This is a genomic window from Nodosilinea sp. FACHB-141, from assembly GCF_014696135.1.
Taxonomy (GTDB): Bacteria; Cyanobacteriota; Cyanobacteriia; order Phormidesmidales; family Phormidesmidaceae; genus Nodosilinea.
On the sequence record NZ_JACJPP010000007.1, the window covers coordinates 57,672 to 173,014 of the forward strand.

The 115,343-nt window shown below is 56.8% G+C and carries 88 protein-coding genes, 1 pseudogene and 1 riboswitch (2 of these 90 cut by a window edge); of the genes and pseudogenes, 26 read left to right on the forward strand and 63 right to left on the reverse strand.

Features of this window, described 5'->3' with window-relative positions:
- The 5 genes and pseudogenes from H6F59_RS03755 to H6F59_RS03775 form a co-directional block, all read right to left on the reverse strand.
- Positions 1 to 34, reverse strand: partial view of a glutathione S-transferase family protein gene (locus H6F59_RS03755; RefSeq protein ID WP_190695304.1) — the start only. Its footprint begins 674 nt before the window's first position; the window shows 34 of its 708 coding nt (coding positions 1-34); its start codon is at positions 32 to 34; the stop codon falls past the left edge of the window.
- Between the two features lie 60 nt (positions 35 to 94).
- Positions 95 to 694 (reverse strand): TetR/AcrR family transcriptional regulator, encoded by a 600-nt coding sequence (locus H6F59_RS03760; protein WP_190695307.1) that lies wholly within the window; start codon positions 692 to 694, stop codon positions 95 to 97.
- Between the two features lie 188 nt (positions 695 to 882).
- A pseudogene (locus H6F59_RS03765) lies at positions 883 to 1,305 on the reverse strand (VOC family protein).
- 23 nt (positions 1,306 to 1,328) lie between these two features.
- Positions 1,329 to 3,623 (reverse strand): 1,4-alpha-glucan branching enzyme, encoded by a 2,295-nt coding sequence (gene glgB / locus H6F59_RS03770; RefSeq protein WP_190695310.1) that lies wholly within the window; start codon positions 3,621 to 3,623, stop codon positions 1,329 to 1,331.
- 121 nt (positions 3,624 to 3,744) lie between these two features.
- Positions 3,745 to 4,041, reverse strand: a complete 297-nt coding sequence (locus H6F59_RS03775; RefSeq protein ID WP_190695313.1) for a hypothetical protein — start codon at positions 4,039 to 4,041, stop codon at positions 3,745 to 3,747.
- Positions 4,042 to 4,175: 134 nt separating this feature from the next.
- Between H6F59_RS03775 and H6F59_RS03780 the strand changes: the two genes are divergently transcribed.
- Positions 4,176 to 4,886, forward strand: coding sequence for a pre-peptidase C-terminal domain-containing protein (locus tag H6F59_RS03780; protein WP_190695317.1), 711 nt, complete (start codon positions 4,176 to 4,178; stop codon positions 4,884 to 4,886).
- Positions 4,887 to 5,115: 229 nt separating this feature from the next.
- On the opposite strand, the gene H6F59_RS03785 is transcribed toward H6F59_RS03780, so the two are convergent.
- The 21 genes from H6F59_RS03785 to H6F59_RS03885 all read right to left on the reverse strand — a co-directional run bounded on the left by H6F59_RS03785 (position 5,116) and on the right by H6F59_RS03885 (position 41,152).
- Positions 5,116 to 5,877: a phycobilisome rod-core linker polypeptide gene (locus H6F59_RS03785; RefSeq protein ID WP_190521626.1), complete on the reverse strand. Its 762-nt coding sequence runs from the start codon at positions 5,875 to 5,877 to the stop codon at positions 5,116 to 5,118.
- A gap of 144 nt (positions 5,878 to 6,021) precedes the next feature.
- Positions 6,022 to 7,422, reverse strand: coding sequence for a class II fumarate hydratase (gene fumC / locus H6F59_RS03790; RefSeq protein ID WP_190695319.1), 1,401 nt, complete (start codon positions 7,420 to 7,422; stop codon positions 6,022 to 6,024).
- A gap of 140 nt (positions 7,423 to 7,562) precedes the next feature.
- Entirely contained in the window at positions 7,563 to 8,324 is a 762-nt protein-coding gene (locus H6F59_RS03795; RefSeq protein WP_190695322.1) for a PEP-CTERM sorting domain-containing protein, read from the reverse strand.
- 191 nt (positions 8,325 to 8,515) lie between these two features.
- On the reverse strand, positions 8,516 to 9,703 hold the full coding sequence (locus H6F59_RS03800) for a DNA double-strand break repair nuclease NurA (protein ID WP_190695324.1): 1,188 nt from the start codon (positions 9,701 to 9,703) through the stop codon (positions 8,516 to 8,518).
- A gap of 532 nt (positions 9,704 to 10,235) precedes the next feature.
- Complete coding sequence (locus H6F59_RS03805; protein WP_190695327.1) at positions 10,236 to 11,444, reverse strand: ferrochelatase; 1,209 nt, start codon at positions 11,442 to 11,444, stop codon at positions 10,236 to 10,238.
- A gap of 172 nt (positions 11,445 to 11,616) precedes the next feature.
- Positions 11,617 to 14,796: a response regulator gene (locus tag H6F59_RS03810; RefSeq protein ID WP_190695330.1), complete on the reverse strand. Its 3,180-nt coding sequence runs from the start codon at positions 14,794 to 14,796 to the stop codon at positions 11,617 to 11,619.
- Between the two features lie 247 nt (positions 14,797 to 15,043).
- A complete protein-coding gene (locus H6F59_RS03815) occupies positions 15,044 to 17,995 on the reverse strand; it encodes a methyl-accepting chemotaxis protein (RefSeq protein ID WP_190695333.1) in 2,952 nt (983 codons plus the stop codon).
- A gap of 68 nt (positions 17,996 to 18,063) precedes the next feature.
- On the reverse strand, positions 18,064 to 18,645 hold the full coding sequence (locus H6F59_RS03820; protein WP_190695336.1) for a chemotaxis protein CheW: 582 nt from the start codon (positions 18,643 to 18,645) through the stop codon (positions 18,064 to 18,066).
- 13 nt (positions 18,646 to 18,658) lie between these two features.
- Positions 18,659 to 19,024, reverse strand: coding sequence for a response regulator transcription factor (locus tag H6F59_RS03825; protein WP_190521645.1), 366 nt, complete (start codon positions 19,022 to 19,024; stop codon positions 18,659 to 18,661).
- Between the two features lie 50 nt (positions 19,025 to 19,074).
- Positions 19,075 to 20,271 carry a response regulator gene (locus H6F59_RS03830; RefSeq protein ID WP_190695339.1) on the reverse strand — a complete coding sequence of 399 codons (1,197 nt, stop codon included), beginning with the start codon at positions 20,269 to 20,271 and terminating at the stop codon, positions 19,075 to 19,077.
- A gap of 355 nt (positions 20,272 to 20,626) precedes the next feature.
- The gene (locus H6F59_RS03835) at positions 20,627 to 21,118 is read right to left on the reverse strand and encodes a hypothetical protein (protein WP_190695344.1); all 492 of its coding nucleotides are present in this window, start codon (positions 21,116 to 21,118) and stop codon (positions 20,627 to 20,629) included.
- Between the two features lie 102 nt (positions 21,119 to 21,220).
- On the reverse strand, positions 21,221 to 24,226 hold the full coding sequence (locus H6F59_RS03840; protein WP_190695347.1) for a hybrid sensor histidine kinase/response regulator: 3,006 nt from the start codon (positions 24,224 to 24,226) through the stop codon (positions 21,221 to 21,223).
- Positions 24,227 to 24,379: 153 nt separating this feature from the next.
- Complete coding sequence (locus tag H6F59_RS25980; RefSeq protein ID WP_199325599.1) at positions 24,380 to 27,850, reverse strand: GAF domain-containing protein; 3,471 nt, start codon at positions 27,848 to 27,850, stop codon at positions 24,380 to 24,382.
- Between the two features lie 159 nt (positions 27,851 to 28,009).
- Positions 28,010 to 28,528 carry a chemotaxis protein CheW gene (locus H6F59_RS03850; RefSeq protein ID WP_190695350.1) on the reverse strand — a complete coding sequence of 173 codons (519 nt, stop codon included), beginning with the start codon at positions 28,526 to 28,528 and terminating at the stop codon, positions 28,010 to 28,012.
- Complete coding sequence (locus H6F59_RS03855) at positions 28,525 to 28,911, reverse strand: response regulator transcription factor (protein WP_190695353.1); 387 nt, start codon at positions 28,909 to 28,911, stop codon at positions 28,525 to 28,527. The genes H6F59_RS03850 and H6F59_RS03855 overlap by 4 nt, the downstream gene beginning before the upstream one ends.
- A 185-nt stretch (positions 28,912 to 29,096) precedes the next feature.
- The gene (locus tag H6F59_RS03860; protein WP_190695356.1) at positions 29,097 to 30,095 is read right to left on the reverse strand and encodes a response regulator; all 999 of its coding nucleotides are present in this window, start codon (positions 30,093 to 30,095) and stop codon (positions 29,097 to 29,099) included.
- A 902-nt stretch (positions 30,096 to 30,997) separates the two neighbouring features.
- Positions 30,998 to 33,544 carry a UDP-forming cellulose synthase catalytic subunit gene (gene bcsA / locus H6F59_RS03865; RefSeq protein WP_190695360.1) on the reverse strand — a complete coding sequence of 849 codons (2,547 nt, stop codon included), beginning with the start codon at positions 33,542 to 33,544 and terminating at the stop codon, positions 30,998 to 31,000.
- Positions 33,545 to 33,766: 222 nt separating this feature from the next.
- Positions 33,767 to 36,073, reverse strand: a complete 2,307-nt coding sequence (locus H6F59_RS03870; protein WP_190695361.1) for a cellulose biosynthesis cyclic di-GMP-binding regulatory protein BcsB — start codon at positions 36,071 to 36,073, stop codon at positions 33,767 to 33,769.
- A gap of 90 nt (positions 36,074 to 36,163) precedes the next feature.
- On the reverse strand, positions 36,164 to 37,432 hold the full coding sequence (locus tag H6F59_RS03875; protein WP_199325601.1) for a glycosyl hydrolase family 8: 1,269 nt from the start codon (positions 37,430 to 37,432) through the stop codon (positions 36,164 to 36,166).
- Positions 37,433 to 37,484: 52 nt separating this feature from the next.
- Positions 37,485 to 39,848, reverse strand: coding sequence for a tetratricopeptide repeat protein (locus H6F59_RS03880; RefSeq protein ID WP_190695365.1), 2,364 nt, complete (start codon positions 39,846 to 39,848; stop codon positions 37,485 to 37,487).
- Complete coding sequence (locus tag H6F59_RS03885; RefSeq protein ID WP_190695368.1) at positions 39,845 to 41,152, reverse strand: porin; 1,308 nt, start codon at positions 41,150 to 41,152, stop codon at positions 39,845 to 39,847. Before H6F59_RS03885 ends, H6F59_RS03880 begins: the two co-directional genes overlap by 4 nt.
- Before the next feature lie 824 nt (positions 41,153 to 41,976).
- Here H6F59_RS03885 and H6F59_RS03890 point away from each other — a divergent pair.
- Positions 41,977 to 42,675 (forward strand): hypothetical protein, encoded by a 699-nt coding sequence (locus H6F59_RS03890; protein WP_190695371.1) that lies wholly within the window; start codon positions 41,977 to 41,979, stop codon positions 42,673 to 42,675.
- A 14-nt stretch (positions 42,676 to 42,689) separates the two neighbouring features.
- On the opposite strand, the gene H6F59_RS03895 is transcribed toward H6F59_RS03890, so the two are convergent.
- Positions 42,690 to 43,229: a pentapeptide repeat-containing protein gene (locus H6F59_RS03895; protein ID WP_190521670.1), complete on the reverse strand. Its 540-nt coding sequence runs from the start codon at positions 43,227 to 43,229 to the stop codon at positions 42,690 to 42,692.
- Positions 43,230 to 43,363: 134 nt separating this feature from the next.
- The gene (locus tag H6F59_RS03900) at positions 43,364 to 43,708 is read right to left on the reverse strand and encodes a hypothetical protein (protein WP_190695374.1); all 345 of its coding nucleotides are present in this window, start codon (positions 43,706 to 43,708) and stop codon (positions 43,364 to 43,366) included.
- Positions 43,709 to 43,952: 244 nt separating this feature from the next.
- Between H6F59_RS03900 and H6F59_RS03905 the strand changes: the two genes are divergently transcribed.
- Both H6F59_RS03905 and H6F59_RS03910 read left to right on the forward strand, forming a co-directional pair.
- Positions 43,953 to 44,267 (forward strand): antibiotic biosynthesis monooxygenase, encoded by a 315-nt coding sequence (locus tag H6F59_RS03905; RefSeq protein ID WP_190695377.1) that lies wholly within the window; start codon positions 43,953 to 43,955, stop codon positions 44,265 to 44,267.
- Positions 44,245 to 44,781 (forward strand): GNAT family N-acetyltransferase, encoded by a 537-nt coding sequence (locus H6F59_RS03910; protein ID WP_190695380.1) that lies wholly within the window; start codon positions 44,245 to 44,247, stop codon positions 44,779 to 44,781. The genes H6F59_RS03905 and H6F59_RS03910 overlap by 23 nt, the downstream gene beginning before the upstream one ends.
- 28 nt (positions 44,782 to 44,809) lie before the next feature.
- Here the strand turns inward: H6F59_RS03910 and glcD are convergent, their stop codons facing one another.
- The 6 genes from glcD to H6F59_RS03940 form a co-directional block, all read right to left on the reverse strand.
- The gene (gene glcD, locus H6F59_RS03915; RefSeq protein WP_190695384.1) at positions 44,810 to 46,282 is read right to left on the reverse strand and encodes a glycolate oxidase subunit GlcD; all 1,473 of its coding nucleotides are present in this window, start codon (positions 46,280 to 46,282) and stop codon (positions 44,810 to 44,812) included.
- Positions 46,283 to 46,437: 155 nt separating this feature from the next.
- Positions 46,438 to 50,946: a response regulator gene (locus H6F59_RS03920; protein WP_190695387.1), complete on the reverse strand. Its 4,509-nt coding sequence runs from the start codon at positions 50,944 to 50,946 to the stop codon at positions 46,438 to 46,440.
- Positions 50,947 to 51,007: 61 nt separating this feature from the next.
- Positions 51,008 to 53,641, reverse strand: coding sequence for a methyl-accepting chemotaxis protein (locus tag H6F59_RS03925; RefSeq protein ID WP_190695390.1), 2,634 nt, complete (start codon positions 53,639 to 53,641; stop codon positions 51,008 to 51,010).
- Positions 53,642 to 53,694: 53 nt separating this feature from the next.
- Positions 53,695 to 54,225: a chemotaxis protein CheW gene (locus H6F59_RS03930; protein WP_190521684.1), complete on the reverse strand. Its 531-nt coding sequence runs from the start codon at positions 54,223 to 54,225 to the stop codon at positions 53,695 to 53,697.
- 43 nt (positions 54,226 to 54,268) lie between these two features.
- Complete coding sequence (locus tag H6F59_RS03935) at positions 54,269 to 54,634, reverse strand: response regulator transcription factor (protein WP_190521686.1); 366 nt, start codon at positions 54,632 to 54,634, stop codon at positions 54,269 to 54,271.
- A 252-nt stretch (positions 54,635 to 54,886) separates the two neighbouring features.
- Positions 54,887 to 56,158: a response regulator gene (locus H6F59_RS03940; protein ID WP_190695394.1), complete on the reverse strand. Its 1,272-nt coding sequence runs from the start codon at positions 56,156 to 56,158 to the stop codon at positions 54,887 to 54,889.
- 830 nt (positions 56,159 to 56,988) lie between these two features.
- Here H6F59_RS03940 and hmpF point away from each other — a divergent pair.
- On the forward strand, positions 56,989 to 58,740 hold the full coding sequence (gene hmpF / locus H6F59_RS03945; RefSeq protein ID WP_190695397.1) for a pilus motility taxis protein HmpF: 1,752 nt from the start codon (positions 56,989 to 56,991) through the stop codon (positions 58,738 to 58,740).
- Positions 58,741 to 58,809: 69 nt separating this feature from the next.
- Entirely contained in the window at positions 58,810 to 59,016 is a 207-nt protein-coding gene (locus H6F59_RS03950; RefSeq protein WP_190521690.1) for a glycogen debranching protein, read from the forward strand.
- Positions 59,017 to 59,058: 42 nt separating this feature from the next.
- On the opposite strand, the gene H6F59_RS03955 is transcribed toward H6F59_RS03950, so the two are convergent.
- On the reverse strand, positions 59,059 to 59,397 hold the full coding sequence (locus tag H6F59_RS03955) for a hypothetical protein (protein ID WP_190695400.1): 339 nt from the start codon (positions 59,395 to 59,397) through the stop codon (positions 59,059 to 59,061).
- Positions 59,398 to 59,517: 120 nt separating this feature from the next.
- Between H6F59_RS03955 and H6F59_RS03960 the strand changes: the two genes are divergently transcribed.
- Both H6F59_RS03960 and H6F59_RS03965 read left to right on the forward strand, forming a co-directional pair.
- On the forward strand, positions 59,518 to 59,727 hold the full coding sequence (locus H6F59_RS03960) for an RNA-binding S4 domain-containing protein (protein ID WP_190695404.1): 210 nt from the start codon (positions 59,518 to 59,520) through the stop codon (positions 59,725 to 59,727).
- A 125-nt stretch (positions 59,728 to 59,852) separates the two neighbouring features.
- Positions 59,853 to 60,344: a DUF6918 family protein gene (locus tag H6F59_RS03965; RefSeq protein WP_242021259.1), complete on the forward strand. Its 492-nt coding sequence runs from the start codon at positions 59,853 to 59,855 to the stop codon at positions 60,342 to 60,344.
- Between the two features lie 19 nt (positions 60,345 to 60,363).
- Here the strand turns inward: H6F59_RS03965 and H6F59_RS03970 are convergent, their stop codons facing one another.
- Positions 60,364 to 61,938: a TM0106 family RecB-like putative nuclease gene (locus tag H6F59_RS03970; protein WP_242021260.1), complete on the reverse strand. Its 1,575-nt coding sequence runs from the start codon at positions 61,936 to 61,938 to the stop codon at positions 60,364 to 60,366.
- Positions 61,939 to 62,300: 362 nt separating this feature from the next.
- Between H6F59_RS03970 and H6F59_RS03975 the strand changes: the two genes are divergently transcribed.
- The 4 genes from H6F59_RS03975 (at position 62,301) to H6F59_RS03990 (ending at position 67,191) form a co-directional block, all read left to right on the forward strand.
- Positions 62,301 to 63,512 carry an aminotransferase class V-fold PLP-dependent enzyme gene (locus H6F59_RS03975; RefSeq protein WP_190695407.1) on the forward strand — a complete coding sequence of 404 codons (1,212 nt, stop codon included), beginning with the start codon at positions 62,301 to 62,303 and terminating at the stop codon, positions 63,510 to 63,512.
- A gap of 79 nt (positions 63,513 to 63,591) precedes the next feature.
- Positions 63,592 to 65,514, forward strand: a complete 1,923-nt coding sequence (gene mnmG / locus H6F59_RS03980) for a tRNA uridine-5-carboxymethylaminomethyl(34) synthesis enzyme MnmG (RefSeq protein ID WP_190695410.1) — start codon at positions 63,592 to 63,594, stop codon at positions 65,512 to 65,514.
- Between the two features lie 42 nt (positions 65,515 to 65,556).
- Positions 65,557 to 66,336: an SDR family oxidoreductase gene (locus H6F59_RS03985; protein ID WP_190695414.1), complete on the forward strand. Its 780-nt coding sequence runs from the start codon at positions 65,557 to 65,559 to the stop codon at positions 66,334 to 66,336.
- A gap of 18 nt (positions 66,337 to 66,354) precedes the next feature.
- On the forward strand, positions 66,355 to 67,191 hold the full coding sequence (locus H6F59_RS03990) for a M28 family peptidase (protein WP_190697135.1): 837 nt from the start codon (positions 66,355 to 66,357) through the stop codon (positions 67,189 to 67,191).
- Here the strand turns inward: H6F59_RS03990 and H6F59_RS03995 are convergent.
- The 5 genes from H6F59_RS03995 to H6F59_RS04015 form a co-directional block, all read right to left on the reverse strand.
- On the reverse strand, positions 67,165 to 67,800 hold the full coding sequence (locus H6F59_RS03995; RefSeq protein ID WP_190695417.1) for a M23 family metallopeptidase: 636 nt from the start codon (positions 67,798 to 67,800) through the stop codon (positions 67,165 to 67,167). The two genes, H6F59_RS03990 and H6F59_RS03995, sit on opposite strands and share 27 nt — an antisense overlap.
- 255 nt (positions 67,801 to 68,055) lie before the next feature.
- Positions 68,056 to 71,019, reverse strand: a complete 2,964-nt coding sequence (locus tag H6F59_RS04000; protein ID WP_190697138.1) for a glycerol-3-phosphate acyltransferase — start codon at positions 71,017 to 71,019, stop codon at positions 68,056 to 68,058.
- 121 nt (positions 71,020 to 71,140) lie between these two features.
- Positions 71,141 to 71,815, reverse strand: a complete 675-nt coding sequence (locus H6F59_RS04005; protein ID WP_190695421.1) for a hypothetical protein — start codon at positions 71,813 to 71,815, stop codon at positions 71,141 to 71,143.
- A 353-nt stretch (positions 71,816 to 72,168) separates the two neighbouring features.
- Complete coding sequence (locus tag H6F59_RS04010) at positions 72,169 to 72,543, reverse strand: CU044_2847 family protein (protein WP_190695424.1); 375 nt, start codon at positions 72,541 to 72,543, stop codon at positions 72,169 to 72,171.
- A gap of 106 nt (positions 72,544 to 72,649) precedes the next feature.
- On the reverse strand, positions 72,650 to 73,531 hold the full coding sequence (locus H6F59_RS04015; RefSeq protein WP_190695427.1) for a DUF1838 family protein: 882 nt from the start codon (positions 73,529 to 73,531) through the stop codon (positions 72,650 to 72,652).
- Positions 73,532 to 73,789: 258 nt separating this feature from the next.
- Between H6F59_RS04015 and H6F59_RS04020 the strand changes: the two genes are divergently transcribed.
- On the forward strand, positions 73,790 to 74,317 hold the full coding sequence (locus tag H6F59_RS04020; RefSeq protein WP_190695430.1) for a 2TM domain-containing protein: 528 nt from the start codon (positions 73,790 to 73,792) through the stop codon (positions 74,315 to 74,317).
- Between the two features lie 45 nt (positions 74,318 to 74,362).
- Here H6F59_RS04020 and hypB read toward each other — a convergent pair whose 3' ends face one another.
- The 4 genes from hypB to cobM form a co-directional block, all read right to left on the reverse strand.
- Positions 74,363 to 75,064: a hydrogenase nickel incorporation protein HypB gene (gene hypB, locus H6F59_RS04025; RefSeq protein WP_190695433.1), complete on the reverse strand. Its 702-nt coding sequence runs from the start codon at positions 75,062 to 75,064 to the stop codon at positions 74,363 to 74,365.
- A gap of 174 nt (positions 75,065 to 75,238) precedes the next feature.
- Positions 75,239 to 75,604 carry a hydrogenase maturation nickel metallochaperone HypA gene (hypA, locus tag H6F59_RS04030; protein WP_190695436.1) on the reverse strand — a complete coding sequence of 122 codons (366 nt, stop codon included), beginning with the start codon at positions 75,602 to 75,604 and terminating at the stop codon, positions 75,239 to 75,241.
- A 136-nt stretch (positions 75,605 to 75,740) separates the two neighbouring features.
- The gene (locus H6F59_RS04035; RefSeq protein WP_190521725.1) at positions 75,741 to 76,937 is read right to left on the reverse strand and encodes an agmatinase family protein; all 1,197 of its coding nucleotides are present in this window, start codon (positions 76,935 to 76,937) and stop codon (positions 75,741 to 75,743) included.
- A gap of 108 nt (positions 76,938 to 77,045) precedes the next feature.
- Positions 77,046 to 77,179, reverse strand: a riboswitch (guanidine-I (ykkC/yxkD leader).
- A gap of 37 nt (positions 77,180 to 77,216) precedes the next feature.
- Positions 77,217 to 78,095, reverse strand: coding sequence for a precorrin-4 C(11)-methyltransferase (cobM, locus tag H6F59_RS04040; RefSeq protein ID WP_199325603.1), 879 nt, complete (start codon positions 78,093 to 78,095; stop codon positions 77,217 to 77,219).
- A 487-nt stretch (positions 78,096 to 78,582) separates the two neighbouring features.
- On the opposite strand from cobM, the gene H6F59_RS04045 reads away from it, so the two are divergent.
- The 3 genes from H6F59_RS04045 (at position 78,583) to H6F59_RS04055 (ending at position 81,797) form a co-directional block, all read left to right on the forward strand.
- Positions 78,583 to 80,613, forward strand: a complete 2,031-nt coding sequence (locus tag H6F59_RS04045; protein ID WP_190695439.1) for a serine/threonine-protein kinase — start codon at positions 78,583 to 78,585, stop codon at positions 80,611 to 80,613.
- A gap of 105 nt (positions 80,614 to 80,718) precedes the next feature.
- Positions 80,719 to 81,186: a hypothetical protein gene (locus tag H6F59_RS04050; RefSeq protein ID WP_190695442.1), complete on the forward strand. Its 468-nt coding sequence runs from the start codon at positions 80,719 to 80,721 to the stop codon at positions 81,184 to 81,186.
- A 101-nt stretch (positions 81,187 to 81,287) separates the two neighbouring features.
- Positions 81,288 to 81,797: a transposase gene (locus H6F59_RS04055; RefSeq protein ID WP_190695445.1), complete on the forward strand. Its 510-nt coding sequence runs from the start codon at positions 81,288 to 81,290 to the stop codon at positions 81,795 to 81,797.
- Positions 81,798 to 81,912: 115 nt separating this feature from the next.
- Here H6F59_RS04055 and H6F59_RS04060 read toward each other — a convergent pair whose 3' ends face one another.
- From H6F59_RS04060 to H6F59_RS04075, 4 genes are all read right to left on the reverse strand, one after another.
- A complete protein-coding gene (locus H6F59_RS04060) occupies positions 81,913 to 82,371 on the reverse strand; it encodes a GatB/YqeY domain-containing protein (protein WP_190695449.1) in 459 nt (152 codons plus the stop codon).
- Between the two features lie 156 nt (positions 82,372 to 82,527).
- Positions 82,528 to 82,986 (reverse strand): hypothetical protein, encoded by a 459-nt coding sequence (locus H6F59_RS04065; RefSeq protein ID WP_190695452.1) that lies wholly within the window; start codon positions 82,984 to 82,986, stop codon positions 82,528 to 82,530.
- Between the two features lie 111 nt (positions 82,987 to 83,097).
- Positions 83,098 to 84,453, reverse strand: a complete 1,356-nt coding sequence (gene aroA / locus H6F59_RS04070; protein ID WP_190695455.1) for a 3-phosphoshikimate 1-carboxyvinyltransferase — start codon at positions 84,451 to 84,453, stop codon at positions 83,098 to 83,100.
- Between the two features lie 50 nt (positions 84,454 to 84,503).
- Positions 84,504 to 85,586, reverse strand: a complete 1,083-nt coding sequence (locus H6F59_RS04075; RefSeq protein WP_190695458.1) for a PIN/TRAM domain-containing protein — start codon at positions 85,584 to 85,586, stop codon at positions 84,504 to 84,506.
- 202 nt (positions 85,587 to 85,788) lie between these two features.
- On the opposite strand from H6F59_RS04075, the gene H6F59_RS04080 reads away from it, so the two are divergent.
- A complete protein-coding gene (locus H6F59_RS04080) occupies positions 85,789 to 86,913 on the forward strand; it encodes a histidinol-phosphate transaminase (protein ID WP_190695461.1) in 1,125 nt (374 codons plus the stop codon).
- A gap of 59 nt (positions 86,914 to 86,972) precedes the next feature.
- On the opposite strand, the gene H6F59_RS04085 is transcribed toward H6F59_RS04080, so the two are convergent.
- Both H6F59_RS04085 and H6F59_RS04090 read right to left on the reverse strand, forming a co-directional pair.
- A complete protein-coding gene (locus H6F59_RS04085; protein WP_190695464.1) occupies positions 86,973 to 87,461 on the reverse strand; it encodes a hypothetical protein in 489 nt (162 codons plus the stop codon).
- A 284-nt stretch (positions 87,462 to 87,745) separates the two neighbouring features.
- A complete protein-coding gene (locus H6F59_RS04090) occupies positions 87,746 to 88,363 on the reverse strand; it encodes a GNAT family N-acetyltransferase (RefSeq protein WP_190695467.1) in 618 nt (205 codons plus the stop codon).
- A 206-nt stretch (positions 88,364 to 88,569) separates the two neighbouring features.
- On the opposite strand from H6F59_RS04090, the gene H6F59_RS04095 reads away from it, so the two are divergent.
- Together H6F59_RS04095 and ubiG are read left to right on the forward strand one after the other, a co-directional pair.
- Entirely contained in the window at positions 88,570 to 89,559 is a 990-nt protein-coding gene (locus tag H6F59_RS04095; RefSeq protein ID WP_190695472.1) for a hypothetical protein, read from the forward strand.
- A gap of 28 nt (positions 89,560 to 89,587) precedes the next feature.
- On the forward strand, positions 89,588 to 90,385 hold the full coding sequence (ubiG, locus tag H6F59_RS04100; RefSeq protein ID WP_190695476.1) for a bifunctional 2-polyprenyl-6-hydroxyphenol methylase/3-demethylubiquinol 3-O-methyltransferase UbiG: 798 nt from the start codon (positions 89,588 to 89,590) through the stop codon (positions 90,383 to 90,385).
- Here ubiG and H6F59_RS04105 read toward each other — a convergent pair.
- Positions 90,382 to 91,146 carry a histidine phosphatase family protein gene (locus H6F59_RS04105; protein ID WP_190695480.1) on the reverse strand — a complete coding sequence of 255 codons (765 nt, stop codon included), beginning with the start codon at positions 91,144 to 91,146 and terminating at the stop codon, positions 90,382 to 90,384. The two genes, ubiG and H6F59_RS04105, sit on opposite strands and share 4 nt — an antisense overlap.
- Positions 91,147 to 91,449: 303 nt before the next feature.
- Here H6F59_RS04105 and H6F59_RS04110 point away from each other — a divergent pair, with 303 nt between their 5' ends.
- The 3 genes from H6F59_RS04110 to H6F59_RS04120 all read left to right on the forward strand — a co-directional run bounded on the left by H6F59_RS04110 (position 91,450) and on the right by H6F59_RS04120 (position 95,758).
- Positions 91,450 to 92,271, forward strand: a complete 822-nt coding sequence (locus H6F59_RS04110) for a cation diffusion facilitator family transporter (RefSeq protein ID WP_190695483.1) — start codon at positions 91,450 to 91,452, stop codon at positions 92,269 to 92,271.
- 72 nt (positions 92,272 to 92,343) lie between these two features.
- Positions 92,344 to 93,897 carry a D-Ala-D-Ala carboxypeptidase family metallohydrolase gene (locus H6F59_RS04115; RefSeq protein WP_190695486.1) on the forward strand — a complete coding sequence of 518 codons (1,554 nt, stop codon included), beginning with the start codon at positions 92,344 to 92,346 and terminating at the stop codon, positions 93,895 to 93,897.
- 184 nt (positions 93,898 to 94,081) lie between these two features.
- Entirely contained in the window at positions 94,082 to 95,758 is a 1,677-nt protein-coding gene (locus H6F59_RS04120; RefSeq protein WP_190695489.1) for a hypothetical protein, read from the forward strand.
- Positions 95,759 to 95,763: 5 nt separating this feature from the next.
- On the opposite strand, the gene H6F59_RS04125 is transcribed toward H6F59_RS04120, so the two are convergent.
- The 6 genes from H6F59_RS04125 to gltB all read right to left on the reverse strand — a co-directional run bounded on the left by H6F59_RS04125 (position 95,764) and on the right by gltB (position 105,871).
- Positions 95,764 to 96,588, reverse strand: coding sequence for an SDR family oxidoreductase (locus tag H6F59_RS04125; RefSeq protein ID WP_190695492.1), 825 nt, complete (start codon positions 96,586 to 96,588; stop codon positions 95,764 to 95,766).
- Positions 96,585 to 97,238, reverse strand: coding sequence for a ribonuclease III (gene rnc / locus H6F59_RS04130; protein WP_190695495.1), 654 nt, complete (start codon positions 97,236 to 97,238; stop codon positions 96,585 to 96,587). Before rnc ends, H6F59_RS04125 begins: the two co-directional genes overlap by 4 nt.
- 204 nt (positions 97,239 to 97,442) lie before the next feature.
- A complete protein-coding gene (locus H6F59_RS04135) occupies positions 97,443 to 98,495 on the reverse strand; it encodes a hypothetical protein (RefSeq protein ID WP_190695500.1) in 1,053 nt (350 codons plus the stop codon).
- A gap of 23 nt (positions 98,496 to 98,518) precedes the next feature.
- The gene (locus tag H6F59_RS04140) at positions 98,519 to 99,070 is read right to left on the reverse strand and encodes a J domain-containing protein (RefSeq protein ID WP_190695502.1); all 552 of its coding nucleotides are present in this window, start codon (positions 99,068 to 99,070) and stop codon (positions 98,519 to 98,521) included.
- A gap of 479 nt (positions 99,071 to 99,549) precedes the next feature.
- Entirely contained in the window at positions 99,550 to 101,034 is a 1,485-nt protein-coding gene (gene gltD / locus H6F59_RS04145) for a glutamate synthase small subunit (protein ID WP_190695506.1), read from the reverse strand.
- A 202-nt stretch (positions 101,035 to 101,236) separates the two neighbouring features.
- A complete protein-coding gene (gltB, locus tag H6F59_RS04150; RefSeq protein ID WP_190695509.1) occupies positions 101,237 to 105,871 on the reverse strand; it encodes a glutamate synthase large subunit in 4,635 nt (1,544 codons plus the stop codon).
- 1,265 nt (positions 105,872 to 107,136) lie between these two features.
- On the opposite strand from gltB, the gene H6F59_RS04155 reads away from it, so the two are divergent.
- The 3 genes from H6F59_RS04155 to H6F59_RS04165 all read left to right on the forward strand — a co-directional run bounded on the left by H6F59_RS04155 (position 107,137) and on the right by H6F59_RS04165 (position 109,687).
- Entirely contained in the window at positions 107,137 to 108,171 is a 1,035-nt protein-coding gene (locus H6F59_RS04155) for a sulfotransferase (RefSeq protein ID WP_190695512.1), read from the forward strand.
- Positions 108,172 to 108,821: 650 nt separating this feature from the next.
- Complete coding sequence (locus tag H6F59_RS04160) at positions 108,822 to 109,109, forward strand: Asr1405/Asl0597 family protein (RefSeq protein ID WP_190695516.1); 288 nt, start codon at positions 108,822 to 108,824, stop codon at positions 109,107 to 109,109.
- Positions 109,106 to 109,687, forward strand: coding sequence for a (2Fe-2S) ferredoxin domain-containing protein (locus tag H6F59_RS04165; protein ID WP_206755192.1), 582 nt, complete (start codon positions 109,106 to 109,108; stop codon positions 109,685 to 109,687). The genes H6F59_RS04160 and H6F59_RS04165 overlap by 4 nt, the downstream gene beginning before the upstream one ends.
- A gap of 201 nt (positions 109,688 to 109,888) precedes the next feature.
- Here H6F59_RS04165 and H6F59_RS04170 read toward each other — a convergent pair whose 3' ends face one another.
- On the reverse strand, positions 109,889 to 110,425 hold the full coding sequence (locus H6F59_RS04170; protein ID WP_190521779.1) for a Dps family protein: 537 nt from the start codon (positions 110,423 to 110,425) through the stop codon (positions 109,889 to 109,891).
- 363 nt (positions 110,426 to 110,788) lie between these two features.
- On the opposite strand from H6F59_RS04170, the gene H6F59_RS04175 reads away from it, so the two are divergent.
- Entirely contained in the window at positions 110,789 to 111,262 is a 474-nt protein-coding gene (locus tag H6F59_RS04175) for a Fur family transcriptional regulator (RefSeq protein ID WP_190695522.1), read from the forward strand.
- Here the strand turns inward: H6F59_RS04175 and H6F59_RS04180 are convergent.
- The 4 genes from H6F59_RS04180 to thiC all read right to left on the reverse strand — a co-directional run.
- Entirely contained in the window at positions 111,248 to 111,904 is a 657-nt protein-coding gene (locus tag H6F59_RS04180; RefSeq protein ID WP_190695525.1) for a DNA-3-methyladenine glycosylase, read from the reverse strand. The two genes, H6F59_RS04175 and H6F59_RS04180, sit on opposite strands and share 15 nt — an antisense overlap.
- 40 nt (positions 111,905 to 111,944) lie before the next feature.
- Complete coding sequence (locus H6F59_RS04185) at positions 111,945 to 112,832, reverse strand: AEC family transporter (protein ID WP_190695529.1); 888 nt, start codon at positions 112,830 to 112,832, stop codon at positions 111,945 to 111,947.
- An 85-nt stretch (positions 112,833 to 112,917) separates the two neighbouring features.
- The gene (locus H6F59_RS04190) at positions 112,918 to 114,396 is read right to left on the reverse strand and encodes a CoA-acylating methylmalonate-semialdehyde dehydrogenase (protein ID WP_190695534.1); all 1,479 of its coding nucleotides are present in this window, start codon (positions 114,394 to 114,396) and stop codon (positions 112,918 to 112,920) included.
- A gap of 197 nt (positions 114,397 to 114,593) precedes the next feature.
- Positions 114,594 to 115,343, reverse strand: partial view of a phosphomethylpyrimidine synthase gene (gene thiC, locus H6F59_RS04195; RefSeq protein WP_190695537.1) — the 3' portion only. The gene runs 621 nt beyond the window's last position; 750 of the gene's 1,371 nt are visible here — the last part of the coding sequence; its start codon lies off the right edge, out of view — the gene reads right to left on this strand; it ends in the stop codon at positions 114,594 to 114,596.

Below are 115,343 nucleotides of genomic sequence, written 5' to 3' on the forward strand. Positions count from 1 at the left end.
AAACGGATGGCCGGGCGTAGTAAAGCTTCAGCATGGGTACAGTTCCTTAATGAAAATAAAAAAAGACCGATCGGTCTGTTTGTGCGCAAAAAAATTAGCCGGGCGTGGCTAGCTGCTGTTGAACATAGGTTCTTAAATGGGCTAGAGCTTGTTCTAAATAGGCGGGGTCATCGTACAGCTTGCTGAGCATGATGCCTCCCTCAATGGTGGCAATCAAGATCGTCGCTACGGTTGCAGCGTCCACGATAGGTTGCAGTTCACCGCGGGCAACGCCTTTGTCGACGATGCGTTCAATTAGCGATCGCCAGTCATTCATCGCCATCTGAGTTTGCTTTCGTAGCGCCGGGTGGGCATCATCGCTCTCCACAGCCGTATTCAGCAGTGGGCAGCCGCCCTGCACTGGTGGATCCTCCAAAAACCGTTCGTAGACGCTGAGAATAGCCATCAACCTGTCTACAGCGTGTCGCTTGCCCTTCAAGGCCCCCATAAATCGCTGCTGGATGCGCTGAACTGCGAAGTCAAAGGCCTCTAAAGCCAGTTCATCTTTGCTGCGAAAGTGGTTATAAATCCCTCCCTTTTGTAAACCTGTTACCCGCATCACATCAGACATCGACGCTCCTGCGTAGCCCTGCTGGTTAAACAGAGCTGCCGCCTGCTCGATGATATGCGCCTTGGTAACTTGAGCTTTTGACATCTAAAAAAGACTGATCGGTCTGATTTAAGCTACCAGCAATTTTCTAAGAGAGCAAGGATCAGCTGGGTGTGGAGACAATAGACCAAACACTGGGAAATTGCCATCCGAAGAGGTTTTTGTCTTCTTCTTGTCTGTATAGCTGTTGAGAGGTCGAGCGAGTTAACCCCAAGTAATTGCCTGGGGAATGCTTAATCTTGAGGAATCCATTGTGGATTCCATACCACCTCCCAAAGGTGGCCGTCTGGGTCTTGAAAATATCCTCCGTAACCACCCCAAAACGTCTCCTGGGCAGGTTTAACGATAACTGCACCGGCGGCGGTTACCTGTTCCATGACGGCATCAACTTCTGCTCTAGAGCCTACGTTGTGCCCTAGGGTAAACTCCGTTGAGCTGGGCTTGCCTCGCGACAGCCCGGTGTCATGGGCGATACTCTCGCGGGGCTAAAGAGCAAGTCTGAGACCCGACTGAAGATCGATGAAGACAACGGCTCCAAACTCAAACTCCTGGCCTACGATCCCTGCGGTCGAGAGGCCGAGGCCATCTCGGTAAAAACGCAGCGATCGCTCCAAATCAGCCACGCCAAGGGTGACGACTGTGATGCGTGGTTGCATGGTGCCTTTGAGCTAACCCTCGGTTACTGACCTGATAGGGCTTTCTGAGTTTCTTCTGAGGTCAGCTTCAGCACAATCACTCCTAGAGGTGGCAGGGTCAGATCCAGCGAATAGGGTCGGTTGTGGAACGACCAATCCTCAGACCATTTGCCGCCCAGATTACCCATGTTGCTGCCACCAAAGTCGCGGGCATCGCTGTTGAAGAGCTCTCTGTAGTAGCCCTGCTCAGGCACGCCTACCCGATAGTGGCTATGGGGCTGGGGCGTAAAGTTGCACACCACCACCACAAAGTCATCGCTGCCCTTGTCGCGGCGAATAAAGGCCACCACGCTGTGGCGGTTGTCGCTACAGTCGATCCACTCAAAGCCAGCTTGGTCGAAGTCTTGAGTAAACAGAGCCGGTTCACTGCGGTAAAACTCGTTGAGCTTACCCATAAAGTGCTTAAGGCTAGCGTGGGCCTGATGCTGAAGCAGGTGCCATTCCAGGTCGCCCCAGACATTCCACTCGCTCCACTGGCCAAACTCCATGCTCATAAACAGGGTTTTTTTGCCCGGATGCATGAACATGTAGGTGTAGAGGCAGCGCAGGTTGGCAAACTTTTGCCACTCATCCCCCGGCATTTTGCCTAGCATATTGCTCTTGCCGTGCACCACCTCGTCGTGGGACAGCGCCAGCATAAAGTTTTCAGTAAAGGCGTACCAAATACTGAAGGTAACGTTGTTCTGGTGGAACTGGCGGAACCATGGATCCATGTTGAAGTAATCCAACATGTCGTGCATCCAGCCCATGTTCCACTTGAGGTTAAAGCCTAGCCCGCCCACGTAGGTAGGCCAAGAGACCATTGGCCAAGCGGTTGATTCTTCTGCGATCGAAAGCACTCCAGGGAAGTAGGTAAACAGCACGTGGTTTACCTGACGGAGAAAGTCTGCCGCTTCAATATGTTCGCAGCCGCCGTAGTCATTAGCCACCCACTCTCCATCTTTGCGGAAGTAGTTGAGGTAGAGCATGGAAGCTACCGCATCAACCCGGATTCCGTCGATGTGGTACTTCTCAAACCAAAAGATGGCGTTGGCCACCAAGAAGTTGCGCACCTCATTGCGACCGTAGTTAAACACCAGGGTGCCCCACTCTTTGTGCTCGCCCTTGCGGGGGTCAGCATGTTCGTAGAGGTGGGTGCCGTCAAAGAATGCCAGACCGTGGCCGTCTTTGGGAAAGTGGCCTGGCACCCAATCGACAATGACGCCGATGCCGTTGGCGTGGCACTGGTCGACAAAGTACATAAAGTCTTCGGGCGTTCCATAACGAGAGGTGACGGCGTAATAGCCGGTGACCTGGTAGCCCCAGGAACCATCGAAGGGGTGCTCAGCGACGGGCAGTAGCTCAATGTGAGTAAACCCGAGCTCTTTGATGTAGGGAATCAGCCGATCCGCTAGCTCTCGGTAGGTGAGGAAACGCGCTCCGGGCTTGAGCTCAGCTACCGTAACGACTGGTTCTGGACTGCCGTCGGGGCGTAGGGCGGGGCTAGCCGATGACTCGTGCAGCCAGGAGCCGACATGCAGCTCGTAGATCGAGACTGGCTGGGTCAGAGGTTCGGTCTGGCGACGCTTTTCCATCCAGTCAGCATCTTGCCAGGCGTAGCTATCTAGATCAGTGACAATAGAGGCGGTTTTGGGTCGAATTTCTTGCTGAAAGCCGTAGGGGTCAGATTTTTCGTAGATGTGGCCGTCGTGGTTTTTAATCTCGTACTTATAGTGGGTTCCAACGTCTAACCCAGGAATAAATAGGTCCCAGATGCCGTTAGAAAGGCGGCGCATCTGGTGTTTGCGGCCATCCCAGTAGTTAAAATCGCCCAATACCGATGCGTTACGAGCATTGGGAGCCCACACGGCAAAGTAAACGCCCGTGACGCCCTCGACTTCGGTGAAGTGTGCACCTAGCTTTTCGTAAATGCGATGGTGGTTGCCTTCACTAAAGAGGTGGATGTCAAAATCGGTGATGGCACGGGTTTTGAAGGCGTAGGGGTCGTAGATGACATGGGTATGGTCACCGATGACGTATTTAAGCTGATAGTTAGCCAGATCTTGAACCTGCAGCACGCACTCAAAAAAGTGGGGGTTATGGTTGGGCTCCATAGGCACTTCTTTGTGCTCTTCTGGCAGTACGACCCAGGCTTTTTCAGCTTGGGGCAAATAGGCCCTTACGGCCCAGACCGTTTGACCATCTTGCTGCACCATGTGCGGCCCTAAGATTTCAAAGGGGTCATGGTGCTGGTTCCAGACAATCCGGTCAATCTGCTCAGCGTCAACGGTTGCAGGCATGTTATTAAAGGTCCACAGGGGGATATAAACGGTCTATGTAAATTTACTATCTGCGGAATAGAGTAACAAAACTTAGCGATTCCCACAGGGAAATTTTCGCGGATCTTGGCTTATTTGGCCCCTACCGTAAGAAGGGGACGATAGGCTTGAGGAGACGCCTCAGCTGCAAAAGTTGAATTAGGTCAGCGATATCAGGGTTAACAACGGGCTCGGTGTTGGGATCGCGCAGCTGCTCTTGCAGGGCAGCGTACTCTGCTGCAGAAAGCGGCTCTCCGTCAAGGGGCGATCGCGCCTCCGTAATTACCTCTGTGCGCAAAATTTCTTCAGGAATTTCTTCGGGAGGCGGCAGTGCTAGGGCACAATCGCTTAGGACGGCCAACGTCCCTAGACAAGCTAATACGCGATACAGAGGGGGCATAGGTAGGCTGAGTAGCATGGCTTCAGTATTACCATAGTCTGCTGAGACACTGCTAATGGTTCCGTGGCTAGGTCGGCCTTGTGTTAGGCTGCATGGCAGATTTGTGTGTTCGTTGTTTCCCTAAGGGAGGTTGCATGGGTTTTCTACGGTTGTTTCCTGCGGGAGTAGTAGCGCCTGTAGCCTTGGTGGGGCTGCTGGCTGGCCCGGCAACGCTGGTTGCCCGCGCCGATACCGTGCTAGAAGAGGCGGGCACCATTTATCCGGCAGAGTCTACCTATACCTTCGAGGGCACAGCCGGACAGGTGATGACGATCACCCTAGCCAGTGAGGATTTTGATCCGGTGTTGTCATTAACCGGGCCTGATGAGACCGAAATCGCGTCTAATGACGATTTTGGCGGCACTCTAAACTCAACCATTATCATCGAGCTGCCTGAAGATGGTACCTACACTGTAGTGGCCCGGTCATTTTCGGGCCAGGGTGGCGACTATGACCTCGTTGTGCGCACCTCTACCGAATTTGAGGTGACCTATGCTGAAGCCGAGGCCCTGGCTCTGGCCGAAGACTACACTGGCGCCATTGCTGCCTACACTGAGGCGATCGCAATTGACCCTGAGCAGTCTTCAGCCTACCTAGGACGGGCCCAGGCCACGCTAGGGCAGGTGTATGTGGAGCAAGGCGATTTAGTAGAAGGGCCAGAGGATATTCCCTTAGAGGCGAGAGAGTCAGTGATTGCCGATTTTGAGCAGGCCGCTACTCTTTTTGAGGCCAACGGATCCGAAGACTGGGCCGCTTCTCTGCGAGAACAGGCCGAGGTGCTGCGCAATGCCGAGAGTCCGCAATAGGCTGAAACTTTGTAGCAACTTTTCCGGACGAAGTCTCGTCTTAGGTGAAAAGGTGAATGGTAGATGCACCCTGAAAAGTCCCACTGGCTACGGCCAGGGGATTTTTTTTTTGCCCCTGTGTTGGCTTGGCCTGATCAACAGGCCCGTTTGGACAAAAAAAGGGATGCAAGCCGTAGCTCGCATCCCCGATGGTGTTCTAGAAACCTAACCGAAGGGCTGCTAAACCCAGTTATGAGGACACTTTGCGGTAGGGTACAGCGGTGGCGATGTTGATGTCGCCGGTGGATACGCGAGCCGGGGCTGCACCACTGGCTCCAATACTGCGGGCCATGCCAAGGAAGGCTTGAGGGTTGCCAGCGGTAACCTTCTTCTCTTGGGGAACGTACCGCTTGACCTGAGACTGCCACACAATCTGAGGGAAGCCCAACTGATTGCGGTGGTAGGCGTCGTAGCGGGGATTTTTGATGTGGATGGGGCGCTCGCCTTCGGGGCGACCAGGCAGCACTCGGCGCTTTTGATAAGGCACGGTGTTGTAGCCAAAGCTGGTGAGATACTCTTCGCTGTCGAGCAACTCATCGACTAGGCCTTTAATGCCCTTGTTGGCCACTACGATAGACCAAGCAATTTTTTCGCGATCGCTGTACACGTCGCGGCCCAGAATTTTTTGAACGCAGTGCTCAACAAATCTGTAGTTGCTGTTCTTCTCGAAGAAGCTGTTGTAGAAGGTAGGCGACAGCGCCAAGCCACGAATAAAGTCGCGCACGGTGATCTGACCGTTGCGCAGCTGCGACTCCAGAAAGGTCTGGCGATCGCACTTAAAGGCGTGGAAGAACATCTGCCGATAGGCCGCATTAATCAGCGCATCCATGTCGCTGGTATCGTACAGGTCATCGGTGGAGAAAATTCTGGGCTGTTCGTCGCCGCCGATTTCGTAAGCCGCAACGCGCTGATTTTGACTGGACGGGGAATAGTTTAGTAACGGAAGAGACACGTTTGAATCTCCAGAATCTTAGGAAAATTTACAAACTTTAAGGATGATCATACGGGAATGGCTGCCGCGAACCTGAGCAACCTGAGCAAATCAACATAGTCCTTAACATTCCACGGGTGTGGACGCTGTAGCGGTTGCTGTGGCTCAAGGATGGGTCATGCGGTGGGGGATAATTAGCCGGTCAAACTCCGCTTCTGAGACATAACCTAAGGTCAGGGCAGCCTGCTTCAGGGTGAGGTCGTGCTCAAAGGCGTGGTGGGCAATCTGAGAGGCCTTATCATAGCCAATGGCTGGGCTCAGGGCGGTGACCAGCATCAGCGACTGCTGCACGTACTGGTCGATCCGTTTCAGGTTGGGGGTCATACCAGCAACCAAAAACTCAGTGAAGTTGTGGCAGCTGTCGGCCATCAGCCGCGCCGATTGCAGCAGATTAAAGATCATCATTGGCTTGTAGACATTCATCTCCAAATAGCCGCTAGCTCCGGCAAAGGCCACCGCCGCGTCGTAGCCCATGACTTGCACCGCTACCATGGCCAGAGCCTCGCACTGGGTGGGGTTCACTTTGCCCGGCATAATCGATGACCCCGGCTCATTCTCTGGCAACTGCAACTCCGCGAACCCGGCCCTAGGACCACAACTCAATAGACGAATGTCGTTGGCAATTTTGTAGAGCGATACCGCTAGGGTCTTGAGCACGCCGCTGGCCATCACTACGGCATCGTGGGCACCCATAACGGTAAATTTGTTGGGGGCACTGATGAAGGGCAGTCCAGTGATAGCCGCAATGTGCTCGGCGGCGGCTTCTGCAAAGCCAGGTCCAGCATTGATGCCGGTGCCGATCGCCGTGCCCCCCAGAGCCAGCTCGTACAGCCCTGGCAAGCAGCCCTCAAGGCGTTTCAAATTGTCGTCGAGCATGCCCACATAGCCAGAAAACTCCTGGCCTAGGGTGAGCGGTACGGCATCCTGCATGTGGGTGCGACCAATTTTGACGATGTCTGCCCAGGCCCGAGCTTTTTCATCCAGGGCATCCCTCAACCGAGTAACGGCGGGGCTTAGGGTGTGCACGAGAGCCTGAGCAGCGGCGATGTGCATGGCTGTGGGAAATACATCGTTGGATGACTGCGACATATTGACGTGGTCGTTGGGGTGGATAGGGGTTTTGCTGCCCATCTCGCCGCCCGCCTGCTCGATCGCCCGGTTAGCGATCACCTCATTGACGTTCATGTTGCACTGGGTGCCGCTGCCGGTCATCCATACGTGCAGCGGAAAGTGGTCGTCGAGAGTGCCGTCAATCACCTCATCTGCGGCCTGCACAATCAAGTCAGCTTTCTCCTGGGGCAGTTTGCCCAGATCAGCATTCGCTAGCGCTGACGCTTTTTTGGCGATTGCGATCGCATGCACCACCTCCAACGGCATTTTGTCTTGCCCAATGGAAAAATAGCGAATTGACCGCTGGGTCTGGGCTCCCCAGTAACGATCGCTCGGCACAGCGATCGCTCCCATGCTGTCAGTTTCCTGGCGTGTGTGTGGTGTTGGTTCAGCCATTGACGGTATTTCCCAGCGCGCTATTCTCCGATTCAACCATAGGGCAAAGCCCTTGAGTGCCTTTCCACAGAAAAGCTCCGACGACATGGGTAAGTCGCCGGAGCATTGTGGGCAATTTTGAGATGTTGAGACTATCTGACCTAACCCTGCTTTTTGCGGGCTAGTCCAGCGGCGCTTAGGCCCACTAGTACTAGGGCCGCGGTAGAGGCTGGTTCCGGCACGGTCGTGTTCGGTTCTTCGGGAGTGAGGTCACCTTTGGCAACGAAGAACGATGCGTGAGATAAGTCTTTTTGGTCAAAGGTAGCCCAGGTACCGCTGTTGAAGCTGGTGCTGCTGTCGAAGTAGTAAGCGGTGTAGGCGTTACCGGCCTTAAGACTAATTACAAAAGGACTGGTCACGGTCTCGGCTAGGCTCCAGGTGCCGCTGCCTTTGCCGGTTTGTACCCAGCTAAAGCCATAATCATTGGGGCCAGAGGAGTTACGACCACCTTCGTATTTACCATCGAACACCCAGTCGTCTCCTAAGGTGCTGTCGAGGAAGGCAGTAAGGTCAGCGCTGATGCCGCTGGTGACATCGTTGCCGGATGAAGTCATGCATTGGCTGTAGCTGAGGGAAGACCCTCCTGCCAGAGGGTTGCTGGTCACCGAACCGCCAGAACAAGCAAAAGCAGAAGTCGGTTGGCTAGTCGTCGTTACAGGGGGGGCTGCGGTTGTGGTCGGTGCAGGGGGAGTTGTGGTAGTGGTCGGCGCAGGAGGAGGAGTTGTAGTGGCAGTGTTGCCGTTACCGTTGCCGTTACCGTTGCCATTGCCATTGCCTTTAACTTTGGCTGATGCTTCGGGAGCAATTGCCCCTAGCAGGCTCACTAGCGCTAGGGCAAGTCCTAGGGTTTTAAACATTTTCATGCAGAGCAAATCCTCTTTAGGTAGGCACTGTAGGCAGTAGCCATAGACGAAAGGGGGCGTTTGCGTCTGATGGTCTCTCCGAGACAGATATAGGTTTTGGGTGTACTTCTTTACTAAAACACTCTCCGTAATGAAGTGTGTAGGTCAAATTACGGAGCTTTGGAGCAGTTCACCAAGACTTTATGGTGAGCCTAACGGCGGCGCTGTTTGCTGACCATTTTGCGGGAGAGCCGCAGGTTGATGGCTTCGCGATCGGCCCAGTCTTGCAGCACTCGCAGAAAAATATGCTTGTCTTGGCCCTGAAGTACGGCGGTTTGGTCGGCGGTTTCAATGCTGTAGGGGTAGCCGCCGCCGATAATCACCTCGCCTCTCACCCAGTTGAGGTATTGAGTAATATGGCCGCTTTCCCACATCCACCGCGGCATTTCAAGCCTTACGGGATGACCGTCGCGAGTGGTTTTGAGATAGGTGAAGGCAATTTGATCGCCGTAGTCGTTGTACTGATCCAAAACGCCGCCGCGATCGCACTGAAACACGGCGCTGCGATCGCCCCACTCCATCAGCCGGGCTAGCAGTTGGGCATCATGAATGCCCTCGGTGGCCTCTAGCCCATAGACGTGGTGCAGCATCGTGGTCAGGTCGCGGGCGTAGGAGGTATCCACATAGCCCACCAAGGGGACACGGCGGCGATCGCTGGCTTCTAGCAGCGAAAGAATAGACTGCACGTAGGCAGTTTGGCTCTCCTGGTCAAAGGCTTCGGCAAAGGTGACCACCAGCGCCCCGTCGAAAAATACCAGGGTGCGCTCTGGGTCTTGGCAGGCATTAATGTATTCCACTAGCCGTGCCACTTCCATTTGAAAGCGACGAATGTTGACGCGGCGTTCTACGGGTTGGGCAGGGTTTGGCCCCAGCTCGGAGGGGGTCATGAGGTCGACCCGCACGTCCTTTTTATAGGGGCGGGTGGCACTGTGGGGGTTCTCAAACCAGCCAATTTGCAGCAGCGCAATCGGGATAGAAATATCTTTGCCAGGGGAAATTTGAGAGCCATCCACCGCGAAGGTGGTGATGTCTTCTAGGACGGTCTGCACCCACTGGGCGCTCTGTTCACGGTTCGTCCAGCGATCGCTCACCGGGCCAGATTCCGTAAAGAAGAACGGCAAGATGCCCTTTTCAGCGGCGATCGCCTCTAAGGGACGAGCTCCCACCGGCCCGGTGAGGTTGTCTAACTGAGCGAGCTGCCTGGTGTGTGGCAGGGCGGCAAACTCAATCCACGCTCGATTGTAGGCGTGCATCAGCTCAAACTTAGCCCGACTGAAGGCGCTAAAGGCATCTCGCTTTTGGTCGAGCAGGGCTTTAATTTGGCTGGAACTCACTGGCATAACCCATCCATTGCTGAGAACACCTGTATTAACGGCTGATTCTAGCGGGTTTGCCGTGGCTTTGTCACGCCGGGCTCTTGGAGTTATAGCGATCGCAGGATTATAAATGTATTTGTGGTTGATGCTAGAGTGCGGTTACCTATCTACTCTTGCGATCGATCAAGCGAGGTAGAGCCAGCATTTCTGACTTCAAAGTTCAGTATTCTTCACCAGGTCTGCAGGGATTGGCCTCGGGCAGTCTAGAGATAGAGCAATCAACCTCAAAACACTATGGCCCTCAAGCTTTATCTGTTGGCATCGCTGATGGTTTTTCTTCTGGCCATTGGCTCATTTTTGACCGATCCATCGAACCCCAAGAGCCGCCTCAGCAGCTGGGCTTTTCTGGGTTTGGCCGTGGCGCTTAGCCCGATTACTCTGCCTAATATGCTGATTAAGCGGATGAGCAAGCCTCGCTCATCCGCTCCCATACGCATGTCATCCTCTAGAGCCTGAGGCAAAAACACCCTTTCAGGCTCTAGAGCTAAACCCAGTGCTAGTGGTGATGATGACCGTGATCGTGGCTGTGACCGTGATCGTGTCCGGGTAGATGGTGGTCGTGGGTATGACCGTGATGACTGTGCACCGCCGCCGCCTGGGAAACCGCTAGGGAAGGATTGATCGCTAGGGCGTCTTCTTCCAGCAGATCGGCGATGTGCTTGTCGGCCCAGGTGGCTGCCATAGCTAGGAAGTCGGGGCGATCGTTAACGCAGGGCATTTGCACATAGGTAACGTCGGGGCGCTTGCGGCGTAGCCCTTCGATAATGTGCTCGACATCCAGCAGGGTTTCGTGGTTTTCGGTGGCGAAGCCGATGGGCATAAACACCAGGGCGGTGGCTCCCAGATCAATTAAGTTACGGGCCGCTAGGTCAGCGTTGGGCTGGGTCCACTTGATCAGCGGGGTGTCGTGGTTGAGCCAGCCTACTGAGATCAATGGGTACTTGTAGATCAGGCGATCGCGCACTTTGTCATAGAGCTTTTGGCTCTCGTCAATGCCGGAGGTAAAGCCCTTGGCCTCGTGGGGGCAGCCGTGATTCATCAGCACAATGCCGGTTTGGGAGGGTAGGTGGGCCACGGCCAGGTGGTCCTTAATTTTTTCTTCGACCATGGTCGCCAGGAGGTCGATGTAGTCAGGCGCGTCAAAGAAAGAAGGAATGTAGCGCGTACCCTGGACCCAGTGCTCGGTGCCGTCGGACAGTTTGACTAGAGCCTGGTTGACCTGCTCGATCGCAATGCCGCTGGTGAAGATGGAGTCAACCACCAACAGGGGATAAATCAGCAGCTTGTCGTAGCCCTCTGCTTTGACCTGCTCCAGCACCTGGTCGGGTAGGAAGGGCTTGCAGAAGTTGAAGGCTTTGAACACCTTGACGCGATCGCCCCAGCGCTCTTTCAAATTGGCCTCGATGCCGGCCCGCTGGGCCTCAAAAATAGCGTTGTGGGGAGAGATAAAGTTGCCGTGCTGGTGGCTCCACTCGTGGAGGTCGAAGGCGGCCAGCACCTTGGCCAGGGGAGGGTAGACCCAGGTTGGTACGGGGGCAAATTTTGCTGTTAGGAGGTTGAGCGCCTGCTCGTTGTAGTTGGCAAAGTCTTCGTAGCTTTCGACTTCGCCGTAGCCCATCAGCAGCACCGCTACCCTGCTATCGCCAGAGGATGTTGGGTGGGAGTGAGATGCGGATGTCTGAATAACATCAGGGGTTGCAACCATAGTGCTTGCTCTTTGGAGGTGTATCTTGTATAGGCTAACATCCTCCCCTGGGGGATAACATTAACAAAACCAGCAAGTTACATAGACCTGAAAGGGTCTTTGCACCTGGGTCTGCCTGTGTGGGCATGGTACTGAAGCAGCTCGCAGACCTACTATCCCCCCAAGGGAATATCTATTGGCTGGTGGCAATTTCGGTACTGATCGCTTCGCGAATTGCCTCCAAAAACTCTTGCTCCAGGTAGGGCTTGGTAAAGTAGTCGGTAGCTCCCAGCTGCATGGCCAGCCAGCGGTGCTTGTTGTTGCTGCGCGAAGTCAGCATCAGGGTGGGAGTTTGGGCCAGGGCCGGGTTTTGGCGGCGGGCGGTGAGAAACTCAAAGCCATTCATGTTAGGCATTTCAATGTCGCAGACCACCAGACCCACGGAGGGGTTTTGCTCTAGCTGCTCTAGCCCTTCTTGGCCATCGCGGGCTTGCAGCACTCGGTAACCTGCCCGCTCTAGGGAAAGCGCCAGGGTGCGGCGAGAGGTGACGGCATCGTCAACTACCAGCACCGTGGTGGCTGGGTGTAGGGCTGCCTGGGGAATGGGGTCGGCGGGCAACAGGGGCGTGGGGTGTTCTAAGTCTACCTCCGAGGCATAGGTAGCAGGACGGCTGAGCAGGTCATCCAAGAACGCTTGACCGTCGATAACAGGGATGACACTGCCATCGCCCAAAACGGTGCAGCCGTAGGCGTAGGCAGGCGGGCTGAGGGCTGTGCCAAAGGGCTTAATTACCGACTCCTGCTCGGTGACGAGGCGATCGACCTGGATGGCAAAGTGACGGTCGCCCCGAGCCAAAATTAGCACCGGAGCTTCCCAATCGGCGGGGGAGGGCACCGCCGCTAGCACCTGACTCAGAGGTAATTCGGGCCGCAAGCAGCGGTAGGAGAGCAGATTGCCGAGGCCGTAGATAGGTACCCGCTGGTCGTGCCAGCTCAGCCAAGTCTGATCAAGGTCTTGGGTTAGTTGGTCAGGGCGGGGCACCAAGATCTCGGTAATGCTGTCGCTACGAAAGGCGATCGGAGTAGACCCCACAAAGCAGATCAGCAGGTTGACGATGCTCAGGGTCATAGGGAGCGATAAGGTAAACCGGGTACCTGCCCCTGGCACCGACTGGACGGTGACAGTGCCCTTGAGCCGCTGCATTTGGTCGCGCACCACGTCTAGACCAACCCCCCGTCCCGACAGATCGCTGACCTGCTCGGCAGTGGAAAAACCCGGTTCAAAAAGATAGCGAGAGAGCTGGTCGGGGCTGGCGGCGCTGGCTTCCTCGGTCGAAAGCCAGTTTAAATCTACCAATCGCTGGCGCACGCGCTCTAGGTCTAGACCCCGGCCATCGTCGCTAACCTCAATGGCAATCTGGCGGCCTCGGTAGCAGGCTCCCATGGTGATCTGACCAATCTCGGGTTTGCCGTGGCAGCGGCGTTCTTCGGCGGTTTCTAAACCGTGGTCAAAGCCATTGCGTAGTAGGTGTAGCAGGGGGTCGTAGAGTTTTTCTAGCACGGCCTTATCGACCAGCAGAGCGGTGCCTCCGAGGGTGAGATCGGCGGGTTTGCCGTAGGTATGAGCGAGGTCTCGCAAAACTCGGGGAAAGCGATTGAGCACCTGGCCCAGGGGCACCATCCGGGCGTACATCAGGTCGTCTTGTACCTGGGAGAGCATTTTGCGGTGCTGCCCCAGCAGCTGATCGGTCTGGCGGTTAAACAAAATAATGTCGGCGGCGGCTTCTTCGAGCTGCACCATTTCCTCAAGCAGAGTTTGGGTGTGGGTGTAGAGGGCCGTGTAAGTGTCCATTTCCAGGGAATCGAAGCCCAAGGGGCGGGCTGGAGCGGCCGGGGGCACAGCGGGAGTAAACTCGCCGATGGTGACGGGCTGGCGATTGGGAGCAATCAAGATTTGGTCGGAGACGCCTTGCAGTTGTTCTACAGTGGCGCGCACGCGCTCGAATCGGCTGACCAGTTCCTTGAGGCCGAGACGGATTTGGTTAGTTTGCAGGGCTAGGCCGTTGCGGTTGATGGTGAGTTCGCCGAGCTGGTTTTCGAGGCGGGCGAGGCGTTGGGTGTCGACACGGACGGTGAGGGAGGGGGAGATTGAGGGAGATTGGGGGGGTGGGGAAGGTGGGGAGGGAGAGAGGTGAGGAATCGGAGCCTCATCTGGGGCTGAAATATTGCTGTCAGCAGATGTGGCCTCAATAAACATGGCCTCGATGGCAGGTACGGGGCTAGAGCTAGGGGCGCTGGGATGGTTGAAGGGGATGGGCGTTGGCGCATCAGATGGGCGGAATTGCTCTAATAGTGGTATGGGTTGGTCGGGATCTGGAACTGGCTGGGACTGGATCAGCCATGCCAGGGCATCGACATCCGAGGGCAGTTCCGCATTCCAGTCGCTGGCTATTAAATTGTCATCACCAAAAACGGAGGTTAGAAACTGCTCTGAAACCGGTTCTAGGGACAGCTCTGAGGCTGGTGCTAGGGGAGAATCTGCAATTGATGCTGGGGCTACTTCTAAGGTTGATGTCGGAAGCAGGGCCTCGGCGGCTAGGGCTTGCAGGGCAGCGGAGGGTTCACCGCCCGTGGTTGAACTGGCGGTCAAGACGGCGGCGCGGCCTTGAGTAAAATCTGCCACGGCCAAGCGAGTAATTTCTATCGCCTGATCTGGGTTTATGGCTAAGGCCTGGAGAGCAGTTTCGGCAATTTGGGCAAACCCAGGCAGATCGAGCAGTTCGGCAAAGCCCATGAAGATCTCGGCCTGGGCGCGCAGTTCGCCAGCGACTTCGTGGGCATTGGGCTGCTCTAGTACGTGGGTCAGATGATCTAGCCCTTGCTGCACGTCCACTTCAAAGATAGAGGTGGCCATATCAAACCCCAGGTCTGAGGAACTGGGGATGAAGTTCTCGGTTTCAACCATGGCGCTGGCGAGGCGGTGCTCCAGATTTTGCAGAATGGGGTCTGCCTGGGCGAGGGCCTGCTCTCCATCGAACGCGCCCTCGGTGAGCTGTTGAGTAAGGGGCAGTCGCAGGCAATCAAAGGCTTGCAGGAGCTGGTTTTCTAGTTCGCTATCGATCGCCACAGTGTCGCTATAGAGAGCCTTGAATAGAGCCTCTAGGCGGTGGGCTAGGGTTTTAATCGGCTCTAGCCCCACGCTGGCCGCACCCCCCTTGAGCGAGTGGGCCGCCCGCATGATCTGGTGAATCTCGGCGGTGTCTCGCTGCGATCGCAGCCCCAACAGCCCTGACTCAATGGTGTGCAGCAGCTCGGGAGCTTCTTCGAGGAAAAATTGATAGGCCTGGTCGCGGATGTGGGGGGGGGTTGGCATGGGAGGGGTGGGGGAGATGGGGAGTGGGCAGGTGGATGGGTGGGGAGGTTGATGGGGATGTGGATGGGGGCAGACGGTGATTACCTATGGGGGGATGAGAGAGGTAGGGGGTGCAAGGAGGGATAAGGGGGGAAGCGATTCGTTTCCTGTGGACTTATGGATTTATATGGAGTTGGCTGAAATCTACCCATCCACTCCCTACCCTCCACCCGCCTACCCGCCTGCCCACCTACCCCTCCACCCGCCTCTAGCCAACCTTGAACCGACCGACCTCCTCCTGCAACACTTGGGCGACGGAGCGCAACTGGGCGAAGGAATCGGATACCTGATTGGCGGCGGTGGAGTTTTGGCTGGCGGTGGTGGCGGCGCTGGTGATGGTTTCGCTGACTACTGCAGAGGCTTGGGTTTGAACGACGGTGGCGTCGGCGATCGCGGCGACCAGGGCGCTAATCTGGCGGCTGACGGCAGTGATCTGGTTGAGGCTCTGGCGGGCTTCATTAACTAGCTGGGTGCCGGTAACTACCTGCTCGGTGCCAGTTTCCATAGCAGTGACGACGGCGTTGGTCTCGGTTTGGATGCTGGCCACCAGCTTTTCGATTTCGGTGGTGGCTTCGGCGGACTGGCGGGCTAGTTCGCGCACTTCCTCAGCGACTACAGCAAAGCCTTTGCCGCCTTCTCCGGCGCGGGAGGCTTCGATGGAGGCGTTGAGGGCGAGCATGTTGGTCTGGGCGGCAAAGCCGCTGATCAGGTTCACCACGTTGGAGATTTTTTGGGACGATTCACCCAGGCGCTTTACTTTTTTGGCGGTGTCGGCCACGGTTTCGCGAATGGCCAGAATGCCGTCTACGGTGCGGTTCATGGCGTCGTCGCCCTGGGCTACGGTCTGCTCGGCTTCGAGCACGGCGGCTTCGGCTTTTTCGGCATTGGTGGCGACTAGGCGCACTGAGCTGGCCATCTCTTGGACGCGATCGAGGGCGGCCAGCATGGCTTGGGCCTGCTGATTGGCTGACTCGGCCAAGTCGTGCACGGAGGTTTGGTTAACGTCGGTAGTGGCGGCCACTTGGCGGGAGGCGTCTTGCACCTGCACCACAATTTTTCGCAGACTGGCGATGGTGGCGTTGTAAGAGTCTGCCAAGGTGCCAATTTCGTCCTCGGTAACCTGGGCGCGCACGGTCAGGTTGCCCTTACTGACAGGATCCACGTCCATCAGCAGCTGTAGGGCGCTGCGCTGGAGGCCTTCTTTGATCTGCCGCTGTTCCTCGGCCAAGTTGCGGGTGCGCTCGATCAGGTTTACCCGCTCCATCACTAGGCCCAGCTGTAGCCCCAGCTGTTTGAGAAAGCTAATTTCGGCCTCTTGCCAGGGGTGCACGGCTTGGCAGTGGTGGGTAATCAGCAGGCCGTAGAGCCTGCCCTGACCAACGATGGGCACCCCCAAAATCGATTTGACCTGGAGATTTTGCAGTAGGGCTTGGTGCTCGGGGTGAAAGGCAGCATTGGCGACGTTATTTTCGAGCAAGATGCCTTCGGCCTCGTACTTAGCACGGGTTTCAGCGGGAATACAGGGATCGCCAAGCTGTTGCTCCAAGGCGCTAGGCCAGTTGGCCTCTACCGATTCGGCCACGATCGCGCCACTCCAGTCGGGGTTGAACTGGTAAATGACTACCCGATCGGAGGCAAGAATATCGCGGGCCTCGGACACCAGGCGTTCGTAGACGGGCAGCAGCTCAGCAGAGTCAACAATTTTGGCTCCGGTAATGGCAGCAGCCAGGTTGGCCCGACGGGTATTGAGGGTCTGCTCTCGCAGAAATCCCCGCACTCGTACCACCAGCTCATTAAAGGTTTGGGCCAGGGTTTGAGCTTCAGATGACCCAACCAGGTCGGCCTGGACATCGAGATTACCCTGCGAGACTTCCTGGGCGTTGCCTGCCAGGGCGTTGAGCGGTGATGAAATTTGCTGGGCTACGGTTCGGGTTAACAGGGCGGCCACCCCACCCAACACCAGCCCCAATAGCCCTAGGGTAATCAGGTTTTCGCGGCCAGCAGCGCGAATTTCGGCGATGTCCATCGATGCGATCGCTACCCAGTTGAGCCGGGGCACCGTTGCTAGCGAATACTGTTTGCCCTGGTAACTAAAGTTGGCTACTAGGCTTTCTGCACTATCAGCAGTACTCACCGCCGAAACTTCCAGATTTCTGACTGGGAAGGCTGAGTTGAGCTGCTGTTGCAGATCATTGGGGGCGACCTCGGCTTGGGCGGCTTGGGTGATAGCGGTGGCCAGCTTACTCACCACCTCGCCGCCGACTAAGTTAAGCGATCGAGGTGTTAGCGCTGCTTCTTGGCCTTGCTCGCTAAAGGTGGCCAGCACATAGTTAGAACTGGGTTCGAGCAATTGCACCTGCTGAGAGCCTTGAATACCAGCGTTGACCAGGTATTCGTTGAGCTGCTCAAACTCAAGGGCGGCGGTGTTAATAAAGAATTTCACTGCGCCTAAAAATTCGTTGCTGTTGGGGTCGCGAATGGCTTGGCTAAAGTCGAGGCCTACTTGAAGAGTGGACGCATCGTAGCCGGGTTGACCAAACCAAAATCCATCGCTTTTAGCCCGTTCCCACCAGTCTTCGCCTGCCTGTACAAAGTCACCGGGAATGCTGTTGTAACCTACATTGAGGCCGTTGGCCTCGGTGACAATGATCTCGGCAAATTGCTTAATCTCAACAGTCTGGGACAGGTAGTCGTTAAAAGCGGGGTTAGTAGCTAGCTGCTTGGTGACAATAAACTGCGTTTCTAGGGTCGCTTCGGGCTTTTGTAGCAGCTTTAGATTGGCTGTTAGCCGGCGATCGCGACGAACTTTGTCTAAAATTAGTGGGTTTTGAGCAAAAACTTGGGCAAAGGCAGTTTGCTCAAGCAGGTTGAGGCCCACGTTTTCACTCGTCAGCACGGCCTGCCCCTGCAAATCTTGGGTAATAGTGGCGCGGGTACGGCCTTGGGTAAGGGCATAGGTGATCAGACCCCCAATCAGTAGTGGCAGCAGACTCAGTGGCAAGACCGTAGAGAGCAGCTGCTGCCGCAGACTGCGCCCAGCAAAATACTGTCTAATCGCGTTTTGAGGTTGGGCCTTACCGAAGTTGGCACCCCCTACGCTGTTGGCTTCCACCGTTAGAGGCTGTTGGCGGGGGTGAGATAGCGACGGAACTTGAGTCATAGCAAATAACCTTAGGAGTTCAACGTAGTCGGTTAGAAATAGGGCCGATGCACTCTGAGCAGGCCGGGCTAGGCCTGAGCCATGGCGTTTAACACTGCTGTGCCGTCTAAAATTAGCTGGGGCTGGTCGGCGCTATCGACACAACATCCCCGCAGAAAGGGCAGCAGACCGGGCTCAACAGGAATTGACTGGCCTGAAAACGCCGCTGATAAGGGCTGTAGGGCGGGGACTGGGTAGGCCACCATAGCCTCCACGGCGTTGACCACTAAACCCAGGGTGGCGGTTTGCTCGTCTGTAGGCTGGCTGGGCCTGTAGGGAGGCTTGATCACCACCACCGTGTGGCGGGTGGCGGCTTCGGCCTGGTTGTACCAAGGCGTAAATCCTAAAAAATGGCCCAGATCAGCGACCCATAACATCTCGCCTCGCCAGTTGTAGAGGCCCATGACCCAGGGGGCCATCTGAAACATGGGCACAACCTGGCCAATGGACAGTTTCATGATTTCGACCAGATTGGCCCCCGGTAGCAGCAGGGGCAGACCGCCGTTGACGATGACCTTTAAGAACTGCTCTTCAGGTGGTGCTCCAGGCGAGGTGGTGTCTTGCAGCGGGGGGATGAGGTTGTCGGTAGGCGTTGCGGTCTCGGAATTCATTGCGCTTGGCTCCTTAAGCATTGACCAGTTGATTGACGGCCTGCATCAGCTCGTCTTGGTCAATAGGTTTGGCCAGATAGGCATCGGCTCCCTGCTTTAAGCCCCAGAACTTGTCCATTTCGGTGCCTTTGGTGGAGCACATGATTACGGGCACCTGCTTGGTGTTGGTGTCTTCTTTGAGTTCGCGACAAATTTCAAAGCCGCTGCGATCGGGCAGCACCACGTCGAGAATGATCAGATCAAAGCGGTGGCTTTTGATCTGATCAAAGGCTTCCTCAGCGCTTTTGGCGGTGAGGACGGTAATGCCGCGATCGCGTAGGCAGAGCGTGAGAATTTCTTTGTCGGTGAGGCTGTCTTCAACAATTAGAACTTTGCTCATGAATACACCTGAGGTAGGGAGAATTGTGGCGGAAATGGGGAAGACGGGGGTTAGATGCGGATGGGGGCGAGGTGTTTGCGAATGACGGAGAGAATCACGATGGGCTCCATGGGTTTACTTAAGAAATCGGTGGCTCCTAGCAACCGGGCACGCACCTGATCGACCAAGCCGTCGTTGCCGCTGAGAATGACGATAGGAACGTCTTTAAAGCGAGATATTTTGCGCAGATTGCTGCAAATTTCGTAGCCGTTGGTGTCGGGCATCACCAGGTCTAAAAACACCAGGTCTGGCTTTTGAGCCAGCAGGGTCGGTATGGCTCTCGAGCCTTCAGTAATCGCTAAAAAGTCATGCCCTGCTGACCGAATCACCTGTCCCATGGCTTTGCAGACTAGGGGGCTGTCGTCAACGCAGGCGATTTTGAGGGCCGCTTTGGGGGCTGCCCCATTACCCATAGGCGGGTCTAGCCCCTCTAGGGGTGGAAAGTCAGCCACCTCCACCAAGCTGATCCATCCCGACTGAATGTAGGGCTGTAGAGCTTGGGTAAGGTTCAGCACGTCTTGGCCCAGCTTGACCGCCAGGTCGCGCAGGCTGCGCTGACCGTCGAGCAGCTGCATGAGCGATTCGTAGACGCGGGGTGAAACCGCAGCCCTAATTGGCTCGGGATGCTGAATTACTGGCGCTAAGTTGGGTGAGTAGGCTTCTAGCCCAGCCTCTAGCCAGGCATCCCAAAGGTCGGTCACCGAGGTCAGTAGTTGGGCCTCGTCTACATAGACCGGTATCTGGCCAGGGGCTAGGGGCGGCTGCCGGGCTAGCTGATACTGGGTTTCGCGGGCTTGCACCACGTCAAACAAGATGTCGGCCACAATATTGGTGCTGATAGCTTGCAGCGCTTTGCTCGAGAGCTGCCCCTCACTCAGCCAGCGCTGAAGCAGCTGGTAATCCCAGTCGTGGGGCCAGCTAGAACGGGGGGCAGCCGCCGAAGATGCTTGCAGTGCTTGGTAGCTCAGCTCAGGGCTGGGTAGCCGGGCCTGGGCTTGGCGGTACCACTGCCGCATTGGGTGCACTCCGCCCCTGCCATAGACCAGCTGCCCCCGGTCAAAAAATAGAGTCCACTGGTGACCTTCGGGAACAGACCAAGTGATCTGCCCACTAAAGCTGAGCCGCTTCAAGACAGGAAAGATTTGCAGTTTTTTAACTCGCAAATAATTAGATAAAGGCTTGGAGTACTGCACCGATCTGCCACTCATGTTATGTTCCTTGCCGTAGCCTGCATTTTGGCCGCCATATTGAATGACGACTGGGTTTGCATAATCCCGAGCCAAAATCTGCAGAGAATAAACTATTCATTGAAACTCTTTTTATGCTTATAATTTTTGTCAGTAAAAATTTATTTGTCCAGCAGAGATAGCAGTTAAAAACTCAAGATTTATTTGGGAAATTCTAGCTGCATAAATTTTTTATAATGCTTCTGAAGCTACTAAGAACTATCCCAGGAATTGCTCTATAAATCAACTCGATGGGTTGTAAATCTGAGAATTTTAGAAAATTCTTGAGTAATGTCAAGATAATATTATTTCGGTTGAAAATTTCCGGTTGTCTATTCTAAAGAAGTAGGGAGTCAATATCTAACAAGAATAAAGGTGGATCGGTTTCATTTAAATTGATTAGAGTATTGAAGCCTCGTAGATGATTCATCATCAAATAAGTGGCGGGCACCGGGCTAAAAGCTGATTGGCGCGCTCGCTTGAGACTAGGCACACCGTCTATGCGCAGCCCCAAAAGCCCGAAATGCGGTGATTCGACCACCAAAATAGATTGGCTGGAGTCGCTCTGCACCACTGGTTTAGGGACAGTTGAGCCGGGCAGCAGCGGTGCAGAGCAATAGATGCGATCGGCCACATCCATAATCGGAACATTCTCTTGGTTTAGCTGGGTCAACATCAGACCCTGGGCTGGCCCATTGGATATGGGAATCACCCGCCGGGCCAGGGGCAGGGGCAGGCAAAACCAGTTGTGGCGTAGCTGAAAGGCAATTAGCCTTAGGGTGGGTTCTTGGGCAGGAAGACGGCGGTAACGGGTGAGGGCAGAAGTCATAGGGAGAGAGGCAGTGAAGGGGGGAGGGGGAAAAGTTTGAATTTTGAGTTTTGAATTTAATTCCTTAAACCCAAAACTAAGAACTCAAAACTAAGAACTGCGCTAGGACACCAGGGCGGGTTGAATCATGTTTTCGAGGGTTTTAAGCAGAGTTTGCTCGTTGTAAGGCTTGGTAAAGTAGGCAGCAGCCCCTAGATTCATGGCAAGTTGGCGATGCTTTTGACTGCTGCGGGAGGTGAGCATGGCGACAGGTAGATCCTCATGCTCTGTTTCGGCTTTGAGCCGGGCCAAAAAGCCGTAGCCGTCGAGGCGGGGCATTTCTACATCGCAGATTACGGCTTCGACCGCTAGACCAGCGGTGAGCTTGTCGAGGGCGTCTTGACCATCTTTGGCCTGGGCTACCTGGTAGCCCGCTTTTTCGAGGGTAAGGGCGAGTAGGCGGCGCACATTGATCGAGTCGTCGACTAGTAGCACAGTGGGCTTGCGGGCGGCGGTGCTGGTTTCATAGCCGGGGCCGCTAGTGAGGTAGGCCTGCATCGGGGTGTCGTCCAGGTTGGCGGCACCGGCGGCTTCGCAGCTGGCGATCCAGTAGAGGAGCTCGGCGGTGTTGATCAGAGGCACTACCTGGCCGTCGCCCATGATGGTGCAGCTGTTGAAGCCCTTGGGCATGGGCAGGTTGCCAACCACTCGGCGTAGGGCAACCTCTTGCTCGCCCCACGATCGCTCTACCTGAAGCCCCACCAGTTTCTGATTGGCGCGCACCAGCATAACTGTGGGGGTAGAGATGGCGGGGGCGGTTTCGGGGCTTTCGATCACCGCAGGGCAGTTGAAGTGCAGCCAGTCAGCCAGTCGCACCAGCTGCACCAGCTCACCATTCCACTCAAAGCTTTCTCGACCGGCCGTGGCCAGGACGTACTCAGCGGGCAGGGCAAAAATTTCTTCGATCGCATCTACCGGAAAGGCCATGCGCATGCCCTTGCTCTCGGTAATCAGCACCCGCGTCACCGACAGGGTGAAGGGGATGGAGATGATGAAGGTAGTGCCCGCGCCCAGCTCGGTGTTGACCTGAATGTCGCCGCGAATTTCCTTGAGCTTGCTGCGCACGACATCCATGCCGATGCCCCGCCCGGAGAGGTCGGTGACGGTTTTAGCGGTGCTAAAGCCGGGCTCAAAGATCAGAGACAGCAGCTCCTGGGTGCTGGCGGCGGCCAGTAACCCGTCGTCGAGGCCCATCTGGCGGGCGCGATCGCGGATTTTTTCTACCGCAATGCCGCCGCCGTCGTCGCTGATGGTGATCACGGTGCGGCTGCTCTGCTGCTGGGCGCTAATGGCGATCGTGCCGACGGCGGGTTTGCCTCGCTGCTGGCGAGTTTCAGCATCCTCGATGCCGTGGTCAAAGCAGTTGCGGATGATGTGCATCAGCGGCTCTTGCAGGGCCTCAAGCACGTTGCGATCGACCAGGGTGCGATCGCCTTTGAGCTTCAGCTCCACCGGCTTGTTGTACTGCAACGACATCTGCCGCAGAGAGCGGGGATAGCGGTCAAAAATATCCGCCAGGGGCCGCATGCGCAGCTGGGTGAGATTCTTTTGCAGCTGGCGGGAGGTTTTGCGTAGGGTGTGGGTGGTTTGTTCAGTGCCGTCGAGCGATAGCTCAATATCGGCCCCCACCTCTTGCAGCTGAATAATCGTTTCGATGATTTCGCGAAAGGGCAGGTGCAGATCGCGGTAATGGTCGAGTTCGAGCACATCAAACTGCGATTGCAGAGCCAAATCGGCACTTGGGGACACCAGCGCTATGTTCTGTAGGCTGGACGCGGTGGGCAGCCGTGGTGTCGAGGTATCTTGGGTGGCGACGCGATCGTAGGCGGCGCGCAGGTCGCTATTCACCTGATCGAGGGTGCGCATGCGAGTTTGTAGGGTGCCCACCAGTCCCCGCAGGCGACTGACCTCTAGCTCGAGCCGGTGGCGCTCGATGGTGAGTTCACCAAACAGGTCGCTGAGCTGGTTGATCTGCTTGACGGGCACGCGCACGGTGCTGTCGCTGTCGACCTCATCGGGGTTGGGGGCTGAGCTGCTGGTGGCGGCCGTTCCTGGAATATTGGCCCCCTGGGCGGCAGCGGTGTCTGCAAAGTCGAACCCGGCCCGGCCCCCTGACTCTGACCAAGAGGCAGCAACATCATCGGTGATGTCGGCTTCGAGGTAGTCGGGCTGCAAAGCTGAGTCATCGCCCAGGGGCCAGACAGGGGCAGTAATGTCGCCATCCTCCAGATGGGGAATGATATCGCCAGGGATGTCGACAATGGGAATGGTCTCGAAGGTAGCGCCTGCGATCGCCATCTGGGTCGGAATTTCGTCTAAATGGCCGGTCAGCACCAGGGCCTGGGCGCGTCGCCACACCGCAAGGGCCTCCTGCACAACCATCACCAAATCGTCCTCAGTGACTAGGGTGACCTGGGTTGCCACCGACTGACACAGGCTGACAAAAGCCTCTAGCTGAAGCATTTCCCCCAGCCCGCCCAGCTCTTGGGCAAGAATTTGAACCTCTTCTCGCAGGCAGGGCGACTGCTCGCTCAGTACCCCCTCCAGCCGTTGGAGGCAGCCCTCCACCTCGCTTTGAAAGAGCAGCGGAATTACGTCCTGGCCGTCTTCGGGAGACAGCATGGAGTAGGCGTCTTCCTCCACCGGATCGCCCAGGCGATCGTGGAGCCGCTCAAATATGGGGGCGGCATGGTGCTCAAGCCATCGCTCATCGACGGGAGATTGGTGGCCCTGACTGAGGCACTGGCGCTGACCCACCATTACCTGGCCGAGGCAATCGACCGCCCCCAGCAGCAGTTGCTCTAGGTCGGCATCGATGTCGATCTTGCCTCGCTGCACCTTTAGCACCTTGAGGCTGTCTTCGAGGTAGTGAGCTAGATCGCTGAGCAGCTGAAACCCCATTAGAGCCGCTCCCCCCTTAATAGAGTGGGCCGCCCGGAGAGCTTCGTTGATGGTGCTAGCTTCAAAAGTTTGGGTTAGCCCCATCAGGTGGGTGCCTAGGGTCTCAAGGTATTCTTGCGCTTCGTCGAGAAACTGAAGCCGAATTTCAAGTTCCTTTGCGTCGGACATGGTTGGGGTTGGGGTTAGGGAGTGGATGGGTGGGGAGCGGATGGGTGGGAAGTGGGGGAGTGGATGGGTGGGGAGTGGGGAGTGAATGGGTGGGGTAGAAGCTATTGGCTTATCCACCCCATAACCCATCCACCCCATAACCCATCCACCCATCTACTCCTCGCCCGTCTTAAAGGTGCCGACGGTGGCCTGGAGCGATCGCGCCACATCCACGGTTTCTCGCAGGGAAGTGGAGATCTCCAGGGAGGACTGGGAGGTGCGGGTGGATTCGGCGGCGATCGCCTGCATGAGCTCGGTGACGCTCTCTGAGATTTCTACCTGGGAGACGGTGGCGTCAGAGATAGAGCGCACCAGGGTGTCGATCTGCTGGGAAACATCGAGAATGCGGCCCAGGCTCTGCTTGGCGTTTTCGACCAGGCGGGTACCGGCGACCACCTCGGTGGTGCTTTGGTCCATGGCGTCGACCACCTCGGCGGTTTCGCGCTGGATGGTTTCAACAATGCGCTCGATTTCCTTGGTGGCTTCGGCGGAGCGGGCGGCCAGTTCACCAACTTCTTCGGCGACCACCGCAAAACCCTGGCCCTCTTCGCCGGCGCGGGCGGCCTCGATGCCGGCGTTGATGGCCAGCAGGTTGGTCTGCATGGCGATCTGGTTAATCAGCGACACCGCCTTCGAGATCTGCTGCGACGATTCGCCCAGGCGCTTCACTTTTTTGGAGGTTTCGCCAATAATTTCTCGCAGGGTGAGGATGTTTTGCACGGTCAAATCCATCGCCTGGCCGCTGGTTTCGGCGGTGGTAGAGGCGCTGTTGGCGACCACGGCGGCCTGCTGAGCACTGCGGGCCACCTGCTGAATGGAGGCGGTCATGGCTTCGACGGAGGCTAGGGTTTGGGTGACGTCATCGGCCTGGCGCAGGGCCTCGGTGGCCAGGGTCTGAATGGCCCCCTCGTTTTCGCCCAGGGAGGCGTTGACCTGCTCGGTGGAGCTTTTCACCTTGGTCACAATCTGCCGCAGGCTTTCCACAATGGAGTTAAAGAAGTCGGCGACGGTGCCGATCTCTCCGGCGGTAACGTCGGCGCGCACGGTGAGGTCGCCGCGGGAGGCGCCCTCAACCTCGCTGAGCAGCTCAAGCAGCTGCATTTGCAGGGCTTCTTGCTTCTGGCGGCGTTCTTCAGAGAGGGTTTCGGTCTGTATGTAGAGGCGCGATTGCTCTAGGGCAAAGCCCAACTGAGTGGCCACCTGACGAAAGAAGTTTACCTCCATGTCATCCCATTGGCGGGGGCCGCTGCACTGGTGGGCAATCAGCAGCGCCACCAGCTCTTCGTTCACCAGAATGGGGGCGACCAAGTTGGCCTTGACGTTGTACTGCTCGAGCTGGCGCAGGTGGCACTCGGTCAGCCCAGCCTCGGCCAGGTTGGCCACCGCCTGCACTCGGCCCTGACGGTACTGTTCAATATATTTCTCTTTAAAGCAGGGGTCGTAGACCTTGTCTTCGAGGGCGGCAGGCCACCCCTGACCCACCGACTCAGCTACAAAGGTGCCCCTCCAGGTGTCGTCAAACTGGTACACACTCACGCGATCGGTTTGCAGAGCCCGGCGGGTTTCAGTGACGGCGGCGCGGAAGATGCGCTCCTGGTCGAGGCTTTCGCGCATGAGGGAGACGATTTCGGTAATCTGGCGCTCGCGGGTGGCGGTGAGCTCCTGCTGCCTCAAAAGGTAGGCCTGGCTGAGGGCGTAGCCGATCTGTACGGCGACTTGCTGGAGCAGCTCGACCTCGTCGGGGGGCCAGTGGCGGGGGCGATCGCACTGGTGCACGCACAGCAGGCCAATCAGCTCATCCCCGACCAGCAGGGGCGCTACCATATTGGCCATCACCTCTAGCCTTTCAAGCATGTCGCCGTACTCGCGGGACACCTCGGCTTCCTTGCGGTTGGTGACGGTCGTTACCCGTCCGGCTTCGTAGTGCTCCAGGACATCGTCGGTGAATGGATTTTGCAGGGTTTGCCCAAGGCCTCGTTTCCAACCGCGGCCGATGGCTTCGGCGGTGATGTTGCCCCCTTGGAAGTTGGGTTGGAAGCGGTAGACTATCACCCGATCGACTTCGAGCACCTCCCGCAGCCCCTCGACGGCGGTGCTGAGAATGGTCTGCTCGTTGAGCGATTGGCGAATGCGGTCAGTTAGGTCGGCCAGCAGCCGAGCCCGAGCGGCGGCGAGCTGTTCCTGCTGGCCCTGGCGGCGCAGCACATCTTCTGAGGCGGTGATGTTTTCAGCCAGTTGGTTAAAAGTGTGGGCCACCTGACCCACTTCGTCGGTGGCGTAGACATCAGCGCGGGCCTGGCGATCGCCCATGCCAAACTTCCAGGTGGCCTGCTGAAGATTTTGCAGCGGGCGCAAAATGGAGCGGCCTAGCAGAGCGGCAATTCCTACGTTGGCGGCTAGGGCGGCTAGGGCAATCAGCATTTGCAGCCGCAGACTGTTGCCAATCATGGCATTAAGGCCTGCTTCGGAGGTGCCGCGCACCATTACCGCAACCGGCTCGCCGCTAAAGTCTTCGACGGCGCGGGCGGCCAGGGTATAGGTGGTGCCGTTGATGCGATCGCGGCGAGTCACTTCCTCTCCAGGGCGAGCGGCGGCCTGCTCAACCAGAGCTAAGGAGTCGAGGGGCACGTTAGCGGCAGCCTGGTCAATCTCGGGCCTGTCGCCGGTGTAAAGGCCGGTGGCGATCTCAAAGCCCTCTTCGCCCCGCTGGTAAATGGCGCTGTAGCCGTTGCTAAAGGGCGCAATCGACTCCTTAGGAATGGCATCTTTGCCGTTGACAATATCGCCGGAAACCAGCGCCCCTACCACCTGCCCCGAGGCCGGGTCGCTAACGGGGGTAACGGTATAGCGAATCAGCGCGTCTTGGTCGGTGAAGCCCGCTGGCAGGGGAGGGGCCTCGTTGCGCAGCTCTTCCCAACTGACGATGGCGCTGGTTTTGATCTGGCGGGGGTTTTGCAGCACCGTCCCTACTAGGCCGCTGGGGTCAAACTGCTGGCCCCGGCGATCGCGGTTGGCGTTGGCAATAATTCTCCCGTCGTTGCCCACCAGGGTGGCGTACTCAATGTTGCGGGCCTTGATCTCGTTTTTAAGAATTTGCTGCACCGAGGCGATCGCGCTTGACGGCACGGCTTCGCCGCGGGCGTAGGCCGCCGTCGCATCGACAATGGCGCGGTTGTCAGACTGGCCCCGAAAGCCAAGCTCCATCTGATTAATTTTGATGTTGTACTCAATATCGGTAACCGCCAGCTCGGCCTTGGCCTGGTTGATCAGCTGACTGCGCCCGCCAGAAATAATCAGCAGCGACCCCACCCCCACCAGGCCCAGCACCGAAATCGCCTCGGAGGTAAACAGGCCCGCCATTTGCTTTTGGCGCACGCTCAAATTGCTGAACCACTGCACCCAGCTAAACTGCGATCGCTGGGTAATTTTGATACCGTTTTTAGCGTCTGAGCCGTAGACCACCCCGCGATACGTCAACCCCTTAGGGTGGCTGCCTGTGGGGTCTAGGCCATTGGCCTTGCCGTTCATCGGCTCAGGATCTTCAGCCGCGTCAGTAGGCGTGTAGGGTCGAAAATCTGTGGTCATGGGTTCAACTACCTTATGAATGAGCTGGGTTGGTATGCGAAACGGGGCTGCCCGGCAGGCGTAAGGCCAGCCCCAGGGGCAGCGTGAGAAAGATGCTGTGATGGCAGGGAGAGAAGGCAGCCTGAGCCTAGAAAGCTAGCGCTGAGCGGGTAAAACGGGCTAAAGCGCCTGCAACGCCGGGGCGCGCAGCAGGGCTTCGCCATCTAGCCCCAGCAGCACTTCGCCCTCTTGCAGCACGCAGCCCCGCAGAAAGGGCACCAGCCCCGGCGGCACATGGGTGGGGGCCGGCTGCATATGCTGGGGCGGCAGACTGAGAATGCCGTCGATTTGGCTCACCCGCAACCCCAGGGCCACGGTTCCTAGCTGCATGAGCACGAGGTTGTACTGCTGCGAGTTGGGGTAGGCCGTGGGCAAGCCCAGCAGCAGGGCTAAGTCAACCACCCACAGTACCCGGCTGCGGCGGTTGATCAGCCCCAAGAGGGCAGGGGGCATGTTGGGCATGGGGGTAATGCGGGCGGCGGGGGTGGCGATCGCCTCCTGCACTTGGCGAGTGGGCAGCAGGGCTGGCTGGGTGCCCAGGGTAAAGCGCAGATAGCTGTGGGTCAGCGGCGTGAGCGCTTGGGTTGCCAGACCACCCTCGCCCGACGACTGGGGCCGGGCTAGCGATAGGTTGCTCATCGGTTCACCTTGATCACGGTGAGCACGGCCTGCACCAGCTGCTCGCGGGTGTAGGGCTTGGTGAGATAAATATCGGCCCCCTGGCGCATGCCCCAAAGCCGGTCGATGTCTTGGTTTTTAGAGGTGCAGAGCACAATGGGTACGTGGGCGGTGGCGGGCTGTTTTTTGAGGCTGCGGCACAGCTCAAAACCGCTCATGCCCGGCATGACTACGTCGCTAACAATGACATCGGGGGAATGCTGGGCGGCCTTCTCTAGAGCCTCTTGCGCTGTAATGGCGCAGATCACGGTACAGCCGCTGTCGCGGAGGTAGTGCACCATCAGCTCCATTTCAGATGGGGTATCTTCAACCACCAAAATGGTGCCTGCTAGAGTCGCTTGCATAATCGTTTACCTAAATAGTGAATAGATTGCTGCTACTGCTTTGGGCTGTTGCCTGAAAAAGCCGATCTAAATCGCTTGAGCAGGCCTAGCTGTAGAAATATTTAACGATTGCCAGGGGCTAGCTCAGGCTAGAAAAAGCTGCAAAGGCGATCGAAAACTCTAAAAATAAAGCTCAAAAATTCAATCTAATTCAAATACTTAAAAATGAACTTAAGTAGATCGGATTGATTAAAGGGCTTGGTCAAATAGCCCGAGGCCCGCACCAGTTTTGCTTTGGCGCGATCGATAAATCCAGTGTTACTCGTCACCATAATGATGGGAGTATTTTTGAAGTCTGGATGACGACGCAGTAGCGAGCAAAGCTCATAGCCATCTAGACTGGGCATGGTGACATCGAGCAAAATCAAATCGGGCTTGGTTCTAATCACCTGCATCAGCGCTTTGACGGGGTCGTCGATCATAATGACCGAGAAAATTTTGTCGTCTAAAAAGCTGTTGATGGCCTGAAGCACTGTAGGGCTATCATCGATGCAGGCAATAGTGTAATGGGCTTTAGCGCCTGGTTTCATGCCCCCCGTCTGTAGACTAGGGCCACTAGCGGTTACCGCAGGGGCGGCCGCAGTTGCCGTCGCGCTTTCCCTACGAGAGTAGCCACCATTGAGTTGGCTCAAGCCGTTACGGCGCTGTTTGAGACGGGCATAGCATTCTTCTACCGTGGTGCGCAGGTTGAGCTGGCAGTAGCGAGGGGCGTTGCCCAAACTGTTGCCCTCGACTAATTCATAGCTGCCTTGGCGCACGTCTAAAAAAGCTTCTAGCACTTCTTTAGATAGCGTTTCGACCAGGGTTGATGCTTGATTGGGATGTAGGTGCTGCTGCTCAACTAACCAGCAAATAGCTTGATAATCGGCGGTAGCTGTGGTGGCCTGTTGCTCAAAGAGGAGTCGCACCTGCACGCGCACTGCGCTCACCAAAGACGGCACCTGCACGCTTAGCCGCCGCAGGTGGCTGTCGAGTCGCTCAAAAGCCCGTTCGACGGTAGAAACATAGGTGAGCTGTCCTTGGTCTAGGTGCAATAGCCAGGTGTTAGTTGGTGTGACGACTTGAAGACAGCCGGTTGCCTGGCGACTACTCACCTGGGCTAACAGGCTAAGGGGGTGCAATTGAGTAGAAGAAGACGGTGGCATGGGAGCGGGGTTCAAGAGCGATGGTTGCATAGCAGTTCACGACAGAGACAGGGGAATGCACAGTGGATGGTAGATAAAATCGGCGGCTCACCGTGCGCCACCCGCAGGGGCACCGCAGCGCTATAGCACGCTAGATGACGATGCTTTTGATATAGGACAACGATAGTAATGCCGCCAAAAGACTTTGGGTTGCTCTAACTCATCAGATGATTAACCAGTAGCCACAGCTAGAGCGATCGCTTAGCTAGCAGAACCCAATCTTGGGCAACGGCAACAAGATGATTCGTACACAATGGCTGTGGGTAAATACTGATGAAAAGCTTAGGGCTTAACCCTAGTGAGCCATTCTCAAAAGAACGACTGACTTAACAGCGAGTTTTGAAGCGGTAGATGCGGTAGTGAGAATGGTTAGAAGTAAATGGCTCTGACCTGATCTGAGGGCTAGACAGGAAGCCAAATCATTAAAACCTTGGTGCTTAAATGAGACAAGTAGAAGCTGTTTGAAAAGTGATCGATAGTCAGGAATGAAGCGCTAAACCGTTACTTGCATAATCTAATAATAACAGGTTGGTTAATTAAAATTATAAAAAATAAGTGAACACTAGATAAGCAGTTTGGCCTGCTGTAAAGCGGTAGTGAAGGTTTAATTAAACCCATTCTCTAAGCTGGTTGAACTTTAAAGTGATCAACTCAAACTACAAATAATTCTGAATCAAGCTCTCCTAGTCGCAGATTAATGTTCAGAGAGAACTTAATTTGACAAAAACACCGAATGATTAATAACTGACCTAAGAGCGGCTTGGATAAGGCCAATTAACCTTCGGTTGTTTTAGGCATCAAGCTCTTGCAAAGACGCCCTGCCTTGCTGCACTGTAACCCAGTACATTGCCTGAGATGAGGGGCTAGGTTAGCGATCGCAGCAATGTCTGAATCTTGCGCCTCTGCTGGGTGGCCAGCGCCGTGGGAAAGGTCAATTCCAGCACCAGCCGCGCCTCCACGCCGTTGAGGTTGGGCAGTTCGATCGCCTGGGCCACCTGGGCGACGATGCTTTGGGCTATGGGCAGCTCACTATTGGGCAAAAACAGCAGCCCCACGGTAGGGAAGGTTTCGAGCAGGGTGGCGCGATCGAGTTCTGAGACATTCTGCACCTCAAGACGCAGGTCGCGACTGCCGATTTCGACCACGCGGGCCAAATAGCTGTCGCCGTGCCAGCCTTCCCAGGCCAGCTCCACCGGAGCCTGCACCTGCTTGCGCATTTTTTGGCCGGTGGCCGGTTGCAGGTCGGTGAATACGCGCCAGAGAGTGGTGGCGATAAATTGCAGCGATCGCAGCGGCTTATCTACCTGTTGGCGGGTCTGCGAGTACCATTCCTTCACGTCAGAAAACAGCACTAGGGTGAGATCGTCGGCTTGGCTGGGGCTGATGTTGATGAAATCCATTGCCAGTTCTGTTTCTAGGCGGCTGGTGGCCGTAGCTCGCACAATTTGGGCTTCAAGCAGAGCGCGACCGTCGTAGTCGCCCACTAGCTCCACCCATACTTGGTCGGCCACGTTGGGCCATTCTTCGAGCTGCACCTGAACCCCGCTCTCGCTCACATTAATGGTTTTGCCCGTCCAGCTCTGACCATCGCTGTGGATGATGGCGGTGAGCTGCCGGGGCAGGCGGTGGGCGCGGCGCATTTGGGGTTGTTCGAGCGCCACCAGGCAGGCGGCCAGCACCAGCACCAGGTTAAAGCCGCACCAGAGGGCGTTGATCAGCACGGCCTGGGTATCTTCGGGGCTGAGCAGCAGCCAAAAGGGCACCGCCACCAGCGATGCCGCCGTTAACAATCCCAAAATCAATAGGTAGCGCACGCTGTTGGCGTCGAAGGTGCGCTGGTTGACCACTAGGCCCTTAGCCGTCACGTTAAAGCTGCCCAGCTTGGGGTTCACCAAGGCCAGCAGCGTCACAATGCCCGCCTGAAACGACATGGCAAACTCATAGATCTCATTCCAGAATGAAAACCGCACTCGCTTGTAGGGAATGTGGTTGGTCTGCATCGACAGCACGATGTGGGGCAGTGCGTAGAACAGGGTTTCAATCCCCAGCCCCTTCACTGAGTTGATGCTAAACAGCAAAAACAGCGTCGGAGCCAGGGCATACATCAGCCGGGGAAAGCCAAAGAAAAAGTGGGATGTGGCGCTGAAATAGCAGACTCGCTGAGCCAGCGACAGCTGAAGGCGGCGGTTAAACAGCGGATTTTCTAGCCTCAAAATCTGGGCCATGCCCCGCGCCCACCGCACCTGCTGCCCCACATAGGCTGAGAATTTTTCGGGCGCTAGCCCTGCCACCATAATCTTGTCGTAGTAGATGGTGCGGTAGCCAAGGGAGTGCAACCGCAGGGCGGTGTGGCAGTCTTCGGTAACGGTTTCGGTGGCAATGCCGCCCACCTCTAGCAGGTGGTTGCGCCGCACCACTGCCGCCGAACCGCAAAAAAAGGCGGCATTCCAGGCGTCGTTGCCTTTTTGCAGCACCTTGTAGAACAGTTCGTTGCCCACGGGCACCTGACCCTGGGTGAGCAGGTTGCGCTCAAAGGGGTCGGGGTTGTAGAACCAGTGGGGCGTCTGCACCAGGGCCACCGTTTTATCTAAAAAGAAGCCTACGGTTTCTTGCAAAAAGCCCCGCACCGGAATGTGGTCGCAGTCCAGAATCAGCACTAGATCGCCTGTGGTGCGCTCTAGCGCGGTGTTGATGTTGCCCGCCTTGGCGTGGTCGTTGTTGTCGCGAACGAGCAGCTTAGCCCCTAGTTCATCGCAAATTGCCTGAAGCTCCTGCCGCCGCTCGGGGTACTTGCGGCCGTCATCCAGCACGTAGACCTGCTTTTTCTCAGTTGGGTAGTCGATCGCCATCGCCGCCACCACGGTTTTGCGTACAATCTCTACCTCCTCGTTATAGGTAGGAATGTAGACATCCACCGTCGGCCACTGGGTTTGGGGTACAGGGGCGAGGTCTACAGCGGTGCGATCGCGCAGCCGTAGCGTCTGAAAATATGACAAAAACAGCGTCCCTAGAGCATATAGCTCGGCCGCGTAAAGCAGCAGGGAGAAAACAGCATCCAGCGGCGTGTCGAAATTGAGGGTGTTGCAGGTGCGGTAGTAGAGATAGCGCAGAGTGGTGAGGCTGCTGAGGGTGACCATAAACAGGTGCAGCCGCTCGCGATCGCCGTTGCTATGGGCATGACCATCCTCCAAATGCAAAATGCTGTAGCCCAAAGCAATCAGCAGCACCGCTACAATCGCCTGCTGCCAAATAGCCGGGTGAGCTACCAGCAACGGCTTAGTTAACAACCCCAAACAGGCCAACAGCAGCAGCATTTGCCAGCGACTCAGGTGTTGGGTGAGTGCGTAGGTGCGATCGGGCAGGGTTTTGGTCAGCCAGTGGTGGAGGGGTGGGACGGGGGGGTGGAGCATGGGGAGTGGAGGGGTTGATGGGTAGGTGGGTAAGAGGGTGGATGGGTAGGCGGGTAGGTGGGTGGAGGATTATGTATGTGGGTGAGGGTTGGTCAGGTGTTGAGTCAACGGGATTGGTGAGAATCTCTAGGAGATTCACAAAGAGCTTTTCCCAAAAAAAGCTCCAAATTCTGCCCACTCATCCACCCATCTACTCATCCACTCGCCTACCCGCCCACCTCTTCACTCCCCACTCCGTCGCATGGCGGACTGCACGGCTCCGTAGAGCAGCAGCGATAGGGCCACGGTGGCAGGTACGATGAACATCCAGTTATGACGGGTGACTTGCCATAGCCAGGGGTAGGGGGTGGTGGTGGCGAGCTGCACCTGGGGCGACTGGCGCAGGGTGGCCAGGCGATAGTCGGCGCTGACGTAGGGGTCGGGGTTGGGCACTTGAGCGCTGACCAGCACAGTGTCGCCTTCTATTTGGTAGAAGAGGGGGTCGTGGCGCAGCAGGTCAGCGACCTGGGCCAAACCAACGTCGTCGCGGCCGCTGAGGGCCAGCACTACCCGCTGGGGATTCCAGGGCGAAATAACGGACTTCATTAGCCCTTCGCCGTCGGGAAGGGGTTGTACCTGGGTGTCGCCCCACTGGCGGGTGCCGCTGCCGCGCAGGGCAAAGCCTTCCTCGGTCAGCAACTCGGGCAGGGGAAAACGGGGGTGGGCACCGATCGCCACCAGATGCCGCTCATTGCGCGCCTCTTCGGGCAGGTCGGCTTGGCGATAGACGGCGAGCTGCACTGAGTCAGCTTGGCTGAGGCGGCCCAGGCGCTCGGCTAGCTCCAGCAGCACGGTGACATCATTATTGTTGGGAGCGTCGGGCAAGACAACCGCTGTGGTGGAAAGATCTTGCGGGGCGGTGAAGGGGTAGCCGGTTTTGAATAGATCTAGATCGGGCAGACTGGTGATGGCGCTGCGCTTGAGGCTAAAGCTGGTATCGCTGTGAATGGTGCCCCAGAGCTGCTGGTCGGTGACTCGGCTGCACGATCGCCGCTCACGAGGATCTAATCGGAAGTTGACCTGAAGCTTGGAGGTGGGGGTGATGCGATCGCCCGGCAGATCCACCTCTAGCGTGCGACGGTTGGCGCCTTTTACCTCGGTCAGCCGTTCGCCGGTAATCGATACCCCGTCTAGCTCCACATCCACCATGGAGGTGAGAGGGTTGATCTGGGGGCCATAGCTGTAGGAAAGGCGCATTTTGCTGCCTCGCAGCAGACGATCGTCGGGTAGCGCCTTGAAGCCGATTTCCATTGCTGGGGCATGGGAGCCGCGCACAGTCATCTCATTCAAAGGCTGGCGGGTGGGGGAGGTGAGATCTGTCAGCAAAAAGTCGTTCTCTTCGGGCAGGTAGCCGGGCCACTGGCGATCGGGGGGAGTGGGCACATCCCCAGCCTGGTTAACTACAACCCCATGGCCGGTAGCAATCTGCTGATTTTGGGGCTGCACCAGATATTGCACCGCCTTGGCCACACCTGCCTCGCCGTTGCCGGTAATCACCAACACTGGAGAAAAATCATCCACTGCTGTCGACCACATCAGCAGGCCAGATTCGTCAGGTAAGGGCTTGCCTGCGTCATCGACAAATTTGCCGTTTTTAAGGGCAAAGGGCAGGGTTAAATCGGCCAAGCCGGGCTGCTGAGCGGGAGTTCCTAAAACTACAAGCCGTTCTTCGGCGGCTAAATCCTTCAGGTTCTTGACCAGGCGGGTGTCGAGGGGGCGGTAGTGGGCGGTGCGGCCGAGGTAAGTTTGCAGCCGCGCTGTGGCTGTCAGCCAGGCGCTGTTGGTAGCGGTCGGTTGCAGGTAGGCGATTTGGTTGGTTTGCAGGCTCAGCGTGTCAAACAGCGGGTAAGGGAACTGGCTAAAGTCTGGCGTCACTGCCTGGGGCGCATAGTTAAACACCAGTTTGGAGTCGGGCAGCACCTCAGTCCACAGCGAGGGATCGAAGGGGTCTTGGGTGCAGGTGGGGGAGTTGTTTTGCAGGGCGGCGAGAATTAGCTCGTTGTCGTCTTGCAGCAGGTCGGCGGGTACTTCCATCACCGCATCGCCAATTTTGCCCATGGGTTGGTTGAGGGGCAGACTACCAATGCTGGTGCCGTTGATCAACACTGTGAGGTTAGAGCGAGTGGCATAGAGGGCGGCAGAATGGCGGTAGCGCAGCAGCACCTTGACCGACTCGGCCTGCCAGTTGCGGGGGCGGGTGAAGTGCAGCCGCTGCTCGTCGTAAATGCCGTTAAAGCGGAGGCGGTTGCCCACCACCGGGCTGCGGTTAAATTCCAACACGTACTGGCCAGGTTTAGCGGGGGCAATTACCGGGGCCGCAGGCAAGCTGGTTGGTAGGGCGATTTCGGCTAGGGCGGGAGTCTTTGCGGTGGGAGCAGTATCCTGGGCCAGCAGCGGTTGCCCGGTAATTAGCAGCAGGGTGATGAGGTAGAGGGCTAGGCGGCGGCGGGCCAAAGGGGAGAGGGCGCGGAGAGAGGGGAGGAAGGGCATGGGAGGGGAGAGGTGGGTAGGTAGGTGATGTGGGTGGGTAAGCGACGGGAAAGTGAGGCAGCGGTAATAGTTGACGTTTTTTGCGGTTGATTAGGGACTGCAGGTGCCGCTAGTGGTTTTGAGGCGATCGGGAGAAATTTCCAAGGGCAGCAGGCCAAACCAGGCGAGGTTTTGGGTGTAGTAGGCGGTATCGCTATCCCAAAAGCCGTCTTTGTAAGTTGGCTGCAGCTTTTGACGCAGAATTTCGGCGGCGATCGCGGGGTCTACCCGGGTCAGGGCTAGGTAAACCAAGGCATAGTGGGCGGTCGATTCGTAGCTGGTTTCAGCACTGCCATCGAGGGTGAGGCGGGCGGGCAGGCGGCCATTTTGCTGCCAACGGCGAATCAGTTCGGGAGTACGAGCCTCTAGGTAGGCCTGGGCGCGGGGTTCGTTAAACCAGGCGGCATCTTGAGCAATGCGCCACCAAACCCGGAATGCATCGAAGCTGTAGCGGCTTTGCAACGGGTAGTCGAGGGGGAGCTGGCGGTAGGTGTCGCTGGTTGGGTTGTAGGCAATCCAGTCGGGGGGCAGGCCAGTGGCAGAAAACTCCGACAGGTCATCGAGCATGGTGTAGCCGCTGTCGATTAGGCTGGCCCAGTCGTGATCGCGATCGACCTCAGCAAACAGACGAAAGCTGGCGGGGGCAAAATACGATGGGTTGAGAATGACCTGGTCGGGCTCCAGGCTAAAGGCGTCGGCAGGACCGGGAATGAGTTGGCGGGTGCCGTCAGGTAGCTCCACCGTGCCGTGTTCCCAGATGTCGGTCAGCAAGGCGCGGGCGTCGTCGAGATATTGAGGGCACGACCAGCGGCGAGCGGCTAAGATCAGCGCGGTGGCGGCGTCGATGTCGGCGTCGGTGGCAAAGTTGGCATCCAATGTGCCCCAGGAGCTGTCTGGGCGCTGGCCCCATTTCCAGGCCCAAAGCAGGTCGGTTGGCTCGCCCGCTTCATCCAGGCGAGCGAGGTTGCTTTTGGCCCAGGCGTAGGTGCGATCGAAAGTGACAGGGTCGTTGATGGCAACGGCCCGCAGCATGGCGTAGGCTTGGCCTTCTGAAACGGTGCGATCGCTGTCTTCCCGGTCAATGACACGGCCATCGTCCTGAATAAACCGGCTGCGGTAGGCTTGCCAGCTTTCAATCAGCAGGTCGTTTTGGGGGCTCGGGACAGGCAGATTTAGGGCTACTTCCCCAGTGTTGAGGCAAGCGCAGGCGGCGGTTTGAATGGTGCAGCTGGGCGCGGCGGCTACTAGCACCAGAGCCAGGGGCAGGATCGTCAGCAGCATACGGGTTTGCGTACGCCGCAGGTTGAAAAGTCGCATCATGGTAGTCGCCGGGGAGGGTGGGTGAGTGGGAGGGTGGATGAGTGGATGGGTTTTAGTAGCGCTCCCAGCTGGGTTGAAAGCCGCGGCGGCGGAGCAGGTCAAATTCCACGTCCTGGGTGCGTTGCTCTAGATTGATGAGGGCCGCGTCGGGGGGGAGCTGTCGCAGTTGTTCTAGGGCCGCGAGTTTTTGGTCGTCGGCGATGTTGAGTTCTGCGATCGCGTACCGAGCCTCCCAGTAGTCAGGATCCAGCGCTAGCACCCGGTTATAGAGGGCGCGAGCGGTGGGCAAATTGCCCTGCTGAAACTGCACCCCAGCTAGAGCCGCCAAGGCACCGAGATTCTCAGGCTCACGCTCTAGCACCTGCTGGTAGGCGGTGGCGGCGAGGGGGAGATTTCCCTGGCTCTGGGCTAGCTCGCCCTGGAAGAAGTACACCGTGAGGTCGTCGGAGTTGGCGGCAATCAGCGAGTCCAGCTCGACCTGGGCCTGGGTGGGATTGGTTTGGGCCAACAGCTCGATGGTTCGCCACCGTAGCCAGAGATCGTCGGGCTGCTGGGTGAGTAAGGTTTGGTAGAGGTCGGCGCGGCTGCGATCGGCCGGGAGAGCACCGGCCAACTCAAACAGCTCCGGGGGTGGGTTGTTTAGATTTTGGGAGGCTAGCCAGCTGTCCAACGTTTCAGCGGCGACGGTGGAGGTGATTTGCCCAGTGCGGTAGGCCAACAGGGCGTAGCCGAGGGGATAGTTGGGGTTGGTAGGATTGGCTGCGATCGCCTCTAAATACACCGGCAGCGCGGCCTCGGGCTGGCCTTGCAGAGTGCGCACAAAGGCTAACCCCCTCAGAGCATCGGCGGTGGTCTGCGAATTGGGCTGAGCGGCAATTACAGCCTCGTAGCGACGGGCGCTAGCCTCCAAATCCCCCAGCTGTCGTTCTAGGTCAGCAACCAGCAGTTCTGTACCCCAGTCGCCCTGCCCTGCATTGGTGGCGCTGTAGGTGGTGAGGGCATCGCGGGCCGCTTGCAAATTGCCTTGAGCAAGGTGAATTTGGGCGATGCGATAGGTCAGCAGCGGCGCGTCCACCGCTGCCGCCACGGCTTCGTAAACGGGCAGCAGGGCCGGATCAGGGTTGTCCAAACGCACCAAGGCGGTGGTAATGGCTCGCTGCTCCGGCGCTGAGCCGGGCATGGGAGAGAGCAGCGGCCAAATTTGCTCGGCCACTGTGGCGGCACTTTCGTTCCCCAAGCTGTAGGCTAGCAGGCGCGCTTTCACCATCAGGCTGGCGGTGTCAGGGTTTTCCACGGCCAGTTGCTCAAACATGGTCAGGGCCAGAGGCTCGGTGTCGGGCCACTCGCTGAGCACGTCGGCCACCTCAACCCGCAGGCCGTAGCTGGGGGCCGTGGTCGCGTCCAACGCCTGTTGGTAGAGCACGGTGGATTGTTCAAACAGGGCAGGGTCGAGCTGGCGGCGACCGATCGCACTATAGGCACGGGCCAGTGCCAGCCGAGTGTCAGCCTTGCCCACCAGCGGGGTCAATAATTCCAGCGCTTTAGTAGTTTGACCACTGGAATCGTAAGCATTGGCCAGGCCGGTGCGAATGCTGAGAGAAAGGGCATCGGTGCGGTCAGGCTCTCTCAGTTCAGGTTCGAGCAGGGCGATCGCCCCCGCCGCATTGCCCGTCTCTTGCAGGGTTAGTGCGTAGGCCGTTAACGCCTCTACGGGCAATTCCCCTGTTTGTCGGTAGCGGTCAAACAGAGCTAGAGCACCGTCATAGTCGCCGCTAAAGCTATAGATCTGTGCTGCCCCCAACAGCGTTTGGGGAGACGGATTCCGACTTAGGAGCAGATCATAATCGGCCAGAGATTCAGAAAAGCGCCCCTGGTAGCCGTAGAGTAAGGCTCGCTGGCTAAGGGCCTCAAGATTGCCAGGATTCTGGGCCAGCAGTCGGGTTAGGGCGTTAATTCCCTCAGCTTGCCACTCGGGCCGGTAGCCGCCCAGCTCGCCTAGGGCTTCCAAGGCTTTGGAATTGTCAGGACTGACTTGCAGCACTGCCTGATAAGCGGCCCAAGCCTCGGCATCACGGCCTGCTCGCTGATAGGCGATCGCCAGCCCCAGCCGTGCCTCCGCAGAATTTGGCTGCTGGCGTAGGGCCGTTTGAAAGGCGGCGATCGCATCATTCACCCAGCCGCGATCGAGCAGAGTGTAGCCTTCGCTCACCTGGGGCGATCGCTGGGCTAGGGCAGCGGGGCTGACGGCAATCTCTAGACCAAGGACAAGGGCTCCTATTAATAGAGAATTTCGCGCTAGGAAAAGTCCTCTAGGGATCCCTCCAGTTTCTTTAGGTAGAGAATCCTCCTTCAAGCCCCCATGGGAAAAGGGGGAGGATTTGACGTTGTCCAGTTGCTTATGGGGGATAATTTTCATTCTGCTGCCCTCCGCAGGGGATTCCACATCAGGTCGTAGCGCATCCGAAAGCCGAGGTAGGTTTCGCTAAAGGCGTTGCGCTGCTGCACACTCACCCCGGCTCGTAGGTTGTCGATAACTTGGGCGTCGTAAAACAGCTCCCACACGTCGGGAGTGGGGCCGCCGCTGGCCTGGCGTAGATCGCTGTTAGAGAGCTGGCGACCATAGCCTAGACCCAGGCGATCGCCCGGCATAAACACATCCAGCCCGTTGACGCCGAGGCTATAGGTCTGGCCACTGGCCCCCAGGGTTTGGTTTGTGTACCAGCCATAGCGACCAAAAAAGCCCAGCTTGAGACCGGGGATAAAGGCCTCGGCGTTGAAACCAAAGCCAGTCTCGCGATCGCCTGGCCGTGCACCAAACTCACCGTTGCCTCGGTCAAACGAGCCGATTTCTCCAAAGCCATCGCTCTGGCCTGCATCGGTCGAGGTCACGTAGGTGCCCCGCACAATGGCGTTGCCCATCCGCACCCCCACTTCACCAGCGAACGAGTCGAGGGCAAAGCTGCCCAAGTCGCGGCTCGACGAAAAAGTAGTGGCGGTCAGCGACACCGCATCCACTGGGGTCCAGTTCACCAGGGCACCGGGGCGCGAGGCCACGTTCACCGTGCTCAGGGCCGGGTTGGTTTGAAACACCGGGTTAAAGAAATGGGTTAGTGAGTCTTTGGCAAAGCTGTTGCGATCGAGGTACGAGGTCAAATCCATCAGCCCCACCGTGAACCGCAGTTCGGGCAGGTTAGCGGGCGAGGCCGTTAGATACAGCTCACTCAGGCTGAGGCCGGTTTGGTCGGTGTTAGAAAAGGCCTGTCCAGTGCTGAGGTCTACCGTGGCTCCAGCAAACACCGAGGGGCTGAGCACATAAATGCCCCCCACCCGCAGGCGGGCCGAGCCTTCGCTCCCCTGCTGTAAATAGGCTGCCTGGGCAAATACTTCAGAGCGCTCCGCTGGTTCGACCGTTTGGGCGACACTCTGCTCCGGCTGAGTTGGGATATCGGCTACAAGAGGTGTAGCTGGGAAGGCTGATGCCGGTTCGGTTTGAGCAGCGATCGGTAGCTGACTCGGAACCGAGCTTTCTTCAGGAGGCGTGGCAGCCTCAGGGATCTCTTCTTCTGGCGCGTCAGCTTCGCTAACCTGGGTTTGGGGCATTCCCTGGGCCAGCACCACCGCAGAGCTGCTCTTGTCCGTCGCTGGTTTGGGCAGAGGCAAAAAACCGTCGCCAGTTGGCAACCAACGCTCGCCGTTAAAAGCAGGGTCTACCGCAGACACACTGTCTCCACTATTTGTAGGCAATGTACCGGTAGGTGCACTGTCTACAAATGCGCTGTCGTTAGACAAATTGTCTGTAGGAAAACTGTCTGCTGCTAAATCACTCTCAGGTAACTCGCTCCCCAAAGCCGTGGGAGGCAATCCCAAGAGTGCAGTTGCCAGCACAATACCAGTTGCCGCGCTAGGGTTCAGCACATATCGCAGCGCTAACCAAGCACCTATAGAACGCTCCATATGATACTCAAAATAATTGGGTGAAAATAAGCGCGAAAGATATATCTGGCTTGCTAAGTAGCCAAATTAAAGAGATAAATTGAATTCGTTAATTGATTGTCAATATTAGGCAAGATAATGCCAGCTGATATCCTCACGCTTTAGTTCTTGCAAACCAACGTGATTTAGATTTCAGAAAACATTGACTCTCTAAGACCAGCAATTAGGTCTTATGCTTCAACCATCAAATTTGTTGGCTGAATCAGTATTAGAGATAACGGTTTGAAAACGATAAGAAAGTGATGTACTCATAGCTGGGAGCAAAAGCTGAGAATCAAGCTCAGGCATCTAATGATGAGAATAACGATGTCGGGACGATTTCAGCTCAGGTGCGATCGAACTCAGGTATTAGCGCTAACTCCTCCTACAGATAGTTTTTTCGTCATCAGGATGAAATACCGAAAAAGTTCTGAGCCTCTGGTCTTCTGTGTGGAGTTGCAAAAGGCCTTCTCTAGAGATTGATGGTAGAGGTGCACTGTGGTTGCATGGGCTTTAGATAGATTGTTCCTCACCGTCGGTCAATGATTATTTCACGGCTAAGAAGAATTGGGTTGCTGGTAGTTATCCTGGTAGCCTGCGCGGGGTGTCAAACGGCTCTGCTGCCCGCCTCGCCCCCCGTGCCGGAGGCTACGACGCTCACCCTTGAGGCTACGGCTCAGGGCAATGGAAAGTTTGCCCTCGTCGGCACCACGAACCTACCCAACGATACTCAACTGACGGCGATCGCCCTGCGCCATTTGCTACCTCAACGCAATACCCCTGGCGATCGCCCCCTCTATTCAGTGCTCGACTACCAGCCCGTCACCGTTGCTAATGGTCAGTGGTCGGCCCAGCTCAACCTCTGGCAAGTTGTCGCCGATGGCCGCTATCAAGAACCCTGGCAGGCCCAGGCCGATGCCCTTGACCTAGCCGCTCAACCCAGCGAAACTGTGCAATTTGCCATTGTGTTAGGCCCCCACCATTTGGGTGCAGCTCTCAACGGCAAGCTAGCTCAAAACGGGCAGCAACGACTGGCAAATGTGCTGCGAGTAACCTCCGGTGGAGAACCGTTTTTGTGGGCCGATCAAGTGCTGGCGGTGGCTCTGCCCAGCGGGCAAACTACTCCCCCCGCAGACCTGCTAGCCCGCACCAATGAGGGCTGGGGCGATCGCTACCTGCTAGTGCCAGAACCACCGCTGCCCTACACCCTCACCCCCGCAGACGAGCGCCAAACTACCGCCCCCCTGAGTCCAGACGAACTGCTGCGCTAAGGTTGGCCTAAGGGTTAAGACATGGCTTGCGGCACGAAAGCGCACTCTGAATCACGTATAGTGCCGTCAGGCATGACAGTTTGGCAGAACTTAGCGCCAGTTAGGTTGGCCTTGGTCAGGTTGGCCCCGGTCAAATTGGTGTAGCGCAGGTTGGCCCAGTAGAGGTTGGCATGGCTAAGGTCAGCTTTGGTGAAGTTAGCCCCTTCTAAATTGGCATGGCTAAGGTCAGCGTGGTCGAGACAACAGTCGCGCAGGTCAGCATTGATCAGCGTGGCCCGGTGGCAGTGAACCTTGCGCAGGTCGGCTTCGCGCAGTACGGCATTGGCCAACGAGGCACCGCGCAAATCGGCTTGGGCTAGGGTAATTTGATAGCCATCAATGTGGGTCAGGTCAGCCTGGTATAGGTTGGCCCGCGTGAGGTTAGTGCGGCGCAGATCAGCATTGGCTAGGTGGGCTGCTGCCATGTTCAACCCCTGCAAATTTAGCCCGTGCAGGTCACGGGCGCCCGACTGGTAGTAGCGATTGACGAGTTCTCTAAGGGTAGCTGGGGTCATTGCTGTAATGCCCTCTAAATAACGTTAAAAAGTGCAAAAAATAATGGAGGCGGTCGTTAGACCTACCCCCATTGTCGCGCTGCGATCGCACTAGCGCATCAAGCATTACAAGAATGCTACATTTTCAGGCAAGCCTAGACGGCCCCCACACCTTTGCCGCGCTCATCGGACTCGGTGGTTACCTTACCTTGCTCTTCGTTTTGATTGATTTCGCGCAGTTCAGCCACACGCTCGGCTTTTTCGGCCTCTGCTTCTTCGCGTAGGTCACCGGGCTCATTGATATACATTTCAGGCTCGATCGGGTAGTTATTGGCGAGACCTTCTTTGTCTACAGTTTGCCCACCGCTGGGGTCAATAGAACTGTGAGTCTCCTCGCGGGTTTGCTTAAAATTACCGCCCTCACGCTCTTTACGGGCAGCGGTTTCTGCTGGAATAATATGCGGATCGTAATTGTCGCTTTCAGCTCTAGGGGTAGACATTAAAACCTCCGGTGAGAATATAATTAAGCGATTTAGGTGGGGTAAATTTCTCAGTTACTTACCATCGCTGATGCAACTTTAGAGCGATACCTCCCCCACTTGTATCTACCAGGAGGCTGAGGCTGCCACTATGACCTTCGAAGGAGGGGTCCCACCTTATTTTTTGATGGCGAAGATAAATAATTTTGCTGTCGCTGTGCAAAGAAAATAGCGAGGCTTGGATTTTCTAAAAAAAGGACGTCTGATGGTACTAGAAGTTGCTGTCTTAACGGTTAAAGCGGGTGCTCAAATCGAGTTTGAGAATGCTTTCCAAAGAGCTTCTACTATCCTTGTCGACATGCCGGGTTATATTTCCTGCGAATTGCAGCGCTGTATTGAAACCAAAAACCAGTATGTGCTGCTGGTGCGTTGGCAGACTTTGGAAGACCACACCCTCGGGTTTCGGCGATCGCCAGAATATCAAACCTGGCGTGCTCTGCTGCATCATTTCTACGAGCCTTTTCCTACGGTTGAACACTATGAAACCGTATTGAGCCATGGAAAATTTCCCCAATCTTGAAACTTCACGGCTGTGGCTACGCCAGGCAACTGAAGCCGACACAGATGCTATCTTTTCGCTCTTTTCAGACTCCAGGGTGACCCGGTTTCATAACCTCGATGTTTTCACTCAGCTTGATGAAGCTAAGGCGGTTATTGAACGGCGCAGAGTAGGATTTGAAACCGATCGCGGTATCCGCTGGGCGATCGCTCTTAAGCCCAACAATTCTCTCATTGGTTCCTGCGGATTTACCTGGGATAGAGCCTTAAATCGGGCGGAGGTGGGCTATGAACTGGCTAGCCAATATTGGCGACAAGGCATCATGACTGAAGGGTTAAGCGCCATTCTCACCTACGGCTTTGAGGTAGAGGGTTTGGATAACATTGTTGCGGAGGTGATGCTAGAAAATATTGCCTCTCAACAGTTGTTAAAAAAGCTGGGATTTCAAAGCCAAGGCGTGCTCAAAAACCACGGCTTTTGGAAAGGAAGACATCACGATTTAGAGCAGTTTTTGTTGCTCAGACCGCAGACTTAGGCAGTAACCTTGCTCAGCTAAAGTCATCCTAAAAGTACTCCACATCGGGCAGAGTCACGGCCGCTATGCTGTAGGCCGCTTCGCCGCAGGTACGGGGAGAGGGTAACAGCTTGGTGGGGTTGGCTAACATCTCGGGGTCGAGAGCCTGGCGTACCCAGCCCATTGTCTCCAAGTCCGTTGGCGAAAACATATCGGGCATGTAGCAGCGCTTGTCGGCCCCAATGCCGTGTTCGCCCGAGATGCTGCCGCCTACCCGCACGCATAGCTTGAGAATGTCGCCGCCTAGGTCTTCTACCTGCTCTAGCTGGCCGGGGATAGCGTTGTTGTAGAGAATCAGCGGGTGTAGGTTACCGTCGCCCGCGTGAAAAACGTTGGCTACTCGATAGCCGTGCTTGTTGCCCAAAGCCTCAATCTCTTTTAGCACGTAGGGCAACTGGGTGCGGGGAATGACGCCGTCCTGCACGTAGTAGTCGGGGCTGAGCTTGCCCATAGCAGCAAAGGCGGCCTTGCGGCCTTTCCACAGTCGTAGACGCTCGTCAGCATCGGTAGCGATGGTGATAGTGCGCGCTCCATTCTGGCGGCAGAGGTCAGCAATGCGATCGCCCGTAGCCGTCACCTCCGTCGGCAATCCATCGATCTCAATCAGTAAGATCGCCGCCGCATCGCGGGGGTAGCAGTTGGTGGCCACCACGTCTTCCACGGCGTTGAGGCTAAAGTTGTCCATCATCTCCATCCCAGCGGGGATAATGCCCGCGCTGGTAATCGCCGACACGGCTGCCCCCGCTGCCTCCACCGAGGTGAAGTCGGCTAGCAATACCTGGATCGACTGGGGCGCTTTGAGAATCCGTAGGGTAATCTCAGTGGCGATGCCCAGGGTGCCCTCAGAGCCTACGAATAGCCCACACAGATCGTAGCCAGGGGTTTCGGCTACCTCGCCGCCGAGGGTGACAATGTCGCCCGTGGGTAGCACCACCTTGAGACCCAGCACATGGTTAGTAGTCACCCCGTACTTAAGACAGTGCACCCCGCCCGAGTTTTCGGCCACGTTGCCCCCCACCGAGCATACCGACTGGCTGGAGGGGTCAGGAGCGTAATAAAAGCCCGCCCCGCTTACCGCTTGAGTGACCCAATTGTTGATCACCCCCGGCTGCACGACTACGCGCTGGTTGTCCAGATCCACCGAGAGAATCTGGTTCATGGTGGCAGTGACGATCAGCACCGAGTCCTCGATGGGCAATGCCCCGCCTGAGAGGCCAGTGCCCGCCCCCCGCGCCACAAAGGGAACCTGAAAGCGATCGCAGATTTTAACAGCCGCTGCCACCTGCTCTGTGGTTTTGGGCAGCACTACCACGGCGGGTCGCTGGCGATAGCTCGTCAGTCCGTCGCACTCGTAGACCAAAATTTCTTCTTTGCGGCGCACCACGCGATCGCTCCCGAGCGCAGCGCTAAAGGCGTCAACAATCGGTGCCCAGTCAATGCGCGATCGCTCTGCTACGGTCATGGCCCACACTGCTCAAGATGTCTGTGATCCTAACCTGAACTACCGTCGCCCAACAGTGCGATCGTCCCTCGTTAAAGGCTCGACCATACCGATGAGCACTCCGACAATGAATTCCTCCGTCATTCGCCCTTCCTGCGACTGGCGGTTGTTAGCCCTTAGGTTTCAGGCTCGTCAGACATCTTTCGAGGAATCATGTTCTCACCTTTGAGCATGCGCTTGGCCGCATCCAGCAGCATTTCCTCTAGGTAAGGCTTGGTAAAGTAGCCCTTAGCTCCTAGATCAACGGCCATCTGCCGGTGGCGATCGGCCCCTCGAGAGGTCAGCATAGCGGTGGGAACCTGGCTTAGGGCACTGTCTTTCTGCATGCGAGAGAGCAGCTCTAGACCATCCATGCGGGGCATTTCGATGTCACAGAAGACTAGGTCGCAGGGTAGGCCAGAGCGCAGTTTTTCCCAGGCTTCCTGACCGTCACGAGCCTGCTCGACCCGGTAGCCAATTTTGTTGAAGCTCATCGACAACAGTTCACGCACCGTAATCGAGTCATCCACAATTAGCACCGTTGGGTCAGTGTGGATGACGGTCTCAACCGGTTCTTCATCTACCGTCTGCGCCCACAGCGAGGTTGAAGCATCGCGCCGCAGGCGACCGCTGGCCAGATCGATTAGCTCCAGCACGTCGGCGATCGGCATAACCCGCCCGTCGCCTAACACCGTGGCACCAGCAATGCCAATGGGCTTAGGCACCGGCCCTTCCAGCTGTTTAATCACAATCTCCTGTTCGCCAATCACTTGGTCAACTTGGAGAGCAATAAAGGTGCTGGCGCTGCGCAACACCACCATAGAGACCACGTCCTCATCCTGAGGGCCACCGTAGACCCGACCCCGACCCAAACTGCGGTTGAAGCGCAGCAGATCGCTGAGGGGACGGAAGGGCAGCAGCGTGTCGCGCCAAAGAATGCAGGCGTGGCCCTGGGCGTCGGTTTGAATGCGCTCCTTGGGCACGTCAAACATATCCTCAACCCCATCCATTGGGAAGGCGATGCGGGCCTGGTTGTTGACGCAGCTCAGGGCCTTGGTGATGCTCAGGGTGAGTGGCAGGCGGATAGTAAAGCTGGTGCCTTTGCCCACCTCAGACTCGACGGTGATCGAGCCGCGAATGTCGGATAGGGCGGTGCGCACCACGTCCATGCCCACGCCACGCCCAGAAAAGTCATCGGCCTGGTCGCGGGTGCTAAAGCCCGGCAAAAACAGCAGGTCGTAGACCTCAATCTCGGTCATGGTTTGGGCTTCGGCGGGGGTAATTAGCCCCTGCTTGAGGGCCTTGGCCTTAACCACCGCTGGATTGATGCCGCCGCCGTTGTCGGCGATGTAGATGACCGTTTGGTTGCCTTGGTAAAAGGCCCGCACAGTAATGGTTCCCTCTCGTCCCTTGCCCGTGGCCAGGCGCTCTTCGGGCGACTCAATGCCGTGGGTAATGGCGTTGTTGACCAAGTGGGTCATTGGATCATAGAGGCGCTCTAGAATCATTTTGTCGATCAGGGTGTCACGCCCTTCGACCACCAGCTGGGCCTCTTTGCCGCACTTCAAAGAAATATCGCGCACGGCGCGAGGCAGGCGCTCGGCGGTTTGACCGAAGGGCACCATGCGTGCCTTATTGAGACCCTCTTGCAGCTGGGTGGTAACCTGACGAAACTGGCGGGCAATCTGGTCGGTGGAGTCAATAGTGAACTCAATGTCCGACGAGGCCTCCCGCACTCGCACAATCAGCTCAATCATCTCCTGGGAGAGAGTGTGGAAGCCAGTGAAGCGGTCCATTTCGAGGGCGTCAAAGGTAGCCCCGGTGGCGTGACCGCCGCCTCGGTCAGAGGATGAAACCCCTAAGGCAAAGGCTTGACGGTTGGCAATTAGCGAGCTTTCTAGCAGCGATCGCTCGTACAAATCGCGCATGCGCTGCCCAACGTCGTTGAGCTGGGAGACTTGGTGCAGCAGGTTATCGAGAAACTGCCGCAGGCGTTCCTGGTCTTGCTCTAGGGAGTTGCGGTTAACCACCAGTTCTCCCACCAGGTTGCTGAGGGTGTCGAGGTGGCCCACCGAAACGCGCATGGTTTGGTCGGTGGTGTTGGCGGCTCGGCGGGGCGATCGCCTTGCTGCCTGCATCGACGCGGTCCGCCGAGTCCCTAAGCTTGGGGCTGATCCGCCGAGCTGGTCGGCTTCTTCCAACAGCTTCTCAAGATCGCCAAATTCGTCATCGCTGCTGTCAAAGCTGGGGCTGGCGGCTGGTAGCCCGTTATCTGGCTTGCTTGGAGCCACTGTATCGATAACTGGGAACTCCTCCCCAAGCAGGGCCTCTAAATCATCGAAGCTATCGTCATCCCCACCATCGTCATCGAGACTTTGGCGGGCGGGCGTAGGGGTAGCCTCAGTGTAACCGTTGCCGTTGTAGGCATCTCCCTCAAAACCATCGAAGGCATCGTTGGACAGGCTCAGCTCGCCGTTCAAAGAACCATTTGAGTCAGCAAACAGGTCAGCTTCAAAGACAGGCTCATCTAGTAAGCTTTCCAAGTCGGCAAAGCTTGCTTCCTCCGCCGATGTCTCGGGCCACCCCCCATCCTCAAAAGAGGTGGCGGTTAGCTCAGCCCCATGGCCATCATTGGTGGGAATGTCAAAACTGGCGTCGGCCTCGGTTGCAGCCAGCTCAGGCTCCACGATGGCTTCGTCAGGGGCGTCATCAAACGCGAGGTCAAAAGCACTGTCGGTGAGGTTCAGCTCCCCAAATGGGTCATCTAGTAGGGCATCGGCCTCCCCAAAAAGATTTGCCGCCTCTGCCTCTGCCGCGTCTGCGTTGGGGATGTGATTGTCTGGAGTGAACAGACGCGACGAGCCACCGCTAAATAGCCCATTATCGTTAGCGCTGGAGCCATCACCATCACCGCTTGAGCTATCCAAATCAAGCTCTAGGTGCAGCTCAGGCATGGTGTGGGCATCGTCATCGTCGATGAAATCGTCATCGTGGAGCGAATCAAAGAAGCTATCGACCTCATTGCTGTCAGCACTGGCCGCACTGGCCTCAGCAGATTCGCCCATATCAAAGAAATCATCCAGAGGTGCGTCGGACATTTCCTCTGTGCCAAAGTTGATCTCATCGTCGAGAAAATCCGCCAGGGGGTCTACGGCGGCTTCGGCGACCACCGTAGACTCTGATGCCGCATCTGCGGGGAGCAAGTCGGCCACAGAATCGCCAGGATCTGTGCTTGAATTGGGCTCGCTCCCCGCAGCGGGTTCGGCTCCTGTGCCGGCATCGAGGTCGTATCCAAACAAGCTGGCCATATCGTCAATGGCAGGGTTTTCAGCGGTGTCAGGTTCGCCAGCGGTCGTCTCGGTGGCAAACAAATCGGCAAACTCAGAGTTGTCGTTATCGGCGGTAACGTCAGCGTCTAGGTCTAAATCATCTAGAGAGACCTCTGAGAAATCCTCTTCCCAGATGTCGGTTAGGCTCGCGGGGGCACCCTCAAACAGGTCGGCCAGACTGTTGAGTTCTGCTGTTCCTACCTCTGGACCCATATTGCCGGCTGTTCCCTGGGGCATGACGGGTTCGGTGGGCAGCGGCGTGTCAAATTGGCCAAAGACCGACTCTAAACCGGTTTCGGTCACATTGTCGGCGCTGTCTAGGGTCAGGTCTTCGAGCCAGTTTTCGGTGTCGGCTAGAGCCAGATCGTCGGCGTTGCTTTCCTCCGCAGCCGCAAACAAATCAGCCAGGTCAAGCCCATCAGAATTGTCGTTAAGCGCTTCGGCCAGCAAGGCGTCAAGGGTGGAGTCGTCGCTACCCAACTCAGGCTCGACTGAAACGGGTAGCAGGTCTTGCAGCGTTCTGGAAGCGGCTACTTGGTTAATGCCTCCGGCTAGCACCTGATCCTGAGCCTGCTTGAGGTCTTTGATCACCACTGGCGCTAGGGTGCGGTAAGTCTGGTCAGGGTTTGCGATCGCCCGCTCAACCACCTGGGTCAGACTGCACCACTGAGCCAGCTCAAACTGTTCGCCCACGCTGTGCATGCGCTGGCAGAGCCGGCTGAGTGCCTGGCGAGACGTGCTATTGTCGGGCTGCTTGAAGGTGGCCAGCATATCGCGCAACAGCGCCGGAACATCGCTGCGAAACACAAGCTGGAGGGCGCTGGTCTCGGGGTGAGATGCTGCCGCTACCATGGTAGAGCGCGGCGGCGTGGCGGCGGGGACAGCCGCTGGGGCGGCGGCTATTAGAGCGTCGAGGTGAGCTTCAGCCTGTACAAAAATGGGCTCCAGAGGAGCCATAATTTCCTGAGCTTGGTCGTTGGTCAAGCCAAAGGGGCTTTGCAGCTGCTCTAGCTGCTCTTGCAGCCCATCGAAAATTTGCAGCAGCATGGTTTCTAAGTCACGATCGGGACGCATCGGCGACTCTTTCATGACTTTAAAGAAGTCTTCCATGCGATGACTGGTGCGCTGAATACTGTTCAGCCCCAGCATGGCCGCCCCGCCTTTCACCGAGTGGGCCGCCCGAAACACCTCGTTCATCATCTCCGAGTCGTTGAGGGTGTCCGCTAGGTTCAGCAAACCCTGCTCGATGGTGTTGAGATGATCCTTGGCTTCTTCAATGAAGTACCCCAAGATGCGTTTTTGATCTTCAGGCGACATGTCAATTCCCCTCTGAATGCTTTTCGACCGTGTCCGGCTCACTCCCGTTGACTAACTGCACCTAGCTGTCTGATTTATTCACTTTAAAGCGCTCCACTGAAGTCAGCAGATCGCGGGCAACCCCCACCAGATTTTGCAGCGAACCTGACACCCGTTGGGCCTCCTGGGAAGTTTCCTGGGCGGTAAGTTCTACTGATTGCATGACCTGGGCCACGGCGCGGGAGGTTTCGGTCTGCTCTACGGTGTCAGCGGTAATCGATCGCACCAGCACGTCAATGCGGTTTGACACTTGAATAATGTCTTCTAGCGATCGCTTCGCCTGCTCCGCTAGGCGGGTGCCCTCAATCACCTGCTGGGTGCCCTCTTCCATAGCGGTCATGACCCCGCCCGTCTCACTTTGAATTTGCAGCACGATCTGCTCAATCTCTTTAGATGCCTTGGCGGCCCGGTCGGCCAGCTGTCGCACCTCGTCAGCCACAATGGCAAAGCCCCGACCGGCTTCCCCAGCCCTTGCCGCTTCAATACTAGCGTTGAGCGCCAGCAAGTTGGTGCGGGAGGCAATCTGCGAAATCAACGCCACAATCTTCGAAATTTCCTGAGAAGATTCCGCCAAACGCTTCACCTTACGGGTGGTCTCGGCCACCGTTTCTCGAATCTCGAGAATACCGGCCACGGTGCGCTCCACTGACTCGCCCCCCTTGAGGGCGGTAGATGATGCGGTACGAGCTACTTCCTCGGCCTCACGAGCACTTTCGGCCACCCGCTGAATTGAGTCGGTCATCACCTGCACCGAGTTCAGTGTCACCGCGAGTTCCTCGGCCTGGCGCAGGGCGTCTGCCGACAGACTGCGGGCAAAAATCTCGTTTTCCGTAGATCCCTTGCTCACCTGGCGAGCGGCTACACTCACCTGTTCTACAATCTCCCGCAGGTTTTGAATGGTCAGGTTAAAGGAGTCGGCTACGGCGCCAAGCACGTCAGCAGTTACCTCCGCCTGCACAGTCAAGTCGCCCCGAGCCGCCCCTTCCACGTCGTCTAGCAGACGAATCACCTGGCGTTGGAGGTCTTCCTTGGCCTGCTCTTGCTCCTGGGCCTTGCGCTGGGCTTCGCTAGTAGTGGTTAAAATCACCCGCGACATCTTGTTAAAGCTGCTGGCCAAGCGACCAAACTCGTCTTCAGTAAACACCGTGGCCCGGGCCGACAAATTACCCCTAATCACCGTGTCAAACTGCTGCTGCAGGTCGTCAACACTGCGGCCTACCTGGCGGTGGGCCAACCGCCCAACCACTAGGGCTGAGCCAAACCCGGCTACTCCACCCGCCAAGGCCATAGCCGCATGCACGGCCTTGGGCATCGGTCGATCTGACTGTAGGGTCGAAGCGGCAAAATTAATGACGCCTACCGCTAGGGCCGAGGCAACGCCGGCAGCAATGGCAACGATCAGCTCTTTGGTCGGCAGCGGGGCATTGTCTAAAAAGCCCAGCCAGTCTTGCTCAGTGGTTACCGCTTCCACATCGTGGCTATCGGTTTGAGTAAACACAGGCAGGCTATCGCTGGCACCCGCAATGCTAAAAATGTCATCGTCGCTGATCACCGCCTGATCGTTCATATCGCTGAGGTCAAAGGCGGAAGTGCCTCCGCTAAAGCCACTGTCGTCAGTTGAAGTCAGCCCTGAGGTGCCCACCGAGGGCGTAGTAAACCCAGCAGAACTGTCTGATAGCTCAAAGTCAGGTAGGTTACCCAGGTCGTCAAAGTCGCTAAATTCGTCTAAAAAGTCAACGTTGCTGCTGGGCTGGGTGCTGTCGTCTAGGTCAGGCATGTATCCATTATCGGCGTAGCCGTTGTAGTCGAGATCGGCGCTATCGCCAGCTGTGTCGAGGTCGTCGATCAGGAGATCGGGCTCAGGGGCAAAAACCGTCATGTCGTCGCCGCCGTCATCAGCGGGGGGCCAGCTCTGGTCAAAGCTCTGGGAGGCCAACTCCATATCGCTGTAAAGATCGCCTCTCTGAGCCTCGGTGACCCCGCTAAAGGGGTTATCGCTATTGCCCACCTCAAGGGAATCAAAGGAGGCATCGTCATCAAAGGTGATATCGTCTAGGCTCTCTTGGTCCTCAGCCCAGCCACTGGCGGAGTCAGCGCCAAAACTAAGGTTAGCCCTGTCGTCAGGATCGGTGGCAAAGGGATCGTCGGTCGTAAAGGGATCGGCCAGGTAGGTATCGCTAAACCCGACATTGGCGATCGAACTGGGCATGTCTTCCTCAAGGCTAAAGTCGCCGAGGTCGAGCTGGCTATCTGATAGCCCAGGGGCACCATTGGCTCTAACGCTGCTCTCTAAACCCATCGACATTGAAGCACCAGCGTCGAAGAAAGTATCTCCGGCATCGGTTTCGTAATCTATAGCCGTGCCGGAGGATGCCTCCGCAGCAAACTGACTGGCATAGTCGAGACCGTTGCTGGCATAGTCAACGTATTCGGGCTCTGAGGTGAGATCGAGCACGGCACTGTACTGAGCCGCAGCTACGTCATATCGCTGTAGGCCGTAGCAGTAGATATGGCCCCGCAGTAGCAGCACGCTGGGATCGTCGGGGTAATCGTCGGCTAGCTGATCGATAACTGCCGCAGCCTCCGAGTAGTTGCCCTGTACGTAGGCTCGTTCTGCTTTTTGATAGGCTTGAGAGTAATCGATGCCTGAAGCCATGGTCTTCTCCTGCCGGTGCAAATGTCCTAAGGGGGTTAAGGATGGGGCTAAGCCTAGGTGGCCCAGCGAGCTGAACGAATAACAGCAACGTGGTCAAGCAGCCTAAGGGTTTTGTTTTCCTCAGCGTCAATGATCCATTCACCGCGCAAAAATGGAGCCATTGTATCCGGGCTATTATCTGACACCCGGGTCTTGTCAGGATTGAGCCAGCGGGTGCCCACAATTCGATTAACGGCCAAGCCTAGCATAGTTCCCTGATCTTCAATGGCGATGACCGAAATCTCTGGGCGATCGGTGTTTAGTACCGATGAATACCCAAGAAACTGACCCAGATCAGCGACCCACACCACTCGTCCCTGCTCGTTGAGGGTACCCAGCAGCAGGTTCGACACATTGGGTATGGGAGTGATGCGATCGGGGGGCTGCTCAATAATGCGGCGAATGCCGGTGGCGGGCAGCGCGAATTCATCCTCAGGAGTTACAAAGAAGCGCAAAAATAGCTCGCCATCAGGCGTTTCCAGCTCTTGCAACTCTGGATCTTGGTCTTGCCCAGTCTGAGTGAGAAAGTCAGGATTACCTACCATAAGCTTGTTGTTACGTTATCCTCTGTTGCGTCACGCTTGAGTTCTATCCCCTGAGCAGCTGCTTGACTGTGCCAACCAGTTCGGTAGGTTGAAACGGCTTGGCAATATAAGCGTCTGCCCCCTGTTTCATGCCCCAGTAGCGATCGAATTCTTCACCCTTAGAAGAGCACATTACTACCGGCAAGTTTTGGGTAGAGGGATCGGCTTTAATGCGGCGACAGAGCTCGTACCCGTTCATCCGAGGCATGACAATGTCGAGCACAACCATGTCTGGGCGGTGGCTCTGAATTTGCTCGAGGGCTTCCATGCCATCGCTGGCTACGGTAACGCTGAGGCCAATACCCCTTAGTAGCTCAGTAATCATCTCCCGTTGAGGAATACTATCTTCTACCACCAGAACTGTACTCATAGGTTGATTCAAAAAAGGCCAGCTAAATGGCCAGACGTAAACCGTCAGTGACGCTGTGCTACCGCTGGTCGAGGCTTAAGTCACAGATTGACCACGTTTAAAGCAGCCGTTAAGGACTCCAAACCTGTGACTCTAACGTACCCTCAAACGCAGACTATGCTGTCGGTTTAGATAAATTAATCAACCGGGTTGTTTAGATTATGGCGAATCCTATTGAAATTGATCTAAAAACCCTTTCTAAGCTAAGGAATGTTACTTGGGCATGGGGGCCTTGCTAAAGTCGACGTCGAATTCGTCTTCGATGGCTTCGGCTAACAGGGTGTCGGGACGGGGCCGGTTGATGTCGCCGGGGCCAGCGTACTTTTCTACCAGTGCTAGTAGCTCGCCAGGGCCGAAGGGCTTAGTTAGGTAGTCAGTTGCGCCGACCATTCTGGCTTTAACTCGGTCTAAGAAGCCATCCTTGCCGGTGAGCATGACGATGGGGGTTTGGCGAAAGGCGCTGGAGTGTCTAAGCATGGCGCATAGCTCGTACCCATCGAGCTCGGGCATGGTGATGTCGCAAAGAATTAGGTTGGGTTGCAGCTGAAACAGCAAGCCCAGAGCTTTGAGGGGGTTGCCAATGGAGGTAGCCTCGTAGCCTTGCCCAGCAAGAATACGCTCTACGGCCTGACGAACGGTGGTGCTGTCGTCGACGCAGACAATACGGGGTAGGCGATCGGGCCCAGGCCGTTGGTTCTGAGGGGCTAGGTCCACCTCAGCAGGACCGTAGACTAGGCTAATTTGTCCCTGTTGCAGTGCGGGGACTAGGCTGCGAGCGACGCTGAGCAGATCGCGACTGAGGTAACGGGCAATGCGGCGGATGGAAGTTTTGCCGTCCATCCAGGTAACCATGCGCCGGTAGACCTGGTTGGACACACTGGCCTGAAAGGCTTCAGGAGCTAGCAGAATGGGGCACTGGTCGGGTGATTGCAAATGGGGGTGCAGCTGATGCCAGGTTTGAATTTGCTGGGTGATGCCTGCAACTAGGTCGCTGATGGTGTGGGTCATCAGCTGGGGACTGAGGGCTGAGCTGAGCTGAAACACAAAGGCCCCATGGTGGAGGCTCAGCAGGTCAAAAAGGGTCTCGTGCACCATGTGGCTGAGAATGGTGCGGCCCTGGTCGGGAGTGATCAAGTGCTGCTCGAGTAAAGCCCACAGGGTGCCGTACTCGAGGGAGTTAAAGGCTGCGATCGCGGCGGTAGTGCTGGGGTCGGGCAGCGACTGGTCGATGCCGTAGCGGTGCAGATGGTCACGCAGGCGATCGAGCTTGTTGTCGGTAGTGCCGGCGTAAACGAGCTGCCCGTTGGCTAAAAATACAATCCAAGAGCGAGAATCAGTCGCCGTCAGCCCACCGTCAAAGGATTGATTAGAAGACTGGTTGTTAGTACTGCTATAGCTTTCTAGGTACAGTTCGCCGGTGCGCTGCCCCAGCTCGATGAGCTGCAGGATGCTGCGAATATCAATTTCTGACAAGTAACCCTGCATGAGGCAACCCAAGATGGGAACAGCACCTGATTAGCCAGGCCAGGAAGGTCGGGGGCTGAATTCAGCATGCCCCAACTAGAAACCCAATCGTACCCTTTGATCCTCTTGCCATAACGATTGCCCTGCTAGAGGGCCGTGCCGCTATGCTGAAGTGTTTAGTTTTAGGAGGGCAATCGCGTTAGCTTAGGATGGAAGGAGCTGGGAACCGGTCTTCTCCGGTCTGTTCTCAGTATACGGCGCTTCGCTAGAGATGCTGCGTGGTAGGTCACAGCGCTCTGCTCGGTGGAAGAATTTTTGGGAACTCTAAAAGTGTGCTTCCAGCTGGAGATGCTGACCGGCTGCGATCGCTTAACCCAATATGCCGATTTTACCAAGCCAAAATTAGCTAAGATTCCCATTAGCTTTGGCATCAGTGGTAGCAATCCCCATGGATAAGTAGAATCAGCTCTAGCCGTCAGTCGAGGCTGATGCGGTTCATAGCAGTTACGTTGTCGCTGCTGTGGTGCGATCGCAGTTTTGCTGGCTGCAGGGGCTTGAACTTTAACCCTGACTCAAAAGGTTTGCGATAGGGTTTATGGGTAAGCCAAATTACAACTACGATAGACGGTAGCTTTGGTGATAGATGGGATGCGTGGGAATTGGGGCTCTGAGCTAATCTAGAGCTAGCTAGATAGTGCATCAGGACGCATTGACGCAGCCACCAAATCGTTCATCATAATACAGGCAGCCCCGTGCCACTTCGCTCTCGACCTACGATGCAAGGCTCTTAAAATTACTGCATCAGATTTATTTCCTTAACATTAACGTTCTAAGCCACGAGGACCACCAGCGTGCTGTACCTAGCAGAAGTCCAGAAAAAGACCGGGTTTATTGGCAGCGGCAAGCCTGAGTTTAAGCTACTTGCCTGTCAGCGTAGCGAGAATAGCTGGAGCGCCGTGACCGGGGACGAGACCCTAGTGGCCCCCGACGACGCCTCTTACAACGCTGGTGCCCTAGTAATGGTGGAGGTCAGCAATAACCGCCAAATCCAGCGTCATTATGAGGCGGGGCGATCGCTGACCACCATTCTGCAAAATTTCTCTAACCTGAGCAAAAAGTCAAAGACCCAGGAAGAAGAGATCGAGCAGTGGAAGCAGTCGCTTACCTTTCAAAGCCAGGAACTTAACCGCCGTGAGCTGGAGCTAGAGACTCGCCAGGAGCAGGTCGAGCAGGCCGAAGCCGATCTCGAACAGCTAGATGCTCAGCGGCAAGAGCTAGATCAGCTGCGCCAAAGCCTTGAGCAACAGCAGGAAGAACTCACTCGAAAAAATCAGGATCTCGAAGGAGCTTGGGCCCACCTCAACGGCGAAATGCGCCGCCTGGAAGAGCAGCGAGCCGAAGGAAGTACAGCCGCTGGCCTTGATCCAGAGCAGGTAGCCAACCTCCAAGGTGCCCTCAACCGTCTTACCGAAGCCGTGATGCCCGTTGAAGCACTGCGGGATCCACTCACCCATGCCACCGATGGGCTGAACTACCATCAGGGACTGCTGGGCGACTATCGGCAAGCGCTCGAAGACCAGCGCCCGGGCTTGGAACAGCGCCAGCAGGAGCTAGACCAGCAGGCTAGCCAGCTCAATCAGCGCTGGGCCGACTGGCGTCAGGCCGAAGCCGCGCTGATGGCCAAGCGCGAAGAGCTAAAGCTGCGTCAGCAGATGGTTAAAACCCAGCAGGAGCAGATTCAAACTCTAACAGATACCCTGCAAGCCCAGGCGAACCTGCACCAGAAGATCTACGACCTGCTCAACACCACCGACAAGGTGCGGCTGAGCAAAAAGGTCGATGTGGCAGCTTTGGAAGCGATGGATTTAGACCATCTCCAAACCATGGTGGGTGATCTGGAAAAAGATTTGGAGAAAATGTCTCGCTTTGTCTCCGATCAGGAAGAGGAGCTGACCCTAGAGCAGCAGGCCATTGATGAGATTCAGCTCAAGATTGAGCAGGCCAGTGAGTTTGAGCGCCTTCAGCTAGAGACCGAGATTGAAGAGGAGCAGGATCGCTACCAAATGCTTAACGAGACCCTGGTGGGCCAGCGGCGCAACCTGCTGGAGCGTGAGGAAGTGTTAAGTCAGCATCAGGCGGTGCTGCGACGACGCCAGGGCCTAACAGTGGAAGAAACGCAGGTTAGTGCTGTCGATCTAGAGCCTTTGCTCAACACCATTGATGTTCAGCGCCAGCATACAACAGATACGATTCAGGCTCTAGAAACTGAGGTCAAGAAGCTCCAGGACGGCATTAGCCAGCTCAAGAAGGAGATTGAATCTGCTGAGTCGGCCCTGACTACCCACCGCTCTGAGGTGGAGGCGTTTGAGGCAGATCTGCGGCGGCAGCAGCAAGATCTAGCGGGCTTGATGGGCAAGCTAGCGGTCTGCGAGGAGCTGCTTAACCCGGCGCAGGAAAGCGTCAATGGGCTAAGGCAGTCTTTAGAGAACCTAACTGGGGCAGTTACCAAGCTTCAGGAAGTCAATGATTACCAATTGCAGGCGATCGCAGAGCTGCGCCAAACCGTGGTCAGCGTCGGCACTCCCCAGGTAGCTGCTTCCTAAGGTCTGCCTCAAAAACAGAGATTTCAAGTGCTAGAGTCGGCTAATGGACGTCTAGAGGCATAACTGCGCATGATTTGGGTCAACGAACAGATTGATCCGTCGGGGATCATTTACTCGTGCATAGCCTGCAGCGACGAAGCCCAGGCCCAGGACTGCTACCAGTCGTTTTTGGACAACCTGTCCGAGGAGCAACGAGCCGCTGGCTGGGTCGCCCAAATACGCACCGTTGAGTCGTGGGATGAGGTGCCTGTCAACGCGCTAAAGCTAAGCTATTGAGGTCAAATAGCTAAGGGTGCGAGTAGGCAGGCAAGACAGAGGCTAATGACTAGACTGCCGCCAGCGCCAGCGCTGATCGAGTAGCGTGCGGCTCAGCACTCGCACGGGATCTTGAGATTCACCGGAAAAGAGGGCAAAGTCTATGGGTCCCCAGGTTTGCTCTGCCTCTTCTGCCAAAGCCAGTAAACAGGGGTTGTCGAGGGCGATGCGATGGTCAAACCGCAGGGTGAGTAGGGGCAAGCCCCCATGCCCGGCGCCAGTAATAACCCCCCAGTCATACTGGTCTAACAGCGCCTGGAGCGACGCACTGGCGGCGCAGCGAAATTGCTCAAGCTGCTGTTGCTTTTGTCTAAGTTCTTGCAGGAGTTGGTGATTGGTCAACTTCGAGCCCCTTCACTGGCAGCAGTGATATAAACACTCTTACTTGAGTGTAAGGGGCGGTTTAGCCTCTAGAGTTGAAGACTTTCTATTGCTCTTTCACGCCATTCTTCTGATAGCCCTATGCCCAGTATGGATTACATCAAACTCGATCAGTTCTTGAAGCAAATGCAGGTGGTTTCTACGGGGGGACAGGCCAAGCTGATGATTCAAGACGGCGAGGTAAGCGTCAACGGTGAGGTCGAAACCCGGCGGGGGCGCAAGCTGATAACCGGCGATCGCGTCTCTCTAGATGGGCAGACCTGGTTTGTCGATCTGGCGGCTCTCGAGTAGACGGCTTCACACTAGAAGACGCTACTGAGCAAGCGGGCCAGCGACAAGGGTTGCCCTGCAAAGTTTATCGATGTGTTAAGCAATCTCGAATCTTACCCAGGGAATGCTGATCTAGCCTTAGGGCTATGGAAGATGAGACCAGTACAAAACCTTTTACTGAGATTGTGAGTGCTATGGGGTTAAGCGATATTCTAAGTGACAAGGCTGTGAAGGCCCAGGTGGTGGCTGACTGTGCCGCCCTCATCGATAACCAGGTGGCCTCTAAGGGTGGCTTTGGGGGTATGGCCCTGAAAACTACCTACGGGGTCGTCAAGGGGATGAACTCAGGCTACATTTCTGGGGCCATTGGGCGGATGTTGCCTGAGGTGGTAGCCTCCCTAGAACCTATGTGGACCGAGGGCGAGCAGGCGGGTGATCCGGTGGCCTACCTGACTCAGAACCAAGTGCGAGCTGCCGATGTCATTTTGGGAGTGACCGATCGCCGCATTGCCAAGACCGACAATGGGGTAGTGCGATCGTCGTATACCAAGCTGCGCAAGTCGGTGAAAGGCGACGTGGAGAGCGCTGTACCAGAGCTAGCCAAGATTTTTGGCCGCTACAGCGTGGTTGCCTCCTAGGCACTGGTAGACAGACTGCTTAGCCGATGGTTTGATAGAGCTGATCCCAGTAGGGTTCGGCGAATTTGACTAGCCAGTCTTTGATGTGGTAGGTGGCCCGGCAGTCGTCTTCGTTGTAGCGCAGGATCGCATCCAAGTAGGTGCGATCGCCGGTTTCGGTCCAGGCGTTGTACCAGCAAATTGACTGGGCTCCGTTGGCTCCCTCGTCGCGCCAGTCAAAGCCCATCCAGCGGGCAATGTGCTTGAGGGCATAGCTCTCGATGGGCAGAGTGACGCCATCGGTGATGCACTTGTGAATGTCAAAGAAGCGATCGAGCAGCGCCTCAATGCGGCGGTGGGGAGTGCCGTAGAGCTGCCCCAGCTTGCGAACTGCCTGGGCCTCGTAAGGACAGAAGTGGTAGATCGGCGCGTAGGGATAGGTGTGCACCAAATCGAGAAAATCGTTCCAGGCGCGGCGCTCCTGATGCTGGTTTTCGGCTAGCAGGGCGTGGAAGTTAGTGTCGCCCGTACGGTGGTTAACCACCAGTACCCCGTGGAGATAGATCAGGTTCTGATCGGGAGCGGCTTCGATATCAAAGTACAGCTCGACTTCGCCTTCGGGTAGATCCTCGGGCCACAGCGGGAACCCATGGGGAGCGTGGGGGGCGCTGCGCGGAATAGCGCGATTGTCGATTAGGGCCAGGGCTTGGTGAACCAACTTTTCGGCTACTTGTTCACCAAAGCCGGGCAGGGGAGCAAGGTGGGCAGGACTGGCCAGGGCCAGGGCGGCAACGGTCGTGAGGTGATGCTGCTTCAGCAATTCGTAGCGGGCAGGGGTGACCCCCGGCAGCAGCGATAGATGGCGGGTTGCTCTGGCCTCGGTGTAGCAATGGTTGAACCAGTGGCAGAGATCGCAGCGGCTGTGGGAGATAAACAGCTCAGGCGTAGCTGTACTGCGCAGGTCTCTAAGGCAGTCGTTGAGCACCATTTGCAGCTTAGGTACCAGCCGCGCCAGGTCGATGTGGTAGGTTTGCCCACCGCGCAGGGATAGGCAACTGGTGTCAGGCCACACCCCCTGTACCCGCGAGAGCACATAGGCATGGTAGGCCGCGACCACCTGGTAGTCGAGCTTTGGCTTTTTGCCCAACTTAATATCTATCGGCACATAGACCCAATCGCCCCAGCACGACCAGCCGGGCCGCTTGATCAGCAGGTCGGGCTGGCTCACCAATTGCACCCCATCCACCGCCGAGGGGGCGGCCAACACCCCCTGGCGAATGGCCTCAACGCCTTCAGCCATCAAATCTAAAGTGGCTTTTGCCCCAGCGGCCCAGTCGCCCGATGGAAACTCGGGCCGGTAGAGAGGATAGTAATCTTCGAGCACTCGCTCACGGTGAGAGAAGCTGTCTTGGCGCAGCTTGAGCAGGTAGTCAGAGGGGAAGGTTTGCTGGGTGCGATCGCCATACAGATCTAAAAATGCCCGCCGACTACAGCGCTGGTAGTGAAACAGCACATCGTCGGTGAGCCATTGAATGAGGGGTTTAGGCGTTGTCGTCTCAGCGGGAAGGCTCAGGGGGCTTTGCGAGCCACCCCCTGAACTTGAACGCAGTGGCAAGGGGTGGCTAGCAGACAAAGCGAGTTATAGAGCAGGTGTTAGAGAACAAAGAAAGGGGCTGCTGTTGCGGATGCACCAAAGCTGCAGCAGAACCGCTTAGAGTGCCAACGGGCATGGCCACGCCACAGTGCTGCGACAGCCATTGCTGAGTATTATCGCTCCACTGCTGCCAATCACTTCCCATAGCTGACCACTGGGTTGGGCTCAATCCCACGGTTTCTTATTCTAAGCATGTTATACCCTACAGCGGCTTCCGGGGAAGCGGGGCACGGTTTAGGTCGCTTGGGAATGGACTGAGGCTGCCCCCAGGGTTGGGCTGGGTGGTATAGGGTTGAAAAGATGCCTTTAATCCCCTAACCGTGATGGATTCTTCTGCCGCTGTGCTCGATCGCCTAGCTCTCCACCGCCAGCAGTTCCCGGCCCTGAGGGGTAAGCAGTACTTTAACTATGGCGGGCAGGGGCCGATGGCCCAAGCTACCCTAGACGCTATTTTTCAAGCCCATCAGCGGATCCAGGAAATGGGGCCATTTTCGGGGGCAACCAACCAGTGGATCATGGCCGAGGCAGCCCAAACCCGGGTGGCGATCGCCGCTGAACTCGGCACCACTGCCGACACCATTACCCTTACCGAAGATGTCACCGTCGGCTGCAACATTCCCCTCTGGGGCATCGCTTGGAATGCCGGGGATCACATGTTGCTGTCAGACTGCGAGCACCCCGGCGTGATCGCCGCCGTACAGGAAATTTGCCGCCGCTTCGGCGTCACCTACAGCCTGTGCCCCCTACTCGAAACCGTGAACGGCGATGACCCAGTCGCCGTCGTGGCTGATCACCTGCAACCCAACACCCGGCTGCTGGTAATTAGCCATATTTTGTGGAATACCGGCCAGGTCTTGCCCCTGGAGCGCATCGTTGAAGTCTGCCGCGATCGCCCCGACCCGGTGCTAGTGCTGGTGGATGCGGCCCAGTCTGTCGGTGCTCTGCCGCTGGATCTGCCCGCGTTGGGGGTCGATTTTTACGCCTTTACCGCTCACAAGTGGTGGTGCGGCCCCGCTGGCCTAGGCGGGCTCTACGTGCGCCCAGAGGCGATGGCGCAGATTGCTCCCACATTTATTGGCTGGCGCGGCATTACTACCGATGCTGCCGCCAACCCCACCGGCTGGAAGCCCAACGGGCAGCGCTACGAGGTGGCGACCTCAAACTATCCGCTGCTGGCGGGGGTAAGGGCGGCGATCGCCCATCAGGCCGAGTGGGGCACCGCAGCCCAACGCTACCAACGTCTGGTGGAACTCAGCCAGCGGCTGTGGTCGCAGCTGCAAGAGCTGCCCTACCTTCGCCCGGTGCGGCAAACTCCACCGGATTCTGGCCTAGTTTCCTTTTGGGTTTTAGAAAATGGCGAACCTTCCCCAGCCTGGCACAAGCGGCTGGTGGACGAGCTGGAGGGCCAGAATGTCTTTCTCCGAACTCTACAAGCGCCCAACTGCGTCCGCGCCTGCACCCACTACCTCACGCTGGAGTCAGAAATAGATGACTTGGTCGCTGCTATTAAAAGCATCCTCTCAGACCTGACATAGATTCAGAAATCCACTGGCCAGAGACCCACTGGCAACCCGCTAAACTAGAAGTCCGTGAGTACTATTTTGTCCAGACTGCATGATTGCCCCAGGTGTCGCCGACTTTCTCGATGAATATGATGTGGTCGTCGTTGGTGGTGGCCACTCGGGCTGTGAGGCGGCCTTAGCCTCGGCGCGCCTGGGCTGTCGCACGCTGATGATTACCCTCAACCTCGACAAAATTGCCTGGCAGCCCTGCAACCCCGCCGTGGGCGGCCCGGCCAAATCGCAGCTCACCCACGAAGTCGATGCTTTAGGGGGCGAAATTGGCAAAATGGCCGATCGCACCTACCTGCAAAAGCGCGTACTCAATAGCTCCCGTGGCCCTGCCGTGTGGGCGCTTCGGGCCCAGACCGATAAGCGCGAATATGCCAACGTGATGAAAACCATCGTCGAAAACCAGGAGAACCTAGTGATTCGCGAGGGCATGGTGACGGATCTGGTGCTCGGTCCCAACGACGAGGTGGTGGGGGTCGAAACCTACTTTGGTGTGGCCTTCAAATGCAAGGCTGTTATTCTCACTACCGGCACCTTTTTGGGCGGCACGATCTGGATCGGTGACAAATCGATGGCAGCAGGCCGGGCCGGAGAATTTGCTGCCACCGGCCTGACTGACACTCTCAACCGCCTCGGGTTTGAAACTGGACGGCTCAAAACTGGCACCCCAGCGCGGGTCGATCGCCGCTCGATCAACTTCGATGTGCTCGAACCCCAGCCCGGCGATGACGACGTGCGCTGGTTTAGCTTTGACCCCGAGGCCTGGGTTGAGCGCGAGCAAATGCCCTGCCACCTCACCCGCACCACTGCCGCCACCCACCGGCTCATTCAAGAAAACCTGCACCTGTCGCCGATCTATGGCGGCTGGGTCGATTCGAAAGGGCCTCGCTACTGCCCCAGCATCGAAGACAAAATTGTGCGCTTTGCCGACAAAGAGAGCCACCAAATTTTTCTGGAGCCCGAGGGCCGCGACATTCCCGAAATCTATGTGCAGGGCTTTTCGACCGGCCTGCCCGAGAAACTTCAGCTGGCCATGCTGCGCACCCTGCCGGGCCTGGAGCAATGCGCCATGCTGCGCCCCGCCTACGCCGTGGAGTATGACTACCTGCCCGCCACCCAGTGCTACCCCACCATGATGACCAAGCGGGTTGAGGGGCTTTTCTGCGCCGGTCAGGTAAATGGCACCACCGGCTATGAAGAGGCTGCTGCCCAAGGCTTTGTGGCCGGGCTCAACGCGGCGCGGCTGGTGCGGGGACAAGAGCTGCTGGTGTTCTCCCGCGAGCAGAGCTATATTGGCACGTTGCTCGACGACCTATGCACCAAGGATCTACGGGAACCCTACCGCATGCTGACGTCGCGCTCAGAATATCGGCTGCTGCTGCGATCGGACAATGCCGACCAGCGCCTGACCCCCTTGGGTCGCGAGATTGGGCTGATTGACGATCGCCGCTGGGAGATCTTTACCCGCAAGTACGACAACATTGCCGCCGAAAAAGAGCGCCTGCACGAAACTCGGGTCAAAGAGCACGATGAGCTGGGCCAGCAAATTGCGGCGGATACTGACCAGCGCATCAAAGGCTCCATTACCTTGGCTGACCTACTGCGCCGTCCGGGGCTGCACTACGGTGACCTAGATCGCTACGGCCTTGGCAACCCGTCTCTGATTCGCGAAGAAAAAGAGGGGGCCGAGATCGACATCAAGTATTCGGGATACATCCAGCGGCAGCAAAACCAGATCGACCAGGTGGCCAAGAGCACTAACCGTAAGCTGCCCGAATCCCTTGACTATATGGCGATCGACACCCTTTCAAAAGAGGCGCGCGAAAAGCTGAATCAGGTCAAACCGCTAACCATTGGTCAGGCCTCGCGCATTGGCGGCGTTAACCCCGCCGACGTCAACGCCCTGCTAGTGTACCTAGAGATTCAGTCGCGGCGTGGTCAGGCGGCCCCGGCGGCAATTCGTTAGAATCAAGCCGATTCTCTCTAGCTGACTCTCTGGGGGCAAACCATGGCCAAGCCAATTCTGATCACCGGAGCTTCTAGCGGCATTGGCTATGAACTGGCTAAAGTGTGCGCGGTCCATAACCACGACCTGGTGCTGGTTGCCCGTCGGGAAGAACCCCTGCTAAAGCTTAAGGATGAGCTACAACAGGCTCACGGTGTGCAGGTGCTCACCTACCGGGGTGACCTCACCGATGCCAATACCCGCCATCAGTTCTATGACTGGACTCAGTTTAAGGGTGTCACCCCCTACGCTTTGGTGAACAACGCCGGGTTTGGGGCGCTGACCGCTTTTGCTGAGGCCGATTGGGACAAGCAAAACGCCATGCTTCAGCTCAACATTGTGGCGCTGACCCACCTGACGCGACTGTATCTGCCTGCCATGATTGCCCAGGGCCAGGGCCGCATTCTCAATGTGGCCTCTACGGCAGCGTTTTTGCCGGGGCCGTATATGGCGGTGTATTACGCCAGCAAGGCCTACGTGCTGTCGTTTACCGATGCGATCGCCACTGAACTCGAGGGTACTGGCGTCACCGCTACCACCCTCTGCCCTGGCCCCACTCAGTCCGAGTTTCAGACACGGGCTGAGATTAAGGACGCCAAGCTATTTGCGAGCAAAACCTTGCCTACTTCAGCGGCAGTCGCCGCCTACGCCTACACAGCCATGGAAAAAGGCCAGCGCATTGCTGTCCACGGTACGAGTAACAAAATGATTTCGCTGGTAACCCGACTACTACCCCGCAAAAATTTGGCCGACGTCACTAAGGGCCTGCAAAAGCCTGCCTAGGTGAAACCCTTGCCCGATATGGATTTGCGATCGCGCTTGGAGGCGCACTTGCAGCAGGTGGTGGGCGATCGCAACCCCTACTTTGCCTCTGCCAACCACTTTTTTGTGCAGCAATACATCCAGCAGGAGTTCTCCCGCTGGGGCCATTTCACCGGTCACACCTTCGAGCATCGAGGTCAACAGCACACCAACTGGGTCTTAAACCTGCCGGGGCGCGATCCTCGTCGTCCGCCTATTCTAGTTGGGGCTCACTACGACTCAGTGCCCGGCTCTCCCGGAGCCGATGACAATGCCACTGGAGTCGCAGTACTGCTGGAGCTAGCCCGCGCCTTTGCCGAGCAGCCAGGCAAGTCTTCCCTACGCCTAGTAGCCTTTGACCTAGAGGAATTAGGCTTTGTGGGTAGCCGCCACTATGCCGCAGCCTTACATCAGCACGGTGAACCTCTGGGACTCATGTTATCTCTTGAAATGCTGGGCTACAGCTGCCACCAGTCCCACTCCCAGAACTATCCACCTGGGTTAGAGCGCATCTACCCTAACCAGGGCAACTACATCGCCCAGATCGGCCCATGGCAAAGCATTCCAACCATGATGAGGCTGTGGTGGGGTTTTCGTGCCGCCGGGTTGCGTAGCCAGTGGCTACCCGTTGTGAACCAGGGAAAGGCTGTGCCCGACACCCGACGCAGCGACCATGTCCCCTTTTGGGACTTGGGCTACCCGGCTATTTTGGTCACCGACACCGCATACCTGCGCAACCCCCATTACCACCAGCCTACCGATACGTTGGAGACGCTGGATCTAGATTTTCTCACCCAGGTTTGTCAGGGGTTAATTTATGGCCTGCGCCGTTTGTGAGGCTTGCTGGTAGTCAAAAGTTGCCTTGAGCACCAGAGCTGGGTCAACCCAAGCTCCGTCATACTTGAGACCCCAGTGCAGGTGTGGGCCAGTAGTGCTGCCGGTCATGCCCACGCGACCAATGCGCTGGCCTGCGGTCACCATTTGCCCCTGGCGAATCTCGATGCCGCCGTCGCGATCGACTAATACCCGGCCGCCTTCTTTTTCAATCACAATGCTGCCCTGCATATGGCAGTAGATGTGAGTCCACGAGCCGGACTGAATGATAGCGGCGGTGCCGCAGGCGGTGTGGTCGTGTACTTCGACTACTTTGCCCTCCCACCAGCTGCGAATATAGCTGCCCATGGGAGCGGCCAGGTCTAGCCCGTAGTGAAAGCGGTGCCCACCCATAGGATGTTGCCGGTAGCCAAAGGGTGACGTGTAGCGCGAAAAATTTTCTAGGGGAAAAGATGATCCCAGCCATGGGTTAGCAGGGGCTGCCTCAGCGGCGATCTGTTCTTCGGCAATTACTTGGGGAGTTGATTGAGTGAGTTCTGTCATCGTGCCAATGCCAACGCTAAGCGCAACAATCCAACCCAAAGCTTGCGCCCTGTCAAAACGACCATCCATAGCTGCAAAAACCGAGTTGCTGGGGCCTGCAATAGTACAATTGCATTCATAAGAATAGTGCAAATGCACTAAATTGCCAAGCTTTTTCTCCAGGGTCACCGGAGGGTTTAGTGGGACGCGACTCTATAGGCCAAGCTAGGGGCGAACTTTGTTGCTCAGCTCTTAATTGAACAAGGCAAACGCTGTTTGCGCATACAGACCTCCCTTGGGTTGAATTAGGGTTGTGGAGTACTGAGTTGAGCTCAATCCGTTGCTCTATTCGTTGCCAGCTTCCAAGGCCAGACTGTTTGTGGGCGGTTCTAGCACCTCTACAATGCCGGTTTCGCCATTTATTCGTACCCACTGGCCGGTGTGCAGCCGTTGGGTGGCGTTGGTTACGTCCATAACGGCGGGGATGCCGTACTCGCGGGCGATGATTGCCCCATGGGAGAGACGACCCCCCACCTCGGCAATCAATCCCTGGGCGCGGGCCAGCAGGGGTGCCCAGCCGGCATCGGTGTAGGGCACCACCAGAATGAAGGGGCCATTGGCGGCAGCTACGGCTTCAAGCTGGGTGACTACCAGCACTGGACCCGCAACGGTGCCAGCACTGGCGCCAATGCCAGTGAGCTTTTGCTGCACGGTAGCAGTCGGCATAAGAGGAAGCTGGCGGCTGGGGGGCTCGTTGCCAAACACTAAGTAGGGCACGGCGGGCATTTTCTTGTCTCGCTCGTACTGGGCTTTGCGATCGCCAACCCACTCCTGCACCGCTCTCCAGTCGGGCGTTCCATTCCCCACCAGCTCCTGAATTTCCTCCAGGGTGAGCAAGAAAATGTCGTCCCGCTCCTGCAAATACCCCTGCGTTTGCCACTGGGTGGCCAGGGCCAGAATGCTCCAGCGCAGCTCGGCCAGCAGCCGGTTGTAGAGGGTGTTCACCTGCCCCTTTAGATCTAGGCGGCGTTGGACGGTGGTGGCTTTGCCTTGGGAGGCAGCAGATTTGGGAGGTGGCGGCTGCCGTACGAACTGGGCTAGCAGTTCACGCACTGGGCCAGGGCTTTCTTGCCAGGTAGCCACGGCAATGTCGGTTCCCACGGGGCTGAGGTAGCCGTATTGCTCAATAAACTGCCCCATAGCCTTGAGCAACGATTCGCCGTCGGTGCTTTCGGCCAAGGCCGTCATCAGCGACGAGCTGTCGGTAATGCGGGCCAGCTCGGGCTTCGAGAGCGTCTGGCGAATGTCTTGGGCGATCGCCCGCAACGCTTCCAAAGCCGCAATCTCGTCATTTTGCATCGGGTTGAGGCTTTCTTCCGGCACCTTGAGCAGGGCGCGGCGCAGGGCAAAGCTAAGCGGACCGAGGATGTTGTAGTAAGTGACCCGCTTCAGCAGGGCGAGAATGGTGTCTACTCGGTCGAGCAATTCCTGGGGCGTGAGGGCATCCCTGGGCGTCTCGGCTAAGGCTTGCAGGGCTGGGGCGAAGCGATCGCGATTCTCCTGGGCAAACTGCTGCTCTAGCTTGAGTTCACGGCGCAGCAGGCGCACCAGACCAGGCATATTTCGCAGCGTAGAGCCGAGGGGAGGGCGGCTAAACTTAGCTCCGCGCGTTAAAAACTCTAGGCTTTCGGCGGGCAGACCCATGCGGCGAAAGATGTCCCCCAGCAGGGTGGCGTTGAAGTAGGCGTGGGCGTGGTGCAGCGTAGCGGTGGCCTCGAAGTCGAGCCCACGGGCGCGATCGCCCAGCACCACCGTAAAAATCTCGCCCCACACGCCGCAGGTCAAAGGCCGATTAATCGACCAGGTCAGCGGGCGAATCGTGCCGGGGATCACCTCGGCGGCGATCTTGCGCGTCCATAGCGGTTGCAGAGTAGTAATCGGGCGACTCTGCAACAGCCACAGCGTTTCCCCATCAAAACTCCACTCAATGTCTTGGGGAACGCCCTGGTAGCGGCTCTCCAGGTGGCGGGCTAGGTAAGCCACCTGCTGAAGCAGCCGCGAGGGGGTCTGGCCCTGGCCCTCAACCGTCAGCGTCAGCGCGTCGGAGAGCTGCCAATCGGCCTCGGCGATCGCCGCTAGGGGAGGCACATCGTCGGGCTGCACCAGCACCCGATACTGTTCGGGCGTCACCTGACCTCCCACCACCTGGTCGGCCCCACCGGGCAGCGCTTCGATCACCACCGCATCGCCGCAGCGGGCAATGGGGTCACGGCTAAAGGCCACTCCCGAAAATTGCCCCTGCACCTGCTGCTGCACGATTACCGCCAGCCCCTGCTCGGGTAAACCCTTGCTCTGCCGATAGGCCTTGGCTTGAGGTGCGCTATAGGACGAGAACACCCGCACGATCGCCGCCGCCAGCGCCTCCTGGTCAGTGATATTCAAAAATGATTCATACACTCCCGCCGCCGAGGCCGTGCCCGTGTCTTCGTCCTGGGCCGAGGAGCGGACGGCGAGGGGCTGGGTGGGGGAGGGCTCCGCGATCGCCAGTAGCGCAGTCGGATCATCCCCGGCGGGCAGCACATAGCCGCGTGGCACCGGGTAACCCCAGGCTGTTAGCTGGCCCAAGGTGGCCGCTTTGTGGCCAAACTTGGTGGGGTCAAGGGCGCGATCGAGGGCAACAAGGGCGCGATCGCCGCGAAAAAACCGAAACATGGTGCGAGACTCCAATCGTCCTTCATCGTCAGGCAAATCGAGATCGTCAGGTAGCTTTTGATAAATCCAGGCGATCAGCCCGCTTAGGCAAGACATCGCCAATACCAGCTCTCCATCTGAGTGGCGCAGAGCGGTGATCAGCGGTAGCAACACCAGCGACAGCAGGCGACCCTGCCGCCGCTCGCGAAAGACAGTAAACCCCAGCCCGCTAAGGATAAACGTTAGCAGTGCCGTCGGCCAGTCGTACGCCGCGACGCCCCACACCACGTTGGTGGTGCCCGCTCCCTTGGCAAACCAGTAGCGACCCATCACTAGCCCAATCAGAGCAATAAGTTCCCACACCGGGTCTGCTGGGAAGTAGTGCCGCGCCAGTAGCACGACCCCAATGCCCTTGGCCGCCTCTAGCAAGACCGCCACAATGCCCGCCACTTTACCACCGTGGTAAAAAGCAGCCGACACGCCGACATTGCCCGTGCCCACTCGCCGCAGCCGTTTCCCCGAAATCAGCCGAGTCGACCACCCCGTGAGGGGCAACCCACCCGCTATCGGAGACAGCACGAAGATTAAAAAGGCACCCCAAACCTGGGTAAGGGTCATAGCCATTGTCGTTGCGGGTTAGATGACATCAGCAAAGGGCCAAGGCGTTGTACTACCCCTTAAACCTTACACCGGGAACCTTAAACCCTCTGTATCTCTGAGCCATTGCAGGGACGTAGCCCTATTCATAGGGCCTAACGTCGTACTGTATGTAGGGCTGCGGCTGGGCAGGCGGCGGTAGGGGCTGCTTTTCGTAATAAAAGTAGGGGTTGGGCGGCATGCGCACCGGATACATCATTGGCTGGGGAGGCTGCGGGTTGCGCCGTTGAAGGTGCATGAGCCACAGGGCAATAACTGCAAAGGCCGTGCCACCCCCCAAGACCAGCAGCATAAACAGACCCAAAATGCCCCACAGCAGCATGGTCTGAGTCTCGTTGCTGCGCGGTATTGACTCAATCAGCCGCACCTGCTGAGAGGTCATCTCCTCTACCGCCGTCTGGTAGGTGTCGAGTTGCTCCATCACCGCTTCGGTTTCGGCCTGCTGGCGCTCAAGCTGAGCCTTGAGGTCATCGGCCAGATTCTCCTGGGCGCGCAGCTCGTCCTGTAAGCTGTTCACCAAATCTTGCTGTCGGTTTAGATCGCGCTCAAAGCGGTCTTGCTGTAAATCTTGGCCAGCAGTGGGTGGCGACGGCACCGGTACAGTCTGAACGTTCAGACTTTCTGCGCTGGGAGGGGGTGGCGGCAGCGACGGCGTTGTCCCTGTGCCGGTTTTGACCAGCAGCGTCAGAATAAACAGCGCACCACCGGCAGCGCAACAGGTGATTAAGATAGGTTTTTCCCTCGTCAATCCCTGCAAGATCTCATTCCCTTGTTGTTGTGGTGTTAGTTAGATTTTCAGGAACGGTCTTAAAGACGATCAAACCCAGCCTAAGGGAAGGGTAACGCAGTGGTAGGTTTCCCAAGAGCGATCTAGTAACCGATCTACTGTGGGAATTGCCAGATATCCTGACTACGGCCTGCTGCATCTCATTAACGGTAAACAAGATGCAGAAAAAATCCGTGATTCCTAGGACCTATACATCAGATCATTATACATCGGCCCAGAATTGGCACAACAAAAACCGGGTTTCTGCCAGGGTAGCCAACAAAAGCTAGCTATTTTGGCCGAAACCCGGCTGGGTGACGATGATTTCTAGTTTTAGGGGCAGTTTAGTTGAACGAGCACTCTACGGTAATTTTCAAGTTGCTCTCTGCGGTGCCTTTAGTAACATAGGGAACGCCTGCCTCTCCGCCGACCTTAAGGCCAAACTCTAGGGTGACTTTTTCGACGTTGGCGGTGGCCATGTCTTTGAAGGCGCTCATGGTGTGACTGGTGTAGGTGCGAATGGTGCCTTCAATGGCCTTGAAGCTCTGAGCTGCCTGAATTTGAACGGCTTGGTTGGCGCTGTTCCATCCCTTAGCGGTGCGGGTAGTTTCGCCAGAGGAGTCGAGGATTGGGGCCGAGTCGGGAGCAACCACGTCGTCGGTGGCTTCCATATAGATCTCGGTGCCATCCTCTAAGCGGATGGGGACCAGTTGAGTCATAGTGCACACTCCGATGGTTAAGATGCGTATCCGATCGCTAGCATTCCCAAAATCCAAGGCTGCTTGCCAACTCTGGGTGATTTTTCTGGGCAGCGCAGCACTCAGCTCAAGGCTGACCGTCTAAAAAGTCGCGAAAGTTAGTCCAGGTAGTTTGGTTCGGGCGATTGTCGTTTAGAGGGGGCGGGGTTTGATAGAGAGCAAAGTTATCTGCAATTTGGCTTCGCAGGGGCTCGGGTAACTGTTGCCACGTGCCTACACGGGTGCCGGCCGCATGCACCACGAGGTCGCCGGGGTGCCCTCCCATTCTCATCCAGGGTAGCCAGGGAGATATGCGATTCCAGCTAACAGCTATATCGTCTATGTCCTGATCTGCTGAGGCCAGTAGTTGCGATCGCCGAGCCGAAAAAGTGAACATTTCCATCGCATGGTAATGGCCACCAACATAGTCTTGATATTCCCCTCCTAACGGATTGGCGTAGAACAAGGGCAATGTCACTGTGAAGAAGAGGAAGTCTGTGTCGCCAAAACTTTGAAACTGAAGGCGTTGCCCAGTGGTGTCGGCCCAAAACGGGGAGGAGTTAACGAGATCATTGGCTACCGGGTATACGGTCGTGGTTTCCCCAGTCCAAGGGTTTTTCCAGGTGTTTAGCAGGGCATTGGTTTCAGGGTCGAGGTAAATCATCACTTCTCGGGTGACTTGCCGAAAGCCCGCAGCGCCGGTTTCAGACGTTAGCGAAGTGCAGGCGCGAGTACTTACACCTTGCACATTAAACAAATGGCAGTCGGCTTCTCCGGGCCGGCGGCTAAAAACCTTGCCTTGCCAGACAAAATATACGGTTTTGCCGTCTTCCACTGAGCAAAGCAGCTTGCGGAATACCTGAAGCGCATCCTCAGGGCGATTGAGGTCGAGCGGGGTGGCGATCGCTGCCCCAGACCCAGTGGTGGCAGCCCAAGGCCCGATCATGACTCCCAACAATTTTGACAGCATGAGCGTTCTCCTCAACGACTGGCAACTGATGGGCCGCTGATGCCGGTTGATAGGTCCGTATGCTTAGCCCAAGGCAGAGATCTCCAACCATATCAAATCAGGCGGTTTGGCTATTACCCTGGTCAAGGTTGTTGATGCGAGCCAGCCACCTGCGATCGCTTAAGTCTGTGACAATAGGTTTCCCGTACCGCAACCGACCACCAAACCCTTTAGTTTTTGTTTATATAAAAGAAGGGAGTCTCGGCCGAGAGGGTGACGATGGCGGATTTGGCAACGGATGCTTACACCAACAATGGTGAGTTTTTATACCTGGCTGAGGATGCTCAGCAGATTTTGAGTATTGCGATCGCCCGTCAAACCGAGTCAGGTGAGCTTTCCCGCGCTCAGCTGCTAGAAATTGCCGATGAATTGGGCATCTCTGCCGACACCATAGCCGCCGCCGAGCGCGAATGGGATGTCAAAAAGTATGAGCTGGCCGACCAAAGGCTATTCGACAGCCAGCGCCGCCAACGGTTTCACCATGGGCTGTCTCAATTCGCCATTTTTGGTGGTTTCTTGCTGCTGTTCTTGGTGCTGACCGGCGGCGTTGGGTTTTGGGGCGGGCTGGTGAAGTTTTTGCTTTATCTCGGAGTTGCCCCCTGGGGTCTTAAGCTCAGCTGGGATGCCTGGCGTATCTACCGCCCTAATGAGTATGGCTACCGCCAGGAATTTCAGCGCTGGCGGCGCAAGCAGCAGATGAAGCGGGTGGTTGGCGGTGCCATGCGGCGACTGCTGGGGCCGTCCTAGCGGCCTGCTAGATATCTCTAGGTTGCAGCCGCGCAGCGAGGCAGCTTAGGCGTGGGTATGGCTCTTGGTGGAAGTTGACGCCTGAACGCGCGATCGCACCCACCCAAACCATTCTTCTAATCCTTCGCCGGTCTTAGCCGAAACGGAAATAATCGTGCAGTGGGGATTCATCTGCCGCACGTTGGCTGCGATCTGCTCGATGTTCACGTCTAGGTAGGGAGCCAAATCTACCTTGGTGATCAGCAAACAGTCGGCCTCTTGAAACATGATCGGATACTTGAGAGGCTTGTCTTCTCCCTCAGTAATGCTCAGCAGGGCGATTTTGGCGTGTTCGCCCACCTCAAATTCGGCGGGGCAGACCAGGTTACCCACGTTTTCGACCAGCACCAGATCGAGGGCATTCGGGTCGTACTGGTGCTCTAGAGTGTGAATGCCACCGGCCACCATCTTGGCGTCCAGATGGCACGATCGCCCCGTATTAATCGCCACTACTGGCACCCCGTACTGGCGCAGGCGATCGGCATCCAGTTCGGTGGTCATGTCGCCTTCGATGACGGCGATCGCCAGCTTTTGGTGCAGCCCTTCCAAGGTGCGTTCCAGCAGCGCGGTCTTGCCTGCCCCTGGGCTGCTCATGATGTTCATGCAGGTGATGCCCCAGGCGTCGAAGTGAGCGCGGTTATGGTCGGCCCCCGCCTGGTTGACGTGGAGCAGATCGATACCAAGGGCAGCGTCAAAGGTTTGGTGCATGGAGGGAACAACTTTGGATTGGGAATTTTGGATATCCGGCTCCCCTCGCCCTCTGGGAGAGGGGCTGGGGGTGAGGGCATAAAAGAATTTTGGATGAGGCTCGGTATTCTATGCCGAGACTTTGGGCGGTGCATTGCTGCGCGTAGGCGAAGCCGCGCCTTAGCGCTATGCCCCCTACGGTTGGGCGATCGCCTCCGCATACTCTACCCGATCGATCTTTAGCTCGCGCCCCGAGCGAATATCGCCCATCGGCGCCTTGCAGGTGGGGCAGGCGTATTGCAAACCAATTTCAGGCCGATATTCACTCTGGCAGTCGTGACAAAAGGCCACCAGCGGCGTTTCGTTAATTACCAGCTCGGCCCCGTCTAGAAAGGTGCCCTTGGTCTGCACCTCGAAGGCAAACTGCAGGCCCACCGGCTCCACACAGGTGAATTTGCCCACGGTCAGGTGAACTTTTTCGATCGCGGGCTGCCCAGGCTGCACCTCCCACCAGTCGCGCACGGTAAGAATCAGGGCCTTGGTCATGTCTGTTTCATGCATGGCAGGAAAGTAAAAAGTGAGCAGATGAGGAAGACGGGGAGGTCAGGAGGTGGGGAGGGCTGCTTTCTTTCACCTCACCATCCTCGCCACCTCATCCTCCGTACCTAATGAACTCTTGACGCTAGAGCTAGTTCACTTACTGCCAGGGTTCATCCACACTCATGTTCGCTTCCTCATGGATGTAAGACGGCTTCTCGCGACGGGGCAGCTGACCCGACTTCACCAGGTGGGCCATGGTGTCGCAGATGACGCGGGTGGCCATTAGTGCCGTCATGTCGCTGACATCGTAGGGGGGCGAGACTTCCACCACTTCGATGCCGCAGACGGTGGTCTCTTGAATAATGCGCTTGAGCAGGTAGAGGGCTTCGCGGGGCAGCAGGCCACCGGGTTCGGGCCAGCCGGTGCCGGGCACAAAGCCCGCGTCAATGCAGTCGATGTCGAAGCTAATCCAAACGCAGTCGGTGCCGTCGGTGGCGCGGGCGATCGCAAAATCGGCAGCGGCGTCGAGGCCCATTTCGGTAATGTCGGTAACGGTGAGGATGTTGGTGGCTCGCTCGCGGCACACCTTCACCCCCTGCCGGGGCACCTGCCAGCCGCCAATACCCATCTGCACCAGGTTTTTGGCTGGAGCATTGGCCATGTTAGTGGCGTGGAACCAGGGGCAGGTGTGCATGCGCTCATCCAGGTCGGTCTCCTGGGTGTCAACGTGGCGATCGAAGTGGATGATGCCGACTTTCTTATCGCCCAGGTGGCGGCAGATGCCCCGCACCGTAGGGAAGCCAATAGAGTGGTCGCCCCCCAGCAAAATTGGGAACGCCCCCGAGGCAAACACGTGGGCCACGCCCTTAGAAATCTGGTCAAAGGATTTTTCGTTGTTGGCCGGAATGGTAAACACATCGCCCACGTCGCAGAGGGTGATACTCTCGCGCAGGTCAATCCCCATCTCAAAGTTGTAGGGGGTATAGAGGGCTGAAATGCGGCGAATGCCCTGGGGGCCAAAGCGGGTCCCGGGGCGGTAGGTGGTGCCCGAGTCGTGGGGAATGCCGACGATCGCCACGTCGAATTCCCCAACACGGCGCACATCTTCTATGTAGGGTGCTTTCAGAAAGGTGTTGATGCCCGCGTAGTGGGGCAGCTCGCCGCGAGAGAAGGTGGGAATGGTGCGATCGCGAATGCTCGCCGCTGCCTCTAGGCCATACTCTAGCCCCTGGGAAACTTCCTGCTGCCAGCCCGTCATGGGTAGGCGGGCTTCCATCTCTAGGGCACGCTGGGCCTCGGTCGAGTTGCCGTTCGGGCTTTGAAATACAGGATCATTGGATGGGTCGGTGGTCATCGGAACGCCTCGCAGGATTGCACTGAGCACTACACTAAACGCGATTCCCAGGGTGGGTATAGTAAAGCCCAGGAAAACCACGGAAGTTGAATGGTTCAACTCCTAGAATTCTCCCGGGCTTTTGTCCCGCCGTGTAGTTAGCGATGGCCCTTTAGGGGCCGGTCTTTGACCATCACCAACCTGCCTCTCTCGGACCAGGCGTTTGACCCATTAGCCAAACCGGAACCCTAGAGACATAAATTTTTCATGCAGATACTCTAAGCCCAGAACTCGCTCGGGTCAAGGCTGAGGCGACACAGCATCTTGGGTAGCGTCTGAAGGAGCCGCTGAGCCGTGGCGGGGGCGAAATAGGTGGGTGTGGTCGGGGTTGTAAAGGCGTGACCTGACCTTCTGCCCTCGCAGCGCTGGGCTAATTATATATAGCGTGGTGCGAATCAAGTCTTTTTCGCGGGTGGTTTTGGCCATCTCTGACAGGGGCACCACTAGAAGCTGCTCATCGGGCCAGCCGATGCGAAAGCAGATGGCCACTGGGGTATCTGACTCGTAGTGCTGCAAAAGTTGTGCCTGAGATTCTTCCACATGGCGAGCGCTGAGGTAGAGGCACAGACTAGTCTTGTGGGCTGCTAGGGAAGCTAAATCTTCCGCTTCCGGCACCTGGGTGCGCCCGCTGATGCGGGTGAGAATGATCGACTGTACCAGTCCCGGAATCGTCAGTTCGGCATTGAGCTTCGCCGCTGCCGCCTGGTAGGCGCTAATGCCCGGCACCACCTCAAAGGGCACCTCTGCTTCCGCCAGCGCCTGAATTTGCTCGTGAATGGCGCTGTAGAGGCTGGGATCGCCCGATTGCAGTCGAATCACCGACTTTCCCGCCTGCACTCGCTCTACCATCAGCGGCAAAATACTCTCTAGGGTCATAGTGGCAGTGCCGATGCGCTCGGCGTCGGGACGGGTCCACTCTAAAATTTGCTGGGGCACCAGAGAGTTGGCGTAGAGAATCACATCTGCCTGGCTCAGCAGTCGCTGGGCCTTAACCGTCAATAGCTCCGGGTCGCCCGGCCCGGCCCCGACGATGTACACTCCCGGCGCTAGGGCCGCCCCTGCAGCAGGGGCATGGGCGGGAAAATCTTCGATTCTAGAGGAGGTCACAGGGCTAGCCATAGGGCAAACGTCAACAATTCACACAGCCATTGGATCATAGCCACTTTGTTTCAAGTAACCGTGAACTCTAGGTATTTCCCCGGGATTTAGCGATCGCTCTAGGAGATTGGAGCGGTAGATGCACCCTGATTCGGACCCCTGAGGATAGCTAACTCAGGGGTCTTTTTGTCTTGGGGATGAGAGCTATTCCCTCGTTGCTGCACCCTAGAACCAGGAACTTAATGCCTCTCGATGGGCTTGTTGCTGACTGTGGGGCCGCGACAGCGCCGGAGTGAACTTAGATTTCTGTGTTTAGGAATCGCTTTGAATTGGCTCACGTTACAGCCGAGTCGGTGGCCCGAGCGGAGTTGAGCAGCGGTGCACCAATGCCCAGCGCCACCCGGGGTGACCCACTTTAGCCGCTCACAGAAATAGTGCGGGTTTGCGCTAATCTGTGACAGATGCATCGAACGCAACACTAGATAGCTGGGTTCAGCAGTACGCACCTATGGCTGAAGCAGGACAGGGAGAACGATTGCTCGGAGGCCACTACCGAGTGCTGCGGCAGCTCAGTCGGGGCAGCTTTGGCGATACCTACCTGGCCGAAGACACCCACCGATTTCAAGAACTCTGCGTGCTGAAGGAGTTTAACCCTCAGGTGCCCGGCAAGCTGGCTTTGGATAAAGCCCAAACTCTGTTTGAGCGCGAGGCCAGCATTCTCTATCAGATCAACCATCCCCAGGTGCCTCGGTTTCGTGAGCTGCTGAGGGATCAAGGACGGCTGTTTTTGGTGCAAGACTACGTCGAAGGCCCCACCTACCGGGAACTGCTCGATCGCCGTCGCGCTGTTGGTGAGAGCTTTAGCGAAGCAGAGGGGGTGCAGTTTTTGATGCAAACGCTGCCGCTGCTGCAATACCTGCACAGCATAGGTATCGTGCATCGCAATATTTCGCCCGACAACCTGATTCAACGCAATGCCGACGGTCGGCCGGTGCTCATCGACTTTGGCGGCGTGAAGCAGCTGGTGGTGAATGTGCGCTATCAGCTAGGGGTAGCTCAGCCCTACCAGGCCGCCGATGGCACCATCACCCGCCTGGGCACCGTGGGCTATGCCCCCGAAGAACAGCTTGAATCAGGTCAAGTGAGCCCGGCTACCGATCTCTACGCTCTGGGCATGACCACCCTGGTGCTGCTGACGGGCAAAGACCCCGACGCCCTCTACGACGATCGCCGCGATCGCTGGGTTTGGCCAGAGCAGGTTGAGCTATCGGCTACCCTAAGCCAGGTGCTGACTCAGTTGGCGGCTCACGAACCGGGCGATCGCTACCAGTCCGCCGGGCAGGCGCTGGCTGCCCTTAACCTGGCCCACCCCGACGCGCTCTCAGCGACCAGGTCGCAGCCCATGCCCGTTCGCATGCAGCCCACGGTGCCACCGCCCCAACCCGAACCACCGAGGCCAGCGCCCACGATGGCGGTCGCCCCAGCGGCTCCCTATGCGCCACCTATGGCCCACGACCCCACGGCCACAGTGGCTCCGCCGCCTCGGGCTGTGCCGGTGCAAAAAACATCGCCGGGGTGCTGGCCTGCGTTGGCCGGGCTGCTGGTCATGGTGGGAGCCGCCGGAGGGCTGTGGTGGTGGCTCGATCCCCTGAGCCAGTTTGGGGGGGCTGGCTCTGAAGTCGTCTCGCCTGGTGGCAGTGATACCAGCAATCCCAACCTTAGCGAGGCCGAGCGCGATCGCAAACAGGCTCTGCGCGATCGCGCCGTCGCCCTCAGCGTTGACTGGTCCTACATCTCGCGCTTAACAGACCAACTGTTTTATGAGCAAAACCCCGATCGCCAGGGCACCCAGCTTACCGATCAGCCCCAGGATGAGCCCCTGCGAGCGGCGTGGGATGCGATCGCTGCTGACAATTTAAACCTGATTGAAGCCAACCTCAGCACCGACGCCCGCAGCAAGCTAGGCCGCTATAACCCCACCGACAGCGATCGCTGGAAGAGCCAGGTCAACGCCCTCTACGTCAGCAGCAACGCCCTCTACGATCTGGCTGATGCCCGTTTTGGCCAGCTGTTTCCGGGGCGGGAAAGGGAGGGCTTTGTCGAAACTGCCGTTGACCAAATCTGGTTTGCGCTGGCCCAAGACCAAGTTAACGCCATGGAATCTGGCGAAAACCTGAGTGAGGTTACCTTTGAGCAGGGCACCTTCAACCAGCAGCAGGAAGGCAATCTCAGCCCTGGCCATGGCCAGATCTATGTTGTCAATCTCACCGCTCAGCAGTTGCTTCGACTAAACCTGCAAGCCCCACCGGAGAGCACCCGCCTCTCGCTCTACGTGCCGGTGCCCACCGACGAGCTGCCCCATATTCTGGCCGATGCCCAACAAAACACCTGGGCCGGAGAGCTGCCCCAGTCAGGTTACTACGAGATTGTGGTGGTGTCTCAATCAGAGAATGTCATTCCCTACCGCCTCACCGTGGCAGTTGATAACGTCATCAACGACATTATTAACCAGCCAGATCCGCCTGAAAAGAACAATTGACGTCAGCACAGCCTGCTCTCTCTACCGTTTCCGATTGTTACCTTTTGCAACTTTGGGAGCAACTTAGGGCGATATTTGTTGGGGTCAACGCACTTTCCCACGGTTATGAACCACATTCTGAGCACCTCCATTCGGGAGTCTGACGGTCGGTACCTAAGCGATTCAGAACTACGGCCCCTAGCCCAGTTTGTGGCGTCCTTTGATACGCGTTTTAAGACCTATACTCGCCTGAGAGCAGACAGTGAAACCCTGGTGCTCAACACCCTGCGCCAGCTCATGGTGAGTTCCTATCGCGATGTGGTTCAAGTGCACGGAGCCAAGTGCCAGCGCGACATGCTCTATACCCTAGAGTGCATCGCCAAAGCCGTTCTGCTCGATGACCCCGACGGTTTTATGGAAGAGTATGTGATGTGGATGCAGAACATTACCCGCGCCCTGCATAAACAAGACTCTGCGATCGTCGCCTACCGTAGCCTGCAAGCTCAAGTTCTGACTGCCTTACCCGAGACCTCAGCTCAGCTTATCAACAGCTATTTAGACAAACTCATCCAAGCCTTGAGCGATGGTCTGTAGACCGGCCGCAACAACACCATAACTTCATGCCCCGGGTTGTTGCTGGCTCGAGTTAGCTGGGAAGACTAGAGGGTAACTGGTGCTTTCATGGTTTAGCGCTGATGAGTCTACGCAATAACGCCTACGCCACAGTTGCTTCGAGGGCAAATATTTTGACTCATTCCGCTGCGCCTAAGCCTTACCTGATCAGGCTTTCGACCTTTCAGCAGCAGCCGCTACTGGGCGACTATAGGCAGGGTCAGCTGTGCCTCAACGACTGCGGCCAGATTGTGGCCGACGAGTGGGTACGAGCTGCCGCCAACCGCAAAGGCATCGACCTTGATGTCTGGACGATCACCCCCACTAGCCTACAAAGCGTTGTCTTTTTGCAAGTGCCAGCTACGGTTGGTGCTGGGCTAACCGGCCTCCACGAAGGCCAAAAACCCTGGCTGCTGTCGTCATTTATTGCCAGCTTTAAAGCGGTAGCGGCCAAGCGCATTAACCTGCGGCTAAACCAGCTGGGGCAGTCGGTGTGGCAGCGCAACTATGACGAGCACCTGATTGGTGACGATGACTATCTAGCCGAGCTGCGCTATAAGCTGCAAAGCCAGAACCAACAGCCCACTGTATAGACATCTCCAAAAGGTTATGCAAAGTGTTTTAAGGGGTCTGGCGATCGCTAGGTCTCTTGAGAGCGATCGCCCTATGCTTTCACAAACGGGGGATTAAGAGGCTTTAAACTCAGCTCTAGCCCGCTAGTTTGGCCTTAACCAAAGCCTGCACCTTGCCGCCATCGGCGCGGCCTTTGAGCTGCTGCATGACTGGTCCCATCACTTTACCCATATCTTTGGGCGACGAGGCCCCCGTTTGGGCGATCAGATCATCAATGACGGCTTCGACCTCGGCATCGCTGAGCTGCTGGGGCAAATATTCTTCGATAATGGCTAGTTCCTGAGCTTCCTGGGCAGCCAGCTCGTCGCGCCCAGCCTTTTGGTACTGCTCAATGGAGTCTTTGCGCTGTTTGGCCAGCTGGGTCAGCACCTCTAGCTCTTGATCGGCGGTGAGCTCATCTTGTCCGCTGGGGCGCACCAGGGACTCTTTTTCGAGAATCACTTTTTTGATGCTGCGCACCGTCTCTAGGCGCACCTTATCTTTAGCCTTCATGGCGGTTTTGATGTCGTCGCTGATGCGGTCTTTTAGACTCATGGGGAAGATTCCTTACGCCTATCTCGACGGCGCGCTGTAGGCTACCCTTTCACTTTAATTCAAACCGCTGGTTGGACGATCAGGAGATGGGGAGGCGAGGACGATAAAGGAAGAGAGCAAGGTAAAAGGCAGATATCTAAGCACTCTTTATCTTCCTCATCCACCCATTTCCTCCATCTCTTCATCTTTCCGATTTTCCAACTGCTGTTCTAAAAAAATTACTAAATCAGCGCAGGTGAACAGCTGGGTTTCGTCGAAGTACTCGCTGATATCGAGATCAAAAGTTTCATAGAAGTCTTCGCAGAGGGTGAGACTCCAGTCAAACCAGCACACCGCTGGAAACGACAGATCGTCAACCAGGTTATCGCTGGGTTTTACGCAGCCGATCTCGAGACCGGAGTAGGCAGTGAGCTGCTGGTAGACAAAGTCAATCAGCGGTTTGGGCAGAGGCCGACGTACTGCTGGCGGGGTCCAATGGTAGCGGTACCACTCGTCGCAGGTGAGGCATCGGCGCGATCGCAGCCACTGGTTCACCCGTTGACGGGCGACCATGTCGGGGCTGAGGGCCATATAGGTGGTAAGGCTATTGACAAAGTTTTTCAACGGTTGCCACATCGGTTGCTTGAACGTCGAGCCCCAAAATTGCTTCTGGGGCTTGGCCTCTGGGGCTTGCTTAGAGTGTGCCCAGGGTAACGGTCTAAGTCATGATTTCGGCATGAACTTAGCTCAGTCCAGGCTCAATCCGCAAAGCTCAGCCAGGGTAGCGGTAAAGCTCGGGTAGGAAACCGCTGCCGCTTCGGCCCGCTGTACCTGCATTGAGCCTTTGACTCGCAGGGCGGCGATCGCCAGACTCATTGCGACTCGATGATCAGTGTAACTGTCGACGACGGCCCCTGTGAGGGGGGTGCCACCATAGATGGTAAGGCCGTCGGGGTGTTCTTCAACGCGGGCACCCAGTTGGGCAAGCTGGCTGGCCATAACGGCGATGCGATCGCACTCCTTTACCCGCAATTCCTCGGCGTCAGTGATCACCGTGGTGCCCTCAGCAAACAGAGCTGCCACTGCCAAAATCGGCACCTCGTCGATCATGCGGGGGATTAGGTCGCCGCTCAAGGTGGTGGCTTTGAGGCGGCTGTGGCGTACCCGCAGATCGGCCACGGGTTCTCCGGTAACCTCACGCGGATTCTCTAAGGTGATGTCGGCTTCCATGGCTTCTAGGGCGTCGAGGATGCCAGTGCGAGTGGGGTTGATGCCCACATTCTCAATGACTAGATTGGAGCCGGGGGTAATGGCTCCAGCTACTAGCCAAAAGGCGGCCGAGCTGATGTCGCCAGGGACCACCACGGTTTGCCCGGTGAGGGTGGCTGGTCCGCGCACGGTGACGCTACAGGTGTCGGCATCTACGGCAATGTCGGCCCCAAAGGCTCGCAGCATACGCTCGCTGTGGTCGCGCGACAGACTGGGCTCAGTCACAGTGGTTTCGCCCTCGGTCAGCAGCCCGGCCAGTAAAATGCAGGACTTGATCTGGGCAGAGGCCACGGGGGAGCGGTAGTGGATGGGTTTGAGGGACTGCCCCCGCACCGCTAGGGGAGCGAGGCGGTTATTCTGCCGGCCCCAAATCTCTGCGCCCATTTGACTGAGGGGTTTAATTACCCGATCCATAGGGCGCGATCGCAGTGAACCATCGCCCGTGACTGCAAAATAGCGATCGGGGTGGGACGCCAGCAGCCCCAGCATCAGCCGCAGGGTGGTGCCCGAATTCCCGGCGTTGAGCACGTCCGTCGGTTCCTGCAAATTGCCTAAGCCCACCCCCTGCACCGTTACCCATTCGTCCTCAAGCGATGACATATTAACGCCCATGGCCTGAAAGCAGGCGGCGGTGCTGCGCGGGTCTTCCCCCAGCAGCAGGCCCTGAATGCGAGTTTCACCCTGGGCGATCGCCCCTAGCATCAGCGATCGGTGGGAAATTGACTTATCCCCCGGCACCCGCACCCGGCCTCGCAGCGCCACCCCATCGTCAGGGAATTCAAGGGTCAGGGTTTGATGCGGGGCAGCGTCAGTCAACTCAATGCGGGCAGTCATGGCAGCGGTAATGAAAAGCCGATGCTGATCGTACCCTATTGCAGTCCGGCCTAGGATGCCACGATTGGGGTCTTGGGGCGGGCAAAAATCATACGGCCAGCGGAGGTTTGTAGGGATCCTGTCACCACCACCTCTAGCTCTTCGCCGATGTAGTCGCGGCCTTCTTCGACTACGACCATGGTGCCGTCGTTGAGGTAGCCCACGCCCTGGGAGGGCTCTTTGCCCTCTTTGAGAATCTTCAGATCAATGTCGTCACCGGGCAGGTAGGCGGGGCGAATAGCCTGGGCTAGGTCATTAATGTTGAGGACTTCGACATCCTGGAAGCTGGCGACTTTGTTGAGGTTGTAGTCGTTGGTAAGCAGCATGGCGTTGAGTTCCTGGGCCAGCTTCACCAGCTTGGCATCCACTGTGGGGATGTCGTCATAGTCGACGGAGTTGATCAACAAGCGGTTGGGGTAGGACTCGCGAATGCGGTTCAGCACATCTAGCCCACGTCGGCCGCGATCGCGCTTTTGGTCATTGCTGGCATCGGCCACATTTTGAAGCTCTTGCAACACGAACTGGGGCACCAGCAGCTGCCCCTCCAAAAAGCCCGTTTCCATTAACCCTTCGATGCGGCCATCGATAATGCAGCTGGTATCAAGCACCTTGGTTTTGCTGGGCTTGAGGGTGCCCTCGGCCACCAAGGTTGACTCTAGCGTGCTGGGGCTGATCAGGCGCAGCAGCGATCGCCCGTGGGTATCGGCCAGGTTCATGCCCGACACCGCAAACAGCACGCTGCCTAGTACCGCCGTCATCGGCTTGATAAAGCCAAACTCTGAGGGAATGGGCAACAGAAACAGCGGCGCCAGCATCAGGTTGGCGATTAGCAGGCCCAGCACCAGACCCACGGCGCGGGTGAGAATGCGATCGGGCGGTAGTTCTTTAACCTGGCGTTCTAGACGGCGGTAGCTGGTCTGCATGACTAGGCCCAAGCCGGTGCCAATCAGCCCACCGAACACGGCCGTCACCGCACCCAGGGCCTCAATGTTGGTGACCTGCTGCAAAATTGGCTGGGGCAGCAGATCAATGCTGTAGAACCCAATGCCCGCCCCGGCCAGGATAAATGAAAATATAATCAGTGCGTCTAGCATGGTGGTCTGCGGCTCTGGCCTTGATTTTGCAGCGGGTAGAGGCTGAGTGCCTATCCCTCTCAGTGTACTCCCCTGGATCAAAAGCAACCGACGAAACGCCACTAGGGGAGCCAGGTTGGCAAAAGTATACCGCTAATGCCCATCTTCCTAGCCGCCCCACCGGCTCTGCAATAATGGGGGGGTTACTGCACTTGCGTTCTTCATGGCTTTGCCCTTTTTGCGATCGGCGGTGGTTCAACTGACGGCCTATACCCCTCATGTTGAGTCGGCAGACGACCCGTCTCCAGCTAGTTTCGACATTCTTGATACCAATGAGTGCCCCTACGACCTGCCCGAGGCGCTCAAAGAAAAGCTGGCCTGGCACCTGCACCACGATGTCGCTGCCAACCGCTACCCCGACGGTGGGCATGGGGCATTGAAGAGCGCGATCGCCCAGTACGTCACCGAATCCGCCAGCAGAGTCGTGGTTAGCGCCGACCACATCTCCGTCGGCAATGGCTCTGACGAACTGATTCGCTCGCTGCTGATCGCCACCTGCATTGGGGGTGAAGGGTCGGTGCTGGTGGCCAATCCCACCTTTTCGATGTACGGCATTCTCGCCCGCACCCTAGGCATTCCGGTGGTGACGGTGGGGCGGAGCGAGGAAACTTTTGAGGTGGATCTGGCAGCGGCGCAGCAGGCGATCGACTCTCCTCCAGAATTGCCGGTGCGAGTAGTGTTTATGGTGCACCCCAACTCTCCCACGGGCAACGCCCTCACCGCCGCAGAGTTGGATTGGCTCAGATCTTTGCCTCCCGAGATCTTGGTTGTGGTGGATGAGGCCTATTTTGAATTCAGCCAGCAGACCACCGTGGCGGAGGTACTGGCTCAGCCTAACTGGGTGGTGATGCGAACATTCTCGAAAGCATTTCGCTTAGCGGCTTATCGAGTGGGTTATACCGTGGCGAATTCAGAGTTGACTCAAGCGCTTGAAAAAGTGCGACTGCCCTATAACCTGCCCAGTCTTACCCAGGCGGCGGCTCAACTGGCTCTAGCTCACCGGCAGGAGTTATTGGCGGTGGTGCCCGAGATTCAGCAGCAACGGCGGGAATTAGCGGCGGCGATCGCCCAACACACCCCTTTACATCTCTGGCCCAGCGACGCCAACTTTCTCTACGGGCGACCGCCAGTGCCTTCTGGCCAATCCCCAAACGCAGAGCTAGAGCGCTGGTTCAACTGTCTGCGCAGGCAAGGAACGCTGGTGCGCCACACGGGCGGCGGCCTAAGAATTACTATCGGCACCCCGACGGAGAATCAGCGAACTTTAGCTCACATGCAGCAGCTGTAGGATTCTTCGCTGAAACCTGTTCATCACCCGCAATGTAGTTGGGCAAATGCCATTTGCCCCTACACCAGGGCGCGAGCGCGGCGAACGGTGTAGGGAAGCACGCCCACAAGCAGGGCAAATGCCTCGTCGGGCACGTTGTCGACAATGTTCTGATCGAAGTAGCTCTTGAACTGTTCGAGGATGAGCTGGGCGCGATCGATGGGCACCGGCTTATCAGTGAAATTTTGGGTCAGCCGCACCCACTGCAGGCGAATTTTGAGGGCTTTTTGCTGGGCCTCGGCCGACTCGGGAGAAATTAGCGACAGGCTGCCCAGGGGAATCACGGCTCGGCAATCGGCATCCAGGCCACCACCCACGGCGGCACCAGGGCCGGCAAACTCGGTATAAAACTCTTTGTGGATAATCAAACCGTTGCGACGGCGGCTGTTGACAACCCACAGTTCGCCGCCGCGAATCCTAGCCAGAATGTCATCTTCCTCTGACAGCAGGCCAGACTCAAAAAATGGGTTTGACAGGCTATCCACTGGGCTAACGGCGTAGGGACACATAGGCCGAGATGCCGCAGAAAATCCAGGGGAGTGCAGAGAACTCCCGTATCTAGGTCCTGGAATATTCTGCTCAAAATTGGAGATCATCCCCGTCACATAGTAGCGACAACAGCTCAATTAGCTACAGTCTGGGTTCTTTTTGGGTGCTCTGATTACAGAGGTGCCCAGGCCTTCATTCTAGGGTAAACGCCTACCAGACCCTCCGTGAAGTGTTTAGCTACGCTGAAGTAGGGATAAATTTCTCTGCTTGTAGCTTGATGTTTCTGTGAAGTTGCCCGGTTGGACTAGGGCTTGGTTGGATGAGTCGGCAGCTGTAGGGTTTTGTGCATCATCAGCCGACGGGCCTGTAGCCCTAGCCACGAGGCTGGTGAGTCTTCGGTCTGCACGACCGAAAATCCGGCCTTGCGGTAAAGCGCTCGGGCTGCCAGGTTGTCTTCCATGACGTGGAGTTGCAGCTCACGGATACCCCACCGTTGCGCCACCTGTTCGCACGATCGCAGCAGAGTAAGAGCAACGCCCTGCCGCCTAAAGGTTTGATCTACAGCCAGATTTGAAATATAGACGTGGCGATCGCCCTGCCAGGGCCAGGGCTGGCGTAGCGAGGCTTCAACAGTGCCAGCAACTGCCTCTTCATTGCTTGCAATAGAACCTGCGGTGGGGATAGCGACGGCAGCTAGGCAAGCGTAGCGAGGCGACTGGGCCTTGAGTCGCTGCTTTAGGTCTTCGTAAATGCCGAGTCGAATGAAGGGATATACCCACTGCCGCCAGCCGTCGCGGTTATAAAAGCTGGCGGTGAGCACATCGGTAAGGCGATCGAGGTCGCGCAAAGTGACTGTGCGAACATGCGGCTGGGGTGCTGCCGAGGCCGAAAGGGGAGAAATATTTGGGTCGGCCTGTACCATGAGCCTCTGCGGCAAACACAACTACTGCCAGCGCTGCCGTTCGCGGAGCGAGTGCGCAGCACTTAACCGGACGTTTGGCCATCGCCTTAGCAGTCAATATACCCTTCTCTACCTGCCCAAGGGGTACGATCTAGAGAATCGTTTTATTTACAGCTCGACAACGCTGATACTGTCTTTGGTCTGCCCTAGCGAGGGCATCGCTAGCTATGGCCAACTCTCCATTTCTGACGACCTTTGCCCGCCACCGCGACCCCAAGCTGCTGTGGCCAGTGGCTGCTGTGGCCTCAGTGCTAACCCACGGTCTAGCACTGGGTATGGTACGTACTCTTGCTATTCAAACCCCTACCCTGCCTGAGGGCGAAGTGGCTCCGTTACCCATTCAGCTGGTGGAGTTGTCTGCCGAGCAGGCTGCCCCTGGACCGACCGCTAAAGACACAGGTGCCGCATCCTTAGCTGAAGCCTCGATCGCAGCAGTGGCATCGGCAGATGCCGCTACACCCCTAGCCGCTCAGGCCGCCCCAGCAGCAGAGGCTCCGTCTGTTACCCCCCTGCCCCCGACGCCAGAACCGCCGGTTGCACCAGCCCCTCAGCCAGCGGCCCCTCCAGTGGATAGTCCGCCGGTTGCACCAGCCCCTCAGCCGACTCCCGCTCCAGCAACATCGGCACCACCTGTGGCTTCAGCTCCCCCCCGTCCAGAGCCAGTGGTGCCCGCCCCAGCGGTCAGCCGACCCCCAGGAGCAGAGGGCTCGCCTGGGGTGGAGAATCCTGCCCCCGTTGCGCCGCCACCATCAGCACCCCCAGGGAATGCCGCACCGGGTGGAGCTGAAGGACAGGGCGGACAGGTGGTGCCCGTGGGTCTTCGCCTTGATCCCAATGGCAGGGATATTCCTGAAACGGCTCCCCAGCTGCTAAATACCAGCGCCATTGCCATGCGACCTTTGGCATCGAGCTGTGGGTTTGCCAACCTAGACGCGCTGCTAGCGGGAGTTCCGGCTGCCTCGGTGCAAATGCAAATTCGGGTGGAGCCCAGCGGCGAAATCTCCAACGTTCGGCTGCTACAGGGCACGGGCAGCAGCGCGGTGGATGATTTGGTGGGTTGCGTAGTGCGGCAGCGTCTACGCCTGCAACCGGCTAGCTCAGCGGGGGTATCCCAGCTGACGGATGCGTTTATTTTGGATGCTCAGATTCAGTTCTAGAACTGTCTATGGTGGATGGGGCTTTTGTATGCCGGGAGCGAAGTTTCTAGGAAAGAATTTGGGACGACAGCGCAACAACCTTGCTTTTTACGATCAGCAGGCTGCCCGTTGGTGGGACGAAACTGCCACCATTGCGCCGCTCAATCGTTTGAACCCGCTGAGGTTCGAATATTTTGATCGGGTCATACCCCACTGGAAAGGGCTGAGGGTGCTGGATGTCGGCTGTGGTGGGGGCTTTACCTGCGAGTTTTTGGCTCACCAAGGGGCTCAGGTTTGGGGGCTAGACCAGTCGGCCAGTTGTATTGCGGCAGCTCAGGCCCATGCCGAGGCGGAGGGCTGGCTGATTACCTACTGCCGGGGTGTGGCAGAAGCGCTGCCCTTTGAGGCGGCTGCCTTTGATGTGGTGGTCTGTGTGGATGTGCTGGAGCACGTGGCCGACCCCCTAAAATCGGTGCAGGAAATCAGCCGGGTGCTGAGACCTGGCGGGTTGTTTTGCTTTGACACGATTAACCGCACGGCGCGATCGCGCTTAGTCATGATCTGGCTGCTAGAGAACATCCTGCGCCAGATTCCGGTGGGTATTCACGACTGGGAGAAGTTCATCACCCCCGATGAGCTGCGCGCCATGCTGACCCAGGCGGGCTTTGGGGCGGTCAAGATGGATGGCTTCAATCTGTTTGGCAGCACGGTGAGGGAAGCGGTGGCGGCCTATCGGCTATATCAGACGACGGGCAAGTTTGAGGCGCGCTTTGATGGTGATATGCGAGTGATGTATATCGGCACGGCGGTCAAGGGGCGTGCGGAGCAGGTAGGTAAGCGAGGTTAACATTCGCGCGGATGGTGTAGGTGGGCGGTGGCGTTGAAGCGTTTGATGCGCCACAGTTCGCTATTGAGACGGTTGAGGCCGGGTTGAAGCCAGCGATCGCGATCGAGCCAAAATTCAAACAGGGCGGTGTTGGCCATGGGTAGACCCCAGGCGCGATCGCAGCCCATTAGACAGGCGATCGCGTGCTGCAAAATCCAGTGGTGACCAATGACGAGAACGCGATCGCCGTTACAGTGACGCTCGATCAGCCCATCCACCACCCGCTGGGCTCGGTTGTGGCCCTGCTCCAGGGTTTCGGCCTGGGGAATGGGTTGCCAGTCAAGGTTGGTTTCGAGCTGGTGGCAGAGGTCAGGGTAGCGATCGCAGGCTTCTGCCCAGGTCAGACCGGTAAAGATGCCGGCGTCGTATTCTTTGAGGTCATCCAGCAGGGTCACGGGTACCGTCTGATCAGAGGCTAGGGTCGTAGCGTGAGGAGTTCCTGCGATCGCGGCGTGTGTGGCTGAATTCGGTTCATTAGCAGCTTGAAAAGCCTCTTTTCCTAGGCCTTTGACTATTTCTGCCAGGGTGGCGGTTGAGCGTGCCAAGGGGCTGCAATAGATGTGGGTAGGGTGCCAGCCGGTGGTGGCCAAATGTTGGCCTAACCGTTGCGACTGCTCCATGCCTAGGGGGGTTAGCCCGGTAGAGCTGCATCCTTCCATTCGGCCCTCGGTGTTGCCCACCGACTGGCCGTGACGCACAAGCAGCAGTTTGAGAACAGTCATCGGCTCGACTCAACAGTAAGCTATCCCAAACCTAAGTTTAGGTCGCCCATTGGGCGACCTTTTCCATAGACGGCTAGATTCAGAGGGTGATCAACCAGGTGCGCTTGGGCTTGCTCGAGAGCGATCGGCAGAAGATTCTCTGGATCTGGAGGGGAAGCCGTCGATGGGGTTAGGGGAGTAGAGGGTGAGTAGGCAGGGGATGAAGGGTAGGCTAGGGGAATCAGGAAAGTGTCTATTGATGCGCCCAGAATGCTGGAAGCATGCCAAGATGCTAGGAAAATTGCCTAGATTTACGGTTTACCTATGGTTTGCTCGGTTCACCCAACGTCGCCGTTTGCCTGCCGCTGTGGTCTCGATGCTGTCGATCGACAGCGGTTAGGCCTATTCCTGAGCGTAGTGCTGGGGTTTGCGGTGGTGGAATGGCTGGTAGGTAGCCAGAGTCACAGCCTGGCGCTTCAGTCAGACGCGGGGCACATGCTGACGGATGTGGGGGCGATCGCCCTGGCGCTGTCGGCGAGCTGGCTGACCCGGCTGACGCTGGCCCGACCTCGACCGGGGCAGCCTCGTTTGGAGGCGATCGCGGCTCTGGTCAATGGCTTGGGGTTGTTGGCCATGGCGGGGTTGATTTCCCTAGAGGCTTGGCAGCACTTAAGTGCGCCACCTGTGGCCTTGGTCAGCGGGCCAATGCTGGGAACGGCTCTGGTGGGCCTGGCCATTAACGGATTTGGGGTGTGGCTGCTGCACGGCCAGGGCAACGAGTCGCTGAACCGGCGCGGGGCATTTTTGCATGTGGTGGCTGACCTGGTGAGCTCGGTGGGAGTCATCGTGGGGGCGCTGTGTATGGCGCTGTTCCACTGGTTTTGGGTGGATGGGGCCTTGAGTTTGGCGATCGCCCTGCTGATTGGCAGTAGTGCCCTGCCGCTGATCTACCAAAGCTGGGGCTACCTGAGGGGCAATAGGGGCAATGCTGGCCCAGACCTATCCGCCCTTGGGTTTCTAGAGGCCGGGCGCACTGACCTGAGTGCCCACATCTTGGGGTCATTCTCCTCTAGCGCGCCGTTGGTAACGGCTTTGGGTAACAAACCTGGTGTATTGGCGACAAAACTGCACCACAACGGCTTTTAGATTCTAATATTCATAGCTAGGTGGCCATCTCTGCATGGGCCAGCACTGCACTGTGTCTACGGGAGTTAAACCATGGGTACCTGGGTTAAGGAAACCGATGAAGCTTTTTACTTGATGCAGGGAAACCAGTGGATCTCCCGCATTCAGAAGCGCCCCTCTGCCGGAAACCCCAACGAGCGGGTGCTGAATGTGGAAGGCATGCGGGAGTGGTTCTTGCGATCGGATTCGCCTCTAGCCATGACGGTGTCGGTAGGCACTGGCGGGCCAGAACCAGAGCAGGCTGGTTCCTCGAGTGGCGGCCAGACCCCACCGCCTGAGGGAGAAACTCCACTCCCCATAGGCGGTGACACCTCGCCCGAAGAGCCTGGTTCGGGAGGAGAACCCGCTCCCGAACCGGCTAAGAACCTGGCGCTGCGAGTCAAGAGCACGACCTACTTTAAGCTCCAGCCCAAACTGGCCAACGAGCTGACTGATGCTGAGAAGGTGCTGGTCACCAACGGTACGACCTTAAACATTCAGTACTACATCGACGTAGGCAAAAACCACTGGCAGGTGCAGCTGCTCGAACCCACCCTGGGCGATAAAACCAATCGCACCTGGTATGTCTACACCCCAGACATTGATGTGCTGACTGGCGTTCGGCTACGGGTGATCAGCGATACCCTCTTCAAGACCGAGCCTAAAATATCGTCGCAGCTGAGCGAGTCGCAGAAGTTGTTTGTCAAAAACGGCACGCAGGTAAGTCTGCTGGCCTTTAAGCCAGCAGCGGGCGACCACTACGAGATTGAACTCGCCGATGCGATCGCGGGGGCCGAAGTCAACACCAAGTGGTATGTCTACAGCCTCGACACCAAGGTAGACGGCAACCGTCAGACCTTGGAGGTTACGGGTGACACTATCTTCAAGGCTCGGCCAGTGCAAGCCAGCCAGCTCTCTGATGCCGATAAGGTGCTGGTGAAGAAGGGCACAGTGTTCTTGTTAAACTCCTACGCTCAGCCCGAGAGCAACCATGTGCGGGTGGCCCTGCAAGGCGCCTTTCTCGGCCCCCAAAACCGCACGTCTTGGCATGCCTATGTGCCTGATATTCAAATTTCGGGCACCGAGCTTGGCAACCGTCCCAGTGACCAAGGGCCAGGGCAGCCCACTAACCCAGCCGATCGGGGCGTGGCGATGAGCTTCCCTGGGTTTACGGGCACCTACTACTCCAACGACCCGATTCAGCCTAAAAACCGCTACGGGGTGCGGGGCAACTTTACCTGGGGCGAGGCTCTGCACGTCAACCGCTCTACGGGGGCCTACCGTCGCCCCGCCAACGCTGGCGTCATCTACAACATTTTGAAAGTGGCCGATGCCATGGAAGAAATTCGCAAAATGTACGGCGATAAGCCACTAAAAATTAATTCCTGGTATCGTGATCCGGCTACCAACGCGGCGGTCGGCGGAGCCTCGATGTCGCGTCACCTATCAGGCGATGCGGTGGACTTTGTGGTGCCCGGCGTGCGGTGCTATGACGTGTATGCGCGGCTCAACGGCTGGTGGGGCAGCCGGGGCGGCTTGGCCAGCTCTTCAGTGTTTACCCACATCGACGTGCGGGGTTACCGAGCCCGCTGGAGCTACGGCTACTAGGCCAGGTCGCGTTTTGCAAGTTTGGATGGCTCTGCGATGGCGAAAAGCTCGTCGTAGAGCCGTTTTGCGATATCGGTATCCTTGGTCAAATCGCTCTGCAATAGCTTTGACTGACACCTCACGTTCTGTAGGGGCGCAGCATGCTGCGCCCCTACGTGGGGGAATTAGAGACGTCAGAAGGTTTTTGGCTTTAGCAATGCTCACGCTGGCGCTGAGCTTGGGAGGAATTCCGATAGCAGGCCTGGCGCTTTTGCCACCGCCGGAGACGGCTCTTACCCCCGATCTGGCAAATTTTCTCTTGGTGAGATCTTACGACTTAGGCATGGCCAGTCTGGCCCAGAGTGGCACGGAGGTTGGCACCATGCCGCTGGCGCTGACCGGGGCGATCGCCCTTCCCCCCGGCGATTCCCCTATTCCCTGGGTTGTGGTGCTCCACGGTCGCCATGCTGGATGTCACTTTCAGCCCGAGGCTACTAGCCAGTGGCCCTGTGCTCCTGAACCTCGCTTTGACCTAGGCTTTGCCTACCTGGCCCAGTCTTTGGCTGAGGCCGGCTACGGTGTGCTGATTCCTAATCTAAATGCGGCCTTTAGCGAAACCTACGGGGCCACCGCCGACACCCGCAACGACTTCGCTGACCAGCGCAGCGGCCAAATTATTGACGCCCACCTCACCCGTCTGGCCCTGGCCCACCGAGGGGATGATGCCGGCTTTGGAATTTCTCTGACTGGGCGGGTTGACTCGACTCGTCTGGCGATGGTGGGTCACTCTATGGGCGGCGGCGCAGCGACCCTCAGCGCCTTGCAGCAGCGCGGCGGTGCGCCAGCTTTGCAAGGCAGAACCGTCTCTGGCCTCAGTCCGTCGGCCTTGGTGCTGATTAGCCCTACGCGCAGCTATCCCATGGCCCAACGTCCCGATGCCTACCAGCTGCCGGATATGCCGACGGCGGTAATTGCGGGGGGATGCGATCGCGACATCTTCGATCTCAGCAGTCTCTACTACGTCGAAATGGCTCGGCGGCAGACCCGCACAACGCCGGTTGTGGGGCTATTGCTGGCGGGGGCCAACCACAACTACTTCAACGCCGCTGTGGCTGAGGATGACTACTACCGCAGACCCAACAATGGGCCGTTGTGCAACCCCCAGCGATCGCGCGATCGCCTGTCGCGGGTGGCCCAAGAAAACTTTCTTGCCCAGTACACTCAGGCGTTTTTGCGCACCGTCTGGTCTGCCTCTGGGGAGGCAGCCCTCGCCGAGGTGGGCATGGCTCCTGATCGAGTGGCTCCAGCGGAGCTGTTTGGCCTGCCGGTACTTACCGCGCTCGTTTCTCCCAATGCTCAACGCTATACCGTGTTTGAGGCCGAGAATGCTCCGGCAGCCGTTTTCACTGCTGGGCTAAAGGCAACCTTCTGTGAGCCGCTGACCGATTGCCAGCAGCCCTCACGGCCCTATCCTCACTTTCCAACGCTGCTCACTGTGGGGTGGGAGTCCGCTACAGAATCGGTGCAACTGCCCTTGGAAGACGTCAACGTCAGCGACTTTACCAGCCTGGAACTGCGTCTTGCCCCTGATCCATCTTGGTCGCTACTCCAGGGGCAACCAGCGTTTGCGGTGGTGCTGCGCGATCGCCAGGGGAACGCTGCACGGGTTGAAATTCTCTCTGTGGTGCCTGCTCTACGACAGTTCGAGGCTGACCCTACCCACGGAGCCACAGCGCCCCTCTACCCCAGCGCTCTGCGCATTCCCCTGGGGCAGTTTTCAGGTGTGGATTTAGCGGCGTTGGCGAGTGTAGAGTTGGTGTTTGATCAAGTTTCCCAGGGCAAGCTGCACCTGGCCAGCATTGAGTTTGTGGGGCAGAATTAGTATCCCTAGATGCCTTCAAAGGTGCTGTGGCGAAAGGTGTAGCCTGCTGCCTTGAGCTTTTGATTCGACACGCGCACGTTGTAGGGACGAGCACTGGGTTGTGATGGATCCCACTGTACGGGGTCTAGGTCGTTGGCTTGGCAGACGCGATCGATCAGCTCGCGCACGGTGGGAATTTCGTCTTGCACCAGGTTGTAGAGGCCGCTGAGGGAGTGGGTTTGGGCATGGGCGATCGCCCCCACAATGTCATCTAAATGAATCCAGTTGCTGCCTTCGTGGCCAGAGCCGGGGCGGGTGGTGCCAGCGGCGCGGCTGTAGATTTTGGCTAGCTCTCGCCCCGGGCCGTAGATGCCGCCGAGGCGGAAGATGCCGACTTGGCGATCGGGTGTAGCTGCTCCTAGCAGTGTTTGCTCGGTCTCGGCCATGATGCGGGCGTTGTCGGTGGCGGGTTTGACTGGGTCGTCTTCTCTCACCCAAGCCCCATCGTAGTTGCCGTAAACCGAATAGCTACTGGTAAAGATAATTTGCTTCAGGTTGGAAGCGCGATCGAGAGCACCCACGACTGTTTGAGCTGTCCTTAAGTAAACGTCTTCGTAGTTCGCCTGGCGACCGGCTCCTACGCAGATGAGCAGCGTGTCTTGGTCTTGTAAGAGGGCGGCAATGCCGTCTGCATCTGACCCATTCACCACCTGCACAGCATCGGCTACTGTCTGTAAATCGCTAACTCGATCAGAGCTAGTGGTCGTGGCTGTTATATGGATTCCTTGGGTTTTCCACAGCTGCGCTACGGCCTTGCCGACATATCCACAGCCCAAAATTGCTGCCTTCATGGTTTTAAGATCCTCAGTGCTGCGATCGCGGCATTTTTGCGCGCTTCTTTGATGCTGCGGCCTTGACCCATGCCATAGCTGGTTCCGCCCGCCCAGACTTCTAGGATGAATACTTTAGCGTGGTCGGGGCCAAGTCGCTCTTTTTCTAGGTAGGTGGGCAAGGTGCCGCCCATGTGGGCCTGCACATATTCTTGCAGCTCGGTCACTGGGTCGGTGGCTTGAAGGTCTAGGGCGCGATCGATGAGGGGGCTAACGATCGCCTCAACATAGCTAAGGGCGGCGGCAATGCCAGCGTCTAAGCGGTAAGCGCCGATCACCGCTTCAAACATGTCGGCCTGAACGCTGGGATTGTGGCGCTCGTGCTGGGCTCCAGCTCCCAAGCGCATTTGGTTGGGAATGCCTAGCTTTACGGCTAGCTCTGCTAGGGAAGGCTCATCGACGAGGCGATCGCACCGCTGCGACATTTCCCCCACGGCTAGGTGAGGATAGCGAGCAAAGATTAAATCGCGCACCACAACTTCAAGAATGCCGTCGCCCAAAAACTCTAGGCGATCATAGTCGGGGCCTTCGTTAGGGTGTTCGTTGGCGTAGCTGCTGTGGGTGAGCGCTTGCTGAAGCAAGGCTGGATTTTGAAAGTGAGGCAGGGACATTTTGGGCTCGACAGTAAAACCGGGTTCCTTGCTCTAAACTCTAAAAGCTAATTTAGCTATTAAAGCTTAGCTGAAACCCGGTTTCAAAACTGGTGAGCTTAGGTCAGTTAAGGGGTGTCCCTGAAGTAGCGATCGCCCTCGCCCGGTGAAGTGTTAGCAAAAACTAACAGTTGGCTTGCTCTGCTTTACCTGACCTAACAACGATTAAGGCATGTTATAGTGATTCTCGAAAAATGACTGAAGTTTTTCTAATTTAATGACAAGAGCATCAAGATTTTTGGTGCTTCGTTCTGTCTCGAACTTACCCCCCTCTGCATGAAATAGATATTCAATAAGATCTTTTGGTTCACAGCTTTCACTGCCATGCCATCTGTGGAAACCCTGATGTATCTCAGCATGCATGACGAGCAGGTTATCCAAGACATCTGCTAAGTCAGGTCTTGAGCTGCGATCAAACAAATGATGAACATGGAGATCAAAAGGTTGAGAAGCAGTACGCCTCTTTAAAGAAACTTGGCAGACGTTGTCAGCAAGTCTTTTGGCTTTTTCCATTGCCTTTTTTATTCGACTGTCGGCAGACTCCAAGTATTTTCTTTGTTCTTGAATCGCCTCTTCAATTTCTTCAAATACTGTATCTGTCCATGCTTTTCGGGATGCCCGCGATCGCCTTCCATGATTTTGAGACATATCTTGGGCTAAGCTAACGATTCCAACTTGGCTCCAGTATTGGTTGTTTTCTATAACATCAAAATGCTTTCCGGGTTTCAGCTGCTCTTGTCCTTCTAAACTATCATTATCCTGTATTCGCTTAATTGATGCATTTAATCCCTTTCCGTTTGTGCGCAGAATACGAATAATCTTTGGCCTTCCTAGAAAAACCAAATCAGACGTCAAGCTTACGTCATCCAGACTTGAAAATTCGATAGAAACTTGTCTTCTTACTAAGTGACGACGTATTCTTTTGCGCCTATGGGTAAAAGCTTCTAGAACTTCGTCCATTAAACTAGCGAAAAATCCTTGTGTTTCAACCTCCTGTAAGTACTTTGCAAGTGCTACGGCTCCTGCTTCATAAAATTGCCGCTTTCTTACATCCTTTCTCACCCACTCGAAATGCTCTCCCTCAATCAGATCCCATTCATCGTCAGCTTTATCATCAAAAAACTTGCAGACTCTGTAGAGTTTTTCAATTCTAATTTTTAATATATTTGCTGTTTCTTGATCAGACAAAAGAATATGTTGTCGTTGTGATGCCGGCATTTTTAATACTCACTTAGAAATAATTAACGCAGCAAAAGTAAGGAATCTCGCATCTTTTGAAGCTCTTCAAAGACTTTGCGGTCTCCACCAGCATCGGGATGATGTTTTTTGGCTAGCTGACGAAAAGCTGTATTAATGTCATCAGCAGTAGCGGTTTTTGAATCGAGTTGAAACACCTGCCAAGGGCGGAAATTTTTGAGTACGTCAATCCCATTAATAGTGTTTGGCCCAATTTCATCGCGCTCGTTTTCAGGGACTCGCACCCATTCGCGATAGAGTGTCAGCCAGGAATCTTTGTAACTAAAATTGAAATTGCGTCCAGCAATAGCCAGCTTAAACGCCTTATTTTTCTTAAGGGTCTTATAATCAGGACAGTTAAACGCTTGGCAAACTGCTTCCTTCAATTCGTTTAGGCTCGGTTCAATTTCTTTGAATTTCCCACCATTCACAAATTCAGCAAAGTCTAATAAAATCTGCTCATCGTAGTTGTGCTGCTTTGCTAGCTTGCGAATTTGTGCTCGAATCTGGTTGATATTTGCTGGCTTGCGACGGTTTGACGACTTTTTCTGGCTCATGAAATTTCTAGGGTAGAGACTGAATGCGGAACTGGGTACATAAGGGGACATAATATTTCTAGCTACAATGTTCCCAGCAACAAACCGGAACATCGCATCTGTATCACTTAATCTTGATAATCTTCACGTGTGGCAGTGCTCGTGTGAGGGTTTTGGCTTCGTTCAACGATTCTCAAAACGCTACCTGTTATTTGAAAGCCCAGCTATCGGTGTGAAACTGGCTATTGTCTAGTTACAAGACTCTTTGACCTCTGTAAATTGCTGATCCAGAGTTGTAATTAGGTATTTTGAGCGAGATGATGAAGTCATCGCAACCTTGGTTAACTTCGTCCGTTATCCTCGAAGGTTCTTCACCGCTGTCGATCGTTCATCCAGGCCCTTCGAGACAAGCAACAAAAATCAACCCCCAAGACTCGTAGGTTCTACTTACGAATCTTGGGGGTTGAGCTAAGTAATAGACTGGACTACGAGTTGATAGGCTAAGGCAATTCGGTGGTGCCCATTAGGTAGCGATCGCACTCCCGCGCCGCCCCACGCCCTTCATTGATCGCCCACACCACCAGGCTCTGGCCCCGACGACAATCCCCAGCGGCAAACACCCCCGGAATCGAAGTGGTGTACTGCTCATGCTCAGCCTTCACATTGCTGCGGCCATCTTTTTCTAGACCCAAAGCATCAATCAACGGCTGCTCAGGACCAAGAAAGCCCATGGCCAGCAGCACCAAATGCGCAGGGACAACCTTCTCGGTGCCGGGCACATTCTGAGGCACAAACCGCCCGTTTTCGTCTTTGCCCCACTGAATCTGCACCGTGTGAACGGCCTTGACGTTACCCTGCTCATCGCCCTCAAACTTGGTGGCGGTGGTCAGGTAGGCGCGGGGGTCGTCGCCAAACATAGCGGCGGCTTCCTCCTGGCCGTAGTCCATCTTGTAGACCTTGGGCCACTCGGGCCAGGGGTTGCCCGCCGAGCGAGTTTCAGGCGGCTGGGGCATGATTTCCACCTGGGTGACGCTGTTGCACCCGTGGCGAATGGAGGTGCCCACGCAATCGGTGCCCGTGTCGCCGCCACCGATAATCACCACATCTTTGCCCGCCGCCGAGATGTAGTCGTTGCCGGGGTAGCCATCCAGCAGCGATCGCGTATTGGCGGTGAGAAACTCCATCGCAAAGTGAATGCCCTTCAGCTCACGCCCTTCGATGGGCAGGTCACGGGGCTTAGTGGAGCCGGTACAGAGCACCACCGAATCAAACTCTTTGAGCAGGTTCTCAGCAGAAATGTCTTTGCCGACTTCGGTGTTGCAGACAAAGGTGACACCCTCGGCCTCCAGCACATCCAACCGGCGCTGCACCACCTGCTGCTTATCGAGCTTCATGTTGGGGATGCCGTACATCAGCAGGCCGCCGGGGCGATCGGCCCGTTCGTACACCGTCACCCAGTGACCCGCCGAGTTGAGCTGGGCGGCGGCGGCGAGGCCAGCGGGGCCAGAGCCAATCACGGCCACCTTCTTGTCCGTGCGCTGCTGCGGTGGCGTAGGAGTAATCCAGCCCGACTCCCAGCCCTTTTCGGCAATGGAATACTCAATATTTTTGATTGTCACCGGGGGGTTGGTGATGCCTAGCACGCAGGAACCCTCGCAGGGGGCAGGGCAAACGCGCCCGGTAAACTCGGGGAAGTTGTTGGTCTTGTGCAGCCGCTCCAGGGCTTCTTCCCACAGGCCCCGGTAAACCAGATCGTTCCATTCAGGAATTAGGTTGTTGACGGGGCAACCGCTGGCCATGCCGCTGATGGTCATGCCGGTGTGGCAGAAGGGGGTGCCGCAATCCATGCAGCGAGCGCCCTGGGTGCGGAGGCTGTCCTCCGGCATGTGGAGGTGAAACTCATCCCAGTTGCGAATGCGATCGGCGGGGGCGACTTCTTGCGCCACTTCCCGCAGATATTCCATAAAGCCAGTCGGTTTTCCCATGGTGTTTGTCCTGAAAGGTGTGTTGATGGGGGAAATGTACTTTGCCTAGGGCAGGTGTGTAGGGTGCATAACGCTAAGGCGAGGCTCCGCCAACGCGAAGCAATGCACCATGATGCAAGGTTTCGCGGGTGGTGCATTGCGGCTCAAAGGCGCAATCTGGGGTAATTGGCCAAAGATTGTGAGCCGCGAATGCACCCTACGATTAACTTCCGCCGATACGGGCGACGTCGCGAGCGTTTTCTTCGAAGGCAGCGGTGAGGGCATCGTCGCCGGTGAGCCCATCGGCCAAGGCTTTTTGGATGTGTTGCAGCACGCGCTTGTAGTCGCGGGGCATCACCTTCACAAACTTGGCGACGGAGCTATCCCAGTCTTCGAGCAGTTTCAGGCCCCGCTTGCTCTGGGTGTAATCGACATGGCGCTGGATCAGCTCTTGCAGATCGCGAATTTCTTCGGGGTCGGTGAGCTGCTCCAGATCCACCATTTCGGTGTTGCAGCGGGTGGCAAAATCACCCGCCTCATCGAGCACGTAGGCGATGCCGCCGCTCATGCCCGCCGCAAAGTTGCGCCCGGTTAACCCCAGCACGATCGCCTTGCCGCCGGTCATATATTCGCAGGCGTGGTCGCCAACGCCTTCTACTACTGCGGTCACACCTGAGTTGCGCACGCAGAAGCGCTCGCCCGCTAGGCCACGAATGTAGGCTTCACCGCTGGTAGCTCCGTAGAAGGCGACGTTGCCGGTGATGATGTTTTCAGCGGGCACAAAGGTCGACTGCTTGGGCGGATAGACGATCAGCTTGCCACCGCTGAGGCCCTTGCCCAGGTAGTCATTGGCTTCGCCTTCGAGTTCGAGGGTGACACCCTTGGGCACAAAGGCCCCAAAGCTTTGCCCGGCGCTGCCCTGAAAATGCAGGTGAACAGTGTCTTCGGGTAGCCCTTCCCAGTGACGCTTGGTGATTTCGTTGCCGAGAATGGTGCCCACCACCCGGTTGATGTTCTGGATGGGGAGGCTGGCGGTCACCTTTTCGCCGCGCTCAATGGCGGGGGCACATAGATCCAGCAGCTTGGTCATATCGAGGGATTTTTCTAAGCCGTGGTCTTGGGCCATCTGGCAGTAGCGACCCACCTCTGGCCCTACCTCCGGCTGGTGCAGCATGGGGGAGAGGTCGAGTCCCTTAGCCTTCCAGTGCTCAATGGCCGCCTTTGGCTCTAGCACATCGGTGCGGCCCACCATCTCATTGAGGGTGCGGAAGCCCAGTGCAGCCATAATCTCGCGCATGTCTTGAGCGATGAACTGCATAAAGTTGACCACGTGGTCGGGGTCGCCCATAAAGTGCTTGCGCAGCTCAGGATCTTGGGTAGCGACGCCCACGGGGCAGGTGTTTAGGTGACAGACCCGCATCATGATGCAGCCTAGGGAGACCAGGGGCGCGGTGGCAAAGCCAAATTCTTCGGCCCCCAGCAGAGCCGCGACGACGACATCGCGGCCGGTTTTCATTTGGCCGTCGGTTTCGACAATCACCCGACTGCGCAGGTTGTTCATCACCAGGGTTTGGTGAGTTTCCGCCAAACCCAGCTCCCACGGTAGACCGGCGTGCTTGATCGAGGTTTGGGGTGAGGCCCCAGTGCCGCCGTCAAACCCGGCAATGAGAATGACATCGGCGTGAGCCTTGGCCACCCCAGCGGCGATGGTGCCAACACCGACTTCCGACACCAACTTGACGTTGACCCGGGCCTCACGGTTAGCGTTCTTGAGGTCATGGATCAGCTCGGCCAGATCTTCAATGGAGTAGATGTCGTGGTGGGGTGGGGGCGAAATCAGGCCCACACCGGGGGTCGAGTGGCGCACCTTGGCAATCCAGGGATAGACCTTGCGGCCCGGTAGCTGTCCGCCTTCGCCCGGTTTCGCGCCCTGGGCCATTTTGATCTGGATTTCTTGAGCTTGAGATAGGTAGAGGCTAGTGACGCCGAAGCGGCCAGAGGCCACCTGCTTGATGGCGCTGTTTTTAGAGTCGCCCTTCTCATTCGTCCAGGTGTAGCGATCGGGGTCTTCGCCGCCTTCGCCTGTGTTGGACTTGCCGCCGATGCGATTCATGGCGATCGCCAGCGCTTCATGGGCCTCCTTCGAGATCGACCCGTAGCTCATGGCTCCGGTCTTAAACCGCCGGGTGATGGCCTCTACCGGCTCCACCTCGTCGAGGGGAATCGGCTCGCGCTGCTTGAATTGCAGCAGATCGCGCAGGCGAAACATCTGCTTGTCTTGCTCGTTGACTAAGGCGGCGTAGCGCTTATAGGCATCGTAATCGCCAGTGCGTACCGCTTTTTGCAGGGTGTGAATGACCTCAGGACTGAGCAAGTGGGCTTCGCCTTCTTTGCGCCACTGGTAGTCGCCACCCACATCGAGGGTGACACGATCGCTGGGGCGATCGGGGAAGGCGTGGCAGTGCCGCTTGAGGGCTTCTTCGGCCAGCATGTCTAGCCCGATGCCCTGAATGCGCGAAGCCGTCCAGGTAAAGTACTGGTCAATGACGGTTTGGTTCAGGCCCAGAGCCTCAAAGATCTGCGCACCACGATAGCTCTGAATGGTGGATATGCCGATCTTGGAGGCGATCTTGATCACGCCCTTGGTGACGGCCTTGATGAAGTTCTGGCAGGCTTTCTCCAGATCCATGGGGGGGAGAAGCTGGTCGGCGATCATGCCCTCAATGGTGTCGAACACCAGGTAGGGGTTGATGGCCCCGCAGCCATAGCCGATCAGGGTGGCGAAGTGGTGGACTTCGCGCGGTTCGCCCGACTCGAGGACGAGGCCGACGCGGGTGCGGCTACCATTGCGAATCAGGTGGTGGTGCAGGCCAGCGACGGCCAGCAGGGCGGGAATGGGGGCATGGTCAGCGTCGATAGTGCGATCGCTCAGAATGATCAGGCTGGTGCCATTGGCGATCGCCTCGTCCGCCGCCGCAAAAATTCCGTTCAGCGCTGCTTCTAGCCCCGCTTCACCTTCCTCAGCTTTAAACACGATCGGCAGCGTCACCGAAGGAAATCCACTAGCCTCGGCACTCTTCAGCTTGGCCAGTTCCGCGTTGGTGATGATCGGCGTTTTGAGGTTGATCAGCCGACAGCTCTCGGGCTCGGGCTTGAGCAGATTGCGCTCGCTACCGATAGTGGTGTCTGCGGAGGTGATAATCGCCTCGCGAATGGAGTCGATGGGCGGGTTGGTCACCTGAGCAAACAGCTGGTGGAAATAGTCATACAGCAGCCGAGGCTTATTCGACAGCACGGGCAGCGGCGTGTCGGTGCCCATGGCACCCACGGCTTCGACCCCGCTCTCGGCCATGGGCTTGAGCAGCAGGCGCAGCTCCTCGAAGGTGTAGCCAAAGGCAGTTTGGGCGATCGATAGGGGTGCAGGGGTGGGTAGGGGCGCAGCATGCTGCGCCCCTACAGGGTTTGTGCCATTGCCGTTTAAACCTGCGGGGTTCGTGGACTCTGGCAGATCGCCCAGTTTCACTAGGTGCTGATCGAGCCATTCTCGGTAGGGTTGCTCGGCGGCGATCTGGTGCTTGATCTCTTCGTCGGAGACAATACGGCCCTCTTCCATATTCACTAAGAACATGCGGCCCGGCTCCAGGCGACCCTTGTAGGCGACTCGCTCGGGCTCGATGGGCAGCACCCCGGCTTCCGAGGCCATGATCACCAAGTCATCTTTGGTGACGGTGTAGCGGGAGGGGCGCAGGCCGTTGCGATCGAGCACCGCACCCATCATGGTGCCGTCGGTGAAGGCGATCGCCGCTGGGCCATCCCAGGGCTCCATCAGGCAGGCGTGGTATTCGTAGAAAGCTTTTTTCTCAGCGCTCATCGACTCGTGGGCCGTCCAAGGTTCGGGCACCATCATCATCATGGCGTGGGGCAGGGAACGGCCCGCCAGGGTCATGAGTTCCAAAGTATTGTCGAAGATGCCGGAGTCGCTGCCTTCTTTGTTGATCAGGGGCTTGGCGCGATCGAGATCGCCGCCAAACAGCTCAGACTCAAACATCGACTGGCGAGCATACATCCAGTTGATGTTGCCGCGCAGGGTGTTGATTTCGCCGTTGTGGGCCACATAGCGGTAGGGGTGAGCCCGCTCCCAGCTGGGGAAGGTGTTGGTGCTAAAGCGCGAGTGCACCAGGGCCAGGGCGCTTTCCATCGCCTCGTCGGCCAGGTCGGGGAAGTATAGTCCCACCTGTTCTGGCGTCAACATGCCCTTGTAGACCACCGTGCGGCAGGACAAGCTGGTGGCATACCAGTAGGGGTCGGTGGGGTGAATGGCCGAGTGGGTGCGCTTGCGAATGATGTAGAGCTTGCGTTCAAAGGCTTGGTCGTCGGCCAGCTCAGGCGATCGCTGAATGAACACCTGCTGCATGAAAGGCTCGCTGGCCTTGGCCGTATCGCCTAGGGAAGCGTTGTCGGTGGGCACATCGCGCCAGCCCAGCACCTGCTGCCCTTCTTCTGCGGCAATTTGCTCAAAGATGCGACGACCTTGTTCGCGGTCTGCCGGGGTAGGTGACGAAAAGAAAAAGCCGACACCATAATGCCCCGGCCCTGGTAGGGTAATGCCCGCTTCTGCTGCTACCTTGGCCATAAATTTGTGAGGCATTTGCAGCAAAATACCTGCCCCGTCGCCAGTGTTGGCCTCAGCCCCCACCGCGCCTCGGTGGGCCAGATTGACCAAAATCGTCAGCCCCTGCTGCACAATAGTGTGCGACTGAGCGCCCTTCATGTGGACGATGAAGCCAACGCCACAGGCATCGTGTTCGTACTGTGGATGGTAAAGACCTTGAGCTTGGGGCGGTTGAGATAGGGTCATTGATTTATCGAGCAACAGGAAGGAACTCAAACAGACATAGCTATGGACCGTGCCTAGCTATTCTGCGATGAGCCATGGGGTATTGACTAGTCCCTTAAGAAAATAATCAGATCAATGTCTTAAGAAGTTTGCGAAATATCACAAAAGCTAGGGCTTTTTAACCGCCAAGAATTTCTGCTAAATCGAGCACATCTATAGGAAAAGATATATTGTGCTCGCCAGTGAATTGTCTTGGGTGAGCCAGAGTCGCTTGTGTCTATGCTAGCAGCCTGATTTTTGCCAAGTTGAAAGGCTGTTTGCAAAGGGACCTGTCGCAACTTGATTCACAGCCCCTTGAAAGAGTGTATTCAACCCCAGAATCTCTTTTGAAGAAGGATATTTAAGGAGAAACTCAGATTCTTGCTATGTAGGGATAGAACCTCTAAATCAATATTCAAGCATATTGCTGCGATGAGTAATCAGCAACAAAGCTAAGCTTAATCAGGCCTTATTTTTGCTCGCATATACTGGCTGAATCAGTTTAAAGTGTAACTACCCTGCCGTAATCTTTATGAGATTTAAAGGGCTGGCAAATTGTGCACTCTATCTATTGAATGGCAGCAGTTTCAAAGATCACATTCTCCTGCAGGCTGTGTTGATTAGATCGAGTGATCTGGTTATCGCTTCCTTTGGTCAGAAAAATGCTGTGAAAAGACCATGGTTTGTTCGACTACTGAGAAATGCCAGCCTCATTTTGTTGCTTTTAATGTTGTGGCGAAGAACATAGGGCGATCGCCTCACAAGGCTGACATGCCATTGAGCGGAGTTCCCTGCTTCCTTAACCTTCTCAAAAGTCTGTCTCTGCTTCCTCACCGCTTCCTTCCTAAGCAGTTAATAAGCTTTTCCTCTATCTAAGCTTTCTATATGCCTGTCTAACGAGATTAGACCCGTACACAAATTCTTGCCAAATGTCAATATTTCGCTCGATGGTTATTCTGTCAGAGCCTGAGAGTTTTTTGGCAGCGCTCTAAGGCACCTGACCCTTGATTTTGCGTTCTTCTAGTACCTATTCCCAAAGGTAGATGACGGAAAAGAAGCAACTCACTGTGTCATTAGCTTTATGGAAATTTCATTGAAGTTTATCAAAACTTTAATTAACCTCTAGTTAATCTTACCTACCATAACTTAAGTATAAGTTTACCTTTAGATAACCTTTGACCTTCTTTTGCATAGGTTATCTGTCGCCATTGCTATTAAGTTTTGCCCCCAACTTAGGATTCATAGACATGGTGAAGCAAGGTGCATCGCCCCGCCTTACTGCGACTTCGGCTGTTGATACGTTAACCCGAGGGCTCAGCACTCAGCGCCCTCTCGTAAAATCTCCCTTCTTTATTTGTTGCTCAGGGCGGTCTGGTTCTACCCACCTACGCCTCATGCTGGATCACCACCCTCAGTTATCTTGTGTTGATGAAGTGGGTTACATCACCGAGCTGGTGTCTGATGATGGCGATATGCCTGATGTGGCAACGTACCGCCAGTGGCTAGAATCTGATTTCATTTTTCAATCTTGTTGCGACTTCACTATCGACCCTGATTTAGACTTCTATGAATTGGTAAACGATTTTCTTTGCCAACAGAAGGATTGCAGCAATAAGCAGGCAGTGGGTGCAATCAGCCATTTTGATTTCATTCGGCTTTTAAAGCTTTGGCCAGATGCACGTTTTATTCACATGGTGCGAGATGGGCGAGATGTCGCCTATTCCTGGATGAAGGAGATGCATCTCTTTGAAAATCCTTGGTTCGCCGCTGAGAAATGGCGTGAGGCAGAGCAGGCTTGGGAGCGGTTGGCTCAGCGTCTTCCCGAGGGACAGTATCTAGAAATTACCTATGAGGATATGGTCAACGACACGGTAGGTACACTGACAGAGGTTTGTCAGTTTCTAGGTGTTGACTATGATGCTGAAATGCTGAAATTTAGTAAAGCAGGAAGCTACTTCACTTTGCCAGATCCAAAGTTTAGTGGTCTATGGCGATCGCATCTCTCTCCCTGGGAAATACAAGTAGCAGAAGCCAACATTTCAGATTTGCTCATTGATAGAGGCTATAGGCTCAGCGAACTGCCCAGGTTGACGGTTAGCTCTCTAGATCTGAAGCGGTTTAAGCTGGTGGAGAAGGTATTTATGTGGCGGCAACGCATTGGCTTTTTTGGCCTGCGTCTGTCAGCAGCTGAGTACTTCTCACGTCGCCTTGGTCTGCAGGGGTGGCACCGACGGGTAAAACAAAACATGCATGCGATTTCAATTCCTGCTTTGAAGCGCTAGCGACCCAACAAGGCAAGACAGCCTCCGCGTTTGCCGCGTTCACTCTCATCCCTGGCCCTTCTTAAAAAAGAGAAGAGCTGGGGATTTCTATATTTATGAGGTGTGAGTTTTGTATAGGCCGCAGGCCGATCGCAACCGGACGAAGTTGAACCTGTAGGGCGGGCGCGATCGCCAGGCTCATCCTCGCAGCCACAAGGGTGGCATAAAGCTGTACTGACTTCTTCAATTTGGGATTCCTAGAGCGACGCAACAGAATCGTGGGGGATAACGCAGTGGAGTGGCGAGCTGGGTAAAATCGCCCCAAGCAGGCCAATCCGCCGCCTGTAAAGCGCTGAGGCTAATTTAATCCACCGAATCCCAGCGCTGGTACGCAAGGCTTGCTGCGAATAAAACGTCCTTATTGAAAATCTGTTGCATTAATCCCGAGGCTTGGGTATCTTAGTAACAACGATAGTCAATAGCAAAGCAACCGATGTCCCCAGGGTATCGCGTCCAGTAATTCTTAGAAAAATGCCTTAATGCTTTCTGGGAAAGGGATCCAGCTTTTTCAAACCTCGGCTGAGCCCAACACCTTAGCGTTTAGTTCAGAGTTAGTTTCAATAAGTTCTGACCCCTAGCGGTCAACACTATGGAGATTCAGTCGAGTTAATATGCACGTTTTAGAGTCAGATTATTTAGGGTCAGGGCAAGACCTGCAAAATACTGCCCCCGCTCAAACCGTGGTTGATTTAGACCGGGTAACCCGCTGGAACGTCTACCGCCGCCTGCAAGAGCTGAACCTAGTGTGCGCCTGTGGTAGCGATCGCCCGCTTACTGTCGCCATCGACACCCCTGCCGATGCTTTGCTGGTTTGGAGCGTGGTGCAGGCTGCCATTCAGCCCAAGCTATGCCTCGCCGACCACCTGAAGCGCTGCTGGCAGCAAAGGAGCCTGACATGAGCCGCCATGAGCCCGCCACCCTAGAGGCTGGTACTGTCTCCACTGGTCAAGTGCTCAAGGGTCAATACAGTGGGGTCTATCGCTCCGACAAAGGCAAGATCAAGGGACTGCTGCTGCAAGCCGGTGAAGCCAAGTTCACTGTTAAGCTGCCCAAATATTTGCGTCCCATGCTGATGCGTGAGTTAGCACCGGGTGACTTCGTGCAGGTCTGGGCCTATCCCGAAGACGATCGCTGGCGGGCAATTAATGTTTTGCCTCTGCCCAAGTGCGAGGCGGAGGTACTGCAACAGCAGTGGGGCGACCTTGCCCCTGTCCCAGAGCTGACTCGAACCTCGCAAAAACGCATGTGCATCGAGATTTGCACTAAGGGCAAATGCTACAAGCAGGGGGCGCGTCAAGTCCACAGCGCCCTGCAAGAGGTCGTGGATCGCGATCCAGCTTTGGCCCACGTTGCTATCAAGGAAACTGGCTGCATGAAAGCCTGCAAGCAAGGCCCAAACCTTCGCCTGCCCAATGGCCGAATGCTGCACCGGGTCAGCCCCGCCGACGCTTTAGCGCAGCTGGACGCAAAACGATGACCGCTCAGGAATCTAATCCCCAGCGGTAGGACTATTGGCTGGTGATTGTGACTGGGCGTTTTCAAACTGGATTATCTGGAAGGTGTATCTCGATTCGTAGGTGGTGAGCGTGAGCGATCGTCCGCTGGAGGACAACTACAGCAAAATAACCCTGCCCTCAATGAATGAGCAGCAGGGTTTGCAGATGGCTCTTCTCAGCAACTACCAGCCCAGTTTGAGGCTGTCTGGAGTGAGGAAGTGCTCTAGATGGTAAGCCCGCTCCTCGGTTTTCAGCAAAATTTGCTCGTAGAGGTAGCGAGTAGCGCGATCGCCCAAGCTCTCAGCCTGGGCAGCCAGCCGACGAATCAGTTCGATCAGCGACTGCTCAGCTTTCAGATCGTGGTCGATCATGATGCGGCAGCGGTAGGTGTCGTCGTTTTCCATGTCGAAGCAGCACAGCTCAGCCAGCTTGCCAAAGCTGAGAGGAGGAATTCCCCCCAGCCCGTGCAGGCGCTCTCCCACCTCGTGAGCGTGGCCTTGAGCCGCTTCGTAGCTCTCCTCGAAATAGTTGTGGAGCATGTAGTACTCAGAACCTTCCACAACAAAATGGTGCTTTTGGTACTGCAACGACAGGGCTGTAAAGCTGGCATAGAGCGTCGCCAGTCCATCCACCACTGGTTCTGTAACCGACTTCTCCAGCAATACTGGGTTGTTTGCCACCTCGCCATAGGTTTGCAGCAGAGTCTCAGTAATCGGCATAAGCATCCCCCTTTTTTAGCAGTGAAAGCAGCCCTAGCCTTTCAGGGTTGCTTATTGAGCCTAGCTCATTTTTTTGAATCTAGCTAATAACTTTGTTTGCCTAAAAAAGTATGGAGAAGTGCAGAATTTAACTGTTAATAGGAATAGCGAAAATGATTTTCAATAGGTTGAATTCTTTGTATCGAAACTGATTGGCGATAGGCTCAAACCCCTTGGTGAAAGCCACTTTCAATAACAATGACTAATTTAATAAGCCTAGGGCGATCGCCCAAAATCCTGCTTTAGTTATTCCCTTCGTTAGATGTCAATGCTCTGATTTATATGGTCAACCTAACTGCTTTCTTCAATTGTGACGACCAGACGATGGAACAAGATCCAGCTCTGCCTAGCTTAAATCAAGAGCCCGAACTACTCAAAACCGTTCTTAATAAGGAAGGGTTTCGGTTCACCAACCAGCGACAAAAAATACTGGACTTGTTTCAGTCGGCAGCTCTGGGTCATCACCTCAATGCTGAAGAAATCCATCAGCAGTTGCTAGATCAGGGTGAAAAAATCAGCTTTTCTACCATCTATAGAGCGTTACACGTCATGGTCAGATTAGGGTTGCTGCAAGAGCTAGAGCTAGCTGAGGGCAGAAAGTATTACGAACTCAATACTCCCTTTATGAATCAGCACCACCATTTGGTCTGTGTTCACTGCGGCGATGTAGAAGAGTTTGAAGATGCCAAAATGACCCAGGTGGGCAGCAATGAGAGTGCCTCCCACGGGTTCTCGCTGCTGAACTGCCAGTTTACGGTGTATGGCATTTGCCCTAGCTGCCAGTCACTGCTGGGCTAAATGTCGGTAATAGTGCCACAGTAAGTGGGCCACCGCACCCCGGTAGGGATCGAGAGTTGCTGTAGAGATCAATAGGTCCTTGCGAGTGGGGCGGCTTTCTAGATTGTGTAGCCGCTGGTAGCTAATTTGAATGGCCAAATCTGAGGCGGGGAAGCTGCTCAACCGCTGGAGGCAAAACAGTAGGTAGACTTCCGCCGTCCAAACGCCAATGCCTTTAATCTGAGTTAGATGTGCGATCGCCTCTGTGTCGGGCAATGTGGCGAGGGTTTCTAGGCTGAGCTGGCCCGACAAAATGGCGTTGGCGAGTCGCTGGCAAGTGGCGATTTTAGCTTGGCTGAGCCCCACCTGTTTGAGGGTGCTGTCTGGGGTGGCGGCGATCGCTTCAGGGGTCAACTCTATGGTCGCCATCAACCGTTGAAAGATTGCTTGGGCCGCTCTCGACGACAGCTGCTGTCCCATAATGATGCGCACCAGCGATGGCAACCCGGCGGCCCAGGCGCGAACGGTGAGGGGACCAGCTTCGGCCTCAATGTGCTGAAAGGTGGGGGCGCGATCGCACACCACCGTCACCGCCTGCCGCAGCTGAGGGCTGGGTGGCAGTAGCTCGCTATCTAGGATCTTGGCTACATCATTACGCGGCATTGCAACAATCATCCTAAACCCAGAATCCGAAATCGCTCGATCAACTGCTGAGCCAAAGCACCACGGGCAGGGTAAACACACTGAGAAAGGTCGAAAGCACAATGGTTCTAGCCACACGGGTTCTGTCACCACCCAGCTCTGTCACCCAGATCAGCGAGTTGACGGCCACGGGCATGGCCGCCTGGAGCACCAGCACCTGCCGGTCTAACCCCTGCAAACCCATTGCCGTACCAATGCCGTAGGCCAGCACGGGTGCCACCACCAACCGCAGCACCGCACCGATTAATTCATAGCGATCGAATACCAGCTCCGTCCGTGCTAGCTGCACCCCCAGCGTCAGCAGCGCCACCGGAATTGCGCCCTCCCCCAGCAGCGCCATGCCCCGCTCCAGCGGTAGCGGAAACGCTTCGTGTGTAGCCTGGAGACCGATGCCCGCGAGGGCGGCCCAAAATACTGGCAGCCGCAGCGTGACGTTGATCCCGGCCTTTAGCCCTGCCTGCTGCAGCACAATGGGGAAGACGGTGGCGATCATTACGCTAGAGCCCACCAGATACACCACCGCCCGCTCTAGCCCGGCCTCGCCGAGGGCAAACAAAATGAAGGGCAGCCCCAGGTTGCCCACGTTTGAGAACATCACAATGGCAATGAGGCTCTTTTGCTCATCCACCGAAAAGTCGAGGCGACGGCTTAGCCCCACCGCCAGCAGGTACAGCACCACGGTATTGAGCAAAAAGCTGGTGATGATCGCGATCGCACTGCCCATCGCCAGCGTGGTCTCAGCCAGGCTAGTCAACACCAGCGCGGGCAGCAGGGCGTAGATGTTCAACCGAGTCAGGGTTTGCATGTCTAGCTCAAAGCTGCGCCCCACGCCAAACCCCACCAGAGCCACCAGGGCCACAGGCAGCATCGCCGAAATCAAAACTTCCATAAATACCTAGTGATTTTCACCCTACCACCTGTGACAGGGTGACTGTTCGGGGGGCGATGCGGCGACTGAACCACGGCGATGACTTCTAAAACTGCCGACTCCACTCCTGCGGCCAGCGCTCGACTACCACTTTGGTCTGCGTGAAAAATTCCACCGCGTGAGCTCCCTGCCCGTGGAGGTCGCCGAAGAAGCTATCCTTCCAGCCGCTGAAGGGAAAGAAGGCCATGGGTGCCGCCACGCCAATATTGATGCCAATGTTGCCAGCGGTGGCCTCGTAGCGGAATTGGCGGGCGGCGGCACCACTGTTGGTGAAGAGGCAGGCCATGTTGCCCCAGGGGCTGCGGTTCACTAGGGCGATCGCTGCCTCAATTGTGTCCACCGGCATCAGCCCCAGCACCGGGCCGAAGATTTCCGTATGGGCGATTTCTCCAGAGGGGGAAACGTTTTGTAGCACCGTGGGTTTGACGAAGTGACCCGCTTCCAGGGTGGAAATGTGAGCGTTGCGGCCATCCACCAGCACCGTCGCCCCTTCATCAGCGCCGGTTTGAATCAGGCTCTCAATGCGCTGCTGGCTTTGGGCTGTAATCACCGGTCCCATCTGCACCTCGGGGTCGAGGCCATCGCCAACGATGCGGGTAGCGGCGGTGTGGGCGATCGCATCAGTAAACCACTCGGTCGCTTCCCCCACCGTTACCGCTAGGGACGCCGCCAGACAGCGCTGACCGGCACAGCCAAAGGCGCTATCGGCCACAATTCGCGTGGTCATGTCGCGATCGGCATCGGGCAGCACAATCACCGGGTTTTTGGCCCCGCCCTGGCACTGCACCCGCTTGCCGTGGGCCGCCGCCTGGGCATAGATATATTTGGCGACCGGCGAGGAGCCGACAAAGCTGATCGCCCGAATGGTGGGGTGTTCTAGAATCGCATCTACCGTTTCTTTAGCCCCATTCACCAGGTTCACCACGCCGGGTGGAAAGCCCGCCTGATCCAGCAGCTCGAAGATGCGCTGCATAGTCAGGGGCACTTTTTCGGAGGGTTTGACGATGTAGGTGTTGCCGCAGGCCAGGGCATAGGGCATAAACCAAAAGGGAATCATGGCGGGGAAGTTAAAGGGGGCGATCGCCGCCGCCACCCCCAACGGTTGCCGAATCATAAACTCGTCGATGCCGCTGGCAATATCCTCCAACACCGTGCCCTGCATCATCATCGGGATGCCGCAGGCCACCTCTACGTTTTCGATCGCCCGCCGCAGCTCGCCTTTTGACTCGGCCAGGGTTTTGCCACACTCCTGGGTAATAGTCTGAGCCAGCTCCTCTAGGTGCGTTTCTAGCAGGTCTTTTAGCTTAAACAGGTACTGCACTCGCTGGGGCGGGGGAACTCGACGCCACTCCTCAAACGCCTTCTCGGCAGCACGGGCGGCCTGAGCGACCTCGTCTTTAGGAGAAACCGGCACCTGACCCAGCACTTCCCCCGTAGCCGGGTTATTCACCGAAAGCACATCCCCTGCCGCAGACGGTAACCACTGGCCGTTGATGTAGTTTTTGAGAGTTCCCAATTCGGTCATAAAAGTGCCTGATTACTCCTCAATAAGCATCATAGGCGCTGTTTTGGCGCGTAGTTTTCCCGCCTCTCAAGAGCGCAAGCCCTGTGCTTTTACCTTGGAAGCATCTTTTGTGCCAGGGGTAGTGATCTCGTAGGGACGTAGCATGCTACGCCCCTACGGGGTTTCCGATTATGAATCTGGCTTTCCCAATCGCGGATCTAAACTGTGGCCTTCTCCTTAGCCAAGAACTTCTCTAGCTCGGTCAAGGCATCGGCATCGACCTTAGTCTGCATGGGGCAGAACTTGGGGCCGCACATGGAGCAAAACTCGGCGGTTTTGTAAATGTCGGCAGGCAAGGTTTCGTCGTGGTACTCCTTGGCCCGCTCAGGATCCAGCGACAGCTCGAACTGTTTGTTCCAGTCGAAGTTGTAGCGGGCGTGGGACATAGCATCATCGCGATCGCGCGCTCCTGGTCTGTGCCGGGCAATATCTGCCGCGTGAGCCGCAATCTTGTATGCGATCAGCCCCGCTCGCACATCCTCAGCGTTGGGTAGACCCAGGTGCTCCTTCGGCGTTACGTAGCAGAGCATGGCTGCCCCGCTCCACCCCGCCAGCGCTGCGCCAATGGCCGAGCTGATGTGGTCGTAGCCGGCGGCAATGTCGGTGACCAGGGGGCCGAGCACGTAGAAGGGCGCTTCGGCGCACTCTTCCATTTGCTTTTTGACGTTGTAGTCGATCTGATCCATCGGTACGTGGCCGGGGCCTTCTACCATTACCTGCACGTTGTGCTCCCATGCTTGGTGGGTGAGCTGGCCCAGGGTTTTGAGTTCGGCCATCTGAGCGGCATCGGTGGCGTCGTGCAAGCAGCCAGGGCGGAGGGAATCGCCCAGGCTAAAGCTCACGTCGTAGCGCTTGAAGATTTCGATAATGTCGTTGAAGTGGGTGTAGAGCGGGTTTTGCTTGTGGTG

What these genes read in the sequence shown, in the direction of transcription:
- H6F59_RS03760 (WP_190695307.1), bottom strand. Translation starts at nt 694, where the DNA reads ATGTCAAAAGCTCAAGTTACCAAGGCGCATATCATCGAGCAGGCGGCA.
- glgB (WP_190695310.1), bottom strand. Translation starts at nt 3,623, where the DNA reads ATGCCTGCAACCGTTGACGCTGAGCAGATTGACCGGATTGTCTGGAAC.
- H6F59_RS03775 (WP_190695313.1), bottom strand. Translation starts at nt 4,041, where the DNA reads ATGCCCCCTCTGTATCGCGTATTAGCTTGTCTAGGGACGTTGGCCGTC.
- H6F59_RS03780 (WP_190695317.1), top strand. Translation starts at nt 4,176, where the DNA reads ATGGGTTTTCTACGGTTGTTTCCTGCGGGAGTAGTAGCGCCTGTAGCC.
- fumC (WP_190695319.1), bottom strand. Translation starts at nt 7,422, where the DNA reads ATGGCTGAACCAACACCACACACACGCCAGGAAACTGACAGCATGGGA.
- H6F59_RS03795 (WP_190695322.1), bottom strand. Translation starts at nt 8,324, where the DNA reads ATGAAAATGTTTAAAACCCTAGGACTTGCCCTAGCGCTAGTGAGCCTG.
- H6F59_RS03800 (WP_190695324.1), bottom strand. Translation starts at nt 9,703, where the DNA reads ATGCCAGTGAGTTCCAGCCAAATTAAAGCCCTGCTCGACCAAAAGCGA.
- H6F59_RS03805 (WP_190695327.1), bottom strand. Translation starts at nt 11,444, where the DNA reads ATGGTTGCAACCCCTGATGTTATTCAGACATCCGCATCTCACTCCCAC.
- H6F59_RS03810 (WP_190695330.1), bottom strand. Translation starts at nt 14,796, where the DNA reads ATGCCAACCCCCCCCCACATCCGCGACCAGGCCTATCAATTTTTCCTC.
- H6F59_RS03815 (WP_190695333.1), bottom strand. Translation starts at nt 17,995, where the DNA reads ATGACTCAAGTTCCGTCGCTATCTCACCCCCGCCAACAGCCTCTAACG.
- H6F59_RS03820 (WP_190695336.1), bottom strand. Translation starts at nt 18,645, where the DNA reads ATGAATTCCGAGACCGCAACGCCTACCGACAACCTCATCCCCCCGCTG.
- H6F59_RS03825 (WP_190521645.1), bottom strand. Translation starts at nt 19,024, where the DNA reads ATGAGCAAAGTTCTAATTGTTGAAGACAGCCTCACCGACAAAGAAATT.
- H6F59_RS03830 (WP_190695339.1), bottom strand. Translation starts at nt 20,271, where the DNA reads ATGAGTGGCAGATCGGTGCAGTACTCCAAGCCTTTATCTAATTATTTG.
- H6F59_RS03835 (WP_190695344.1), bottom strand. Translation starts at nt 21,118, where the DNA reads ATGACTTCTGCCCTCACCCGTTACCGCCGTCTTCCTGCCCAAGAACCC.
- H6F59_RS03840 (WP_190695347.1), bottom strand. Translation starts at nt 24,226, where the DNA reads ATGTCCGACGCAAAGGAACTTGAAATTCGGCTTCAGTTTCTCGACGAA.
- H6F59_RS25980 (WP_199325599.1), bottom strand. Translation starts at nt 27,850, where the DNA reads ATGACCACAGATTTTCGACCCTACACGCCTACTGACGCGGCTGAAGAT.
- H6F59_RS03850 (WP_190695350.1), bottom strand. Translation starts at nt 28,528, where the DNA reads ATGAGCAACCTATCGCTAGCCCGGCCCCAGTCGTCGGGCGAGGGTGGT.
- H6F59_RS03855 (WP_190695353.1), bottom strand. Translation starts at nt 28,911, where the DNA reads ATGCAAGCGACTCTAGCAGGCACCATTTTGGTGGTTGAAGATACCCCA.
- H6F59_RS03860 (WP_190695356.1), bottom strand. Translation starts at nt 30,095, where the DNA reads ATGCCACCGTCTTCTTCTACTCAATTGCACCCCCTTAGCCTGTTAGCC.
- bcsA (WP_190695360.1), bottom strand. Translation starts at nt 33,544, where the DNA reads ATGCTCCACCCCCCCGTCCCACCCCTCCACCACTGGCTGACCAAAACC.
- H6F59_RS03870 (WP_190695361.1), bottom strand. Translation starts at nt 36,073, where the DNA reads ATGCCCTTCCTCCCCTCTCTCCGCGCCCTCTCCCCTTTGGCCCGCCGC.
- H6F59_RS03875 (WP_199325601.1), bottom strand. Translation starts at nt 37,432, where the DNA reads ATGATGCGACTTTTCAACCTGCGGCGTACGCAAACCCGTATGCTGCTG.
- H6F59_RS03880 (WP_190695365.1), bottom strand. Translation starts at nt 39,848, where the DNA reads ATGAAAATTATCCCCCATAAGCAACTGGACAACGTCAAATCCTCCCCC.
- H6F59_RS03895 (WP_190521670.1), bottom strand. Translation starts at nt 43,229, where the DNA reads ATGACCCCAGCTACCCTTAGAGAACTCGTCAATCGCTACTACCAGTCG.
- H6F59_RS03900 (WP_190695374.1), bottom strand. Translation starts at nt 43,708, where the DNA reads ATGTCTACCCCTAGAGCTGAAAGCGACAATTACGATCCGCATATTATT.
- H6F59_RS03905 (WP_190695377.1), top strand. Translation starts at nt 43,953, where the DNA reads ATGGTACTAGAAGTTGCTGTCTTAACGGTTAAAGCGGGTGCTCAAATC.
- H6F59_RS03910 (WP_190695380.1), top strand. Translation starts at nt 44,245, where the DNA reads ATGGAAAATTTCCCCAATCTTGAAACTTCACGGCTGTGGCTACGCCAG.
- glcD (WP_190695384.1), bottom strand. Translation starts at nt 46,282, where the DNA reads ATGACCGTAGCAGAGCGATCGCGCATTGACTGGGCACCGATTGTTGAC.
- H6F59_RS03920 (WP_190695387.1), bottom strand. Translation starts at nt 50,946, where the DNA reads ATGTCGCCTGAAGATCAAAAACGCATCTTGGGGTACTTCATTGAAGAA.
- H6F59_RS03925 (WP_190695390.1), bottom strand. Translation starts at nt 53,641, where the DNA reads ATGGCTTCAGGCATCGATTACTCTCAAGCCTATCAAAAAGCAGAACGA.
- H6F59_RS03930 (WP_190521684.1), bottom strand. Translation starts at nt 54,225, where the DNA reads ATGGTAGGTAATCCTGACTTTCTCACTCAGACTGGGCAAGACCAAGAT.
- H6F59_RS03935 (WP_190521686.1), bottom strand. Translation starts at nt 54,634, where the DNA reads ATGAGTACAGTTCTGGTGGTAGAAGATAGTATTCCTCAACGGGAGATG.
- H6F59_RS03940 (WP_190695394.1), bottom strand. Translation starts at nt 56,158, where the DNA reads ATGCAGGGTTACTTGTCAGAAATTGATATTCGCAGCATCCTGCAGCTC.
- H6F59_RS03950 (WP_190521690.1), top strand. Translation starts at nt 58,810, where the DNA reads ATGATTTGGGTCAACGAACAGATTGATCCGTCGGGGATCATTTACTCG.
- H6F59_RS03960 (WP_190695404.1), top strand. Translation starts at nt 59,518, where the DNA reads ATGCCCAGTATGGATTACATCAAACTCGATCAGTTCTTGAAGCAAATG.
- H6F59_RS03965 (WP_242021259.1), top strand. Translation starts at nt 59,853, where the DNA reads ATGGAAGATGAGACCAGTACAAAACCTTTTACTGAGATTGTGAGTGCT.
- H6F59_RS03975 (WP_190695407.1), top strand. Translation starts at nt 62,301, where the DNA reads ATGGATTCTTCTGCCGCTGTGCTCGATCGCCTAGCTCTCCACCGCCAG.
- mnmG (WP_190695410.1), top strand. Translation starts at nt 63,592, where the DNA reads ATGATTGCCCCAGGTGTCGCCGACTTTCTCGATGAATATGATGTGGTC.
- H6F59_RS03985 (WP_190695414.1), top strand. Translation starts at nt 65,557, where the DNA reads ATGGCCAAGCCAATTCTGATCACCGGAGCTTCTAGCGGCATTGGCTAT.
- H6F59_RS03990 (WP_190697135.1), top strand. Translation starts at nt 66,355, where the DNA reads ATGGATTTGCGATCGCGCTTGGAGGCGCACTTGCAGCAGGTGGTGGGC.
- H6F59_RS03995 (WP_190695417.1), bottom strand. Translation starts at nt 67,800, where the DNA reads ATGGATGGTCGTTTTGACAGGGCGCAAGCTTTGGGTTGGATTGTTGCG.
- H6F59_RS04000 (WP_190697138.1), bottom strand. Translation starts at nt 71,019, where the DNA reads ATGACCCTTACCCAGGTTTGGGGTGCCTTTTTAATCTTCGTGCTGTCT.
- H6F59_RS04010 (WP_190695424.1), bottom strand. Translation starts at nt 72,543, where the DNA reads ATGACTCAACTGGTCCCCATCCGCTTAGAGGATGGCACCGAGATCTAT.
- H6F59_RS04015 (WP_190695427.1), bottom strand. Translation starts at nt 73,531, where the DNA reads ATGCTGTCAAAATTGTTGGGAGTCATGATCGGGCCTTGGGCTGCCACC.
- H6F59_RS04020 (WP_190695430.1), top strand. Translation starts at nt 73,790, where the DNA reads ATGGCGGATTTGGCAACGGATGCTTACACCAACAATGGTGAGTTTTTA.
- hypB (WP_190695433.1), bottom strand. Translation starts at nt 75,064, where the DNA reads ATGCACCAAACCTTTGACGCTGCCCTTGGTATCGATCTGCTCCACGTC.
- hypA (WP_190695436.1), bottom strand. Translation starts at nt 75,604, where the DNA reads ATGCATGAAACAGACATGACCAAGGCCCTGATTCTTACCGTGCGCGAC.
- H6F59_RS04035 (WP_190521725.1), bottom strand. Translation starts at nt 76,937, where the DNA reads ATGACCACCGACCCATCCAATGATCCTGTATTTCAAAGCCCGAACGGC.
- cobM (WP_199325603.1), bottom strand. Translation starts at nt 78,095, where the DNA reads ATGGCTAGCCCTGTGACCTCCTCTAGAATCGAAGATTTTCCCGCCCAT.
- H6F59_RS04045 (WP_190695439.1), top strand. Translation starts at nt 78,583, where the DNA reads ATGGCTGAAGCAGGACAGGGAGAACGATTGCTCGGAGGCCACTACCGA.
- H6F59_RS04050 (WP_190695442.1), top strand. Translation starts at nt 80,719, where the DNA reads ATGAACCACATTCTGAGCACCTCCATTCGGGAGTCTGACGGTCGGTAC.
- H6F59_RS04055 (WP_190695445.1), top strand. Translation starts at nt 81,288, where the DNA reads ATGAGTCTACGCAATAACGCCTACGCCACAGTTGCTTCGAGGGCAAAT.
- H6F59_RS04060 (WP_190695449.1), bottom strand. Translation starts at nt 82,371, where the DNA reads ATGAGTCTAAAAGACCGCATCAGCGACGACATCAAAACCGCCATGAAG.
- H6F59_RS04065 (WP_190695452.1), bottom strand. Translation starts at nt 82,986, where the DNA reads ATGTGGCAACCGTTGAAAAACTTTGTCAATAGCCTTACCACCTATATG.
- aroA (WP_190695455.1), bottom strand. Translation starts at nt 84,453, where the DNA reads ATGACTGCCCGCATTGAGTTGACTGACGCTGCCCCGCATCAAACCCTG.
- H6F59_RS04075 (WP_190695458.1), bottom strand. Translation starts at nt 85,586, where the DNA reads ATGCTAGACGCACTGATTATATTTTCATTTATCCTGGCCGGGGCGGGC.
- H6F59_RS04080 (WP_190695461.1), top strand. Translation starts at nt 85,789, where the DNA reads ATGGCTTTGCCCTTTTTGCGATCGGCGGTGGTTCAACTGACGGCCTAT.
- H6F59_RS04085 (WP_190695464.1), bottom strand. Translation starts at nt 87,461, where the DNA reads ATGTGTCCCTACGCCGTTAGCCCAGTGGATAGCCTGTCAAACCCATTT.
- H6F59_RS04090 (WP_190695467.1), bottom strand. Translation starts at nt 88,363, where the DNA reads ATGGTACAGGCCGACCCAAATATTTCTCCCCTTTCGGCCTCGGCAGCA.
- H6F59_RS04095 (WP_190695472.1), top strand. Translation starts at nt 88,570, where the DNA reads ATGGCCAACTCTCCATTTCTGACGACCTTTGCCCGCCACCGCGACCCC.
- ubiG (WP_190695476.1), top strand. Translation starts at nt 89,588, where the DNA reads ATGCCGGGAGCGAAGTTTCTAGGAAAGAATTTGGGACGACAGCGCAAC.
- H6F59_RS04105 (WP_190695480.1), bottom strand. Translation starts at nt 91,146, where the DNA reads ATGACTGTTCTCAAACTGCTGCTTGTGCGTCACGGCCAGTCGGTGGGC.
- H6F59_RS04110 (WP_190695483.1), top strand. Translation starts at nt 91,450, where the DNA reads ATGGTTTGCTCGGTTCACCCAACGTCGCCGTTTGCCTGCCGCTGTGGT.
- H6F59_RS04115 (WP_190695486.1), top strand. Translation starts at nt 92,344, where the DNA reads ATGGGTACCTGGGTTAAGGAAACCGATGAAGCTTTTTACTTGATGCAG.
- H6F59_RS04125 (WP_190695492.1), bottom strand. Translation starts at nt 96,588, where the DNA reads ATGAAGGCAGCAATTTTGGGCTGTGGATATGTCGGCAAGGCCGTAGCG.
- rnc (WP_190695495.1), bottom strand. Translation starts at nt 97,238, where the DNA reads ATGTCCCTGCCTCACTTTCAAAATCCAGCCTTGCTTCAGCAAGCGCTC.
- H6F59_RS04135 (WP_190695500.1), bottom strand. Translation starts at nt 98,495, where the DNA reads ATGCCGGCATCACAACGACAACATATTCTTTTGTCTGATCAAGAAACA.
- H6F59_RS04140 (WP_190695502.1), bottom strand. Translation starts at nt 99,070, where the DNA reads ATGAGCCAGAAAAAGTCGTCAAACCGTCGCAAGCCAGCAAATATCAAC.
- gltD (WP_190695506.1), bottom strand. Translation starts at nt 101,034, where the DNA reads ATGGGAAAACCGACTGGCTTTATGGAATATCTGCGGGAAGTGGCGCAA.
- gltB (WP_190695509.1), bottom strand. Translation starts at nt 105,871, where the DNA reads ATGACCCTATCTCAACCGCCCCAAGCTCAAGGTCTTTACCATCCACAG.
- H6F59_RS04155 (WP_190695512.1), top strand. Translation starts at nt 107,137, where the DNA reads ATGGTGAAGCAAGGTGCATCGCCCCGCCTTACTGCGACTTCGGCTGTT.
- H6F59_RS04160 (WP_190695516.1), top strand. Translation starts at nt 108,822, where the DNA reads ATGCACGTTTTAGAGTCAGATTATTTAGGGTCAGGGCAAGACCTGCAA.
- H6F59_RS04165 (WP_206755192.1), top strand. Translation starts at nt 109,106, where the DNA reads ATGAGCCGCCATGAGCCCGCCACCCTAGAGGCTGGTACTGTCTCCACT.
- H6F59_RS04170 (WP_190521779.1), bottom strand. Translation starts at nt 110,425, where the DNA reads ATGCCGATTACTGAGACTCTGCTGCAAACCTATGGCGAGGTGGCAAAC.
- H6F59_RS04175 (WP_190695522.1), top strand. Translation starts at nt 110,789, where the DNA reads ATGGAACAAGATCCAGCTCTGCCTAGCTTAAATCAAGAGCCCGAACTA.
- H6F59_RS04180 (WP_190695525.1), bottom strand. Translation starts at nt 111,904, where the DNA reads ATGCCGCGTAATGATGTAGCCAAGATCCTAGATAGCGAGCTACTGCCA.
- H6F59_RS04185 (WP_190695529.1), bottom strand. Translation starts at nt 112,832, where the DNA reads ATGGAAGTTTTGATTTCGGCGATGCTGCCTGTGGCCCTGGTGGCTCTG.
- H6F59_RS04190 (WP_190695534.1), bottom strand. Translation starts at nt 114,396, where the DNA reads ATGACCGAATTGGGAACTCTCAAAAACTACATCAACGGCCAGTGGTTA.